Source organism: Arthrobacter sp. efr-133-TYG-120, assembly GCF_030209785.1.
Classification (GTDB): Bacteria; Actinomycetota; Actinomycetes; order Actinomycetales; family Micrococcaceae; genus Arthrobacter.
On sequence record NZ_JARVRI010000037.1, the window covers coordinates 1 to 99,035 of the forward strand.

Genomic DNA, 99,035 nt, shown 5'->3' on the forward strand with positions numbered 1-99,035 from the left:
TCCAGGACTCCGGCACCACCCGCCAGGAAGCCCGCACCCTCCTCGCACACCACGCATAGCACGTCGGCTAAAGCACGGTCAAAGGACCGGACCCCGGACAAATCCGGCGTCCGGTCCTTTGGCATAAATCACGTAGAATTAAGGCACTATGGCGAAATCCCCTGATTCCAGCAACTCGACAACATCGGCTGCCGACGCTCCCAAGCGCGGCTTGTTTTCCCGCAAGCCCAAGGAAGCCAAGGCCAAGAAGCCGAGCCAGCTGAAGCAGATCGGCGAGGTCTTCAAGATGACCCGCCGCAATGACCCCATCGTCGTGTGGCTCATGCTGTTGGCGTTCCTTGGCGTCGTTGCTGTCAGCCTCGTCGTCGGGTTCCTCCTGAACAACTGGGTCACCGGCCTGATCATCGGCATCCCCTTGGGCCTGCTGGCAGCTGTCTTCATCCTCTCGCGGCGCGCGGAACGTGCCGCCTTCGCGCAGATCGAGAACCAGCCCGGAGCTTCCGGTGCGGCTTTGGGAACCCTGCGCCGCGGCTGGATCACGGAAGACCAGCCGGTCGCCGTCAACCCGCGTACGCAGGACGCCGTCTTCCGCGCCATCGGCCGGCCCGGCGTCGTGCTGGTCAGCGAGGGACCGTCGCATCGCGTCAAGCCGCTGGTTGACGCCGAGCGCAAGAAGCTCGCCCGTATCCTGCCGAACGTCACCATTCACGTGATCGAAAGCGGTCGTGGCGAAGGCCAAGTGCCCATCAGCCAGATCGCAAAGACCATGAACAAATACAAGAACGAACTCACCAAGGTTGAGGTCGGCGCTGTCAGCAAGCGAATCTCTTCGCTGGGCAACCGCCTGCCGATCCCGAAGGGCATCGACCCATACAAGGCACGCCCTGACCGCAAGGCCGCACGCGGACGCTAACCACGACAAAAGCCGCCCGTTCCTGGAATCTCCAGGAACGGGCGGCTTTTTTGCCTGCGCAAAAAGTTACATCCGAATGAGGATCGTGTTCATGGCCCTGTCGTGGAGGCCACGCTGGTCAGGATCGAAAACAACCGCGGGAATCACCAGGCACAAGAGGATCGTCCTGACCAAAGCGGCCAAGGGTCCTGCCTGCGCTCCTCCGAGCCGTACCACGTGGATGCCCGCAACCCGGTGTCCGATGCTGTAGCCCAGTGTGCCGATGAGAAGGACCTGTTCCACCGCAAAGACAGCGAGTGTCGCCCATTGGTTGCCGCCGAAGGCAAAGTTGCTGATCACCAGGGCAATGACCCAGTCGATGCAGATTGCCAGGATGCGACGGCCGGCCCGGGCCATCGAGCCTGGACCGGATTCAGGGAGGCCGAGCCGCGCTCCCGGGTACTTGGAAATTCCGGACGTGTCCGGCCCTGTGAGCCATGAACCAATATCTTTACGATCAACCACACTTCAAGCTTACGGCTTCACCATCGCACGCCCGACGGCGGGAGGTGGCGCCGGTGCGCTCTTGGCTGTCTTCACAAGGAAACAGACACACAGGCGAAAGACATAGACTGGCACTGCAGTAGACCAGTAGCGTTTACACGGCAGGCAGTTCTGTAACCTGCTCGAAACAATACTGACACTCCGGGGAAATCCCATTTCCCTATGGTTGGAGAAGTTGCTAGCCGCCGCATCAGGGATACTTTTTTGTTTCCCTGCTTTCGGTTTGCGCTGGACCAGACGGCCCGAGGGGCCTGTTACCTGTTATGCGTTAGGAGCATAGATGTTCAAGACTGCGGACGAAGTCCTCAAGTTCATCAAAGACGAAGATGTTAAGTTCGTCGATATCCGCTTCACCGATCTTCCGGGCGTCCAGCAGCACTTCAATGTGCCGGCCAAGAGCGTTGACGCTGACTTCTTTGTCAACGGCCAGCTCTTTGACGGATCTTCCATCCGCGGTTTCCAGGGCATCGCCGAGTCCGACATGCAGCTCATCCCGGACGTCACCACCGCCTTCATCGACGCCTTCCGCATCGAGAAGACCCTGGCATTGAACTTCTCCATCGTGAACCCGCGCACCGGCGACCCGTACCACCGCGACCCGCGCGGCGTTGCCGAAAAGGCAGAAGCCTACTTGGCCTCCACTGGCATTGCGGACACGGCATTCTTTGCTCCCGAAGCTGAGTTCTACGTCTTCGACAACGTCCAGTTCGAATCCTCCCCGCAGGGTTCCTTCTACAAGGTCGACTCGATTGAAGCACCTTGGAACACGAGCCGCGAAGAAGAAGGCGGAAACCTCGGTTACAAGACCCCCTTCAAGGGCGGCTACTTCCCGGTTTCCCCGGTTGACCACCAGGCTGACCTCCGCGACGCCATGTGCATCGCGTTGGACGAAGCAGGCCTCGAAGTCGAGCGCTCGCACCACGAAGTCGGCGCTGCCGGCCAGGCCGAGATCAACTACAAGTTCACCACGCTGGTCCACGCAGCCGATGACCTGCAGAAGTTCAAGTACGTCATCAAGAACACCGCGTGGGAGTACGGCAAGTCCGTAACCTTCATGCCGAAGCCGATTTTCGGTGACAACGGCTCTGGTATGCACTGCCACCAGTCGCTCTGGAGCAACGGCGACCCGCTGTTCTACGACGAGAAGGGCTACGCCGGCCTGTCCGACACTGCACGCTGGTACATCGGCGGCCTGCTGAAGCACTCCTCTGCCGTGCTCGCCTTCACCAACCCGACGGTCAACTCCTACCGCCGCCTGGTCAAGGGCTTCGAAGCTCCGGTCAACATGGTCTACTCGCAGGGCAACCGCTCCGCCGGCATCCGCATCCCGATCACGGGCTCCAACCCGAAGGCCAAGCGCATCGAGTTCCGCGCTCCGGACGCCGCGTCCAACCCGTACTTGGCGTTCTCCGCCCAGCTCATGGCCGGCATCGACGGTATCCGCAACCGCATCGAGCCCCCGGCTCCGATCGACAAGGACCTGTACGAACTGCCTGCAGAGGAAGCCAAGGACATCCCCAAGGCTCCGGGCTCCCTTGAGGAAGCACTCGAGGCCCTGCGCGAGGACAACGAGTTCCTGCAGGCCGGCGGTGTCTTCACCCAGGACCTGATCGACACGTGGATTGAGTACAAGTACGAGAACGAGATCCGTCCGCTGTCGCTGCGCCCGAACCCGTACGAGTTCGAGCTCTACTACGGCGTCTAGTAACACCGCACGAGGCAAATGAAGGGCCGCAGTTCATTTTTGTGAACTGCGGCCCTTTCCCTTTAACGCCGGCGGACTCGTGCCCACAAAAAAGAACGGCTGTGCCCGCTAAGACACAGCCGTTCTTTTGGTAAAGACCCCGGATCGCAGGGGCCGGACCCCCAATTTTTCCTACACCCGCCGGCGCCCGCTAATCAACCGGAAGAGGAAGACGATGATCGCCAAGACGATCAATATCGGGGCGATCCAGAGAAGGAATCCCAGGGCCTTTACGGTGCCGCCAATGATAAAGAAAAGGATCGCGATGACCGCGACGATTCCGAGGATGACATTCATGATGTAGCTCCAGTTTCAGTCGTAAACATTCTGATGATTGCCTTTATCGCTGTGCAAACCTCAGCAACCTTACTATAAGTATGCTTATTATTCTAATCCTTCCCGGAACGCCCGCTCACATAAAGGGACACGTCCACCTTGAGGTCATGTCTGCAGGAGCGTCCGGCCAAACACCCACATAGGTGAGCGAGCGTCCGGCCAAACACCCACATAAGTGAGCGAGCGTCTGTGTCCGCGGCGCGCCGCAGAGCCGAAACCATGGGGCAATCCGGCGTGCCTACCGGAACCGGCATTCACGCCCGGTTCTGCCATTCCAACGCCCCTGTCGCGGGCGTGGACGCCGTGGTACGTTCAGCGTGATCAGGATGCTTGAGAGAGAGTCCTCATCCCTTCCGGCTCCTGACGCAACTACTCAAAGCGGAGGCATACGATGACAACCTTGATGATCTTCCACGAGGTCGATGACGTTGAGCACTGGCTTAGCTCGCCGAAACGGGAAGAACTCTTCGGACCCCTGGGCTTCACAGTTCGAACGTTCGTGGACCCGGAAAAAACCAACCGGGTTGGTTTGATCGTCGACGTCCCGGACATGGAGACGTTCCAGCGAACGCTGGAGTCCGAAGCTGCCGCCGAGGCGATGAAATTCGACGGCGTGCGCCCGGAAACAATCGTGACGCTGGTCGAGTCCTAGGTACCGCCTAGTCGCCGAAACCCCGGTACATGGTCCATTGCGGACCGGCGGAACCACCCAAATACCTGCCGGTCTCGACAAAACCCGCGTTTGCGTAGGCAGCCTTGGCGGCAGGATTGTGTTCGTTGACGGAAAGCACGACGCCGGCCTGCCCGCCACCCAGCCTTGCTGTCAGCTTCTGCGCTTCGCGGGCAGCGGCCACAGCAGACAGGGAGCCCAGGCCTCTCCCCTGGCGCTTCTGGTCGATCAGGAACCCGCGCAAGAGCCAGGCGGAATCGTCGTCGTCCCATCCTGCCAGGGTTGCGGCACCAGCCTGCAAGGTAAATACTCCGATGGCGGCGCCTGCCGCTTCGATCACGTACGGCAGGCGGCTTTCGTCTTCCAACCCCATGAGCATCGTCTTGAACGGGTCCCCGACGAAGTCTTCCTGCCCCGCGGCCAATTCCATGACGGCGACGTCGCCGAGCGTGATGGCGCGGGCATCGTCGTCGAGATCCTTCAGGGGAATGAGCCACACGGTTTCCAGCATCCTTCGAGCTTAGCCGCCTCCGTACTTCGCGGGACGGCCCGGCCCGGAGCTCACTGGCCGTAGAAGTCCTTCTCGAACACCGCCCGGGTCCGCCGGCTCAGGCGAAGATAGTCTTCTTCGAACACCGCAGCCTGCCCGGGAGGGTAACCGCACCACCTGGCAACGGCCTCCAGGTCCCTTCGGGAAGCAGGGAGGAGATCCGAGGCACGCCCGGTGCAGATCACATTCGCCGAGCGGATGCGGCTCGCGAGCCGCCAGGCTTCGCGAAGCAACACGATGTCGCCCTTGTCGATCAGGCCCAACGACTCGATCGCGTCGAGGGCCTGCAGGGTTGACGTGGTCCGCAGTTGTGGATGCTTCCCGGCGTGTTGGAGCTGCAACAGCTGCACCAGCCATTCGACGTCGCTCAGTCCGCCCCGGCCGAGCTTGACGTGCCTGGCTGGATCGGCGCCTCTCGGAAGCCGTTCCGACTCAACCCGTGCCTTGACGCGCCGGATCTCGCGCACATCCGTCTCGGCGAGCGATTCGGGGTACCGGATCGGGTTGATGAGCCAAAGGAATTCCGCGGCCAATTCGTCGTTGCCGGCCATGGGTTGTGCCCGCAACAGCGCCTGGGCTTCCCAGATGAGGGACCATCGCCGGTAATACTCCGCGTATGACTCGAGGGAACGGACCATGGCCCCGTTCTTCCCCTCGGGACGAAGATCGGCGTCGACGGTGAGGACCCGCTCCGCCAGGATGGCCGGTTTGAGGGGTTGGGTCAACAAGGTGGAAATGTGTCCCACAATGGCAAGGGCTTGTTGCTGGGCTTCGGATTCACCCGCCCCGGGGAGGGCACGGTGGACGTACATGACGTCGGCGTCCGAGCCGTAGCCGATCTCGCGTCCGCCTTGCCTGCCCATGGCGACTACCAACACGTGCGTCGTGAGGGGCCCCTCGGAAGCCACGATGGACTCGGCGACGTGCAAGGCGCCCAGAACCGCAGCCCGGTCGGCATCGGCCAACGCCGTGCCCACTGCGTCCTGTTCCAGGAGGCCGGAACTGTCCGCGATGGCGATCCGGAGGATTTCCCGGCGCCTGATGAGCCGTATAAGCCGCATCGCGTTTTCCGGATCGGCGTGGCGCGACATCTTGGACTGGATTTCCTGCCACTGCGCCTCGAAGCTCAGCGGCATGAGTTCCTTGTCGGAACCAAGCCACGCAACGGATTCCGGGGAAACCTCCAGGAGATCCGCGATGAGCCGTGAGTTGGAGAGCACGTGGCAAAGCCGCTCGGCCGCCGCTTGCGAGTCCCGGAGCATCCCGAGATACCAATGGGTGGTTCCGAGTGCTTCGCTGACACGGCGGAAGGCGAGCAGTCCGGCGTCGGGGTCCACACCTTCGGCGAGCCAGCCGAGAAGGATGGGGAGCAACTGCCGCTGCAGTGCGGCGCGCCGGCTGACCCCGGCCGTGAGGGCCTCGATGTGGCGCATGGCGCCTTGCGGGTCGCGGTAACCGAGTGCCGCAAGCCGCCCTTGGGCGGCTTCCGGAGTGAGCCGGGCGTCTTCGGTACTCAACTTCGCGGCCGTGTTGAGCAGCGGCCGGTAGAAGATGCGGTCATGCAGTTCCCGAACGGACCGTTTGGTCTTCTGCCAGGTTTCAACCAGCGCGTCCGGATGCGGCCTGCCTGTGGAAAAGGGCCCCAGGACGGCCTTGGCGAGGAACCGCAAAGACTCCTGGCTTGTGGGCATGAGGTGGGTACGGCGCATCTGGAACAACTGGATGCGGTGCTCAAGTACCCGCAGATAGCGGTAGGCCGCGTCGAAGGCAGCGGCGTCCACCCGGCCGATGTAGCCGCCCGCGGACAGCGCGGATATTGCCGACGTCGTATCCCGGCAACGGAGCGTTTCATCGGACTTTCCGTGGACAAGTTGCAGGAGCTGGACCGTGAACTCGACATCGCGCAGCCCGCCGGGACCGAGTTTGATCTGGCGCTGCTCTTCGGCCGGGGCGATGTTGTTCGTCACCCTGCGGCGCATCGCCTGCACCGATTCCACGAACCCTTCCCGGCCGGCGGAAGCCCACACGAGCGGCTGGACAGCCTGCTCGTAACGCGAGCCCAGGTCCCTGTCTCCTGCGATGGTCCGGGCCTTGAGGAGCGCCTGGAACTCCCAGCTTTCAGCCCATTTCGCGTAGTAGCTCAAGTGCGAGGGCAACGTCCTGACGAGGGGACCGGATTTCCCCTCGGGCCGCAGGTTCGCGTCGACCTCCCACAGACCCGGTTCGGTCCCCGTGGACGAAATGGCACGGGATATCCCGGCGGCCAAGGCCGTGCCGATGGTCGCGGCCTCGGCGTCCTCCAGGTCCGGTGCCTCGATCACGTAGATGACGTCGACGTCGGAGATGTAGTTGAGCTCCCGGGCACCGCACTTGCCCATGCCGATGACGGCCAGCCCGACGCCGGCAATATCGGCGGGATCGAAAGTCGCCGCGGCTTCGGCCCTGGCAACGGCGAGGGCCGCCTCTATCGCGGCACCGGCGAGGTCGGCCAGTTCGGCACCGACGGCGGGCATGAAGTCCTGCGGACTGGCGGCGCAGAGGTCCTTGATGGCTAGTTCGGTGAGCCCGCGACGGTAAGCCGTCCGGAGAGCCGTGTAGGCGCTGGCTCCGGTCATCGCGGCAACGGGCCGGGGAGAGTTGGGGTCTGCCTTGACCGATCGGAGCAGCTTCGTCCGGAGCTCACTGGCATCGGCGGACAAGGGCTCCGGGCTGACGCGGACATCGAAGACGTCCAGGTGTTCCGGATGCCTGATCAGGAACTCCCCCAAGGCTTCGGATGCCCCCAGCAAGCGGTAAAGCGGCTCGCTCCGATCCGGGTGCTCCCCGGCGAGCTGCCTGAGCGAGGGATGCTTCTCAATCAGACGGACCAGCGACTGCAACGCGGTGTCCGGGTTGGCGCTGAGGTGCAGACCGGCGAAGATCGTGTCTTGGTCGATGCCGTCGAGTTCACGCGCGGCAAGGAACCGCTCACCCTTTTCAAGGTCGCTGAAACCGGCCGAGATGAGCCGGCGGGCCAGGCTCACACTCACAGCCTAGAGAATGCCGAGATTGCGCTTGAGCTCGTAAGGCGTGACCTGGAGCCGGTAGTCCTGCCATTCCGCACGCTTGTTGCGCAGGAAGTGGTCAAAGACCTGTTCGCCGAGGATGTCCGCTACGAGTTCCGAATCCTCCATGGCGCGGATGGCGTCGTGGAGGCTGGCCGGAAGCGGAGTGTGACCCATTGCCTTGCGCTCGGCCGAAGTCAGCGACCAAACGTCGTCTTCCGCGGCGGCCGGAAGGTCGTAGCCTTCCTCGATGCCCTTGAGCCCGGCACCGAGCAACACTGCGTAGGCGAGATACGGGTTGGTGGCGGAGTCAATGCCGCGGTATTCGATCCGTGCGGACTGGCCCTTGCCCGGTTTGTAGAGCGGCACGCGAACCAGGGCCGAACGGTTGTTGTGCCCCCAGCTCAGGTAGCTCGGCGCTTCGCCGCCGCCCCAGAGACGCTTGTACGAATTGACGAACTGGTTGGTGACGGCGGTGAATTCCGGCGCGTGGCGGAGGATACCGGCAATGAATTGGCGTGCGGTCTTGGACAACTGGAATTCGGCGCCGGCTTCGTAGAAGGCGTTGGTGTCACCCTCGAACAGCGAGAAGTGGGTGTGCATGCCTGAACCCGGGTGGTCGGTGAACGGCTTGGGCATGAAGGTGGCGTAGGTGCCCTGCTGCAGGGCCACTTCCTTGATGACCGTGCGGAAGGTCATGATGTTGTCCGCCGTCTGGAGGGCGTCCGCGTAGCGGAGATCGATCTCGTTCTGGCCGGGTCCGCCCTCATGGTGGCTGAACTCCACGGAAATGCCCACGGATTCAAGCATGGTGACGGCCGTACGACGGAAGTCCTGTGCCACGCCGCCGGGCACGTGGTCGAAGTAGCCGCCCTCGTCAACGGGAACAGGAACGCCGTTGGCATCGAGGTCCTGGGACTTGAGGAGGTAGAACTCGATCTCGGGATGTGTGTAGCACGTGAAGCCCATGTCCGCGGCTTTGGCGAGGGTGCGCTTGAGCACGTTCCGGGGGTCTGCGGCCGACGGCTCGCCGTCGGGGGTCAGGATGTCGCAGAACATCCTGGAGGTCTGCTCGGTTTCACCACGCCACGGGAGGATCTGGAACGTGGAGGGGTCTGGCTGGGCAAGCATGTCGGATTCGAACACCCTGGCGAGGCCCTCGATGGCCGAACCGTCGAAACCCAGGCCTTCTTCGAAGGCGCCTTCCACTTCTGCCGGCGCAAGTGCCACCGATTTCAGGGAACCGACGACGTCGGTAAACCACAAGCGTACGAAGCGCACATCACGCTCTTCGATAGTTCGCAGAACGAACTCTTGCTGGCGGTCCATGGGGCCTCATTTCCGGGTCAACGTCCATGCCGCGGATTCGGGATTCGAAGCCGACGACAACTCAGCATTCACTCTACTAAGCATTGGCCCGGATTGGCTGCACCCCCGGTTCGCGTAACACAGCGTTTACAAATGTGAGGCTCCCCATGCGCCGGTGGCTAGGACGGCCGGTACCGCATACGCTCTATCCATGGCCCCAAGCAACAGTTCCGATTCCAGCATGCCCGCCGAAATTCCCGCGCCTTACGGAACGGGACCTGCCGCGGCAGGTTCCGGGGCTTCAGCGGATGCTTCAACGCCGAAGCCCGCCGCGAGGATCCGCACCCATCATCTGCAGCAGGCCAAGGCCAAGGGTGAGCGCTTTGCGATGTTGACTGCCTATGAGCAATACACGGCGGAAATTTTCGACCAGGCCGGCATCGAGGTCCTGCTGATCGGCGATTCGGCGTCCAACAACGTCTTCGGGAACGAAACCAGCCTCCCTGTGACCGTCGACGAGCTCCTCCCCTTGTGCCGCGCGGTGGCCCGGTCCGCCAAGCGTGCCTTGGTAGTGGCCGATCTTCCCTTTGGCAGCTACGAAGTGTCGCCGGAGCAGGCAGTGGCAACAGGCGTCCGCTTCCTGAAGGAAGGTTTGGCGCACGCCGTCAAGATCGAAGGTGGCGCGTTCTATGCGGGAACTGTGCGGGCCATGGTCCAGGCAGGCATTCCCGTCATGGCGCACATCGGCTTCACGCCCCAGAGCGAACACTCGCTGGGCGGCTACCGCGTCCAGGGCCGGGGCGACGACGCCGCGCGCCTCGTCGAAGACGCCGTTGCCCTCGCAAATGCCGGAGCGTTCTGTGTGCTCATGGAGATGGTTCCCGCTGAAACAGCTGCCGCCGTCGACGCAGCCATCGACGTACCGACTATAGGAATCGGCGCAGGCAACGCGACCACTGGACAGGTTCTGGTGTGGCAGGACATGGCCGGACTGCGCGGCGGCAAGATGGCCAAGTTCGTCAAGCAATACGCGGATCTTCGCACCACCCTGGGCGCCGCGGCGAAGGCCTACGCCGACGACGTCAGGTCCGGCCAGTTCCCCGGCCCGGAACACTCCTTCTAGGAGGAAGCAGCTTCAGTCCTCCTCGTCCTTGTCCCAGGCTTCGTTGCGGGCCTTGACCTTTTCGAGGGCGTGCTCCGCTTCTTCGCGGGTCTTGTAGGGACCGATCAGCTGGGACCAGTCGGACATCGCGTCCTCTTCGATTTGGTGTGTCTGAACGTTGTACCAGAACTCCGCCACGGTTTCTCCTTTTCGAATCCCGCCGCAAGCCCGGCGGGGCCGGTGCCTTCGCACGGGCCGATATTTAGCTTCTTAGTTACTTGCGTCTCGTGCGTCCCTTATATGATCAATCTATGCCTTCTCCCGCTCTGACCGCACCCATCGGCACGCTGACCCGTGGGACCGTCAGCCCACAGCTGCCTGTTCCGGCGTCCATCCCGCGCCCGGAGTATGTCGGCAAGCCGGGACCCGCGAAGTTCACCGGTTCAGAGGTCAAGTCTGCGGAAACCATCGAGAAGATCCGCATCGCCAGCAAAATCGCGGCCCAGGCGATCGTCGAGGTCGGCAAGCACATCGAGCCCGGCGTCACAACCGACCAGTTGGACCGGATCGGCCACGAATTCATACTGGACCACCAGGCCTACCCCTCGACGCTTGGCTACCGCGGCTTCCCCAAGTCCCTGTGCTCCTCGCTCAACGAGGTCATCTGCCACGGCATCCCGGACAGCACCGTCGTCCGGGACGGCGACATCCTGAACATCGACATCACCGCCTACATCAACGGCGTCCACGGCGACACGAACTACACCTTCCTGGTGGGCGAGGTCGACGACGAGTCCCGGCTCCTGGTGGAACGCACCCAGGAGTCGCTCAACCGGGCCATCAAGGCCGTAGCGCCCGGCCGCGAAATCAACGTGATCGGCCGTGCCATCCAGTCGTACGCGAAACGCTTCGGCTACGGCGTGGTCCGTGACTTCACGGGCCACGGCGTCGGCGAGGCGTTCCACACCGGCCTGATCATCCCCCACTACGACGCCGCGCCGGCCTACAACACCATCATCGAAGCCGGAATGGTCTTCACGATTGAACCCATGCTCACCCTTGGAACGATCGAGTGGGACATGTGGCCCGATGAATGGACCGTCGTCACCCGGGACCACAAGCGGACCGCACAATTTGAACACACCCTGTTGGTCACCGAGACCGGCGCCGAAATCCTGACTCTTCCCTAAGCTCTCCGGAAGGTCACCTGCAGCCGTTCGCGCTGCGACATGCCCACCCCTCCTGCCATGAACGGAAACGCATTGACCAAGAAGGATGAGAAGATCCACAAGAACGGCCCGCTGATCGGCATCGACGTCGGTGGCACCGGCATCAAGGGCGGCATCGTCGATCTCAAGAAAGGCAAGCTGCTCGGGGACCGCCTCCGCATACCGACGCCGCAACCTGCCACTCCCGAAGCCGTCGCCGAAGTGATCGCACAGATCGTCGAAGAGTTGTCGGCCCGTGAGGATGCTCCGGCCAAGGGTTCGCCCGTGGGAGTCACTTTCCCCGGAATCATCCAGCACGGCGTGGTCCGCTCTGCCGCCAACGTGGACAAGTCCTGGCTCGACACGGACATTGATTCGCTCCTCACCAAGCGCCTGGACCGTCCCGTCGAGGTCATCAACGACGCCGACGCAGCCGGTCTCGCTGAAGCCCGCTACGGCGCAGGCGAAGGCGTCGACGGCACGGTTCTGGTGATCACCCTCGGAACGGGCATCGGCTCGGCCTTCATCTTCAACGGGCACCTGGTGCCCAACGCCGAGCTCGGCCACCTCGAAGTGGACGGCCACGACGCCGAGACGAAGGCATCCGCCGTCGCGCGTGAACGCGACGGCTTGAGCTGGGAAGAGTACAGCGTGCTGCTGCAGCGCTATCTCTCCCACGTCGAGTTCCTGTTCTCCCCCGAGCTCTTCATCATCGGTGGCGGTATCTCGAAGCGTTCGGACGAGTACTTCCCGCACTTGGATCTGCGGACACGCATCGTCACGGCGGAACTGAAGAACGACGCCGGAATCGTGGGGGCCGCGCTGGACGTCGCCCTCCACCACAAGCTCGCCAAGTAGACGTGGTGCCGGTGGCGGCTGCGGCTTCCCCTCCGCTGCCGCCACCGGAGCTAGATGGGGCTCTTCTCGGAGCTCTTGCCCTTGGCGCCCTTCGCCGCATTATCCGCGGCTGCGGTTTCGGCTTCGTGGCGGAGCAGCGAAATGGCCGACTCGAAGTCCTCAAGCGATTCGAAGGCCTGGTAAACGCTGGCAAATCGCAAGTAGGCGACTTCGTCCAGCTTCTGGAGTGGTCCAAGGATGGCCAGGCCGACCTCGTGGGCATCGATCTCCGCCGCACCGGAAGAGCGGATGTTTTCTTCGACTTCCTGGGCCAGCATCGCAAGGTCGTCCTCGGTCACGGGACGGCCTTGGCAGGCCTTGCGAACGCCGTTGATGATCTTGATCCGGCTGAAGGGTTCCCCCACGCCCGAGCGTTTGATGACGGAAAGGCTGGTGGTCTCCACGGTGGTGAAACGGCGTCCGCACTCGGGGCACTGGCGCCGACGGCGGATGGCCGAGCCGTCGTCGGCCATTCGACTGTCCACAACACGTGAGTCGGGGTTTCGGCAGAACGGACAATACACGCTGGGCCTCCCCTGCTCGGTTCCCGGCCACCTGTCCCCGCGGCGGGATCGGCCGGGAACGCAAAAGGTGCCGGAAGTTTGACTTCCGGCACCAGTTTACGGCTATATAAGGCCTAATGACAAGACTGTAATTACTATATGTAGTGGTTGTGACCCATACATGTAGTGGTTTAGGCCCCCGCGAAACGAATCTTGACGGCGTCGCCGTGGCCGGGCAGGTCTTCGGCATCGGAGAGGCTCACGATGTGTTTGCTGACTTGCTCCAAGGCAGCCTTGTCGTAGTTGATCACCTGTACGGCCCTGAGGAATGTTGTCACGTTCAGTCCGGAAGAGAAGGCTGCGGTGCCGCTCGTGGGCAAAACGTGGTTGGATCCTGCACAGTAGTCTCCGAGGCTGACCGGGCTGTAGTCCCCCACGAAAATCGCGCCCGCGTTGCGGATCCTTGCGGCGACCGCTGCTGCGTCCGCCGTCATGATTTCCAGGTGCTCTGCCGCGTAGGCATCGCAGACCGCGATGCCCTGCTCGATATCGTCCACCAGCACCACGCCCGACTGGGGTCCCGACAATGCGGTGGTGACCCGCTCGCCATGCTTCGTGGTTCCTGCCTGCACCGTGAGTTCCCGCTGCACAGCGGAGGCGAGTTCCTCGGAGTCGGTGATCAGGACAGACGCCGCCTTGGGGTCGTGCTCTGCCTGGCTGATGAGGTCAGCGGCCACGAGCGCCGGACGGGCCGAAGCATCAGCCAAAATGGCGATCTCGGTGGTGCCGGCCTCGGAGTCGATCCCCACGACGCCTTTCACAAGACGCTTCGCGGTGGCCACGAAAATGTTTCCCGGACCGGTCACAACGTCCACCGGTTCGATCGCCTGATCATCGGCAGCCCCGGGGATGCCGTAGGCAAAGGAAACAATCGCCTGGGCGCCTCCAATGGCATAGACCTCGTCGATGCCGAGCAAAGCGGCAGCTGCCAGGATGGTGGGGTGGGGCAGGCCTCCGAAGTCCTTCTGGGGCGGGGAAGCCAAGGCGATCGAGGCAACCCCGGCGGCCAGCGCCGGAACAACGTTCATGATGACGGAGGACGGGTAGACGGCCAGGCCGCCGGGAACATACAAACCCACGCGGCCCACGGGTACCCAGTTCTGGCTGACGACGGCGCCGTCCCCCAGTTCAACGTCGACGTTCGCAGGCCGTTGGCCATCCGCAAAACGCCGGGCACGGCGGATGGATTCCTCCAGGGCTGCGCGCACTGAAGGATCCAGGTTTTCAAGGGCTTCGGCAAGGGCGGCAGCCGGCACTCGCGGATGGGACTGTTCCACGCCGTCGAACGCCAATGCGAACTCCCCAAGCGCTTCGAAGCCGCGGGAACGGACGGCCGCAATGATGTCCAGGACTTTTTGCTCGGCGTCCGCCATGGTCTGATGTTTCGCCCGGGGCACCACGGCGCGCAGTTCCGCCAAGGTCAGGGACCGTCCGCGCAAGTCAATGCGGTGGAAGTCCAGGGACTGGGCGGCGGTTTCGGCAGGATTCTCCGGGAAATTGGTCACCAGATCATTTTACGGGGCAAGCGGCGGTCCCTCCGGCTGCTTTCCCATCAAGCTGAAAAGCGTCAGGAGGAATGTCACAAGGGCCGTCGCCCCTGGCCACAGCAAGAGGGCCGTCACCGACCGTAATGAGAAGCCGTCACTTCCACTCGAGGCGGAGCCCCACCATTGCGCGGCCAGCAGACCCACCTGCCAGGCCACCAAGGCCCCTACGGCACCACCGAGAACGGCCAGGAACGTGCGGAGGCCGTGCCCCGGCCTCCGGACCTTGCTGTCGAGCAGGACCGCGGTGAAGCAGCCGGAAAGCAGCAGAAGCCCGGCAAGGACCAAATCCCTCGGGAGCCGCCCCGCCGAAGCCGTCGGATCGGCGAGGGCAGGATTTCCCGAGATCACGTTGAGGCCGCCCGGAGCCAACAGCCACCAAGCGAGGCCCAGCCCAACGCCCGAGGCGGCGGGCACCGCGAGCCAAAGCCACCATGTGCGGTCCCGCGTGTCCGTTCCGGTGTCCGGGTCAGTATCCCCCGCGGGGCCGGAGACGAGAAGGTTCGATGTTGGCTTGGTCATGACACAAACATTAACAAACGTTTCTGGACGCCCAACAAGCAAGCGTGCCGGCGAGCAGCGGAATACGCTGAATCCACCAGCGTTAATACCAATAGCTCACGCAGGAGATCGGCAAAGTGGCTTCGGACAATCCAGCTTTTGAAGCAACATTCAAGCAAATGTTCCGCCGGCATGCCGCCGGCGTGGCCATCATCACTGCCGACCTCAACGGCAAGCCTTTCGGGTTCACTGCGACCTCCGTGGCTTCGCTGTCGGCCGAGCCGCCCCGCTTCACGTTCAACATGTCCCGCAGTTCCAGTTCCTGGCCGGCGGTGGCGAATTCGACGTATATCGGCTTGCACATGCTCGGCCTCGAGAACCAGGCCCTCGCGGACCGCTTCGCCCGCACCCAGGAAAGGTTTGAAGGCGATCATTGGGAGCCAGGGCCCTTCGATGTCCCCATCCTCAAGAACGTGGCCGGCTGGCTGATCGGCAAGATCCAGATGCGCCTGTCCTTCGAAAACAACGCGATCGTGGTGGTGGAGGTTGTCGACGGGCTGGTCGGCGAGGACGACACTCCCCTGCTGTACCACTCGGGCTCCTACGGCCAGCCGGTTCCGCTCGACTATGAAATTTAGTCAGGGCAGGAAAATCCGGTGAGGGCAGGAAATCCAGCGTTACCGGCCGGCTGGCTCAGGTAGCCGGCCGGTCACGTGTCCAGGCAGGTCGGGCCAAGAAGTACCTTGAGGTCACCGAAAAGTGACGGGGTGGGATTCACGCGCAGGTGCACTGGCAAGCCCATGACCTCGACCTTGGAGTCGCCCTGCAAGTGGAGCCTGACCTCGGAGTTTCCCCGGTGGGTGGTCAAAACATCGCGAAGATCGGTGACGACGGCCTCGGTTGCCTTGTAGGTGGGCATCGTGATGACGAGAGGACCGTTGGTGCTCTCGCTCAGGTCCGGAACCGAGAGCTCCATGCAGTTCAAGGTGACCGCACCGTCGTCGCGCCGCTGCAAGCGGCCCTTGACCACCACGATCAGGTCCTCCGCGAGGACCGAAGCGATGGGCCCGTACACCTGGCCGAAGAACATGACCTCGATGGAAGCACCGAGGTCTTCGATCTCCGCCCGCGCGTAGGCATTGCCGCTTGCTTTGGCGATCCTGCGGCTGAGTGAAGTGATCATGCCCGCAATGGTGACGATGGCGCCGTCATGGGGTCCGTCTTCTCCGAGAATAGACGTGATCGATTGCTCTGCATGCTGGCTCAGCACGCCCTCAAGCCCCTGCAGGGGGTGGTCCGAAACATAGAGTCCCAGCATGTCCCGCTCGAAGGCGAGCTTGTCCTTCTTCTCCCATTCCGGCAGGTCCGGGATCTCCGTGCTCAGGGAGGCCTGCGGCTCCTGGTCCTCGAATCCGGCGAAGAGATCGAACTGGCCGATCGCCTCATTGCGCTTGAGCGTGATGACCGAGTCGATCGCTTCTTCGTGCACCATGGCCAAAGCACGCCGGTGATGGCCGAGGGAGTCGAACGCGCCGGCCTTGATGAGGGACTCGATGGTGCGCTTGTTGCAGACCACCGCCGGAACCTTCATGAGGAAGTCCTTGAAGGAGGTGTAGGCGCCCTCGCTCGCACGGGCCGCCACCATCGCTTCCACCACGTTGACGCCGACGTTGCGGATGGCCCCCATTCCGAAGCGGATGTCGGTTCCCACAGGAGTGAAGTTGAGGCTTGATTCGTTGACGTCCGGCGGTAGGACCGTGATGCCCATGCGCCGGCACTCGTTGAGGTAGATCGCCGATTTGTCCTTGTCGTCGCCCACGGACGTGAGCAGGGCAGCCATGTATTCGGGGGCGTAGTGGGCCTTCAGGTACGCAGTCCAGTAGGAGATGACACCGTACGCTGCGGAGTGCGCTTTGTTGAAGGCGTAGTCGGAGAACGGGAGCAGGATGTCCCACAGGGTCTTGACGGCCTCCATGGAGTAGCCGTTGTCCTGCATGCCTTGGGAAAAGCCGGCGAACTGCTTGTCCAGTTCGGATTTCTTCTTCTTGCCCATGGCGCGGCGCAGGATATCGGCTTGACCCAGTGAGTAGCCGGCCAGCTTCTGGGCCACGGCCATGACCTGCTCCTGGTACACGATCAGGCCGTAGGTTCCGCCGAGGATTTCCGAGAGCGGTTCCTCGAGCTCCGGATGGATCGGGATGACTTCCTGGATCTTGTTCTTGCGCAGGGCGTAGTCGGTGTGCGCGTTGGCACCCATGGGACCTGGCCGGTACAGCGCCAACACGGCGGAGATGTCTTCGAAGTTGTCAGGCTTCATGAGCTTGAGCAGCGACCGCATGGGTCCGCCGTCGAGCTGGAAGACCCCCAAAGTGTCGCCGCGCGCCAGCAACTCGTACGACGCCGGGTCGTCCAACGCCAGGTGCTCAAGATCGAGGTCGACGCCCCGGTTCATCTTGATGTTTTCCAGCGCGTCGGAAATGATCGTCAGGTTCCTCAAGCCGAGGAAGTCCATCTTGATCAGGCCAAGGCCTTCGGACGTCGGGTAATCGAACTGCGTGATGACTTGGCCGTCCTGGATGCGGCGCATGACAGGAATGACGTCGATGATGGGGTCCGAGGACATGATGACACCGGCGGCATGCACGCCCCACTGCCGCTTCAGCCCCTCAATGCCCAGCGCGGTCTCGAAGACCTTGGCAGCCTCCGGGTCGGTGCTGATCAGCTGGCGGAAGTCGCCGGCCTCGCCATAGCGCTTGGCCTCCGGGTTCTGGATGTCCGCCAGCGGGATGTCCTTGGCCATCACGGCCGGTGGCAGGGCCTTGGTGAGCTGTTCACCCATGCTGAACGGGTAGCCAAGCACGCGGGAGGAGTCCTTGAGCGCCTGCTTGGTCTTGATGGTTCCGTAGGTGACAATCATGGCAACGCGCTCGTCGCCGTACTTCCGGGTGACGTAGTCGATCACCTCGGAACGGCGACGATCATCGAAGTCGACGTCGAAGTCGGGCATGGATACGCGGTCCGGGTTGAGGAAGCGCTCGAAAATCAGGCCGTGTTCCAGCGGGTCGAGGTCGGTGATGCGCATGGCGTACGCCACCATGGAGCCCGCACCCGAACCACGGCCCGGGCCCACCCTGATTCCGTTGTTCTTTGCCCAGTTGATGAAGTCGGCCACCACGAGGAAGTAGCCCGGGAAGCCCATGGAGGTGATGACGTCAAGCTCATAGTCGGCTTGCTTGCGCACCTTGTCCGGGACGCCGTCCGGGTAGCGGTAATCGAGTCCCGTGGCCACTTCCTTGACGAGCCAGGACGTCTCGTCCTCGCCGGGAGGGCAGGGGAACCGCGGCATGTAGTTCGCGCCCGTGTTGAAGGACACTTCGCAGCGCTCGGCGATCAACAAGGTGTTGTCGCAGGCCTCGGGATGGTCGCGGAACAGCTCGCGCATCTCCTGCGGCGACTTCAAGTAGTAGCCGCTGCCGGAGAAAGCGAACCGGGAGCCGCCGTTGTCATAGGTGGGCTCAAGCAGAGTGGAGCCCGACTGGATCGCCAAAAGCGCCTCGTGGGCCTTCGCATCATGCTCGTGCGTGTAGTGGAGGTCGTTGGTGGCCACGAGCGGAAGCTTCAGTTCCTTGGCCAGGCGCAGCAGATCGCCGGTGACCCGCCGCTCGATGTCCAGGCCATGGTCCATCAGTTCGCAGAAGTAGTTTTCCGCACCGAAGATGTCGCGGAACTCGGATGCCGCAGCCAGCGCCTCCCGGTATTGTCCCAGCCGGAGGCGGGTCTGGACTTCACCGGAAGGGCAACCGGTGGTGGCGATCAGGCCTTCGGAATAGGTGTTCAGCAACTCCCGGTCCAAGCGTGGCCATTTGCCGAACACCGAGTCGAGCGAAGCAATCGAGGATGCCCGGAACAGATTCCGCATGCCCGCGTTGTTGTAGCTCAACAACGTCATGTGGGTGTAGGAACCACCACCGGACACGTCGTCTTTCCGCTGGCTCTCGTCGCCCCAACGGACGCGCTCCTTGTCGCCGCGCGCCGTGCCCGGCGTGACATAGGCCTCGACGCCGATGATCGGCTTGATGCCTTTGTCGGTGGCCTTCTTCCAGAAATCGAAGGCACCGAACAAGTACCCGTGGTCCGTGGTGGCCAGTGCCGGCATGCCCAACCGCTCGGTCTCGTCAAACAACTCAGTGAGACGGGCCGCACCATCCAGCATGGAGTATTCGGTGTGGGTGTGCAGATGGACGAACGAGTCATTGCTGGAAGTCACCACGACAGTCTACCGGCAGGGACCCCGCGGTTGGAGTGGCGCGCTGGAAGCGTGGATCGCGCTACGCGTTGCCGCTTTCCAGAAGCTCGAGCGCGTATTGCAGGTCCGCCGGATACTGGCTGGTGACTTCCACCCACTCGCCGGTCCGGGGGTGGTTGAAGCCAAGCCGCCGCGCGTGCAGCCACTGCCGGGTCAGTCCCAGGTTGGCAGCCAAACGGGGGTCCGCCCCATAGGTCAGGTCGCCGGCGCAGGGGTGCCGGAGGGCCGAGAAGTGAACCCGGATCTGGTGTGTCCTGCCTGTCTCAAGATGAATTTCCACGAGGGTCGCCTTGCCGTAGGCCTCGAGGACTTCGTAGTGCGTCACGGAGGGACGGCCATCCTCGATCACCGCGAATCGCCAATCATGCCCGGGGTGGCGCCCGATAGGCGCGTCTATGGTGCCTTCCAGGGGATCCGGCAGGCCCTGGACCACTGCGTGGTACACCTTGTCCACCGTGCGTTCCTTGAAGGCCCGCTTGAGCACCGTGTAAGCGTGTTCGCTCTTGGCCACGACCATGACTCCCGACGTTCCGACGTCGAGGCGGTGGACGATGCCGGCACGTTCAGGCGCGCCTGACGTCGAGATCCGGTATCCCGCACCGGCGAGGCCACCCACCACGGTAGGACCAACCCAACCCGGAGACGGGTGCGCCGCCACGCCGACCGGCTTGTCGATGACGACAAAATCGTCATCGTCCAACAGGATATTCAGGCCTTCCACGACTTCCTCCACGACTTCCAAGGGATCCCTGCGTTCGGGGACGGTGACTTCCAACACGGACCCGGCAATGAGTTTCGCCGACTTGCCCACTGTGTTCGCAGAGACTTTGACATTGCCCTCGGCGATCAACAAGGCGGCCGCGGAGCGGGAGATATCCATCATCTTCGCCAAGCCCGCGTCGGCCCTTGCCCCGCCCAATTCTTCGGGCACCACGAACTGCTCAGACATCGCCCGGAGCCTGTTCTTCCGGCGTGCCGGATTTTGCCGGCGCGGAATCGGCGGAATGATGGCGGGAGCCGTCGAGTCCGATCCCCCGTATGGTCAGCAGGCAGATGATCACGACGCCGGAAACCACCGCGGAGTCGGCGATGTTGAAGATTGCGAAGTTGGGCAACTGGATGAAGTCCACCACGTGGCCCATGGCGAAGGAAGGCTCGCGGAAAAGCCGGTCCGTAAGGTTCCCGAGCGCGCCGCCCAGCAGCAGGCCGAGCGCCAGTGACCACCAGACCGACCCCAATCGACGCACTTGGAACAGAATCACCACCGAAACGGCGGCCATGACGATCGTGAAGACCCACGTGACGTTTTCACCGATGGAGAACGCAGCGCCCGAGTTTCGGATGTAGTACCAATGCAGGAGCGGAGGAAGCACAGGGATCCGCTCGCCTTCGACCATGGTGCTGGTGACCCAGAGCTTGGTCAGTTGATCGAAGGCGTACGCGAACACGGCGAAGCCGGCAAAGACCCAAAGCAGTGCCGGACGCCACGTGTGGGCTTTGGTGCGGACCGGTTCCGTGGTGCCGTTCGTTTGTTCTGTGCCGTCAGTTTGTTCGTCGCTCATAGTACTTTCATTCGGTAACCGTGGCTTCTGGCGCCTTAACAGGCGAAAGCCGGTGGCCGAGGAATCCCCAGCCACCGGCTTTCAGAATACTTGCTAGACCTCTGCGGCGGCTTCGCCGACCTCAGGAGCGGCAACCGAGCCGCGGGCATCCAGGTCACGCAGCTGGCCTTCGATGTAGGCCTTCAGGCGGGAGCGGTAGTCGCGCTCGAAGCCGCGGAGCTGCTCCACCTTGCGTTCGAGAACGCTGCGCTGCTGCTCGAGGGCACCGAGGATCTTGCGGGACTTATCCTGCGCGTCGTTGACGAGGCTGGAGGCTTCGATCTGTGCCTCGGCAATGATCTTTTCCTTCTGCTGCTCGCCATCGGCCACGTGCTTGTCGTGCATCTGCTGGGCCATGGCCAGCAGGCCGGCTGCGGACTCGGCGGAAGGAGAGCCTGCGGAAGGTGCGGCCGGGGCCGGAGCGGCGGCAACGGCCGGCTCCTTCTTCTTCTCTGCCTCGGCGGCCTTCGCTTCGGCTTCCGCCTTGGCCTGTGCGTCCTTGTCGGCCTTCACCGGAGCGGGCACCTTCTCGACCACGGGTGCCGATGCTGCGCTGGCAGGGACCGGGTTTCCGCCTTCGGCGAGCTTCTTGCGGAGCTCGTCGTTCTCCTGGTTCAAGCGCCTCAGCTCGACGACGATTTCGTCGAGAAAGTCGTCGACCTCGTCCTGGTCGTAGCCTTCGCGGAACTTGGTCGGCTGAAAGCGCTTGTTGACAACGTCTTCTGGCGTCAAAGCCATCTGGTCACCTCGTTGGTCTAGTTAGTCAGTAGGCCTTCCGGCCGTTCAAAACTACGGTACCTAAATATCATCTGATTCCCCCAATTCAACACCATCGTGTTGGGTCGGAGGTTTGCAGCCCACTAGCCGAAGAAAACAGATTGACGGCACATGGACTGCGGAAGAGCTACGCCAGCGAGTAGACGAATCCCATCGCGATGCTGACGACAATAAACACGATCAGAAATGCCAGGTCAAGGGACACCCCACCAAGCTGCAGCGGTGGAATGAGCCGGCGGATCCGTTTCAAGGGCGGATCAGTCACGGAATAGACCACGTGCGCGGCCACCAAGGCGCCACCGCGGGGGCGCCACTGGCGCGCAAACATCTGCACCAGATCGAAAACGAGCCTGATGATGAGGGTGACCAGGAACAGCAGCAATGCAATGTACAAAAGGCCGAAAACTATGCCCACGGGTTAGCTCAGATCTCCTAGTTCGCCATTTTTCCGGTCAGTCCCTCTATTGCAACACAGATGCCAGGCAGATCGCTCTGCCTGGCATCCGGGTTGACCGCGCTAGCTCTGGTTGAAGAACGTTGCTTGCGCTTCGCTGACCTTCTTGTCGTCGCCGAGAACTTCGACGTACGACGGCGACAGCAGGAAAACCTTGCTGGTGACGCGCTCAATGCTGCCGTGGAGTCCGAAGACCAAACCGGCGGAAAAATCGACGAGGCGCTTGGCATCTGCCTCGCCCATGTCCGTGACGTTCATGATCACCGGGATGCCATCCCGGAAACTCTCGCCGATGATCTTGGCGTCATTGTAGGAGCGGGGATGGACAGTGGTGATCTGCCTCAGACCGGAGGCGTCTTCGCGGCTGGACGCCGCACGCTTGATAGGTGTCACGGGTGCGCGGTATTCCTCTTCGGCGACAGGGGGGACTTCACGAACTACTTCACGTACAGGTGCTGGGGCGCGGCGCTCTTCACGATTGTGGTCGACCGACCGGTCCTCGTCCGTGTGCTGCACGTGCTGCTCAGACTCGTAGTGTTCATCGCCATCGGCGAGCCCAAGATAAACCATTGTCTTGCGCAGTGCGCCAGCCATGCTGGACTCCTATCGTGTCTGCAGTGGGCGGGCCGCCCATGACTTGACATCGCTGAAATCCCGGCCCGTCGCTTCCAATACTTTGACGCTACCCCACGCGCGGGCGCGAACCGAGAATATCCGAGCCAATTCGCAGGTGTGTCGCACCGAATTGAACGGCGGCTTCGAGGTCCTGGCTCATCCCGGCGGATACCCCCACGGCGTCCGGATGAAGTCCCCGAAGATCCCGTGAAATGTTGGCGAGTTTCTCGAACGCTTCCTCCGGGGGCGCACCGAGCGGCGCGACCGCCATCACGCCGGCCAGGCGCAGTCCGGCGGCGGTTGCGATGGATTCCGCGAGGCGCTCGACATCGGACGGAGCGGCACCGCCGCGGTGGGCGCCGCCGTCGTCCTCAAGACTGACCTGGATGTAGCAGTCGAGGTCCGGCCTGCCGGACTCGGACTGTTGCCGCGCAACGGCCTTTGCAAGTGCCTCGGCGAGTTGCGGACGGTCGATCGATTGCACGGAGAACGCGTACTTCACGACGGACTTGGCCTTGTTGCTTTGCAGTTGACCAATGAAGTGCCAACGCACCGGGAGTCCGGCGAGCTCGGCGGACTTCGCGGCCGCCTCCTGGTCCCGGTTTTCGCCGACATCCGTCACGCCAAGTGCCGCCAGCCGCGCTACGTCCGCTGCGGGATGGAACTTGCTGACGACTATCAGTTGCGGCTCTTCGCTTCGCCCGGCGGCCGCGGTTGCCGCCGAAATCCTTTGGCGGACCGCGGAGAGCCGTTCGCGCAGCTCGGCCGTACGCCGATCGCCCGCGGCGCTTTCCGCCGTGGGGAAATCCTCACTCATGCGTCCACACCAAACCTGCAAACCGTCCTGTTTTCTGATTGCGCCGGTACGAGAAGAGCCGGGCGGTCTCGCGCGTGCACTCCCCCGAGTACTCGACCGTGATGTCGAGTGCCTGCAGCTGGGCACGCACACCGGCAGGCAGGTCCAGTGCGGGCGTGCCCCACGAGGTTGTGGACCAGGTTTCCGGAACCGCGGCAACCACGTCCGTCCGCAGCTGTTCCGGAACTTCGTAGCATTCACCGCAGATGGAAGGGCCCACCCAGGCGCTGATGGCCGCCGCGCCGCGATTTCGCATTTCCACCACAGTGGCCGAAACGATATCGGCGGCAACCCCGGGCCGGCCGGCATGGACCACCGCAAGGACGGGATTGACGTCATCCGGCACTTCGCCCAAGAGCACAACGGGGACACAATCGGCCACCATGACCGCGAGGGGTTGCCCCCTTGACACCATGGCGTCCGCCGTTGGTCCGTCCCCGGGCACGGAGATGAATTCGACGGCTTTTCCGTGGACCTGGTTCATGTATTGGAAACGGCGTCCGCCGAGCCCCGCTGCTGCTTCCAGCCGGGCCCGGCGCACCATGACGTCGTCAGGATTGTCCGCTACGTGCAGTGCAAGGTTGCCCGCATCGTCATCGGAGAAGGCAACCGAAATTCCGGGCCGCACTTCTTTTCGCCACCAAAACACTACTGGCTAACTCCCCTGGGTGGGTTTGAACAGAGCTGCTACTTCAGGAAGTCCGGAACATCGAGGTCGTCGGTGCGGCTTCCCGAAAGGTCCGGTTCGACGACGGCCGGGAGGTCGACGTCGAAGCCCGAGTCGGCGGGCAAGGCGGACGGGCGCTGCTGGCCCCAGTTGCTCAAGCCGGAAGCTCCGACACCGGCGGAAACATGCTGCGGCGCAGAGTAGGCCGGAGCAGCTGTTGGTGCCGCGGGACGGTCCGGAGCGGCAGGGGCCTGGTGCTGACCCGGCTGCTGGGCTGCAGGCTGGTTCATCGAGGGTGAGGTGGCCTTGAGGTCGTCAAAACCGGCGGCGATAACCGTGACGCGCGCCTCGTCACCCAAGGCGTCGTCGATGACGGCACCGAAGATGATGTTGGCTTCGGGGTGGGCCACTTCCTGCACGAGCCTCGCGGCCTCGTTGATCTCGAACAGGCCGAGGTCCGAGCCGCCTTGGATGGAAAGCAGGACGCCGTGGGCGCCGTCGATCGATGCTTCCAGAAGCGGAGAAGCGATGGCGAGTTCGGCGGCCTTGACAGCGCGGTCCTCTCCTCGTGCCGAGCCGATACCCATCAGCGCGGAGCCTGCACCCTGCATGACCGACTTGACGTCGGCGAAGTCGAGGTTGATCAGGCCAGGGGTGGTGATGAGGTCCGTGATGCCCTGGACACCGGACAGAAGTACTTGGTCAGCGGAACGGAAAGCGTCCAGGACGGAGACGTTACGGTCGCTGATGGACAGGAGGCGGTCGTTGGGGATGACGATGAGGGTATCGACTTCGTCGCGCAGGGCGTCGATTCCGGCCTCGGCCGAGCCGGCGCGCCGGCGGCCTTCGAAGGTGAAGGGACGCGTGACCACACCGATGGTCAGTGCGCCGAGCGAGCGTGCGATCCGGGCCACGACGGGGGCGCCGCCGGTTCCGGTGCCGCCGCCTTCGCCTGCGGTGACGAAGACCATGTCGGCTCCGCGGATGACCTCTTCGATCTCGTCGGCGTGGTCCTCGGCTGCCTGGCGTCCGACGTCGGGGTTGGCGCCGGCTCCCAGACCGCGGGTGAGTTCACGTCCGACGTCGAGCTTGACGTCCGCGTCGCTCATGAGGAGAGCCTGGGCATCGGTGTTGATGGCGATGAACTCGACGCCGCGGAGGCCGACTTCGATCATTCGGTTAACTGCATTCACGCCACCGCCGCCGATGCCGACGACCTTGATGACGGCCAAGTAATTCTGCGGTGCTGCCACGTTTCGTGCCCCTTGCTTGTGTCCTATAGCGAAACAGATCGAGTCCAACTTGAATCCTTGGACCTTAACCCTCTAGTTGAAGGTTATAGTTATGTCAAGTAACTCTTAAGTGACGGTATGGGCTATGAATCCGACATTCAATGACCGCCTCCGCGTGTCGTGTGAAAGTCCGAAAAATAGCCCTCTACGTCAGAGAAGTTACTTCCTGAAATGGTCTATTTGGTGAACGGGTGCCTCGGTGCGCTGACATCGTAGACATTCACCGGAACTTTTGGATTGGCGGGAGCCTTGAGCAACGCCTCGAGGACGCGGGCCTTCAGCTCCTTCTCGTCCGCATTCCCCCACACCACGATCTTGCCGTCCGTGAGCTTGAGCTCGACGGCGTCCGGCGACGAGGCCGACGCGTTGGCCATCTTCGCCAGGACATCCGCCGGCAGCGTCGCAAGAACGGCCGTGATCGCCTTGAAGAGATTCTGGTTGGCTCCTTGCCCATCGATGAGCGGCAAGGCAACCGATGCGGGATCGGCCGTTGATCCGAGCTGGACGCCGTCGACGTCAACCAGTGAATAGTTGTCACCGCTCTTCACCAGGGCCACGGGTACCCGCTCCACGATGTGGACCAGGAGTTCCGACGGCGGCCGTGCTTCGGTACTGACTGAACGCACCTGGACGAGGGGCTTGAGCAGCGCGGCGATCTCGGCGTCGTTGATTTGCGGAAGGGGTTTTCCCTTCACCGGTTCGAGTGCCTGCTGGACGCTCCCCGCCTGGAGAAGCTTCGCACCGTCGACCGTCACTGTGCGCACGGCGAACACCGGCGAGTAGATCGCCGCAACGATAATTCCGGCGACAAGGGCGACGATGATGGCCAAGGCCGTGAGCACTGTCCTCCGGCGCTTGCGTCCCTTGGGTTCCGGAAAGGCCAGCACGTTGCTGTCCTTCGCACGGGCGGCCTCCGAAGGGCCACCGACGGGATCGTCGAGGCTGCGTTCAGCACTGACGACTCCCGGCCGGGTGCCCGCCTGCGGCTTGAAAGTCGGCTTCCGGGTGTCAGCCACCCAACAGCTCCACGATCCGGGGCCCGTATGCCGTGACGTCACCGGCTCCGACGGTGAGGACGATGTCGCCCTCGCCGGCCGCGGAGAGAACCGCGTCCAGCGCTTCCTGCCCGCCGGCAACGAGCCTGCCGCTCTTGAGGCGCCCTGTGATCAGGGTGCTCGTGACCCCGGGAATGGGATCCTCGCGGGCAGGGTAGATATCCAGCACGAGGGCCGTATCCGCCTCGCCAAGCGCTTCAGCAAACTGCTCCGCGAATTCGCGCGTGCGGGAAAACAGATGTGGCTGGAAGAGCACATGCACCTTGTTGCCGCCTGCGACGGAACGGGCAGCGGACAGGGCGGCCCGGACCTCCGTGGGGTGGTGGGCGTAGTCGTCGTAGACACGCACGCCCCTCCCCTGCCCCTTGAACTCGAATCGCCGCGAGGCTCCGGTGAAATGGCCGAGGGCGGCCGCGGCAACCCCGGGCGCTACGCCGAGCTCGACGGCGACGCCGAACGCGGCCGCCGCGTTCAAGGCGTTGTGCCTCCCGGGCACTTGGAGGTCGAGCCGGTATTCCTGTCCGCCCACGGAGACCCTGACGTCGCCGGGTCCCCCGTCGCGCAGCCGGATATCGGCGTCCTCCGCGGTCCCGTAGCTCAGCACCCGGGTATTGCCTGCGGCGCGGGTCCGTTCCGCGAGGGCCCGGGCGCCGTCGTCGTCCGCGCAGGCGAAAAGCACGCCGTTGGCGGGCAGGAGTGCCGCGAAACTGTCGAACGAGGCGTAGACGGCCTCAGGCGTGCCGTAGTAGTCCAGGTGGTCGGCCTCGACGTTGGTGACGACGGCGATGAGGGGCCGGTAGTTGAGGAAGGAACCGTCCGATTCGTCGGCTTCGGCAACGAAGATATCCGAGGCGCCGTGCGCGGCGTTGACACCGAGGGCAGGTACGTTGGCGCCGATGGCGAACGACGGATCCAGACCCGCTTCCTTGAGCAACACGGCAACCATTGACGTGGTGGTGGATTTGCCGTGCGTCCCGGCCACGGTCACCACGCGGTCGGCGCCCATGGTTGCTGCGAGGGCCTCGGAGCGGTGGAGCACCGGCAGGCCGGCCGCTCGGGCGGCTTCCAGCTCCGGATTGTCCGCCCTGATGGCCGAACCGGCGACGACGGTCTGGGCGTCACGAAGATTTTCTGCGGCGTAGCCCACAGCGATCCGCGCCCCGGCGGACTGGAGGTCCTGCATGACGGGCAGGTCCTTGGCGTCGGAACCGCTCACGGGAACGCCCCTGGCCACCATGATGCGTGCGACGGCGGACATGCCCACGCCGCCGATGCCGATGAAATGGACCCTGCCGAGGGAATTGATGTCTGCGAGGGGCTGGGTCATTCGGATACCGCTTCCAAGACGAGATCAGCCATCCGCTGATCAGCATTTCTGATGCCAAGTTCCTTTGCCTTGCTGGCCATGGCCTCAAGGCGGGCTTGATCCGTGAGCAAGGGAATCAACTCGGCTTTGAGCCACTCCGCGGTCAAGGCCCGGTCGTCGACCAGAAGCGCTGCCCCGGCCTTGACCAGTGCGGAGGCGTTCATTGCCTGCTCGCCGTTTCCGATGGGCAGTGGAACGAAGACTGCCGGGAGACCGACAGCGGCCACCTCACTGACGGTTGCCGCGCCGGATCGGGCAAGGAGGACGTCTGCTGCCGCGTAGACGTTTTCCATGCCGTCGACGTATTCCACCTGGTGGTAGCCGTCGGCAGCCAGGGGGGCGCCGTCGTCGTTCGTCACTGCCTTGCCCCGGCCGGTGATGTGCAGTGTCTGGATACCGGCATCCGCCAAAGCGGCGACGGCACCGGCGATGGTGCGGTTGATGCTCTGGGCGCCCGAGGAACCGCCCGTCACGATGAGTGCTGGTTGTCCGGCGTCCAGGCCAAGCGACTGCCGGGCATCCGCGCGCCAGGCCGCCCGGTCCAAACCGGCGATGGCCTTGCGCATGGGCATCCCGACATGGCGGGCGTGCCGTAGCCGGGTTTCCGGGAAGGCCACGCCCACGTGCTTGGTGAACATGGCTCCTACCCGGTTGGCAAGCCCGGCGCGCGTGTTGGCCTCGTGGATGACGATGGGGATCCTGCGACGCCAGGCCGCGAGGTACATGGGAGTGCAGACATAGCCGCCGACGCCGAGGAGGACGTCGGCCTGTGCGTCGTCCAGGATGCGCCCGGCTTGCTTGACGGCCGCCGCGAGCCTGCCGGGCAGTTTGAGCAGATCCGCGGAAGGCTTGCGGGGAAAGGGAACCCGGTCAATCGTGGCCAGCTCGTAGCCGGCGGCCGGCACGAGGCGCGTTTCCATGCCGTTGGGCGTGCCGACGGCAAGGATCTTCGCGTCCGGCCGCAGCGACTTGATGGCGTCGGCGATGGCAAGCAGGGGGCTGATGTGTCCGGCGGTCCCGCCGCCGGCGAGGACCACGGAGAGGGGCTTGGGCTGGGAATTCATGGAGTGCTATGTACGCTTTCGTGCAGTTTTCGCAAATCGCCAGCGCGGCTTGGAACGGCTGGCAGGAGCCATTTGGGCGCGGGCCAAAGACAACACTACGCCCACGCCACATAGCGACATCACCAACGCTGAACCGCCATAGGAAATGAAAGGCAGCGGAACGCCGATCACGGGGAGCAACCCTGCCACCATGGCCATGTTGATCGCGGCCTGTCCAAGCATCCACGCCATGATCGAGCCGCCGAGCACCCGGGCGAACAAGTCTTCCTGGTGGCTGACGACCCGGTAGATCGCAACCGCGAGCAAGGCAAAAAGCACCAGGACCACGATCGTCCCCACAAGCCCGAGTTCTTCCCCGATGACAGCGAAGATGAAGTCGTTGTGGGCTTCGGGAATCCACTGGTATTTCTGCCGGCTCTGGCCGAGTCCGACACCAAGCCAACCTCCCGAAGCAAGGGCGCTGAGCCCCTGTTCGCTCTGGAAGCCGATGTCGCTCGCCCCTGCGCAGCTCTGCCCCATCCATGAGGTGATCCGGCACATCCGGTTTCCACTCGTGAACGCCAGGATCAGGGCGGCAGCTGCGGCAACTCCGCCGGCCGCAGCGAAGAGCCTCAAGTTGACGCCGCCGAAAAACAATCCGGCAGCCATGATGAGCATGACCACCAGGGAGGTTCCGAGGTCATGTCCGAGGACAATCAAGGTGATGATGGCGCCGGAGACCGGAACGACCGGGATCAGCGCGTGCGTCCACTTGTCCAGAAGTTTTGCTTTGACGGAAAGAACCGTGGCCATCCAGAGCACCAGCGCGAACTTGGCGAACTCCGATGGCTGGAAGGTGAAGCCGCCGATCTCGATCCAGTTCTGGTTGCCCAGCACACGTTTGCCGATGACCAGAACCAGCACCAGCAAGGCGCCGGCAAGAATGATCGAGGGCCACGCGAATCGCTTGAGCCACAGGACATTGACCCTCGAAAGCACCAGCATCGCGACGATGCCGATAGCGGCGAACATGCCTTGCTTAGTGGCGATGGAGTATGGGGATTCGCCGGCCGCAATCGCTTCGACGCTCGACGCCGACAGGACCATGATGATCCCGATGGCCGTCAGCGCAAGCGAAGCACCAAGAATCAAGTAGTAGGTTGACCCGCCGCTCGATTTACCGCTTCCCTCGAGAGTCGACCAAAACCCGGAAATCCCCGAGCGGATGCGGGACGGCAGCGAAGCCCGCCCAACGCCTCCCGCGCGTCCGGCGGGGTCTGCCTTGCCGGCCCGGGTCCGCCCGGGCCCGCTGCGCGTGGGCGTGCTGACCATTGTTACTCCTCGGTGGTCTGTGCCTGGCCTTCCACAAGCTCGCGCACTGCCCGGATGAAAGCATCGCCACGGTGAGCGTAGGAAGAGAACTGGTCCATGGAGGCAGCCGCCGGGGCCATCAGCACCGTATCGCCGGACTCGGCGATACTTGCTGCCGACTCGACAGCGTGGGCCATCACGGTGTCGCCGAAGATCGGAGACGGTTCCGCGGCGGTACCAGCTGAATCGGCGGACTGCACCATTTCAGTGTCGCCCTTGGGCTGCCCGATTACGGGCACATCCGCTGCGTGTCGCTTGAGGGAGGCTTCCAGGTCCGCGGTGTCGGAGCCGATCAGCACCACTGCCTTGAGCCTGTGCGCGTTGTTTTCGACCAACTCGTCATAGTTGACGCCCTTGGAGAGACCGCCGGCGATCCAGACGACCTTGTCGAACGCCGACAGGGCAGCAGAAGCTGCGTGCGGATTGGTCGCCTTGGAGTCGTTGACCCAGAGCACGCCGTTCTGCTTGGCCACGGGCTGGATGCGGTGGTCTCCAGGGAGATAGTTCCTGAGGCCCTCCCGCACTGCGGCCGGTTCGACGCCGTAGGCGCGCACCAGCGCGGCGGCGGCCAGCGCGTTCGCAACCATGTGTCGCGGCGCGGCCGGGCCCAGGTCCGCCAGGGACGCGAGTTCCTCTGCTGAACTCTTGCGCTCTTCGATGAACGCGCGGTCCACGAGCAAGCCCTCGACGACGCCGAGCATGCTGACCGCCGGAGTCAGGGTGGTGAAACCGATCGCCCGGCAACCTTCGACCACGTCGGCGTTTTCCACCATGCGTTCGGTCTCGATCTGCTCGGCGTTGTAGATACACGCCTTCTGGGTGTTCTCGAAGATCTTTGCCTTGTCCGCCAGGTAGGACTCGTAGGAGCCGTGCCAGTCGACGTGGTCCTCGGCGACATTGAGGCAGACGCTCGCCACCGGGGAGAGCGACTCGATCCAGTGCAATTGGAAGCTGGAAAGCTCAACAGCGAAGGCGTCGTACTCCACTGGGTCACGGAGTGCGTCCAGGATGGGCGTGCCTACATTCCCCACGGCGATTGCCTTGAGCCCCGCTGCCTGCAGCATCGCCTCGGTCATGCCCACCGTGGTGGTCTTGCCGTTCGTACCCGTGATCGTGAGCCAGTCCGCCGTCTTGCGGCCCTGGCGTTCGCGCACCCGCCAAGCGAGTTCGACGTCGCCCCACACCGGTACGTGGGCCCTTTTGGCAGCTGCCAGGAGGGACTGGTCCGGGCGCCAGCCCGGCGACGTCACGACGAGCTCGGCCTTTTCACCGTCCACCCGGGGCAGCGTTTTGACTGCATCCTCGCCGAGGAGGACGTCGGCTGCGCCGACGATCTTCAAGGTGTCCGCCTGCGCGAGGGCCTTGGCGCTCGTCGCCGCGTCGACAACCACCACGCGTGCGCCCAGTTCGATCAAGGTATCGGCGGCCGCGAATCCGGACACACCGATGCCGGTCACGACGACACGGAGGCCCTTCCAGTCGGAATCCCAACTGACGAGGTCCTTGAGCCGGTCATTGGCAGAAGGCTTGGTTTGAGGACTTGCGCTCACAGCAGCACCACCCATTCAGCATAGAAAATCCCAAGGCCTGCGGCCACGAACAGTCCACAAAGAATCCAGAATCGGACAACCACCGTGATTTCGGCCCAGCCCTTGAGTTCGAAATGATGCTGAAGTGGGGCCATCTTGAAGACCCGCTTACCCTTGGTGACCTTGAAGTAGCCCACCTGGATGATGACCGACAGCGTGATGAGGACGAAGAGCCCGCCGATGATGCCCAAAAGAAGTTCCGTGCGGGAGAGGATCGCAAAGCCGGCCACGGCACCGCCGATTGCCAGGGAACCGGTGTCGCCCATGAAGATCTTCGCCGGAGACGTGTTCCACCAGAGGAAGCCCACTAACGCGGCACTGCAAATAGCTGCCAGCAACGCCAGATCGAGCGGGTCGCGGACCGAATAGCAACCGCTGCCCGCCTCGCGGGGTGAACCGCATGCCTGGTTGTTCTGCCAGATTCCCATGAGTGTGTAGGCTCCGAAGACCATGATGGAGGCACCGGCCGCGAGGCCGTCCAATCCGTCCGTCAGGTTGACGCCGTTGGTTGCCGCAGTGACGATCAGGTTCGACCAGATGACGAACAGGATGGCTCCGAGGACGGTGCCCCCAAAGGCCAGGTTCAGCCAGGGAATGTCCCGCACAAGCGAAATATGCGTGGAGGCCGGCGTGATCCCCTGCGAGTCGGGGAAGTTCAGGACGAGCACTGCGAAGACAATGCCGACAAAAGCTTGGAGAATCAGCTTCGCCTTGGCGTTGAGTCCGAGGCTGCGCTGCTTGGAAATCTTGATGAAATCGTCGAGGAAACCAACGAATCCCATACCGACCATCAGGAACAACAAGAGCAGTCCCGAGGCGGACGGGCCCGGTGATCGCGGGTTCATCATCCACATGATCAGGTGGGTCAACCCGTAGCTGATGAGCACCGCGGCCACCACGACTGTCCCGCCCATCGTGGGGGTACCACGCTTGGTGTGGTGGGAGGTGGGTCCATCGTCGCGGATGAACTGGCCGTATCCCTTGGTGACGAGGAACCGGATGAAGAGTGGCGTGCCAACCAGGGCCACCAGGAGGGCGACGCCCGCGCCGATCAACAGTGCAATCACAGCAGCTCGTTCCCTTCATTGGCGGCAGTTGCAGCCGCGGTGTTCGCACTCGTACCGGTCTGTGGAGGTAATGCTATCCGATCCCCCAAATGCCTTAGGCCGACCCCGTTCGAGGACTTGAAAAGCACCAAGTCGCCCGGTTTGAGCTCAGCCTGCAGCAGTTCGTAGGCCTCGTCGGCCGTTTCGGTGAAGATGCACTCGTCGCCCCAGGAGCCTTCCTGGATCGCGGAAACATACAGCGCCCGGGCTTCCCGGCCAACCACCACGAGCCTGGAAATGTTCAAGCGGACCACTTGCGTACCCACAGCCGTGTGTTCGCGGATGGAATCTTCGCCGAGTTCCAACATCGCGCCAAGCACTGCCCACGTGCGGCGTCCCTGCCCGAGGTCGGCGAGGGTGCGCAATGCTGCGCGCATGGATTCCGGATTCGCGTTGTACGCGTCGTTGATGATGGTGACGCCGTCCGCGCGCTCAGTGCGTTCCATCCGCCACCGGCTGGCGGGCGACTGCTCGCTCAGCGACTCGGCGATCCCGGCCGCGGGGAGGCCAGCCGCGAACGCGGCGGCCGCAGCGGCAAGCAGGTTGGTGATGTGGTGCGCACCGATGAGCTTGCTGCGGACGGAATGGGGAGCCCCGCCGTCGGGCAGGAAGAGCTCGAATTCCGGGTGGCCGTTTTCGTCGATATCCGCGTTCCGTGCCTCGACTGCGGAGCCGGGAATGCCGGTAGCGGTGGTTCCGAGCACTGTGGCCTGGGTGCGGGAGACCATGGCGGCGACCCGCGCGTCGTCGAGGTTGATGACGGCGGTTCCGTCCCGCCCCAGCGCCTCTACGAGTTCGCCCTTGGCCTTCGCGATGTTCTCCACGCCACCAAACTCGCCGGCGTGGGCGGTGCCGACGCACAGAACGACGCCGATGTCCGGTTGGACCATCTCGGCGAGGTATTTGATGTGGCCAATCCCGGTTGCCCCCATTTCGATCACCAGGTAGCGGGTGCCCGCATCGGCTCCGAACACGGTCAGCGGCACGCCGACTTCACCGTTGTACGAACCCTGCGGAGCCACCGTGGCACCGGCCCGGGAAAGAATGCCCGCAAGCAGGTCCTTGGTGGTGGTCTTGCCCGCTGAGCCCGTGATGCCGATGACAGTGAAGGGCTCGTCCTGGGCCGCACGTGCGGCACGGATGCGGCGCACGGACTCCGCAGCCAGGGCACCCATGGCGATCACGGCGTCATCGACGACGACGGCGGGGTATGGCCGGCCGTCGTCGTCGGAAACGTCGCGCTCGGTCAGCGCCAGGACAGCCCCGCGTTCAAAGGCGGCGCCCACATAGGCGTGGCCGTCGGCATTCTCTCCTGGCTTGGCCACGTACAACGATCCAGCGGCCGCCTCACGGGAGTCGGTAACGACGGACGCCGGGACAATGCCCGGGTCCGCTGCCAATCGGCCATGGGTAATATCGGCGATCTCCGCCGCAGTAAGTGCAATCATCTCGGTCTAGGACTCTATCCGCTCGTCCGTGGAAACCTTGAATCCCCTGGCTGTCAAGGCCGCCCGCAGTTCCACCCGGTCGTCGAGGGCGAGGTTGACACCCTTCACTTCCTGCCACACCTCGTGGCCGCGGCCGGCGACCAGGATGGTGTCCTTCTCAGTGGCCAGTTCCACGGCTTGGCGGATGGCGACGTCCCGGGGGTACGCTTCCACGATCTCGCAGTCAAGGTCTTCCGACTCGCGGGCGGCACGGGCCCCAGCGATGACTTCCGAACGGATCGCAGCAGCGTCTTCATCATGGGGATCGTCGTCGCTGACAATCACGACGTCGGCGAGCCGGGCGGCTATGGCGCCCATGGTCGGCCGCTTGCCCTGGTCGCGCTGTCCTGTGGCGCCGAATACGACGATCACGCGGGATTCGGGGGCCTGCGGGCGCACGGCCTTGAGGGCCCTCGCCAGTGCGTCCGGGTTGTGCGCGAAATCGACGACGGCAGCCGGGGCATCCGAGATCAGTTGCATCCGGCCGGGCACGGAAACGGTGAAGGGATCGTGCACGTCGAGAGCCGCCTGCAGTGCCGACGGCTCGATGCCGGAGTCAAGCACCATAATGGTGGCCAACGCCGCGTTGGCGACGTTGAAGTCCCCTGGCAATCCTGTATGGACGCGCAGGACCGTTCCGTCGCGGTGGCGCAATTCGAAGTCCGTTCCAAGCCCCCGCGGCTTGGCCGACTCCACCGTCCAGTCGGCTCCGCCCCCGGGGGTGGCCGACAGCGTGGTTACGGGAATTCCCGCCTCATCGGCCAGCTGGCGCCCCCACGGATCATCCACGGTCACTACGGCCCGCCGTGCGCGCGCGCTGGTGAACAGCTCCGCCTTGGTCCGGAAGTACTCATCCATGCTTCCGTGGAGATCGAGGTGGTCCTGTGTCAGGTTGGTGAAGCCGGCAACGTCGAACGTCACCGAGTCGACCCTGTGGAACGACAGGGCATGGGAGGAGACCTCCATGGAAGCCGCCTCCAGCCCGCGTTCGCGCATGAGGGCGAGCAAGGCATGGACATCCGTTGATTCCGGCGTGGTCAGCAGGCTCGGGATGGCCTCACCCCCCGCAAGAATTTCAATCGTCCCGATCAATCCCGGGTTCATGCCCAAGGCGCGGAGCAGGGAGTTGATGAAATACGTCGTCGTCGTCTTGCCGTTCGTACCGGTTACACCGAAAAGCGTCGGCGAAACCCCATCCAGTGGTTGGCTTCGATAAACGAGGGCCGCGAGTGAACCGACGGCTGCGCGGGGATTGCCGACGATCAGAACGGGAACAGCAAGATCCTCAAGGGCCAATTGGCGTGCGCCGTCCTCATCGGTCAAGACGGCCACGGCACCGGCTGCCACCGCTTGGCTGACAAAGTCGGCCCCGTGGCGCGTGGCACCGGGCAGCGCCAGGTACAAGTCTCCCGGCTCCACGGTGCGCGAGTTGAGGGACACACCCGTCACCGACGTGGCGGCGGAGTCCGGCGGCAGCGCGATTCCGAGGGACGAGGCGACGGCTTCCAGGGGAACAGGCGCCACGACGGCTGGACGGAAGCCGGGTTTGTCGGTAGCCGGCGGGTTCCCTGTAGGGATCGATACGGCATCATTCTGCTCTGACAAGGTGGTCTCCGTTGGTACTCGTAAAACTGGCCGCACGGGAACCCTCAGGGCTCCCGCGAACGGCATGGTTGGATCGAAATGTGGCCGGACAGATGCCCAACAAGCTTACTTGGCGAAACTGAACTACTTGCCGTGCTGGCCCTATTTGGCGTACTGGGGGAACCGCGCCGGCGTGCCGGTGGACGGCGGGACGTTGTAGGTACGCAGGACCTGGCCCATGACCGAGCGGAAAATCGGTCCTTGGGTGATGCCGTAAATGCTGCCCTTGGGCCGCTGGAGGACGACCTCCACGATGAAGCGCGGATTGTCCATCGGCGCCATGCCCACGATCGACGCGGTGTAGCCATCGAAGCCAGGGAGGCCATCTTCACGCGGTGCCTGGGACGTACCTGTCTTGGCGCCCACCCGGTATCCGTCGATGGCGGCATCTTTCACTTCGCCCATGGTGACGTTGCTCTCCAGGATGTCCCGCACTTGCTGCGCGGTTTCCTTGGTAACGACTTGCTGGGAATCCTTGGCAGGCACTTTCTCCTCGGCTCCGTCGGCTCCGACGTAGCCGTCGATCAGCCGCGGTTGCAGCATCACGCCGTCGTTGGCAATGCTTTGGTACGCCCGGACGGTCTGCAGCGTGGACTGTGAAACGCCTTGGCCGAACAGCACGGTGTACTGCTGGCGGTCATCCCATTGATCGGGCTTGGCCAGGATGCCTGAGGTTTCGGCGGGAAGGCCAATGTCCGGAGCTTGCCCGATACCGAAGCGGGTGAGGTAGTCGTAACGCTGTTGCTTGCTCAGGCGGCTGCCGATCATCACGGTACCTGTGTTCATCGAATATCCAAGGATGCCGGCAAGGGTCCTCTGCTCGGTTCCATGGTCGAACGCATCGGTAAAAGTCTGACCGTCGATGGTCAAAGCCGGCGGAATGGTGACAGTGTCCAGCGGGCTGGACTTTCCTTCATTGATCGCGGCCGACGCCGTAATCATCTTTTCCACCGAGCCAGGCTCATAGGCAGCCGTCACTGACCGCACGCCGCGGTCCGCGGCCGCCACTTTGCCCGGGTCGTTGGGATCCGGGGCATTCGTGTCCGCCATCGCAATGAGGTTCCCGGTCTTGATGTCCTCGACGACGATCGATCCCCACTCGGCATTGAGCTGGTTGACCTGGGTCTGGATGGCCTGCTGCGCAAAGTACTGGATGTCCGTGTTCAGCGTCAGCTTGACGTCTTTGCCATTGACGGCCGGGGTCAGCAGATCGGTTGCCACGGGGATACGGAGGCCGTCGGCGCCGATCTCAAAGACGCGTTTGCCGTCTTTGCCGCGCAGGAGGTCGTCCTGGGTCTGCTCAAGTCCGGCTTGGCCCGTGGTGCCGTCTTTGAGGAAGCCGATAATGCCACCCGCGACGCTGCCGTTTGGATAGACGCGCTTGCTGATGCCCTCGGAGACGATACCGGGGATATGCAGTTGGGAAATCCGGTCTTCGAGATCGGGCTTCACTTCCTTGGCCACGATGTTGTATTTCTTGTCGCCGGTCACTGCCTGCGTTACCTGGTTGACGTCCATGCCCAGGGCGCTGGAAAGTTCTGCTATCCCTTGGGTCCTCGAGATCGTGTCGATGGCTTGGGTTTGCGTGTTGTAGCGCGAAAACTCAGAGGTGTTGGTGTTGACGGTCTGGTCAACCACGATGTTGTAGCGGATCACGCTGCTGGCCAGCACGGTGCCGTTGGCGTCAAGGATCTTGCCGCGTTCGGCGGGCAGGACGGTGATGGTCAGCCGGTTGTTGTAAGCAGCCTCGGCCATTCCGCCGACGTCGAGTCCCTGGACCAGGAACAGCTTGCCCCCAACCACCAGCAACAACGTCAGCATGATTCCGAGGCCGAGGCGCAGGCGCTTCTTCGCCGCCGGCGTTCTCTTGTTCTTCGATTTGCCGGTTTTTTGCACCACGTCGATTCCTTGCTGCTTGCCTTGCTGTTTACCTGAAATCAGGTCGGCTGGACGCTACTGCCCTGGTACCTTCTGCTGTGGAGCGGGGACCGAACCACCGTGGAGATCCACAACCGGCGGCTTGGGTGCCGCAGGAGCCACGGGCGCCTGCGGTTTGGCCGGCGTGGAGTCGGCGGCCCCGTTGGGCTTGCGGCTATCCAGTGAATCGTTCTTGGCGGGTGCCGAAGGTGTGACGCTCGACTGGCCTGCGACCGCAGGGGCAGCGATGACGGCACCGGGATTCTGTCCCTTGGTTGCCGGCGTGGCCTTTCCTGTGACTGTCAAGTTGTCCAGATCGATCTGTCCCGTGGCAGTGGAAGCTACCATTCCCAATTCTGCGGCCTTGGCGGCAAGATTCTGGGGAGCCTGGTAGTTCTGGACCTGCTGTGTCAGATCCTGGTTCTGCTTGTTCAGGGACGCGGCATCGTTCCTGAGCTTCACAAGGTCGTATTGTGCCGTGGAAACGGAGATGTTGAGCACCAGGACAGTCAACAGGGCTGCCGCCAGCACACCGAAGCAAAAGACGACGAACGGAGTCCGCCGTCGTCCGGGAACACTCTGTACGAGCGAGAGCGGCGTCCGCGCCTTCCGGGTCGTGTCGCGTTCCGGTCCCCGGGTGGGCAGGGCACGCGCGGTGTTCCCCACCGTGGTCGGCAGGATCTTCGCGGCAGCGGTGCTCATGCTGTTCTCCTCGCTTTGATGCGTTCCACGGCCCGCAGGCGGGCAGATGCCGCACGCGGGTTTTCGGCGATTTCTTCAGGTGTGGGCACTTCCGTGCCCTTGGTCAGGGTCTTGAATTCCGGTTTATGTTCTTCCAGCTCCACGGGGAAGCCGAGCGGGGCCGATGACTTGGACCGGGATTGGAAGACCGATTTGACGATCTTGTCCTCGAGTGAGTGGTACGACATCACTACTACTCGTCCGCCCATTGCCGAGGCCGCGAGAGCGGCAGGCACGGCCCTCTCCAGGACGTCGAGTTCCTCGTTGACTTCAATCCGCAAAGCCTGGAAAGTCCGCTTTGCCGGATGCCCGCCGGACTTCGCAGCGGCCGCAGGAACAACTCCGCGGATCTGCTCGACGAGTTCACCGGTGGTGGCGAAGGGCTTGATCGCCCTCGCCGTGACGATGCGGTTTGCGATCCTGCCGGCGAACTTCTCTTCGCCCCACTTGCGGATAATGCGCACCAGGTCTTCTTCGGAATAGTTGTTGACGACGTCGGCAGCAGTCTGGCCGCGGCTCGTGTCCATCCGCATATCCAGCGGGGCGTCGTAGGAGTAGGCAAAGCCGCGCTCCCGCTCGTCCAATTGGAGGGAAGACACACCCAGATCCATGAGGATGCCGTGCACTTCCGGTATTCCGAGATCTGCGATGACATCTTCGATTTCGTCGTAGACCGCATGTACCAGGTCGGTGCGGGCCGCGAAGGGTTGCAGGCGCTCACCGGCGAGGGCCAAGGCCTCTTCGTCCCGGTCTATCCCAACAAGGTGCAGATCGGGGAACCGCTGGAGCATCGCTTCGGAGTGGCCACCCATTCCCAGCGTGGCGTCGATGACGACGGGCGTTTCGCCACGGTTGCGGGCGCCCTCAAAACCTGGTGCCAACAAATTGATGCACCGGTCCTTCAGGACCGGTACATGTCGCTCCGAGGTGGGTTTTGGCGCGTCTTGCTCCTCCATGCGGCCTCCTCAGAGCTGATTCGTTCGTCTGTCAGTCGGGCGGGTCGCTTCTTGAGCCGGATCCCCATCCGCGCCTATCGCAGCGTCCGCCTGGCTCCGGGGAAGGTGAGCCAGGAAAACTATGTGATGGGCGGCTGGAGATCCCGTCCAAGAAGCATTGCTGCTTCCTGTCCCGGTTTCTAAATGAACCCGGGAAGGTTGTCGTCGTCGGTCTCCGAGAAGGCGGCTTCCTTCTCGGCCAGGTACTCATCCCAAGCCTGGGCATCCCAGATCTCTGCGCGGGTTCCGGCGCCAATGACCGCCAATTCCCGCTCAAGACCTGCGTAGCTCCGGAGCGCCGGCGGAATCGTCACGCGCCCCTGCTTGTCAGGTACCTCGTCAGAGGCTCCGGACAGGAAAACCCGGATGTAGTCACGTGACTGCTTGGAGGAGATGGGGGCCTCCCGCATGGACTCGTGAATACGTTCGAATTCCCGCTGGCTGAAGACGTAGATGCAACGCTCCTGGCCCCTTGTGAGCACCAAGCCGTCAGCAAGTTCCTCGCGGAACTTGGCGGGAAGGATGATCCGGCCCTTTTCGTCCAGACGGGGAGAATGCGTGCCAAGAAACACTGGCCCACCGCCCCCATCCGTAAAGGTGCCCGTACCTGCCCCACGCCGCCACTACCCTCTTACTTGCTCCACTTTACTCCACAAGCCCCCACAGTCAACGCAATCCGGCGTGTTTCTTGCCCCACATTCGAATGCAGGAGCCTGAAAACGCGTGGATCTCAGGGGTGGTTGGTGGTGGAGGAGACTTTGCGGCGGCGCTGCAGGGAAGCGCACGACGGCGGCATGGAAGTCGCGCCGACGGGCTCGCTCGGCGTGCGAGCGCGGCGTTAAATGCGAAAAGACCCGATATTCGGGTCTTTTCGCAATCAGGCCGGAGCCTGGTGGTGCAATGTGGAGGACTCGGCTTCCGAGTGGAGGCCAAGCCCCTTGGTGGAGCGCTCAGCTCTCCTCGCCGCGGCGGCGCTCGTCCCAGCGTTCTTCGAGGTTGCTCATGAACGAGTTCTTCGACTTGCCCGGCTTGGCGCTCTTCGACTTCCCGCCGGCTGCCCTTCTCAGGGTGGCAAAGTAGACGCCGGCGCCCATCACGATGAAGCCCAGCACGCCAAGGAAGATGTTCTGCAAGGACACACCTACCAACAACAAGAGAATTCCGGCGATAGTGCCTAGAACGCCAATAACGATGTGCCTGGTCGACCATGAACGAATGGGGTCAGAGCCCATTGAATTGGCAAACTTCGGATCGTCCTCATGCAGTTGCTTCTCGAGTTGCTCGAGGAGCTTCTGTTCGTGCTCCGATAGGGGCATCGCGACCTCCTTTAGTCGGCCAGCGTCTGGATACGCCGCGGCCGTTGCCTCTGTTCCCTTGAACGGACGAACCCAAAAAAGGGTTCCCGAAGACCGGGTCTTGTGAACACGGTCTCACGGAACAGACGCAACATGGCAATTTATCCAGACGGTCTAAATCTGTGTATCTCTAGGATAGTTTGTTGGCCGCTGTTCTGAAAGACACGCCGGAGGGCACTCGTGGGCCCTTCGAAGCCTAGGGAGAACCCGGCCTGTCGGGCTCCGCGTGCGGCTCCAAAAGCGTCGCCGGAAGGACAGTCTTGCTGCCGAATCGCTCGGTGACACGGTCAAGCGCCTGTTCAGCCGCCCGCCAGTTGTCGTCCCTGCGATCGAAGCTTAACTGCAGCGAGGCGTGTTCCGCCGCTTCGAGCTGCTCGGCCCGGACTCCTATAAGGCGCACACTCATGGGCCGCTCCCCCAAGGACTCCAGCAACTGGCTCGCCACCTGATAGATCAACTGGGCGCTATCGACCGGCGTATGCATTGTCTTGCTCCGGCTGATTGTCGAAAAATCGGCATAGCGCAACTTCAGCGCGATGGTCCGGGCCAGCATTCCGGCTGTCCGGAGCCGTGACGCGGTCCGGTGGGAGAGCCTCAGCAACTCGCGATGGAGGAGCGCGTCATCCGGGGTGTCGACAGCGAACGTTTCTTCGGAACCTATGCTCTTCTCGAGCCGGATAGGCGTGACCGGCCGGGGATCCAAGCCCATCGACAATCGGTGGACGTGCTCGCCCGAAGCTCCCAGGACCTTTTTCAAGGAAGCAAGCGGCGTGGCCGCAACGTCAGCGACGGTACGGATCCCCAGCCTGGCCAGAACGTCGGCGGTCTTGGCCCCGACTCCCCACAAGGCGTTCACGGGCAGGCTGTGCAAATAGGCTACGGTCTGCCCCTCCTCAATGAGCAGCAGTCCGTCGGGTTTGCAGCGCGTAGATGCGATTTTGGCAACGAACTTGTTGGTGGCTATTCCCACGGACGCAGTGATCCCCAGCTCGGAGGCAACGCGGCTCCGGATCAGATGGCCGATCTGGAGAGGCGGACCAAGCCGCCTGATCGCGCCACCGACATCCAGGAACGCCTCGTCGACGCTCAAGGGCTCCACGAGGTCCGTTATCGATTCGAATATTCCCATCAATTGCCGGGACACCTCGTAGTAGAGGCTATGGCGGGGTTCGATGATGACCGCGTTGGGGCACATCCGCATCGCGTTGGCCATGGGCATGGCAGACTTCACACCGAGCGCGCGCGCTTCGTAGGAGGCGGACAGCACAACGGAGCGATCCACCGGAAAACCGACAATGACGGGTTTCCCCTTGAGTTCAGGCCGGGTGCGCAATTCCACCGAGACAAAGAAGGCATCCATGTCCACGTGGAGGATGCTGGTGCGCCTCAGTTCCCGCAGGGCAGCGGGATCCGGGGCGAATTCCTGTCCGGGGCCCCGCCCGTTGTTCTCTGCTTGTGGTCTCACAAGGAAATCCTATGCCGCGGCACTGGTTACTGGTGGCCGCATCCGGCGCCCTAAACTGGAGGCAGCATCCGGCGTCGTCCCCAGGAGGAAATCCCTGTGAAGCTCTTTGGAAAGCCTCAACCCGTCAGCTTGGCCTTGTTGGCCACGGGCGTCGCGTTGACCATCTCGGCTTGCGGGTCGTCCCCGGCAGGCACGGCATCCCAAGGGGCGGCGCCAACATCGTCCGGGGCGGCCACTGCCTCGGCAAGTCCGGCACAGGCCACCGCGTCCACGGCTGCCTCAGGAGCTTCGGCGGCAGTCGGCTCCCTGGTCCCGGGATTCCCGCAGCAACTGATTCCCTTGATGCCCAAGGCGGCTGTGGAATCCAGCAGCTTCGACAAGAACTCCTCGCCGGCGTCGGTGGCCTTGGTCGGCACCATTGCGTCCCCGTCTGACGCAGTTGTGGCCTTTTATACCTCCGCGCTCACGGCGCAAGGCTTCAAGGAAGTCCCCGGAAGCACCGTGGGAAGTATCAAATCAAAGGATTTCCTGCGTGGCGACAATGAAACAGTGAATATCTCGGTGGTGGAAACCGCGGGCAAATCCACGTTCACCATCGGTGCCAACGTGGCCGCCGGGTCAATCAAGTGACCGCGGAGAGCCTGGGTTCGGAGCAGAGCCGTTTTGTGGCCGATGTCGCCGCCAAACTCAACGGTTTCCTTGGGGTGCAACAAGAAACGATGGCCACCATCTCCCCGGATGTCGCTCCCCTCATGGGTTCAATCACGAGCCTTGTGACCGGTGGCAAACGGCTCCGGGCGTTGATGTGCTACTGGGGGTGGCGGGGTGCCGGAGGTGAGTCCGCACATCCCGACATCATCACGGCCGGCTGCGCTTTGGAACTCTTCCAGGCCGCTGCCCTGATTCACGATGACATCATCGACCGCTCTGATACACGTCGCGGCGGTCCGAGTGTGCACAAGCGGTTCAGCCAGCTCCATGAGGGCGAGGGCTGGGCCCTGGACAGCGAACGATTCGGACACGCGGCCGCGATTCTCACCGGAGACCTCTGCTTGTCGTTCAGCGAGGAGGCGTTCACGGAGATCGGCAGCAGGGCCGCTTCCGGCACGGCTGCGCGGCGGATCTTCAACCTGATGCGCGCCGAGGTCATGGCCGGCCAATACCTGGACATCCTCGAGGAAGTCGCGGGTCCGGTGCGGGACCGCGCGGGTGCCGTCGATCGCGCCCAGTCCATCATCCGTTTCAAGTCGGCGAAGTACTCAACGGAACACCCCTTGGCCCTTGGGGGCGCCTTGGCCGGTGCCAGCGAAGAGCTCCTGCAAGGATATTCCGCTTTCGCGTTGCCCCTTGGTGAAGCATTCCAGCTCCGCGACGACGTCTTGGGAGTGTTCGGGGATCCCGGGACTACGGGGAAGCCCGCGGGAGACGACCTCCGCGAAGGCAAACGGACGGTCCTGGTGGGATTCGCCATCAATCAGGCCGCTGCGGATGATTCGAGCTACATCGATACGATGCTCGGAAGGCAGGACCTTGGAGAGGCCGAGGTCGCCGAAATCAGGCGGATCATTGTGGATTGCGGCGCGCTCGAAGCCACGGAGGCGATGATCGAGGAACTCAGCAACGAAGCTTTCGAGGCCTTGGAACGCCTCCCCCTGGCGGACCTCCCCCTCACCGCGCTCAGGCAGTTGGCCGAAGCCGCCGTCAGCCGGGCCGCGTGAACTCTTTCATAATTCCGCGTTAAGGGCAGTCTAAATACCTGCCTTAAATACAGTGGTGCCGATCAGCTTGCTGATCGGCACCACTGTATTTAAGGCAGGCGTCCCTTACCAGGCAAGCGACTGAGCCCTGCGTCGGATTTCAGTTTTGCGCCCTTCGCGGAGCGCGTCGACAGGACGGCCACGCAGCGACTCGTCCGGAGTGAAAAGCCACACGATGAGCTCCTCATCCGTGTACCCGGCATCGCCAAGCACTGCGATGGTGCCCTTCAGGCTATCCACCACATGACCGTCCTGGATAAAGAGGGCAGGAATCGAACGGATGTTGCGTTCGCCCACTCTCACAGCCACCACTGCACGCTCATCCAGAAGACCGTGGACCTTGGTGATTGAAACGTTCAGCAGCTCTGCCACATCGGGCAGCGGCAGCCATTCGGAAACGAGGCTTTCTACATTACTCACGGATCAAGATTGCCACGCCCTCGCGCTTTGCGCCTAGCCGGAGGGGCGGTACGGGCGGAATTTGTGCCCGGAATTGCCCAAGAATCGAATGCGCAGGGATTTCTTGTGCGGAATCGAAAAATGTGAGAGATTCACATTGATCACATTTGCATCACTACTAACTTTAGTAACACTGGCAACAGCGGCATTCCCAACAGCCGCTGCTGAGATGAGGATTGCTCCCATGACGACGCCCAGCTCGCACAAGAAGACAACGAGCATGCCCATAATTGCGGCCACCACAGCGGCGCTGCCCGCCGTCATGCTCTCTTCCTTGGCACTCGCCCAGCCGGCAACAGCGCTTCCGGCGGTACAAAGCCAGAAGATTCCCGCATCGCTGACCGCGGCCATGCGGGCCCAGGCAGCGGCAGTGTCCGCAAACGTCATCCCTGCCTCCGCGGTTGCCGCAACCATCCCGGCTGCCATGCAGCCCATGGCACCGGCGGCTCCGGCCACCTACACCATCGTCCGGGGCGATACCATCAGCGGCATCGCTGCCCGCTACGGGCTGAACACCAACACTGTCCTGCAGCTCAACGGCCTCTCGGGCAACACCATCATCTACCCGGGACAGCAGATCAAGTTGACCGGTTCGGCACCGGCTCCAAGTGCGCCGGCACCCGCACCCAGCCCGGCATCCGGCCCGGCGTCGTCGTCGACTGCCAGCTACACAGTGGTGCCCGGTGACACCCTGGGCGGCATTGCCGCCCGCCACGGCGTGGCATTGTCCGACGTCTTCACTTGGAACGGCCTCAACGGCCGGTCCATCATCTACCCGGGACAGAAGATCAAGGTCGGCCCCGGAACGAACGCACCAGCTCCCGCCACACCGGCTCCGGCCGCACTGGTCCCCGCTTCCGCTCCGGCGGCTCCGGCAGCGCCGGCACTTGCCAACACCGGCTCGTACACCATCAAGTCAGGTGACACTTTGGGCGGTATCGCGTCCCGCCTTGGGGTGTCCCTGTCGTCTCTTCTCTCGGCCAACAAGCTGTCCATGAGCACCATCATTTATCCCGGGCAGAAGCTCGCCATCCCGGGCGCTCCTGCGGCCTCGGCTCCGGCCCCTGCTCCGGTCAGCGCCCCCTTGGTTCCGAGCACATTCCTGGGCTACACCTACCCCGAGGCAGTGGTCAGTTCAGCCAACGCGAACAAGGCCCTGCTCAATGCGTCCCCGGTCCCCAGCACCGCCCAGATGAAGGGGATCGTCGCCGATACTGCGCGTCGGATGGGGGTGGACCCGTCCTTGGCCATGGCGTTCGCCTTCCAGGAATCCGGCTTCAACCAGCGTGCGGTCTCCCCCGCCAACGCCATCGGCACGATGCAAGTGATCCCCTCCTCGGGTGAATGGGCTTCCCAATTGGTGGGACGCAAGCTCAACATCCTCGACCCGTATGACAACGTGACCGCCGGCGTCGCCATCATCCGGGCGCTCGTCAACACGAGCAAGGATCTGAATACGGCCATCGCAGGCTACTACCAGGGCCAGTACTCGGTGAGCAAGCACGGCATGTACGACGACACCAAGGCCTACGTCGCCTCGATCCTGGCCCTCAAGAAGAACTTCAGCTAAACCGCGGCGCACAACACGGGCCCGGATCGCATGTCGATTCGGGCCCGTGTTTTTGCTCAACTAGGATCGTAGGGTGCAGGAACAAGTTTCGGACCAACTCCTCGGATCCCTCGTGGACGGGCGCTATCTGGTGCGATCGCGCCTCGCGAACGGCGGAATGTCAACCGTCTATCTCGCCACCGACGAACGGCTCGACCGCGACGTGGCGCTCAAAGTGCTGCATCCGCACCTAGCCAATGACCAAAACTTCCTCGACCGTTTGCAGCGTGAGGCAAGGGCCGCAGCGAGCCTTTCCCACCCCCACGTCGTAGGCGTCCTCGACCAGGGACAGGACGGCCACATTGCATACATCGTCATGGAGTACATCAAAGGCCATACTCTGCGCGACGTCCTCAACGAGAAGGCAGCGCTTCCGCCTAGGCTTGCCTTTGCACTGATCGACCCCGTCATCGAAGGGCTCGCGGCCGCCCACGCGGCAGGGCTGATCCACCGCGACGTGAAACCCGAGAACGTCCTGATCGCCGACGACGGCCGCATCAAGGTGGGCGACTTCGGCCTGGCCCGGGCCGTCACGGCGACAACCAGCACCGGCGCCCTGATCGGCACGGTCGCATATCTGGCTCCCGAGCTCGTCCTCGGCAAAGCCGCCGATGCCCGGAGCGACATCTACTCCACCGGCATCATGCTTTACGAGATGCTTACCGGCGGGCAACCTTATGCCGGCGACGTCCCCATCCAGGTTGCCTACCAGCACGTCAACGCGGCCGTCGCCCCGCCGTCGCTCGCAGTCCCCGGCCTTGCCGCGGACGTGGACGAACTCGTCCAGTGGTGCACCGCGAAGGATCCTGAAGAGCGTCCTGTGGACGGTTCGGCGCTCTTGTCTGAACTGCGGCACATCCGCACAACCTTGAGCGACGCGCAACTGGATCTCAACCCGCCGGCCGCAAAGGCGGCAACGCCTGAAGGACAACAAGACGCGGCCGGGGCAACCGCGGTAGTCGCCCCTTTCCCTGCCGAACGTACGGAGCCCCTGGAACGGATAGGCCGCCCGACGGAGATTATCTCAAGCCAGCGCAATCCCACCACGGTGCTTCCGCCGTCGGGATTCTCTGCTGGCGCCCCGGCTTTCGACATCCAAGTGCCACAGGACCGCGAACCCCTGGATCCGGCGGAAGCCCCGCCCAGCAAACGCGACATCAAGCGCATGGAGCGCCAGGAAGAAAAGGACCGCGCCCGGGCGGCGGCTACGCCGTCGCGCTCTTTGCGGGAAGGCAACCCGCGCCGCCGGGCTGTGATCTGGACAATTGTCGTGATTGTCCTGGCGATCCTGGCCACAGCGGCGGGCTGGTTCTTCGGCATGGGGCCCGGCTCGCCCGGAACCATACCGGACACCAAGAACAAGACCGTTGCCGAGGCACAACAGCTCCTAAGAACCGCGGGCTTCCAGTCCGAGCCAAAAGACGTGTTCGACGACGACGTCACTGCAGGGTTGGCGGTTGGAACGGAACCCGCGTCCGGCCAGGTAGTCAGGAAGTTCCAAGCGGTGTCGCTCTTCGTCTCGAAGGGTCCACAGTTGTTTCCGCTTGCCGCGATGACCGGCCTGACACTCGACCAGGCAAAGAATGCCCTTGGCGTGGCGGGGATGACGCTCGGCAAAGTCACCGAGCAGTATGACGACAAAGTGACTTCGGGCACCGTCATCTCCCAGTCCCCGGCCCAGGACACCGCAGTCCGCCACGGCACTCCGGTGGCACTGGTGGTTTCCAAGGGACCGCAGCCCCTCCCTGTACCGGATGTCCGGGGCATGACCCAGCAAGCCGCCGTCAAAGCGATCAGCGACGCCGGATTGACCGCCAAAATTGCGCCGGAACCCGTCAACGACAAGAAGGTCCCCGCGGGGGCCGTGGTCAGCCAGGCCCCTGCCAACGGAACCCTGATCCGCGGCGACTCCGTCACCCTGACCCTGTCCAAGGGTCCGAAGATGGTGCACGTCCCGAACTTCATTGGCAAGCAGGCCGATGCCGCCCGCAAAGCCTTGGAGTCCCTCGGATTCGAGGTCAAGATCAACAACATCCTGGGCGGCTTCTTCGGCACTGTCCGGGACCAGAACCCCGTGGACAGCGATGCACCGGAGGGCTCCGTGGTCACCTTGACCGTCGTATAGGGCCCCGCATACAGGAAAGGCGATCCGGAACCGTTCCGGATCGCCTTTGCTGTATTGGGGCCGCTGTTTGACCACCGCTTGGTGGGGCCTACCGCTTGGTGAGGGCTCCAGCCACGAGGAATGCCATCTCGAGGGACTGCATGTGGTTCAGGCGGGGATCGCACACTGACTCGTAGCGGTCCAGGAAGGCGTCCTGGTCAATGGGATCGGCGCCGCCAAGGCATTCGGCGACGTCGTCGCCCGTCATTTCCATGTGCAGGCCACCGGGTACCGTGCCCAGGGCGTGGTGGACTTCGAAGAACCCGCGGACTTCGTCCACGACGTCGTCGAAGTTGCGGGTCTTGTACCCGTTGGGCGAGGTGACAGTGTTCCCGTGCATGGGATCCGTGACCCAGAGAACCTGGGCGCCGGAGGCAGTGACCTTCTCGACGACGGCGGGCAGCTTCTCGCGGATGTTCTTGGAACCCATCCGCGTGATGAAGGTGAGGCGGCCAGGCTCGCGGTTCGGGTCCAGCTTGTCAATGAGCCGCAACGCGTCGTCTCCGGAAGTCCCGGGACCGAGCTTGACGCCGATCGGATTGCGCACGCGGGACAGGAAGTCCACATGCGCATGGTCGAGCTCACGGGTGCGTTCACCGATCCAGAGGAAGTGTCCGGAGGTGTCGTAGGGAAGTCCCGTGCGGGAGTCGATGCGCGTCAGGGCACGCTCGTAGTCCAGCAGCAATGCCTCGTGGCTCGCGAAGAATTCCACGCGCTTGAGTGCTTCGAAATCGGCGCCGCAGGACGCCATGAACTTGATCGCACGGTCGATGTCACGCGCCAAGGACTCGTAGCGGGCGTGGGCGGGGTTTTCTGTGAAGCCTTTGTTCCACAGGTGCACCAGGCGAAGATCAGCGAAGCCGCCCTGCGTGAAGGCGCGGATGAGGTTCAGTGTGGAAGCCGAGGTGTGGTAGGCCTTCAGCATGCGACTGGCGTCGTGGGCGCGGGACTCCGGGGTGAAATCGTAGCCGTTGACGATGTCGCCGCGGTACGCAGGCAAGGTCACGCCGTCGCGGGTTTCCTCGTTCGACGAGCGGGGCTTGGCGAACTGGCCGGCCATGCGGCCCATCTTGATGACGGGCATCGCCGCGCCATAGGTAAGGACAACGGCCATCTGCAGGATGGTGCGGACCCGGGCGCTGATCTTGTCAGCTGTGGCGTCCTCGAAAGTCTCGGCGCAGTCGCCGCCCTGAAGCAGGAATGCCTTGCCTTGGGCTGCCGCGGCCAGACGCTCGCGCAAAATGTCGACTTCGCCCGCGAAAACCAGCGGCGGAAGCACGGAGAGTTCCTTGACGGAGGCGTCGAAGACGCCCCGGTCGGTCCAGGTGGGTTGCTGCGAGATCGGCAGCTGGCGCCAATCGTCCAAGCCGGGATAGTTTGCCGCGCCGCTTTGCGCGGTGCTGGTCAGCGGGCTGCCCAGGGAACTGGTCAGGGGGCCGGTCACGGACGATGCGGGGTTCGCGGATAGCTCAGTCACTCTCCAAGACTAGTTGCCTTGCCCGCTGTTCGGGGCACGGCTTCCGTAACCCTTATTCGGCGTCCGTCACACTTTCCCGGTCACTGCGCTGCCGTCACCGTCAGGCCCTGAACCGTTGCCGGGCGGACGGCCGCTTTCTTGCCCGCCGTCGGCCGGATTCGCTTCGCTTCCGTTCGCGGGCTCCGGAAGCTGCCCGGCCAGCCGCTGCTTGACGACGGCGGCATATTCGTCCACGTATTCCTGCCCCGAGAGCCGCATGAGTTCGTACATGATTTGGTCGGTCACGGCGCGCTGAACGGAATGGTCTTCCTCTTGGCCGTAATACTGGCTGAAGTCCAATGGTTGCCCGAAAATGATCCCTATCCTGCGGATGTTGGGCAAACGCTTGCCGATGGGTTGCACCTTTTCCGTGCCGATCATCGCCACGGGAACAACAGGCACGCGGGTTTGGAGCGCAAGTTTGGCGACCCCCACTTTGCCCCGGTAGAGCCTCGCATCGGGGCTGCGGGTGCCTTCCGGGTAGATACCCAGCAGGCCACCGTCGGCCAGGACGTCCCTGCCGGCCTGCAAGGACAACTCGGACGCGGCCCCGCCCGATCGGTCCATTGGCAACTGGTTGGTGAGCCTGAAGAACATCGCCGTAAGCCTGCCTTTGAGCCCCGTACCCGTGAAGTACTCGGACTTGGCAAGGAAACTGACGCGCCGGGGCACGATCACCGGCATGAAGATCGAGTCCGAAAAGGACAAATGGTTGGAAGCGAGAATCGCTGCGCCGTCCTGCGGAACGTTGTCGAGGCCCTTGACCCAGGGGCGGAACAGCAATGTGAGAAGCGGACCCAAAAAGATCCGTTTCATGACCCAATAGAACACTTTGGTTCCTCTCCGGGGCGGCGTCTGCAAGGCGTCCGGACGGTCCCGGCCCGCATTCAGAAGCCACCCTACTCCAGTGAGAAATGTCCCGAACAGTGACACGATGGACTCATCACGGAAAGCAGTGCCGCCAACAGAGTAGCCTCGGAGTCATCATGAACACTCTCCCCGATCCCTCGCCGTATGCCAGCGACTTCACCGGTAGTGGACCCAGCATCGGCGTCGTGATGAGCCACGGCTTCACGGGCAGCCCGCACAGCATGCGCCCTTGGGCCGAGTATCTGGCCGCCGAAGGCTACGCCGTCCGCCTCCCTCTGCTTCCGGGCCATGGGACCACGTGGCAGGATATGGCCACCCGGCACTGGCAGGAGTGGCACCATGCGGTAGATGCGGCGTACCTCGAGCTCCAGGCCGAGTGCGATTTCGTGTTCGCCGCCGGCTTGTCGATGGGTGGGACATTGGCTCTGCGGATCGCGGCTACGCGGCCGGTCGCCGGTACCGTCGTCGTCAATCCGGGGCTGGTGATCGATGATCCGCGCGCAGCCGTGGTCGGCATCCTCAAGCACGTCATGAAGTCCACCCCGGCCATTGCCAACGACATCCTCAAACCCGGCATGGACGAGGGTGCATACCCCAGGACGCCGGTCGCAGCCGCCCATGAATTGAAAAAGATGTACAAGGACACCATTAGCCTGCTCCCCCGGATTTCCGCGCCGGTGCGCGTGTTCCGTTCCTCCGTGGACCACGTGGTTTCGGAACGGAGCATCAAGCAGTTGAAGGAGCGGGTCACGGCTTCGATGGAGTTCAGCACCTTGGAGAACAGCTACCACGTGGCCACGCTGGACAACGACGCCCTGGAGATTTTCCGGGGCTCGGCCGAGTTCATCAGGAAAACCATGGCAGGGCTGACAAGCAGTTCCGCCCGGGCCACACCGTCCGGCACCGAGCTCCGGGATTCACCCCATGAATAGGCCAGGGCCCGATTCCCCCGACCAGAGTGCCAACAAGGACGACGACGCCGTCTGGCTCGATTTGGTAGCCAGGCTTGAGTCGATGCCTTCCTCCGCCCTGGACGAGGCGCCCACCGCCGAGGAGACTGGCAGCGATTCCGGAACGGATCCGGGTCCAGGTCCGGAGGAGGTTCCGGGCCGCTCCTCGTCCCGTTCCTTCCAAGACTTCGACCCGCTTGGATTGTCCAAAAGGGGCGCTGCGGAAGAACCCGCGGGCAGCGGGGAGCCCGGTCCGCGCGACTACGAGGTCGAGGACGGGAACGGCTTCGTCCCGGAGGACCCGCCGAGCCTCGCCGGTACCGAACCGCTGACCATGCTCGCGTGGATCGGAGCCGTGGGCGGCCCGCTTGCCCTGCTGTTCACCGCGATGTTCTGGCGCTCGGCGCCGCTCCTTGCCGTGATGGGCATCCTGGCGATCTTCCTGGCCTCCGTGGTGTACCTCATCATGAAGCTGCCGCAGGAAAAAGACGAGAACGACGACGGCGCCCGCGTCTAAGGGGACTGCCGCACCGCGCATCCCCTCGCGGCTGATCCCGTACTAGCCGTGTGCCCTGCCGCTGACCCGGGACAGGTCGGCAGCGCCGATCATCCCGGCCCGCGGTCCCAATGCGGCAAGCTTGATCGCAGCCGCGGGACGGAAACCGCGGCCGGTGAGGTTCCGGGCGAATGCTGTCCGTGCCGGGCCCACAAGAAGCTCCCCGGCATCGCACAGCCCACCGCCAATGACGAACGTCCCTGGGTCGAGCGCAGCCGCCAGGTTCGCCAGGCCGAGCCCCAGCCAATGCCCCACTTCTTCCAGGAGCTCCCTCGAAGCGGAGTCTCCGGCTTTTGCCCGCTCCGTCACGGTAACCCCCGTGATGTTCTCGGCGGAGCCTCCGGCAGCCTTGAGCAATTCGTAGGCAACCGGTGAATTCCGGAGGGCAAGCTCCCGGGCTTCCCTGCCGAGCGCGTTACCGGAGGCATATTGCTCCCAGCATCCGCGGTTGCCGCACTCGCAGCGATGCCCGCCGGGAACCACGATCTGGTGGCCGAACTCCCCCGCCACACCGAATCGCCCACGTTCCACTCGGCCGTCCATGACCATGGCGCCACCGATGCCGGTGCCGAGCGTGATGCAGACGAGGCGGCTCTCCCCAAGACCGGCCCCAAAGCGCCATTCAGCCCAGGCGGCAGCATCGGCGTCGTTGGTGACAAGTACCGGGCGCCTCAGCAGGCTCTGAAGGTTTTCGCGCAGCGGCTCGTTACGCCAGGCGAGATGCGGGCTAAACAGCACCGTGCCGCCGTCGAGATCCATCCAACCGGCGGCGCCGATCCCCACGGAGGCAATCCGGTGGCTTCTCCCCAATTCCTGGACAAGCTCGACGATCACCTGCTCTACTGCCCGGGCGTCATTGCCGGGCGTGGAGCGCCGCGCTTCCTCGATCACCCGGCCCGAAGGATCCACGACTCCCGCTGCCACCTTTGTGCCGCCGATGTCGATCCCGATCGCCAGTCCCCTCCGGCCGAGATGGGAACGGCGCGCGGCCCACGGCACGGACTCCCAGCGCAGGCCGCCGTGCGTGGAGCCGGGGCGCCGGCCGGTTGCGGCCGAACCGGACCAGGAAATCTTCCGAACTCTTGCCGGGACCTGTTCGTTGGATGAATTCAGTGGCATGTCGCCATCCTATTCCGAGCGCCGCATATGTACTGACATGTCGGCGGTACGGACGGAACGCCCATACGCCTGCATTGGCGGAATCCCACGCTTCACGTAAAGTTACTCATCAGTAACTTGAGTAAGGTGAATTGCGACACACCCATTACTTGGCCATATAGAGTTAGAGCAGCCCCGTAATGGTCTGTTGATATCGAAGGAGCTATCGTGCGTGAATTCAGTGTTCCGCCCCTGGTGAATGTTGCCCCCGAAACCAACATCACGGACCTCGTGGTTCGTCAGGCCGCCGTACCATCAAACCCGGCCTTGTTTGCCAAGCTCAACAGCGCCGGCCAATGGCAGGACATCCGGGCAACCGACTTCCTCAAGGATGTATCGGCCCTGGCCAAAGGCTTGATCGCCAAGGGCGTCGGTGTGGGCGACCGCGTGGGCATCATGTCCAGGACCCGTTATGAATGGTCCCTCGTGGACTTCGCCATCTGGTTTGCGGGCGGCATTTCCGTGCCGATCTATGAAACCTCGTCGCCGTCGCAAGTGGCCTGGAACCTCGGCGACTCCGGCGCTGTCGCCGCATTCGCCGAATCCGCGCACCACGAGGACGTCATCCGCCAGGCCGTCACGGCCGAAGGCCTCAGCTCTGTCGCCCATGTCTGGCAGCTCGAAGGCGGAGGACTTGACGCGCTCCGCAGTGCCGGCAGCGGCGTCAGCGACGAGGAACTCGAGGCGCGCCGCAGCAGCGCCGTGCTGGCCGATGTCGCCACGATCATCTACACCTCCGGCACCACGGGCCGCCCCAAGGGTTGCGAACTCACGCACGGCAACTTCGTGGAACTCTCGGAGAACGCCTTGGCCTCCCTCGGCGACGTCGTCAACGAGAACGCCAAGACCATCATGTTCCTCCCGCTCGCCCACGTCTTTGCCCGCTTCATCTCGGTCCTTGCCGTCGCCGCCGGTGCCCAGGTGGCGCACACGCCGGATATCAAGAACCTGCTGGCTGACCTGCAGAGCTTCCAGCCGTCCTTCATCCTGGCAGTTCCCCGCGTGTTCGAGAAGGTCTTCAACTCTGCCCTCACCAAGGCAGAGGACGGCGGCAAGGGCGCCATCTTCCACAAGGCAGTGGACACGGCGATCGCCTACTCCAAGGCGCAGCAGGAGGGATCCCTTGGCTTGGTGCTGAGGCTCAAGCACGCCGTCTTCGACCGTTTGGTGTACGGGAAGCTTCGCGCCGCCATGGGCGGCCACGTCAGCCATGCCGTCTCCGGTGGCGGCCCGCTCGGCGAACGGTTGGGCCATTTCTTCCACGGTATCGGACTGCAGATCCTCGAGGGTTACGGCCTGACAGAGACCACTGCACCCATTTCAGTCAACACTCCGTCCTTGATCAAGATCGGCACCGTGGGGGCCCCGCTCCCCGGCAACGCGGTCAGGATTGCCGACGACGGCGAAATCCTCGCCAAGGGCGTCTGCGTCATGAAGGGCTACTTCAAGCGGGATGACCTCGCCGCGGAAACCTTCGTGGACGGGTGGTTCCGCACGGGTGACATCGGCGAACTGGACGAACAGGGTTTCCTGAAGATCACAGGCCGCAAGAAGGAAATCATCGTCACAGCGAGCGGCAAGAACGTCGTACCGGCCCTGCTGGAGGACCAGATCCGTGCTGACGCGCTGGTGTCCCAAGTCCTTGTCATCGGCGACAACCGGCCCTTTATCGGCGCGCTGGTCACCCTCGACGAGGAAGCGCTGCCGGGCTGGCTGGAGCGCCACGGCCTTCCCGCGTCAACTACGACGACGGCTGCCGCGGACAACGCCCTCGTCCGGGCAGCGGTCCAGGAACTGATCAGCCACGCGAACCAGTCCGTCTCGCATGCGGAAGCAATCAAGTCGTTCCGGATCGTTCCGTCCGACTTCACCGAGGCCTCAGGCCACCTCACGCCGTCGTTGAAGGTCAAGCGCGCCCAGGTCATGAAAGACTTCGACGCCGTGATCGAGGAAATGTACTCGGCGCCCAAGGCGTCCTGACCGGCCGCACCCCGACGCATCGGTCAAAGCAACAAAGGAAGGTCCCGGGCTTGACAGCCCGGGACCTTCCTTTGTTGCGTGCTCCGCGGAGGAGCGGGCTGCTACTCGACCACGATCAGCAGATCGCCGCCCTGGACCTGCTCCACGTTGTTGATGGCGAGGCGCGAGACCGTGCCGGCTACCGGCGTCGTGATGGATGCCTCCATCTTCATCGCCTCAATGGTGGCGACCGTGTCGCCGGCCTTGACGGCGTCGCCTGCTTTGACGGTCAGGGTCACGGCACCGGCGAACGGCGCTGCTACCTGGCCGGGCTGGGACGCATCCGCTTTCTCCGCGGCCTTCACGTTGCTGACAACGGACTTGTCGCGAACCACCACCGGGCGTGACTGGCCGTTGAGCTTGCACATGACGGTGCGCATGCCCTTTTCGTCGGGCTCTGAGACTGCTTCCAGGGAGGCGATCAGGCGCACGCCTTTTTCGAGCTCCATGACGTGTTCGGCACCGAGCTGGAGACCGTACAGGTAGTCGCGGGTATCAAGCACCGACAAATTGCCGTAGGTGTCCACGCTCTTGAGGTAGTCCTTGGTGGGCCCCTCGAACAGCAGCCGGTTCAGGGTCCGCTGGCGGGACTTGGAATCGCCCTTGAGCGCAGCACTGTCCTCGGCGCTCAGCTCGACGTCGCGGACCTTGATGCTGCGGCCCTGGAGCGCCTTGGTGCGGAACGGCTCCGGCCATCCTCCGGGAGGATCTCCCAATTCGCCCGACAGGAAGCCGATGACGGAGTCCGGGATGTCGTAGTTCTGCGGGTTTTCGTTGAAGTCCGCAGGATCGGCGTGGATTCCCACGAGGTGCAGCGCGAGATCGCCGACGACCTTGGACGACGGCGTCACCTTGACCAAGCGGCCCAAAATGCGGTCCGCGGCGGTGTACATGTCCTCAATGGCCTCGAAACGCTCGCCAAGGCCCAGCGCGATGGCCTGCTGGCGCAGGTTGGACAGCTGGCCGCCCGGGATTTCGTGCTGGTACACCCGGCCGGTGGGACCGGGAAGCCCGGACTCGAACGGCGCGTAGACCCTGCGGACCGCTTCCCAGTAGGGCTCCAGGGAGCTGACACTGGCCAGGCTGAGCCCGGTGTCGCGCGGGGTATGTGCCAGGGCAGCCACAAGCGCCGACGCCGACGGCTGGCTCGTCGTACCGGCCAGGGAGGCTGATGCGACATCGACGGCGTCCACGCCGGCTTCCACGGCAGCCAACAAGGTGGCCAATTGGCCGCCTGCGGTGTCGTGCGTGTGCAGGTGGACCGGAAGATCGAAGCGTTCACGCAAGGCGCTGACAAGCTTGGCTGCGGCCGCCGGGCGGAGCAGTCCGGCCATGTCCTTGATGGCGAGGATGTGCGCACCGGCGTCGACGATCTTCTGGGCGAGGTCCAGGTAGTAGTCGAGGGTGTACAGGTTCTCGTTCGGGTCGAGGAGATCGCCGGTGTAGCAGAGTGCAACCTCCGCTACTGCTGTGCCGGTGGCCCGCACCGCGCGGATGGCCGGAGCCATCTGGTTGACGTCGTTGAGGGCGTCGAAGATGCGGAAGATGTCGATGCCCGTTGCCGCGGCCTCGTTGACGAACGCCTCGGTGACTTCCTCGGGGTAGGGCGTGTACCCGACCGTGTTGCGGCCACGGAGCAGCATCTGAAGGCAGACATTCGGGAGGGCCTTGCGCAGGGCGGCCAACCGGTCCCAAGGATCCTCGCCGAGGAAGCGCAGGGCGACGTCGTAGGTGGCACCACCCCAGGCTTCGACCGAGAGCAGTTCGGGCAGAAGGGCGGAGACCGCGGGACCGGCCGCGACCAAGTCGCGGGTACGGACACGGGTTGCGAGGAGCGACTGGTGGGCATCGCGGAAGGTGGTGTCCGTGACGGCCACGGCCTGCTGCTCGCGCAGCGCCTTCGCAAAGCCTTCCGGGCCCAACTCCTGCAGCCTCTGGCGCGAGCCGGCCGGTGCAACGGTCCCGGCAATCGACGGGAGCTTGGCTGCGGGGTCCGAGTGGACCTTGAGTTCGCCGTTGGGCTTGTTGACCGTCACATCGGCCAGCCAGGTCAGGAGCTTGGTTCCGCGGTCAGCGGAGACGTGGGACTTCAGCAGTTCGGGGCGCTTGTCGATGAAGTCGGTCGCCACGTTGCCGGCAATGAAGTCCGGATCGGCCAGGACGGCCTGGAGGAAGGGGATGTTGGTGGACACGCCACGGATCCGGAACTCGGCCAGGCCGCGCCGGGCGCGGGCCACTGCGGCCGGGTAGTCGCGTCCGCGGCAGGTCAGCTTGACCAGCATCGAGTCGAAGTGGGGGCTGATTTCGGCACCCGAGTAGACCGTGCCGCCGTCGAGACGGACGCCGGCGCCGCCCGCGGAACGGTAGCCGGTGATCCTTCCGACGTCGGGCCGGAATCCGTTGGCGGGATCTTCCGTGGTGATGCGGCACTGCAGGGCTGCACCCTTGATGAATACCGTCTCCTGGCTCAAGCCGAGGTCTGCGAGGGTCTCCCCCGAGGCGATGCGCATCTGCGCCTGGACGAGGTCCACGTCAGTGATTTCCTCGGTGACCGTGTGCTCAACCTGGATGCGCGGGTTCATCTCGATGAAGACGTGCTGGCCGGCGCGGTCGCCCTCGGTGTCCACCAGGAACTCGACTGTTCCGGCGTTGACGTAGTTCAGGGCCTTCGCGAAAGCCACAGCATCCCGGTACAGGGCCTGGCGGATGGACTCGTCCAGGTTGGGGGCCGGAGCGATTTCCACGACTTTCTGGTGGCGGCGCTGCAGGGAGCAGTCGCGCTCGAAGAGGTGCATGACATTGCCCTCGGCATCGGCCAGGATCTGGACCTCGATGTGGCGGGGACGCAGAACTGCCTGCTCGAGGAACATGGTGGGATCGCCGAATGCAGCGTCCGCCTCGCGCATGGCCGACTGGAGGGCCTCCGGAAGGTCCTCACGGGTCTCCACCCGGCGCATGCCGCGGCCACCGCCACCAGCGACGGCCTTGGCAAAGATCGGGAATCCGATCTGGTCCGCCGCGGCGATGAGTTCGTCGACGTCGCGGGACGGTGCGCTGGACTTCAGGACGGGCACACCGGCTTTGCGGGCGGCCTCGAGTGCGGCTACCTTGTTGCCGGCAAGCTCAAGCACCTCCGCGGGAGGGCCCACAAACGTGATGCCGGCGTCCTGCGCTGCCCGGGCGAGGTCCGGGTTTTCGGACAGGAATCCGTAGCCCGGGTAGATTGCGTCTGCACCCGCTTCCTTGGCGACACGGACAATCTCGTCCACGTCAAGGTACGCGCGGACCGGATGGCCTTCCTGGCCAATCAGATAAGCTTCATCAGCCTTCTGCCGGTGGATCGAATTGCGATCCTCATACGGGAAGACCGCTACGGTCTTGGCGCCGAGTTCGTAGCCAGCGCGGAAGGCCCTGATCGCGATTTCGCCGCGATTAGCCACCAGAATCTTGGAAAACATGCTTCTCCTGCATCATTGCGGGTGTAACGGTCGGTGGTCACAGTGTGTAAGACCTCCATACCCAAACACAAATCTTTGTGGTGACAGTCACACAGGAATTCGTCACGAGCAGTGTACCTTCGCGCACGATGCAGTTTCACGTGCTAATAAGCCAGCGAAGTAATAGTCTGTCAAAGCCGCTCCGGGCCGATAAGGCGGGAATCTGTTGCCACTCAACATATGATGTTGAAGGGCAGCGGCAGAGCCCCGGTTCCGGCAAGGCCGGAACACAAGCACCGCGACACGGCAACCGGCGTTAGGTTTTGGGTTTTCAAGTGCAAGTAGTCAGCATCAGCAGCCTCAAAGGCGGCGTGGGCAAGACATCCGTAACCACTGGGTTGGCCTCGGCCGCACTGGCCGCAGGGATCCCCACCCTTGTCGTGGACCTGGATCCCCACGCCGACGCCACTACGGCCCTCGGCGTCCAGGCCGGCGACCAGCTCGACATTGGCCGCATGCTGAAGAACCCCCGCAAGGCGAGACTCTTGGACAACGTGGTCAGCAGCGGCTGGGTTGACCACCCCCGCGGCAACGGCGGCGGGACGGCCCTCGACGTCGCCGTCGGATCCGCCTACACCGGAATCTACGACCGGCCGGATCTTGGGCGCCGCGATCTCCGCCGCCTGACTGCTGTCCTTGCCCCGGCCGAAAAGTACGAGCTGGTACTCGTCGACTGCCCGCCGTCCCTCAACGGCCTCACCCGCATGGCCTGGAGCGCGAGTGACCGCGTGGTCCTTGTTGCCGAACCAGGGCTCTTCTCGGTGGCCGGCACGGAACGCACCATGCGCGCCATCCAATTGTTCCGCCAGGAGTTCGCTCCCCAGCTGGCTCCTGCAGGGATCGTTGCCAACAGGGTCCGTCCCGCCTCGTCCGAGCACACGTTCCGTCTCGCCGAGATGGAATCGATGTTCGGCGAGCTGTTGCTGGCACCGCATATTCCGGAGCAGGCGAATTGGCAGCAAATCCAGGGGGCCGCCCACGCCGTACACCACTGGCCTGGCGACTCGGCGAAGAACACCGCCAAGCTGTTCGACTCGCTCCTGGAGAACATGTTGTCCTCGAACAACGGAACGCGGGAACGCCGTAAGCGCTGAGCGGCTCTGCGAGCCAGAAGCCACCCCCTTCGAAAAAGGATGAAGCCGCCTTCCTGTCGGAAGGCGGCTTCATTGGTCTTCAGTGGACGCTCGCGGCAATCCCGACGGCGGTTCAGCCGGTGCGGCGGGCGGAACGGCGCTTGCTGAGTTCGTCGTCCGGAAAGGGCTGTTCTACCGCGTGTTCGCTCGGGAGCGCAGCTAGGCTGCCTTCGACTTCGCGCCAGACGCGGCCCACTGCGATGCCGAATACGCCTTGGCCGCCCTGCACCAGGTCAATGACCTCGTCCGCTGAAGTGCATTCATAGACACTCGCGCCATCGCTCATGAGCGTGATTTGCGCCAGGTCTTCCACTCCGCGTTCGCGCAAGTGTTCGACGGCCGTGCGGATCTGTTGGAGGGACACGCCTGTGTCCAGGAGCCGCTTGACGACTTTGAGAACCAGGATGTCCCGGAAGCCATAGAGCCGCTGCGATCCGGAACCGGCGGCTCCCCGCACGGCGGGTTCAACAAGGCCTGTGCGTGCCCAGTAGTCCAGCTGGCGGTAGGTAATCCCCGCCGCCTTGCACGCGGTGGGGCCACGGTAGCCGGCATCTTCATCCAGGACCGGAAGGTCCTCGGTGAAAAGCAGACCCTGGGCACCGCTTGCGGGTACAGCAACGCCTGTCGAGGCCTGCTTTAGCTCGCCTGCTTCGCCTTTGGGACTCACGTGACCCTCCTTGTCAGAAGTTCCCTTGGGGATGGTGCATACGGGGGCAACACGAAAGGGGAAATGCACTCGTGTAATTTCAACGCGTCCGCACCTTTCAGTGTGACTTGCGCGCGACCTGCATGCAACGGGAACTTGATATCTTCGACGTTAGGCGTGCGGGAGCCTTAGGTCAAAGACGTCCGGGCATTTTCAGATCGTGTCGAAACTTTCACCCTCAACTTTAACCTTAGGCTACCTTCAGCCTTCGAAATCCTCGGGCTCCACGTCGTCCAGGAACTCCCGGAAGCGGCGCAATTCCCGTTCCTCGTCAACTTCGGGGCCCGGCTCGGTGTCTTCGCCTTCGTCGTGTTCGGTGATCCGGACGCCGGCTTCTTCCATGACGGCGTCGGCACACCAGATGCGGCATTTCGCCCGCAAGGCAAGCGCCAGCGCATCGGAAGCGCGGGAACTCACTACGGTGCCGTCGTCGAACTGGAGTTGGCCGTAGAAGATGTTGTCCTCGACCGCGACGATGTTCACGCTGATGATCGTGTGGCCGAGTGCTTCAACGACGTCGATCATCAGATCGTGGGTCATCGGCCGGGGCGGCACCACGCCTTGCTGGGCCAGGGCGATAGCGCTTGCTTCGGGCGTGCCGATCCAAATAGGGACATGGCGTTCCCCGTGCATCTCACGGAGGAGGACCAGAGGCTGGTTTGAAGGCAGTTCAATCCGCACTCCAACGATCTCGACCTCAATCATCATGCGTCCATACGGGAGATACGGTCCTGCACCAAGGCTCGATGCAGGCTGAGGCAGAGCTCGCTGATTTCCCGGGCGGCTTCAGCAGCCCTTGATTGCGATGCCGCGTCCTTGCGGGACGTCAGAGGAGCGACGACGCGCTCCACCAAGCCGAATTCGCGCTCGGCCGCGGCCTGGAACGGACGGAGGTGCCGCGGCTCAAGTCCGTGGCTTTCAAGTTGGACGCAGGCACGCGCCACTTGAAGGGCGTGTTCGTCGAATTTGCCGTTGACGTGGCTGATGAGCCCGTAACTGAGGAGGGACTGCAAGAGCGGGACGCTGGCCCCGGATTCCGTCCGCAACTGTTCCTCGCTCAGGGCGCGTGCGCGGCCCTGCAGCTCGGCCGCAAGTTCGTCCGAAACAATCCGTGGGGACACCGACACGCCCGGCGGGAGGTTTTCGGGACGCTCGCCACGGTCGATCGCGTCAAGGTAGTCCTTGATGACCTTCAGGGGCAGGTACTGGTCACGCTGGAGGGCCAGCACGAAGCGGAGGCGCTCGACGTCGCTTTCGGCGTATTGCCGGTACCCGGCAGGAGTGCGCTTCGGATTGATCAGTCCCTTTTCCTCAAGAAAACGGATCTTGGACGCCGTCATGGTGGGAAAATCGTCGCTGAGTTGGGCGAGGACCTCCCCGATGTTGAGGACCTGCGGTCCTCGCCGTTCCGGCTGGGGCAGTGCCACAGGCGTACCCGGAATCAGTCTTGGCCTGCTGCGCGGGCAGGGCTCAGGTAGTAGGTGAGGCGGAACTTCCCGATCTGGACCTCGCTGCCGTTTTTGAGCAGGACGTTGTCCACCCGGTCCTGGTTGACGTAGGTGCCATTGAGGCTTCCGGTGTCCACCACTTCGAAGCCCTCGGGGGTACGCACGAACTCCACGTGCTTGCGCGAAACCGTCACGTCATCCAGGAAGATGTCCGCATCCGGGTGGCGGCCAGCGGTGGTGGTGTCGGAGTCCAGAAGGAACCGCGCGCCGGCATTCGGGCCGGTGTGCGCAATCAGCAAGGCCGATCCAGGAGGCAATGCCTGGACCGCGGCGCGCTCCTCGGCGGCCAGCGGCGGACGGGCATCCGGCTCGTGGTGGCGCACGGGCGTGAGCTGGATTGAGGTGGTCTCCGAGGTTGGCTGTTCTACAGCACCGTGCTCGTCCCGGGCGTGGTTCCGCTTGCCGCCAACCATGGAAATCCTCCTCATCCGCCGGCAGTTGACAAAACTGCCGGTTACGCAACTGCCCGGTTCCCCCGGGCCAAACAGGTCGCTGGCCCGCCGCCGTCGCTCCCGGCGTTCCGGGGAGAACCGACTTGGCGGGCCAGATACCATTTAGCCTACCTGTTGTTCGTACTCTGATGCACTGAGAAGGGTCTCGATGGCGTCAGCTTCCGAAAGCTTTACCTCGAACAGCCAGCCGTCACCGTAGGGATCCGAGTTGATCAGGGCAGAGTCGGTGTCGAGAGCCTCGTTGCGGGAAATAATTTCGCCGCTGACCGGGGCATATATGTCGCTCACGCTCTTTGTGGATTCGACTTCACCCACGACGTCGTTGCCCTTCACGGTGGTGCCGGGCTCGGGCAGCTGGGCGTACACGACATCGCCGAGTGCATCCTGGGCGAAGTCCGTGATGCCGACGCGCACGACGCCGTCTGCATTCGGGGCACTGACCCATTCATGTTCGGCGGTGTAGGAAAGATCGGCAGGAATGTTGCTCATGAGTCGCCTTTCATCGGGACATTTCGGACCACGACGGCGGCCCGGTCATCCGGCCACCGCTGAAAGTATAAGCACATCCATGCCCCCTCCCCACAGGTGTCTGGAATGATTGGAAGCAGACTCGAGCCGCATAGTCCTGCAACGCCGTCGGAGGAGCGCGATCATGCCGGAACTGCCCGAAATCACCGCCTTGACCGACTTTCTGGACGAGCAACTGTCCGGGGCGCGGCTCACGCAGTTCCAACTGCCATCGGCGTTCGCCCTGAAAATGGCGGATATTCCCCATGAATCGCTGATCGGGCGGACCGTCGAAGCGGTCGGCCGGCGGGGGAAATTCGTCGTTTTCGAGATGGTTGCCGTATCCCAGGGCGCCGATGCGGAGCCCGCCTACTTGGTTGTCAGTTTTGCGAAGTCCGGCTGGCTATGGTTCGCCGACAACCAACCTGACACTGAAGCGACCGCGACAGCCGGCTACTTCGCCGCGCAATTGGGCTTTTCGAACAATGGCCACGATTACGACGTCACGCTTGCCGACACGGGCACCTGGAAGGGTTTGGCCCTCTTCATCGTTCGTCAGCCCGAGGAAGTCCATGGCATTGCCGAGCTCGGCCCGGATCCCCTCGATCCGGCCTTCGGATTGGAGCAGTTCAGCAGGCTTCTCACGAAGCGGCAGCAGGTCAAGGGGGTCCTGAAGAACCAGAAACTCATCGCGGGTATCGGGAATGCCTATAGCGACGAAATCCTCCACGCAGCGAAGTTGTCTCCGGTTGCCCACGCTTCGTCGCTGGAGCCGGAGGAGGTGGAGCGCCTCTTCACCACGATGAAGGACATACTCGCGGGAGCGGCCCGGGAATTCGCAGGCAAGCTGCCCGACGAACTGAAGCCCGCCAAAAAAGCCTCGATGCGCGTGCACGGCAGGACCGGAGAGCCGTGTCCGGTCTGCGGGGACACCGTACGGGAGGTGGCCTTCGTGGGGACTTCCCTGCAGTACTGTCCCACGTGCCAGACCAACGGCGAGATCCTGGCCAAACGCGGCAGCAGCGACGGCTCCTGAACCCCGGGGAAGCCCGCCACTGTCCTTGAAAAACAGGTGGCGGGCTTCCTTGCGGTTCGCCTAGGCGACCGGTGCCTCCTCAGGTTCGCGAACGACGTCGGGGGCTGCTTGCGGTGCGGAAGCGGACTGCGCCGCTCCCCCACGCCGGGCCGCCGCCGCGGCGGCGATCATGACGAGCAGGGCCGCTACGGTGATGGCGGCCCCGGCCCAGATCGGCGAGGTGTAACCCAGGCCCATGGTGATGGTGACTCCGCCCAGCCAGGCGCCGAGGGCGTTGCCCAGGTTGAAGGCGCCGATGTTCGCGCCGGAGGCGAGGGTGGGCGCGGTGGCCGCAAAGTGCATGACGCGCATCTGGAGACCCGGGACCGTAGCGAAGCCAAAGCCGCCCATGAGTGCCAGCGAGAACAGGGTGGCCGCGGGGCTCGCGGCGGTGAGCGCGAAGAACACGAGCACCAGCGCCAGGCCCGCGAGGATGACCATGAGGGTTTTGTCGATGGATTTGTCGGCCGCTTTGCCGCCGGCGATGTTTCCGACGAACAGCCCGGCGCCAAACAGGACGAGGAGCCACGGGACGGCGTGTGGATCGAATCCGGAGACCTCGGTCAGGGTGAAGGCGATGTAGGTGAAGGCGCCGAACATGCCGCCGAAGCCGAGAATCGTGACGATGATGGACAGCCACACCTGGCCGGACGTGAATGCACCAAGCTCGCTGCGGAGGCTGCTGGTCGCGGTCCCTTCCGTGGTGCGCGGGACCATGAGGGCGATGCCCATGAGCGCGACAACGCCGATGATGGTGATAGCCCAGAACGTGGACCGCCAGCCGAAGTTCTGGCCGAGGAACGTTCCGAAGGGCACGCCCAGCACATTGGCGGCGGTGAGGCCCGTGAACATGATGGCAATGGCTCCCGCCTTCTTGTGGGCCGGAACCAAACCGGCCGCCACCACCGAGCCGATACCGAAGAACGCGCCGTGGCAGAGGGCGGCGACAATGCGCCCTATCAGCATGGCCGGGTAGCTGTCCGCGATGGCGGAGATGAAGTTGCCGGCGATGAACAGGACGAGGAGCCCGATGAGCACAGGCTTGCGGGGCAGGCGGGTGACGGCCGCCGTCACAAGAAGGGCGCCGACAACAACGCTGAGCGCATAGCCGGTGATGAACCACCCTGCGGCCGCTTCGCTGACTCCGAAGTCAGCGGCAATCTCGGGCAAGAGGCCCATGATGACAAACTCGGTCAAGCCAATGCCGAATCCGCCCAGGGCAAGGGCGATCAACCCTGCGGGCATGTTGTTGCTCCTTTGTGGGGATGGATTCCCGTGAGAGTGGAAGTGCGCCGCCGAGAACCGTAGAATATTAGTTGCAGACGCTGTATATATAGTTGCACACGCCATGTAATTGCGCAAGCAACTACTTTGCGGGCGTCTGGTTTCTTCATCAATCGGCAGGAGTTACGGGAAAAGATGGGCATCAAGGACGACGCCGTTGAGGTGCGCGCGCAGGGGTGGCGGACTCTCGCCGCGCTGCACGGCAACATCGAGGCAGCACTGGAGAAAGCGCTGCAGTCCGCCGCGGATCTCTCGGTGGTCGAGTACACCGTGCTGGACGCTCTGAGCCGCCAGGATGGCTGGCACATGAGGATGCAGCAGCTCGCGAGGGCTACAGCCCTTTCCAGCAGCGCCACGACGCGTTTGGTGAACCGGCTTGAAGACCGCGCGCTGCTGACCAGGATCCTGTGCGCCGACGACCGGCGTGGCATCTACACGGAACTCACCGAAGCGGGCCAGAAGCTGTTGATGGCGGCCAGGCCGGTGCACGACGAAACCCTCGCCGAGTCGCTGGCGGCCGCTGAATCCGTGCCGGAGCTCGAGCCGCTGGTGAAGGCGTTGGGGGCGCTGCAGGGGGCCTAAGGTTTGTTTCGCGGGGTGAGGCGCGAAACGACGAACCCCGCCGCTCCTCCAGTGGAACGGCGGGGTTTTGTTGTCTTTGGGACTGGGGTTGCCTTTGGGGGCGCGTCAGACCTTCTTGACCACGCTGGACTTGAGCTGCATGGGGCCGAAGCCGTCCACTTTGCAGTCGATGTCGTGGTCCCCCACGCCGTTCACGAGGCGGATGTTGCGGACCTTGGTTCCGACCTTGATGGCCGTGGCGCTCCCCTTGACCTTGAGGTCCTTGATTACAGTGACCGTGTCCCCGTCCGCGAGCACATTGCCCACGGCGTCCTTAATCTCCGTTGACTGGGCTTCCGCTTCATCTGACGCGACCGGCGACCATTCATGGGCGCACTCGGGGCAGACCAGCAACGCACCCATCTCGTAGGTGTATTCGCTGGCGCATTCGGGGCAAGGGGGAAGGATTTCGCTCACCGTCCAATGATAGTTGGGGTCGGTCCAACACGTAGACGGCGGCCTGGGCACACGGAGACGGTCAGCAAGAACCCCGGGATCTCGCGGAATTGAACACGGAGATGGGAACTGCAGACCACTTAATTCCTGGGATTGACCACTGAGACGCCCCACGTCGGCCATAGATTGCTGATGCCCAAGAAATCGAAAGGTGGTGCATACACCCGTGCAATTGCCGCTATGTGGGCTCGCCCTCGGATGGCTGCTCGTCGGCATATATCTTCGCTCGTCCAGGCTCTTCGCATTGATGACGGTCTGCGCTGTACCTGGGCTGGCAGCGCGTGCAATGTCAACGCTTCTCGCCGAACCCTTGCATCTGACGGCCAGCCAACAGACCGGGTTGAGCATCTTCTCTTCTATCTGGATCTACCTGACGCTGATCCTTTTCGTAGGTATCCGGCGCATGGCAGGGCCAGGGTGAGGGTTCGAATATTCTGAACTCGCAAAGCGATTTCGTAGCTTGGCCCTATTCACCGCAGTGAATAGGGCCAACGCTCAAATGTGCACGTGTCAAGGACCGAACTGATGCTTCTCTATGGAACGCTCCCGAACCAGTGGATTCCCGGGTACTTTGCGTTAATCGGCTTCAGAACCGCGCTGTCCCGTTCTCTTCCTTCATCCGTTGGTTCAACAAGCTCTCCTAGCACGATGCCCATGGCGGTTTGAATTGGCTGACGCCGGTCGAAGTCCAGCTCTTCGAGGAGGCGCAGGTCATAAACCCGACCAGCCAGCTTACGTCGCCAATCGTCGTAGACGACCGCGATTCGGGTGGCATCAATAGATACAGCGTGCCTGTATCTGACAGGGCCCATATTGAGGCTCTTGAAACTCTTCTGCTGCTCATCAAAGTCCTCCTTGTTAATTTTGGTCCCGACTTTGATCGGCTCGTAACTACTAAAACATCTGGTCTGAGGTGACGGAGGGGACGAACCCGCGCCGAATCAGCCCCCGAGGCTGCCGATCTGTTGAGAGTCCCATCGAGTGCTCCCGTCACCCGCCAGGGACAAACAGTGGAACCAAGACAGTAAGCGGTCTTCAAGCCGAGAGTACGTCCAACCCATTGGCCATAGTACGAGGACTGGTAATCCTTACTTGCAACGGATCTTGTTTCCATAAGCTGTGGTGGTCCAATCGGTTCCTTGCCAGGTACCAGGCCCGTCCATCACGAATTTAACGGCCGCGACACTCTTGATTCCGTGCTTCCAATAAGCCTTGTCAAAGCCGAAGCCTTGGTCACTGTCAGCGACATGCATACCTCGAGCGCAAACTGTGGTGAAACGCAGATCTCAAAAAGGACCATTTAGAAGGCGCCCTCGGCGTCAAGCTACCTTTGGAATTGCCCGCCAGGTTGTCCCATGCTGCAAATTGATCTCTCGCGGTCTGTGCCCATGGCCTTGGAAATGAGTACGCCTTCCTCGGAGTGCACCGGATTCTGCGGGATCATTCCGCACCTCGACGCATGCGCCATCCTGACCTTCTTTGGTTTGGGAAAGCGCTTGCGACACCGCGAGTCACGTCGTTTCAACGCCTTGGCCCGTCAAAGAAGGTCAGGACGGCGTGTTCAGGTCGGGCGAGAATCTCGGGAACACCGTCGGATTCTGCCGGATCACTCTCTTCGCCGAAGTTGCCGGACCCGTGATTTCGCCGGTCCGAAGTTAATCCATTCGAGTGATTGAGCAGAATCCGACATCCCAGCGCTGACGATCCCTTCAGATGAGCGGAGTCCACGCACTCACTGCAACACCAACGCTTAAACGCAAAAGCCGTGGGAACCCTAGAGTTCCCACGGCTTTCTGGTCGGGCTGACAGGATTTGAACCTGCGACCCCTTGACCCCCAGTCAAGTGCGCTACCAAGCTGCGCTACAGCCCGTCAGTCCTGCCGTTCTCCGCCTAGGTTTTCACCTAGGCAGTCCGGCCGAACCACCTCAAAAAGCTTACACGATGTTCGAGGTTCTCAATGCCACCTTGGCGGGTGTCATCTGTGATGCGCGTCTCAATTAGCGCTTCTTGCCGCGCTTTTCGCGGACGCGCATGTTGACCTCGATCGGCGTGCCGTCGAAGCCAAAGGTTTCCCGCAGCCGGCGGGTGATGAACCGGCGGTATCCGGGGTCCAGGAAGCCCGTGGTGAAGAGCACGAACTTCGGCGGACGGCTGGACGCCTGGGTGCCGAACAGGATGCGCGGCTGCTTGCCGCCGCGGACCGGGTGCGGGTGGGCAGCCACGAGCTCGCCCAGGAACGCGTTGAGGCGTCCGGTGGGGATGCGCTTGTCCCAGCTCTCCAAGGCGAGGTCCAGTGCGGGCACAAGACGGTCCTTGTGCCAGCCGGTCTTGGCGGAGATGTTGACGCGCGGAGCCCATTCAACGTGTGCCAGGTCCTGCTCGATTTCACGCTCAAGGTAGCGGCGACGTTCGTCGTCGAGCAGGTCCCACTTGTTGAACGCGAGGACGAGCGCGCGGCCCGACTCGATGGCGAGCTGCAGGATGCGGACGTCCTGTTCGCTGAGCACCTCGTCAACGGCCAGGAGCACGACGGCGACCTCCGCCTTTTCGAGCGCGGCCTGCGTACGCAGGGAGGCGTAGAAGTCCGCGCCCTGCGCCATGTGCTGGCGGCGGCGGATGCCTGCGGTGTCCACGAAGCGCCACGTGCGGCCGCCGAGTTCGATGAATTCGTCCACGGGGTCGCGGGTGGTCCCGGCGAGGGGATCAACCACCACGCGCTCGGAGCCGGCCAGCTTGTTCAGCAAGGAGGACTTGCCGACGTTCGGGCGGCCGATGAGGGCAATGCGGCGGGGACCGCCGGAGCGCTCGACGCCTTCCACTGTGGAGAACTCCGGCAAGGTGTCCATGACGTGGTCCAGGAGGTCGGCAACGCCGCGGCCATGGAGGGCGGACACCGGGTACGGCTCGCCGAAGCCAAGGCCCCAGAGCGTTGCCGAGTCCGCTTCCTGCGCAAAGTCGTCCACCTTGTTGGCCACCATGATGACCGGCTTCTTGGACTTGCGCAGCATCTTCATGACGCCTTCGTCCGTGGCAGTGGCGCCAACGGCGGAGTCCACCACGAAGAGCACGGCGTCGGCCAGTTCCACGGCCATCTCGGCCTGCTCGGCGACGCGGGCGTGGATGCCCCTGGCATCGTGTTCCCAGCCACCGGTGTCCACCAGCGTGAAGTTGCGGCCGTTCCAGTGTGCCGAGTACATGACGCGGTCACGGGTAACGCCCGGGGTGTCCTCGACGACGGCCTCGCGGCGGCCAAGGATGCGGTTCACCAGCGTGGACTTGCCGACGTTGGGGCGGCCGATGATGGCCAGGACCGGGTCAAGCTTGAGGGGGCCGTCGTCGCCTTCGTCGTCGTAGAGTCCGCTCAGCAGGGCTGCGTCGTCCTCGTCGAGGTCGTAGTCTTCCAGGCCCGCCCGGAGGGAGGCTGCACGGAGTTCGGCTTCGTCGTCGTCCAGGGCGGCGAGGTTTTCAGCCACCTGGTCGGTGCCGGTGGGCGTGTATTCGTCGTCGCCGGCTCCGATGTTGCCGGATTTGTGAGTCGTATCGCTCATTGCACTTTCCTTAGTGGTGATCTGCCGGCGTCCCGGCTACTTCTTCTTGGCGGTGCTGCATTGGCTGTGGGCCGGTGCATTAGTCCCCCGGAAGGGACTGACCGGTGGTCTTGACGGCATCCTGGACGTGTCCAGCCAGCGCAGCGCGGATCTCCGCGGCCGCCCTGTCCATTGAAACACGCCCCGACTCGCCATTTCTGCGGGTCACATTCAAGGGGGCTCCGAAACTGACGTGCAGATGTCGGCGCAGCCTCGGAATGGAGTCACGGTGTTCGTCGCCGATCCGCGTTCCGAGGATAGCCACGGGAATCACTGTGGCCCCGGACATCAGCGCGAGCCATGCGACGCCGTTGCTGATGTTGCCGGCGGTGCCGCTCCCCCGCGTTCCTTCAGGGAGAATCCCCACGCAACGGCCGGCGTCGAGCACTTTCTTTCCGAGCTGGAGAGCCGAGCGGTCACCGGAGCGGTCGATGGAAATCTGCCCCGAGGCACGAAGCACCCGTCCAAGGAAACCCTTGAACATCTCTTTCTTGACCAGGATGTGCATGGCCCGCGGAGCCGCGCCGAACATCACCGGCCCGTCCAAGAAGCTGATGTGGTTGCCCGCGAAAATGACCGGGCCGGATTTGGGAACATTGGAACGTCCCGTTATCGCGGTCCGGTACAGGACATGGTCCAACAGCCAGCCAACAGGCCGGCTCCACATCATGGTCCAGCGCGCCGGGAGCCGGGCTTCAGTCACCGTAGATGACCTTGCCCACAATGCTCAGTGCCGTTTCGACGGTTTCTTCGAAGTCCAGCTCCGAGGAATCCAGCGTTACGACACCGTCGGCCGCTTGGGTGAAGTTCACCACAGTGGAGTCCTTGGCGTCGCGGTGGATCACTTGGGCGGCAAGCTGCTCCTGGCTCTGCGTCCCGCCCAACTGGAGGCCGCGGCGCCGCAGCCGCGCTTCCTCGCTGGCGGTCAGCAGCATGCGGACCTCCGCGTTGGGCGCGACGACGGTGGTGATGTCCCGTCCCTCCACCACCATGCGGCGGTGGTGCTGTTCGATCAGCTGGCGCTGTCGACGAATCAGTTCATTGCGGGCACCCAGGGTGGTCGCAACGGCGCTGACCGACGAGGAGATCCTCGGCTCGCGGATTTCCTCTGTGATGTCCACCCCGGCAACACTGACGTATTCGACGTTGGCGCTGGTGCTCAGTTCAAGCGGCAAATCCTTTGAGGCCTGCTCGACGGCGGCACCGTCGGCGAGGTCGATGCCGGTCTTGAGGCAGTACCAGGTCAAAGCACGGTACATCGCACCCGTGTCCAGATAGGCGAGCTTCAAGCGCCGGGCAACTTCCTTGCTGACGCTGGACTTGCCGGAGCCGGACGGGCCGTCGATGGCGACAACGAGCGGCTTGCCCGGGCGTACTACGGTCTCCGGACCGAATAGTTCACGTGTCATTACTGGAGTACCCGCCATCCACGGTCGGTCAAGGCTTCAACAAGGAGGTCATGTTTGTTGGGCATGACTGAAAGTTCCACCATGCCAACGTTCTGCCCGGACGAGTGATCCAGGCGGAGGTCTTCGACGTTGACGCCGATCTCGCCGATCTCCGTCAACAGCCTGGCGATCTGCCCGGGCCGGTCGTCTACCAGAACTGTAAGCCATGAATATGCCTGCGGGGGTCCGCCGTGCTTTCCCGGGATCCGGGCCTGCCCGGCGTTGCCTTCGCTGATGAGCTGGGCAAGGTCCAGCCGCGCACCGGGGGCTGTGGGATCCTCCAAGGTACCGATCAGACGGTTGAGGTCCTCACGGACACCATGGAGGATATCCACCATCTTGGCCGCATTGTTGCCAAGGATCTGCACCCAAAGGGTGGGATCGCTGGCAGCAATCCTCGTGGTGTCCCGCAGCCCGTTGCCGGCCAGGGACAGCGCGTGGAGCGGTGTCCCCTGCAAACGGCTTGCGAGAAGCGATGACATCACTTGGGGCAAGTGCGACACCAACGCAACGGCTTCATCGTGCTCCTCCGCCGTGAACTGGGAGACTATTGCCCCCAAGTCCCCGGCAAGGGAACGCGCAGTCTGAAGCGCGTCGGCACTGGTCTCGTCGGACGGGCACAGGACCCAGGGCATGGACGTGAAGAGCTCGCCGCGGGCAGCGACGGGCCCCGACTTCTCGCGCCCAGCCATCGGGTGCGTCCCCACGTAGCGGGACAGGTCCACTCCACGCGCACGGAGATCGGCCTGGATTGCCAGCTTGACGCTGGCAATGTCCACCACAACGGCCTCCGGGTATTCACCCAGGGCACGCTCGACGACGTCGGCCGTCACGTCCGGTGGCGCCGCGACGACAACCAGCTGGGGCGGATTCGCAAGCTCGGACAGAGGCCTGCCCGCACCGATATCCACGGCGACGGCCTGGTTGGTTGGCGAGGGGTCCGAAAGGAACACCGAGACACCCCGGCCACGCAGGCCGAGACCGATGCTGGCTCCGAGCAGCCCGGTGCCGAAAACGACCACCGGGCCGTCAAGGTGGCCCCGGCCGTGCGAGTGGAATGCCGACATGCCTTACAGTCCTACGGAGGCCAGGAGGTGTCCGACTTCCTGCTTGCCGAGGTTGCGGATGCTGCCCTGGCGCTGGTCGCCCAGGCCGATGGGACCGATCTTGACGCGCACAAGGCGAAGCACGGGGAACCCTACGGCTTCGAACAAACGGCGGACAATACGGTTCTTGCCGGAGTGCAGCACAACCTCGATCAGCACGTGGCCCGGAGTGGAGTCCACGAGCTTGAAGGAGTCGACGGAAGCGATGCCGTCTTCGAGCTCGATGCCGGCCTTAAGCTGCGCACCGACGCCCTGCGGGAATGGACCGCGGACCTGTACCAGGTACGTCTTGGGCACCTCGTAGGAGGGGTGCGTCAGGCGGTTGGCGAGTTCGCCGTCGTTGGTCAGCAGCAGCAGGCCCTCAGTGGCGACGTCAAGGCGGCCGACGTGGAAGAGACGCTCGCCCTTGTTCTTGGCGGACTTCAGGAAGTCGCTGATGCAGGGACGGCCTTCGGGGTCTTCCATGGTGGAGACGACGCCCTTGGGCTTGTTGAACACCATGTAGAGCATGGTGTCATCGAGCTGGATCCGGATGCCGTCCACGTGGATCACGGCGGTCGCGGGATCCACACGCATGCCGAGCTCGGTGGTGAGCTGGCCGTTGACCTCGACGCGGCCTTCCTCGATCATTTCCTCGCACACGCGGCGGGAAGCCACGCCTGCCTGGGCCATGACCTTCTGCAGGCGCACGCCATCGGCGTCGTGCTGCTCGGACTGCGCCACCTCGCCGCGGCGGCCGCGGGGCTTGCGGATCGGGCCAAGGTTCTGGCCGAAGCGCTCACTGCCGAAGGCGCGGGAAGCGTACTGCTTCTTGTTGCTGGCCTTGGGCTTCAATGCGCCCGGGGTGCCCGGAGCCTTGCCGAAGCCGGGCTTGTTGGAGCCCGGCTTCCGGGGGGCCTTGGCCGGCCTTGCGTCTTGGCGGCCGGCGTCGTCACGACGCCCGTAGCCTCCGGCCGACGTGGGGTTGTCCGGATCGAAGGGGCGCTCTTCACGCGGACGAGTGGGCTTGAAGGGGCGTTCTCCGCCCGGGGAGAAGCTGCGCTTACTGCCTCCGGAGGCGCCTCCGGCTCGGCTTGCGCCACCCCGGCCGGCACCGAAGCCGCTGCCTCCTGTACGGCCGGCGCTGCTGCGGCCTGAGTCTTGCGACTCGTTGCGTCCGGAATTGTTTCGTCCCGAACTATTACGTGGTGAACCCTGGCGTCCCGCCTGTGTCATGACCCGTCCTTTTGTTATGGTGGCCGGCTTGTTCTTTCTCAACATTAGCCAGCCGGACAGAGGATATCTGCCCTGTGTGAACTCTGCCCGCTACTAGCCCGGGCGTTTGTAGATCCTTGCAATATTGAGTTGTTTTGCCTTGCCTGCCGCCGCGGGTTCCCGCGGCTACATGCGTTCGGCGTCGAAGAACTCCTCGATGCCCTCCAGCCCCGGAAGGTGGGGGGACAATTGAGGCAGTTCCGCCACCGAGCCAATGCCCATGCGCTCGAGGAAATACGAGGTGGTCCGGTAAAGGATGGCCCCCGATTCAGGATCAGTACCCGAGTCCTCGATCAGCCCGCGTTGGACAAGGGTCCTGACGACTGAATCGACATTGACGCCGCGGATGGCCGACACCCTGGCCCTGGAAACCGGCTGCCGGTACGCGATGACCGCCATGGTTTCAAGGGCTGCCTGCGTCAGCCGCGCGGTCTGGCCTTCGAGAACGAACCTGCCCACGACGTCGGCAAATTCCGCGCGTGAATAGATCCGCCACCCGCCGGCAACGTTCCGCAACTCAAAACCCCGGGGTGCAGCGCTGGCACGTGCATCAATGTGCAAGTCATCAGCGTCCCTGCCCGGGGCTTTAACAGTATAGCCGCTATACTCCTGCCGCAGTCCCTCCAGCAAATCCTCGACGACGGCGACCGTCACGTTGAGCCCGGCAGCGAGCTCTTCCGCGGTGGCCGGTTGGTCGATCACCATCAGGACGGCTTCGAGGGCCGCGCGGGCGCCTCCGGGCAGGGCCTCAAGCTCGGCGAGGCCGTCCCCGCCTGTATCCTGCTCGCTCACAGCGGTTCCTCTCCTTGGTCGACCTGCTCGTATTCGTCGCTCACATTGTCGCTGCTCCACCCTTCGGGGCGCCCTGTCCAGCGGACGGTCAGTTCTGCGAGCGGACCCGGCTGGTCAAACGCCACCACACGGTCGCGGAACAGCTCGAGGAGCGCCAGGAACCGGACCACGACAACAAGCGTGGACTCAGCGTCCGCGATCAGCGCCCTGAAGGATTGTGGCTGGCCGCGCTGCAGGCGGTACCCGATGATCTCGGCTTGTTCCTTGACGCTGACGGGTGTTCCGTGAAGGTGGTCGAGCCCGACTTCCTCTGGCGTGTTGTCCTTCGGCGCGAGGGTCTTGGCCGCCAGCGCGGCGAACTGTTCGGGCGTGTGGCGCCAAATCAGCTCGGGCAACATTGCAGCGAAATGCCCTTCCAACGCAACTTGCCGCGGGAAGCGCCGGGCTTCGGACTCCAAGGTGCCGGACATGATCGCAGCCACCTGCTTGAAGGCCTTGTACTGCAGGAGCCGGGCGAAAAGAAGATCCCGGGCTTCCAGCAAGGCAATGTCCTCGGCGTCTTCCACTTCGCCCGCCGGCAGGAGCCTTGCGGCTTTGAGGTCCAGGAGGGTCGCGGCGATGACCAGGAATTCGCTGGCCTCATCCAGCGCCCAGTCCTCCCCCAACTCCTGCAACCGCCGGATGTATTTGATGAACTCGTCCGTGACGGTGGCCAGCGCAACTTCCGTGATGTCCAGCTTGTGCTTGGAGATCAAGCCGAGCAGGAGATCGAAGGGGCCGGTGAAGTTCGCCAGCCGGACCTCGAAGCCGCCCTTTCGTCCCGAAGGCGCGGCTCCGGCGTCGTCCGTGTTACTCCCGGAGGAGTACGACGGCGGCGCGTCGCCCACCAGGACGGGCCCGGCTTCAGGGGTGAGTGGCTCTGCCACGCGGGCTAGGGTGCGCCGCCGCGCGAAATCAGTTCCTTGGCCAGGCGGCGGTAGGCGTCGGCACCGATGTGGTTTCCCGCGTAGCTGGTGATCGGCTCCGCGGCGACCGTGGCGTCGGCGAATTTGATGGAACGCTTGATGACCGTCTCGAAGACCTTGTCCCCGAACGCCTCCACGAGCCTCGAAATGACTTCGCGACTGTGCAGGGTGCGCGCGTCGTACATCGTGGCGAGCACGCCGTCCACTTGAAGGCGCGGGTTCAAGCGGTCCTGGACCTTTTCGATCGTTTCGACGAGCAGTGCCACCGCGCGGAGGGCGAAGAATTCGCAGATCAGCGGGATGATGACGCCATGCGCAGCCGTCAGTGCATTGACCGTCAGGAGGCCTAGGGACGGCTGGCAGTCGATGAGCACGACGTCGTAATCGTCCTCGACGCTCTTGAGGGCGCGGTCAAGCACTTGCTCGCGGGCTACCTCGTTGACCAGCTGGACCTCGGCGGCGGAGAGGTCGATGTTCGCCGGTAGGAGGTCGATGCCTTCGACGCCGGTCTTCTGGATGGCGTCACGGATGTCCACCTTGCGGTCCATCAGGACGTTGTAAACGGTGAGGTCGAGCTCGTGCGGGTTCGCGCCCAGGCCTGCGGAAAGGGCTCCCTGCGGATCGAAGTCAACGAGCAGGACGCGACGGCCGAATTCTGCGAGCGCGGCGGCGAGGTTGATGGTTGACGTGGTCTTGCCCACGCCACCCTTCTGGTTGACCATGGCGATGACCCGGGCCGGGCCATGCGAGGCCAGCGGCGCGGGTTCGGGGAAGTCGCGGTACGGGCGGCCCGTTGGCCCCATGACGGCGTCTTCCAGATCGAAATCCGTGCCCTCCAGCGTAGTTGTTCCCCGTTCGCTGCTCACGTATTTATCCACTCTCTCCACGACGGTCATTTCCTGCGGCTGTCTCCAGCACCAGCACTGCTCCCCACCTAGGCTACAGCGCCCGACACGGCATTTTGCGGAACTTGACATTGCCCGCAATTTGAGCCTTTACCTTCTAGCTGAGGTAGAAGGTTGGGCCCGCGTGCCGTAAAACATGCAATCAAAAGCAGGCAAGGCAGGTCCCCTGGCGGGTTCCTGCCTTGCCTGCATGGATGCTTCCGAACGGCGTGCCGGACTAAGCGGCCACGGCCTCTTTCACCTCGGGTTCAGCATGGTGGCTGATCATGGTCAACTCGTCGAAAGGCGTCGCACCGGACAAGACGTTGGTGACCTGGTTGCGGTCGATTTCCTTGACCCAGGTACCGATCAACACGGTGGCGACGGCGTTGCCCGTGAAGTTGGTCAAAGCGCGGGCTTCGGACATGAAGCGGTCGATGCCGACGATCATCCCGACGCCGCCCAGCAGTTCGGGCCGGTGTGCCTGCAGGCCCGCGGCGAGGGTGGCCAGGCCGGCTCCGGAAACGCCGGCCGCTCCCTTGGACGCAATGATCATGAAGACCAGCAGCGATACCTGGGCGCCGAGGTCCAGCGGAATACCCATGGCGTTGGCGACGAACAGCGAGGCCATGGTCAGGTAGATGGCAGTTCCATCGAGGTTGAAGGAGTAGCCGGTAGGCACCGTGACACCAACAACCGGCTTGGAAACGCCGAGGTGCTCCATCTTGGCGATGAGCCTGGGCAGCGCCGCTTCGGAGGACGAGGTGGAGAAGATGAGCAGGTACTCGCGGGCCAGGTACTTCATCAGCTGGAAGATGCTGACGCCTGCCACAACCCGGAGCAAGGTGCCGAGCACCACGACGATGAACAGCGCGCAGGTGATGTAGAACGCAACCATCAGGGTGAGCATTCCGAAAATTGCCTTCACGCCGGTGGCACCGACCACTGCGGCGATCGCACCGAAGGCGCCGACCGGAGCCAGCCACATGATCATGATGAGGATCCGGAAAACGAGTGCCTGCCCGTGCTGGATTGCCTTGAGGACCGGCTGGCCCTGGGACCCCATCCGTTGCAGCGCGAAGCCCACCAGGATGGCGGCCAGGAGCGTCGGCAGGACCGGAATGTCTCCGGGGATGATGCCCAGCAGGAAATCGGCGGTGCTGTTCGTGGCAGCCTTCGCATTGGGGTCGTACGGGATTAGTTTCAGGCCCTCGCCCGGGTGGATGATGTTGCCAACGACCAAACCGATGGCGAGCGCGAAGGTGGACATCACCAGGAAGTAGATGAGTGCGAGCCCACCGACCTTGCCAACCGTGGCAGCCTTGGCGATCGATCCGATGCCCAGGACGATGGTGCAGAAGATGACGGGGGCGATCATCATCTTGATGAGCTTGATGAAGCCGTCACCCAAGGGCTTGAGGGATTTACCCACTTCCGGGAAAAGCAAGCCGACGACGGCGCCCAGCACAACTGCGGCGATCACGGCGATGTAGAGGTAATGCGACTTGTCCAGCCCCTTGCGCCCGGCCTTCGCGGGTGCAATCTCTCCTCTTTGAGAGGTCATGGCTTTGCTCCTTATAGATACTCTGGAAAGCGCCGTGGTCCCTGCAAAATGTCCCTGCGTCGCTCTGCTGTGATACCCATCATTAGGCGCGGCGTGACATGTATCACTGTTGCGTTCATATTGGTCACAGGATGGCCCGCAGAAAGGAGCACGTGATCCGACGCTGGAGCATTGCCCGCAGACTCTTTGTGGCGAATCTACTGTTCGTGCTGGCGCTCACCGCCATCGTGGGCACGGCTGCCTTCCTGGACGCGAGGGACCGGGCCTACAACGACGCCGGCCAGCGCATGCAGGCAGTGGCCGCCGCGATCGCAGCCAATCCGCTCGTGCTCCAAGCAGCCGGCACGCCGAATCCATCCGCCACCCTACAGCCGTACGCCCAGGTGGTGACGGCCAATGCCCATGCCGATTTCATCACCATCATGGCTCCGGACCGGACCCGCTGGACCCATCCGAACCCCGACGAAATCGGCAAACCGTACATCGGCACCATCGATCCTGCCCTCTGCGGCCAGACATTCACCGAAGTCACCGCCGGCACCCTGGGCCCGTCCGTGCGCACCATCGTCCCCGTGGAGGATCCATCCGGCAAAGTCCGGGCCCTCGTGGCGGCGGGTGTCACGGTGCGCACCGTGGATGTCGCCGTGTCAGCACGACTCACGGCGATCATCGGCATCTCCCTGGCCATGCTCGCAGGCGGCTCCCTCGCCTCGTGGCTATTGGGGCGGTACCTGCGCTCGGTCACCAGGGGCTGGGGACCGGAGCAATTGGCGCAGTTGTTCGCGTATTACGAGTCCGTCCTGCATTCGGTCCGCGAAGGCGTGGTCCTGATCGACACCGGCGGCAGGGTTGTCATGTACAACGACCAGGCCGCGGAACTGCTGGGACTGGAACGGTCCGACGTCGATCCCGCGGCGGAAGCCGTCCCACGCCTGTCTGATCTGCCACTCGATCCCAGCCTCCACCGCCTCTTCGAGTCCGGCCGGACGGCGCACGACGAGATCCACCTCACCGGCTCGCGCATCCTGGTGGTGAACCAGGCGCCGGCAGTGGGGCCGCCCGGAATGAGGGGCCGGCAGCGGCCTGCGGTGTTCGGGACCGTAGCCACGCTCCGGGACAGGACGGAAATCGAGTCCCTGGGCAGTGAACTCGAAACCATGAAGACCCTGTCTGACGCCTTGCGGGCCCAGACTCATGAACACGCCAACCGGCTGCACACCATCGTGTCCCTCATGGAGCTCGGGCGTACCTCCGATGCCTTGGACTTCGCCACCAAGGACTTGGAACTGAGTCAACAACTGACCGACCACCTCGTGGCGTCAGTGGACGAGCCCGTCCTGAGCGCGCTCATCATGGGGAAGTCGGCCGAGGCGCACGAACGCGGAGCGGAGCTGACGGTCACAGTGACCGGCGGGGACGGCCTCCAGGGCCTGGCAGTGCAGGACCTTGTGACGATTTTGGGAAACCTGCTGGACAACGCCCTCGACGCGGCAGCCGCCGCTCCCCCGCCGCGCAAAGTGGAACTGGGCATCGACTCCGGACCTGAAGGAACCACCTTCACGGTTGTCGATTCCGGCCACGGGATCGATCCCGGCATCGTGGACGACGTCTGGCAGTACGGATACAGCACCAAGGCGGCGGGAATCGGACAGGCCGGGCAGCCCGGAGCCCCTTCCCGCGGCGTGGGCCTCGCCCTGGTCCGGCAAGCTGTGCAGCGGCTTGGCGGTACGCTGTCCATCAGCGACTCCACGAGCGCCTTGGGCGGCGCGTTCTTCCGCGTAGTGCTCCCGGTGCCGGACTCCAGGAAAGAAGCCGAATGACCGAAATCCGCGTCCTCGTTGTCGAGGACGAACCCATCGCCGCCGATGCCCATGGCGTCTACGTGGGCCGAATCGACGGTTTTACCGTCGCGGGAACGGCCCCGGACGGACAGTCGGCCCTGCGGCTACTCAACGAATTCGCCGTTGCCGGCCAGCCTGTGGACCTCGTCCTGCTGGACATGAACCTGCCGGATCTGCATGGACTGGATGTTGCCCGCCGAATGCGCGCTTCGGGACTCCTTGCGGACATCATCGCCATCACCGCCGTCAGGGAAGTGAACATTGTCCGGAGCGCGGTGTCGATCGGCGTGGTGCAGTACCTCATCAAGCCGTTCACGTTCGCCACCTTCGCGGACAAACTCGCCAGTTACCGCGCCTTCCGCGAACAACTCGCCGCACCGGCGTCGGGCGCCCGGGCGAGCGGAGCATCGCAAAGCGATGTGGACCAGGCGTTTGCCAGCCTCCGCGCACCCACCGAAGTCCCACTGCCCAAGGGGCTTTCCGCCCATAGCCTGGAGTCCGTCAAAGACCTCCTGGCCAGCCTTGGCCGGCCGGTGTCCGCAAGCGAGGCAACTGTCGCCCTTGGGATGTCCCGGGTTACAGTACGCCGCTATCTCGAGTACCTGGCCGACGCCGGTATGGTCACGCGGAATGCGCGATACGGCACTCCGGGACGTCCGGAGAACGAGTACCGCTGGAACCGGAGTTAGTCCACAATTCACCGGTGGATGTATACACAGATCGATCATCGGGCGAGCATTCGCCAGAAAAGCTAGGCTTGATCGCTGTTTATGTATACACTGAGGACGTCCGCCCAGTGAAGGAGGGTCCATGCGTGCCAGCGACAAAGCCTATGCGGCCCTGCGCGAAGACATCATTGAGTGGCGCCTGGCACCCGGAACGGTCCTCGCGGAAGTGGAGCAGTCCGAACGCCTGGGCGTGTCCCGCACGCCGGTCCGGGAGGCGCTGGGCCGGCTCAGCGCCGAAGGGCTGACGACGGCGGCAGGCGGCCGCGGCGTCGTCGTCACCGATATCTCGCTGGAAGACATCGACGAACTGTTCGAGCTGCGCGAAACCCTGGAAGGCAAAGCCGCCGCCCTGGCCGCGGTGCGCGGCGAACGCCCGGTGTTCGAGCGGCTCCACGCCGAGCTCCTCCGGGCCCCGGAGATGCTCAACGACAGCGACCCCGCACGGCACGACTACTACGCCCTCGTGGGAAGGCTGGATGAGGCGATCGACGAGGCCATCTCCAATTCCTACCTCGCCCAGGCCATGCGGGCCCTGCGCGTCCACCTCGTGCGGGTCCGCCGCCTCGCGGCCGACGACGCCGAACGCCTCCAAGCCGCCGCGGCAGAGCACGCCGCGATCGCCGAAGCCATCGCGGCAGGCAACCCCCGGCTCGCCGAAGCCGCCACCACCGTCCATCTGCACCGCAGCCTTTCCCACGTCAAAGCCACCCACACACCTCACTAAAAGGAGCACCATGGTGAAGAACAACCACGTCCGCGTCTACAAGAGCGAAGAGAACCTTCCCCGCGAGCAGCAGCTGGCGCACAAGATCGCCACCGTCGCCGCCGACCCCGTCGACGTTCTTCCCCTCGTCACGGAGATGGTCATCAACCGGATCATCGACAACGCCTCCGTCGCCGTTGCCTCCCTCAACCGGGCCCCGATCATCGCCGCCCGGGCGCAGGCCCTGACCCACGCACCGACCACCAACGGCAAAGGCGCCTCCGTCTTCGGAATCAGCGACAAGGTCTCCCCCGAGTGGGCCGCCTGGGCCAACGGCGTCGCCGTACGCGAACTCGACTACCACGACACGTTCCTGGCCGCCGACTACTCCCACCCGGGCGACAACATCCCGCCGATCCTCGCCGTTGCCCAGCATGTCGGCGCGGGCGGCAAGGACCTGATCCGCGGCATCGCCACCGGCTACGAAATCCAGGTTGACCTGGTCAAGGCCATCTGCCTGCACAAGCACAAGATCGACCACGTCGCCCACCTCGGCCCCTCCGCCGCCGCCGGCATCGGCACCCTCCTGGGCCTGGACGTCGAGACGATCTTCCAGTCCGTCGGCCAGGCCCTGCACACCACCACCGCCACACGCCAGTCCCGCAAGGGCGAAATCTCCACCTGGAAAGCCCACGCCCCCGCGTTCGCCGGGAAAATGGCCGTCGAAGCCGTGGACCGCTCCATGCGCGGCCAGACCTCCCCCGTGCCGATCTACGAAGGCGAAGACGGCGTCATCGCCTGGATGCTGGACGGCCCGGACGCCTCCTACGAGGTCCCGCTGCCCGAGGCCGGGGAGCCCAAGCGCGCCATCCTGGACACCTACACCAAGGAACACTCCGCCGAATACCAGGCCCAGGCCTGGATCGACCTCGCCCGCAAACTCCACAAAGAGCACCCCGAAGCCACGGACCCGGCCAACGTGGCCTCCGTGCTGATCAAGACCAGCCACCACACGCACTACGTGATCGGCTCCGGCGCCAACGACCCCCAGAAATACTCGCCCACCGCGAGCCGGGAAACCCTGGACCACTCCATCCCCTACATCTTCACCGTCGCGCTGCAGGACGGTGCCTGGCACCACGTGGACTCCTACAGCCCGGAACGCGCCGGACGGGCGGACACCGTGGAACTCTGGCACAAGGTCACCACCGTGGAAGACCCCGAATGGACCCGCCGCTACCACTCCCTGGACATCGCGGAAAAGGCCTTCGGCGGCACCGTGGTCATCACCCTCACGGACGGCACCGTGATCACCGAGTCGATCGCCGTGGCCGACGCCCACCCGCTCGGCGCCCGGCCCTTCGCCCGCCAGCAATACATCGACAAGTTCCGCACCCTCGCGGCCGGGCTGGTGGAAGAGGCCGAGATCGAAAGGTTCCTCGCCGCCGCCGAGCGCCTCCCGGACCTGGGCCCGGGCGAACTGGACCAGCTGAACATCACCGCCGCCCCGGGCGTCATCGACCTCGCCGCCGCACCGAAGGGACTGTTCTAGATGCTCTACTCCAAGACGACCCCGGAGCAGAAGCGCCTCAAGCTCCGGGACCTGCTGGACTCCGGGACCATCGCCCAGTTCCCCGGGGCTTTCAACCCGCTCTCGGCGCGCCTGATCGAGGAGAAGGGCTTCCCCGGCGTCTACATCTCCGGTGCCGTCCTCGCCAACGACCTCGGCCTGCCGGACATAGGACTCACCACCCTCACGGAGGTCGCCACCCGCGCAGGGCAGATCGCCCGCATGACCGAGCTCCCGTGCCTCGTGGACGCGGACACCGGATTCGGCGAACCGATGAACGTGGCCCGCACCATCCAGGAGCTCGAAAACGCCGGGCTGGCCGGTTGCCACATCGAGGACCAGTTCAACCCCAAACGCTGCGGGCACCTGGACGGCAAGAACGTGGTCGACGTCGACACCGCCGCCAAGCGCATCCGCGCAGCGGCCGACGCCCGCAGGGATCCGAACTTCCTCATCATGGCCCGGACCGACATCCGCGCCGTCGACGGCATCCAAGCCGCCCAGGAACGCGCCAAAGCACTCGTCGACGCCGGCGCAGACGCGATCTTCCCGGAAGCCATGAAAGATCTCAGCGAGTTCCAAGCCATCCGTGATGCAGTGGATGTGCCGATCCTGGCCAACATGACCGAGTTCGGCAAAAGCGAACTCTTCACCGTGGAACAACTCCAGGGCGTCGGCGTGAACATGGTGATCTACCCCGTCACCCTGCTCCGCATTGCCATGGGGGCTGCAGAGCGTACGCTGGAAACGATCAAGGCCACTGGAACGCAGGAGGCGCAGGTGGAGAACATGCTCACCCGTGCGCGCCTCTATGACCTCGTGGACTACGAGGCCTACAACCACTTCGACACGAGCGTTTTCAACTTCCAGGTTCCTGGGCTCAGCCGGTAACTGGATCAACCAAGGGATGCAGGCGATCCGGCTATTCCGGAGTGCTTGCCGACGAACGAAGGAGGACAGCATGGTTGCTGTTGAGATCAAGAAAGGCCTGGCCGGCGTCGTGGTTGACTACACCGCGATCTCCAAGGTCAACCCGGACACCAACTCGCTGTTGTACCGCGGTTACCCCGTGCAGGAACTCGCCGCCAAATGCAGCTTCGAAGAAGTCGCCTACCTGCTGTGGAACGGTGAACTGCCCACTCCGGAGGAACTTGCTGAGTTCACTGCCCGCGAGCGCGCGGGCCGCGCCCTTGACCCGGTGGTGAAGCAGGTCATCGATGCGCTGCCGACGACGTCCCACCCCATGGATGTCTGCCGGACGGCCGCTTCGGTGCTGGGAGCCCGGCACCCTCTCGCCGAGGTTTCCACGCCCGAGGCCAATATGGCCAAGGCCATTGACTTGTTCGCCGCCATGCCGGCGGTGGTCGCCTACGACCAACGCCGTCGGCGCGCGGACGGGCAAACAATCGAACCCGTGGCACCGCGGGACGATTTGGGTTACTCCGCCAATTTCCTGTGGATGACCTTCGGCGAGGACCCGGTGGACGAGGTCGTGAAGGCGTTCAACGTCTCGATGATCCTCTACGCCGAGCACTCCTTCAACGCCTCCACCTTCACGGCACGGGTTGTCACCTCCACCCTTTCGGACCTGCACTCCGCGGTCACCGCGGCGATCGGCGCCCTCAAGGGCCCGCTGCACGGCGGCGCCAACGAGGCCGTCATGCACACGTTCGAGGAAATCGGCATCCGCACCGAGGAATCGCTCGATGACGCCGCCTCCCGGGCGAAGACCTGGATGGAACACGCCCTCGCGCAGAAGAAAAAGGTCATGGGATTCGGTCACCGCGTCTACAAGCACGGCGACTCCAGGGTGCCCACCATGAAGGCCGCGCTGGACAAGATGATCGCCCACTACGGCCGGCCCGAGATCCTGGGCCTGTACAACGGCCTCGAGCAGGCGATGGACGAGGCCAAGGCGATCAAGCCCAACCTCGACTACCCCGCCGGACCCACCTACCACCTCATGGGATTCGACACTCCGACCTTCACCCCGCTGTTCGTCGCCAGCCGCATCACCGGATGGACCGCGCACATCATGGAGCAGCTCGGATCAAACTCCCTGATCCGCCCGCTCAGCGAATACAACGGCGTGGACGAACGGCACCTGCCGTAGTTCCACCTGCACGACGGCGGGCCGGTCACCTCCCCACGAGCCCCCTGACCTCGCAAGCTCGGCCAGGGAACCCGGCTTCGCGTGGGCCCAGGCCGGCCCGCCGTCGTTCCAGTCGCTATTGAGTCAGCTGCAGGCTGGTGATCATCCGCTTGAGCTTCTGGTATTCCGGTGTCTGCAAGTACTGCGTGGCTTCCGCCATGGTGCTGAAGGTGCGGGCGCCAAGGGCTTGGGGCCCGTCCGTGGCGAAAGACAGCGTGCCTTTGGGAGCGCCGGCCACGAAGGAGTACATCAGGCAGCTGTCCTGCACTTCCCCGCTGGACTTGTCCACGAGACCGATTTGATAGCCGACGCCCTTGCCTTGGGCCGTCTGATCCAGCACGCGGTAGGAGAACCTGGCCTGGGCGGTGGTCACCCACTGGCCCTTCAGTGACGTGGCAGCCGTGTCGAGCTCCTTTTGCTTGTACGTTCCTGGCCCGCATGCCCCGCCTACGCCGCCGCCCGTGCCGTAGTAGAACTTCGCCACCACACTGCCCGACTCATCGCTCACCTGGATTCCGGATGCGGGATTACTGGCGGTGCCTGCTGGAACATCGGCGGCCGTCCATCCCGAAGGAAGATCGAACTGCACGTGGGCGCTGGTGCTGACGAAGCTCGCCCACCCGGAGCCCGCCGTCGCTGGTGTTGATGCTGTCGGTTCTTCCGTAGCGGCCGTTGAAGCCGAGGCCGTGGCCGACGCCGATGGGGCAGTCGTCGCAGGGGCCGTCGTAGCTGCTGTTGCCGGTAGCTGGCTTCCGCTCCGGGATTGTCCCTGGGACCCAAGGTTGGCGGCAACGAGGAATCCCGCTGCAAGGACCGCTGCGGCAAGGGCCACCAACACGATGATTCTCAGTCTCCGCATCTTCTGTCTGGAATCCACCGTTCCCCCTTTGTCGGTTAGCGCCCGAAGTGGGCGTCTATCGTGTAAGTTTCCGCAAGACGCCCCGAGGTTACAGCCCGGGCACCCAATTCCGCGCGGACCCACCAGCTGCTGCTCCGTCGTTGTTCCAGTCTGCGTGGAAGACCTCGGCCACGTTCTCGTTGTCATCTGCGAGCACCACGCGCACATCCATGCGCCGGCCATTCATCATCGCGGGAAGCCAGTGCTCGGCGTCGGCCCACATGTGAGCTACCGGCAGGTCCTCCGCCGGGTACCACTGGGGCGTGATCTCGTCGCTCTCGGAAGGCTCCCCCACCCAGGATTCGGAAAGGAACACGGTAGTAAACATGTTCCATTCGGGCTTGGCAGGGAAAACAAAGTCCACAGTTCCCGCGGCCACCAGGTCGTCCGGCTCAACATCGACGTAGACTTCCTCGCGGACTTCCCGGCAGATCGCCTCAACGGCGGTCTCGCCCTCCTCCACATGGCCGCCGACGCCTACTACTTTGCCCTTGCCGAAGCCGGTGCGCTTGCGTCCCAGAAGGACCTCCCGGCCGCCATCGACCTCGCGGAGGAGAAAACAGAGGGTCACGTGTGCGGCTGTCATGGCATCAAGACTACGACTGCGTCGCCCCCGAAGAACGACGCCGGGCCGCTCACCTAAGGTGGCCCGGCGTCGCGCCGTGTCTCTAGCCCACCTTGGTGATCGTGAGCGAAGTGATGACCGCCTTGAGGTCTTTATAGGCTTGTGTCTGGGTAAAGGCCGCGGCTTCTCCGATGGTGGTGAATTTGTAAAGACCCCAGGAAGGCCCTCCCAGTGGACGGCGATCGGTGAAGCTAAAGAACTTCAAGGGACCGGGTCCTGCTACCGCGAGGTCAAGGACGCAGCCTATTCCGTCCTGTCCGGCGATACGGTTGGTAATTCCTATCCCTGCCTGAACCGGACCCCCGTCATTTGCGGCTGAGGTCATTGCGACATACACGAATCTCGGTGTGCCCTGGGCCGGCGACGCCAGGTCCGTCGGCAGCCCGGTCATGGGCTGACTGTCGAGGATCTTGTAGGGCGCCCTGTTTTGGCAGCCGCTGGTGCTCCAGTCATTGGTGTCGCCGAAGGCCAGCCGTGCCGTGTACTGGCCGCTGGAATCCGTGAGGGCGGTTCCCGGGCCGTTTGTGAGGGCAAGGCTGCCGGACGGATCGGCCAGTTGCCACGATGCCGGGTAATTGAAGCTCACTCTATAACCCGTGGACCGGTCCTCGTACGTCTTGAGACCTTCGGCAGCGAGTGATCCTGGCTCCGGGGAACCCACCAGATCGGGACGAAGCTCCACTGGGATTCCGTTGGTGACGAACGCCTTGTCCATGAATTGCTCAGCCGTCAGCCGATCGTTGTTGGACGCTGCGCCTGCCCAGTTCCCAAGGCTGGTTTCCTGCACATAGCTCCCGTTGACAAGCTTGGCGATCCAGAACCAGTCCCCCGGTTCCGGGTTCGGATTGTCGCTTGGTGCGGGCGCCATGATGCTCATCCATCCGGCCTTGCAGCCCACAAGCCGGAGAACCGGTTTCAGCTGCTCCAATGAAGTCATGGCGCCCGTCAGGTTCTGAATCGAGCACTCACCGTGTCCGACGCCGGCAAGTGACGTGGGCGCCGCCGTCGGGCCTGCTGTCTCGCTCGGGCTCGCCGTCGGGCTGGCTGTGCCGGCCGCCGTAGCTGTGGCCGTCGGTGGCGCGCTCGGCGTCATGGAGGACGTGCCGGCCGGATCCGGGACTGCAGTGATCGAACCCAAGTGCGCTGCCACGAGCACCCCTGTGGTCACCGCGGCAGCGGCCATCGTCAGCAATCCTGCAATCCTGGCATTCCGCAGCCGGCGTCCAGCCGCCATGGACCGAACGTTCGGCGGCAGCTTGTCAGGACCGTTCCCGGGAGAAGCCAGCACCCGGACCAAAGCCGCCTCTGCATCCGGCACCGCGCCAACTCCGCTGCGCAACGGATCGGCCCCCTCAATCAATTCTCTGATCGGATCCATCCCTATGCCCCCAACTTCTGTGCCACCGCGCCGCTACCGGCCGGCAGTAGCTTTCGGAAAGCCTCCCGCGCCCGGTGCAACCGCACCTTCGCGGCCGACTCTCCGCACTGCAGGACCGCCGCGATCTCTACCATCGTCATTTGATCCCAGTACGCCAACTGCAGGATGTCCCGGTCTTTCTCCCGCATGGAATCCAACACCTCATCCACCAGCGAGTATCCGTTTCCGGCCCCGTCGCCGGAAACCACGGACTCACGGAGGCGCTCATGCAGTGCTACCTGGCGCCGATGGCTCCGATAAGCGTTTCCCAGAAGATTTCTCGCCACCGTGAACAACCAGGCCACATCCACCGATGACGCCTCATCCCACTTCTGCCAAGCGACCCGAAATACGTCCGCAGCCAACTCTTCGGCCACATGCGGATCCTCCACACGTCGCCGCACAAAACGGAAGATGCGCGGGTACGTATCCCTATGCAGCGCAACGAACGCCGATTCCCCCTCGGAAAGCACAATCCCCCACCCTCAATCCGAAACCCCAACCAAACCCTGGCCAACTGTATAGTTTCCGGCACGAGCCCGCAGGTTACAGCGCTGCCACGCCAACCGGACCAGCAAGAGCCGCCGGTTGCTAAAGTGTCGCCGTGAGCCAAGAGGGGAACGAGCAAGCCTCCGAGGCCTGGCTGCCTGGCTGGCTGGTCCGGCATCCGCTCTACTCCGGGTGGATATGGACCGGATTCTGGGCGTTGTTGATCGTCCTCGACGAATTCCTACGCTCCCGGCCTCATCTGAGGCGGGTGGTTGTCGGCTTGGCGCACCCGGGCCTTCTGCTCGTAGCCGGCCTCGGCATGTCCATTCTGGCGCTGTTCCTGAACGCGGTGGAACTGACCTTCAAGGTCTTGGCGTAACCGGCACCGAACTGCGTGCAGTGTCCAGCGGGTGGCGCAATGCGTCAGCCTAGGGCTCGCGGATGCGCAGCCGCATACACTTCACGCAAAGTGTCGGCAGTGACCAAGGTGTACACCTGCGTGGTGGTCACCGAGGCGTGGCCCAGGAGCTCCTGAACCACCCGGACGTCAGCGCCGCCCTCAAGCAGATGCGTGGCGAAAGAATGCCGGAGGGTGTGCGGGGAGACGTCCTTGGTGATGTTGGCCTTCTCGGCCGCGGTCTTGAGAATAGTCCAGGCGCTCTGCCGGCTGATCCGGCCTCCGCGGGCATTCAGGAACAGCGCCGGCGTGCCTTTTCCTTTCGCGGCCAACGCAGGCCTTCCGCGAACCACGTAGGACCCGACGGCGCGTGCACCGTAAGACCCCAGAGGAACCAGGCGCTCTTTGGAACCTTTTCCGAAGAGCCGCACGATCGCAGGACCATCGGCTTCCGCTTCGAGCGAGACATCGTCGACGTCAAGGCCTACAGCTTCGCTGATGCGGGCACCTGTGGAGTAGAGGAACTCCAAGAGCGCGCGGTCCCTCAACCCGGTGGCGGTGTCGGCACCGGCAGCCTCAAGTATGCGGGTCACTTCGCCGACGCTAATTGCCTTCGGCAGACGCTTGCCGGGCATTGGCGGGTGGACATCGCTGGCGGGGTCCGCCGTCGTCGTCCCCTCCAGGGCCCAAAACTTGTGCAGCCCCCGGACGGCAACCACGGTGCGGGCCGCAGAGCGGACGCCGAGGGCGGCGCCCCCATCGGAACCGTCTGCCAACGCCTGCGCAAAGGCGGTGACGTCACGCCGGGAGATATTGCCCGGGTTGTCGACGCCGGACGCGGCCAGGAAGTTCGAATAGCGGGACAGGTCCCGTCGGTATGCGGACAGAGTGTTGCTTGCAAGGCCTCGTTCCACGCCGAGGTGTTGCAGGTAGTCCGTGACGGCCCGGTCAATGGCGGTCCGGACCCTGGTCTCCGCGAGCTGGGGCACGGTCAGCGCTGGCTCGGGTGGGCGGGCCAGGGAGCGTCGGCCGGCCGCAGGTTCCTGAAGCCGTCGGCGCGTGCGGCGGCGGCCGCGAGTATCCCGACGACGGCGGACGGGTTATGCAGGCGGCCCTCGAGGACCGCCGAAACCGCCTCGTCAAGCGTGACCCACACGAGTTCGATTTCGGCCTCTTCATCCGTGCGGACGTGCCGTTCCGCCTCGGGAACGTCTCCCAATCCGCGTGCCAGATAGATGCGAATCGCCTCGCTCGAGGAGCCGGGCGAATTGAAGAAGTCCGCGAGGACATTCCACGTGGCAGCCGTAAGATCGGCCTCTTCCGCAAGCTCCCTGGCCGCGCCGACCACGAAGTCCTCGCCGGCCACGTCAAGAAGCCCGGCAGGAATCTCCCACAGGTCCATGCCCACCGGGTGGCGGTATTGCTTGAGCAACAGGATCTCGCCGTCGACATTCATCGGCAGCACCGCGACGGCGCCGGGATGATCGATGTAGTCGCGGACCAAAGTGCCCGTGTCTTCGCCGAGCTCGAAGGCGTCACTGACGACGTCCCAAATACGGCCTTCATAGACCTTGCTGGACGACAAAAGACGACGCGGGCTCGGCATGTCCGAAACCTTCCGAAAAGTGCTGGGGGTTTCAGAAATACCGGGCATCGCGCCGTCCTTCGTTTGTGTGAGCGATTACTTCGCAGCGACCTTGCGGGCTGACTTTGCTACCGAGTCCACGCCGGACTGGCGCTCCAGCGCGGCCTTGACGAGGCCGGCAAACAGCGGGTGCGGGCGCGTCGGGCGGGAGCTGAGCTCGGGGTGGGCCTGTGTTGCCACGTAGTACGGGTGTACGTCACGCGGCAGTTCCACGAACTCAACCAGCTTGCCATCGGGAGACGTACCGGAGAACACGAGTCCCTCGGAGGCGATCTGCTCGCGGTACTTGTTGTTGACCTCGTAGCGGTGCCGGTGACGCTCGCTGACGGTTGTTGCGCCATAGGTCTCTGCAACCACGGAGCCTTCATCCAATTTGGCTTCGTAAAGGCCCAGGCGCATCGTGCCGCCAAGGTCGCCCTTGCCGTCCACGATGTCGAGCTGTTCTTCCATCGTGGCGATGACCGGGTACTTGGAGTCGGGTTCGAACTCGCTGGAGGACGCCCCCTCGAGGCCGACCACGTTGCGGGCGTACTCAATGACCATGCACTGGAGACCGAGGCACAGGCCCAGCACCGGAAGCTTTGTCTCGCGGGCGAACTTGAGCGCACCAAGCTTGCCCTCGAGGCCACGGATACCGAAGCCGCCGGGAACGCAAATGGCGTCGACGCCGGCCAAGGACTTGGTGGCGCCTTCGAGGGTTTCGCATTCGTCCGAGGGGACCCAGCGGATCTTGACCTTGGTTTCGTTTGCAAAACCGCCGGCACGCAAGGCCTCGGTCACGGACAAGTATGCGTCCGGGAGGTCGATGTACTTGCCCACGAGAGCAACTTCCACGTGGTGCTTGGGGTTGTGGACAGCTTCGAGGAGCTTGTCCCAACTGGTCCAGTCGACGTCCTTGAACGGGAGATCCAGGGCTCGGACAACGTAGGAGTCAAGGCCCTGGGTGTGCAGCGTCTTGGGGATGTCGTAGATGCTCGGCGCATCGGCGGCGTTGATCACGGCGTCGATATCGACGTCGCACATGCGGCCAATCTTTTCGCGCATGGCGTCAGGCACTTCGCGGTCCGAACGGATCACGATCGCTTCCGGCTGGATGCCGAGGGAACGCAGCGCGGCAACAGAGTGCTGTGTTGGTTTGGTCTTCAGTTCCTGCGAGGGTCCGATGTACGGCACCAAGGAGACATGCAGGAAGAAGACGTTGTTGCGGCCGATGTCCTGGCGGACCTGGCGCGCGGACTCGAGGAAAGGCTGCGACTCGATGTCGCCCACGGTGCCGCCGATTTCGGTGATGATGACGTCCGGAGCGTTTTTGCCCTCAGCGGGGAGGCGCATGCGGCGCTTGATCTCGTCCGTGATGTGCGGAATGACCTGGACGGTGTCGCCGAGGTACTCACCACGCCGTTCCTTGGCGATGACAGTCGAGTAGATCTGGCCGGTTGTGACGTTGGCCGAGCCTTCGAGGTTCTCATCGAGGAAGCGCTCGTAGTGTCCGATGTCGAGGTCGGTTTCGGCGCCGTCGTCAGTGACGAAGACTTCGCCGTGCTGGAAGGGGTTCATCGTGCCCGGATCCACGTTGAGATAGGGATCGAGCTTCTGCATAGTTACAGACAAACCGCGTGCCCGCAGCAGGTGGCCGAGGCTCGAAGCCGTCAGTCCCTTACCGAGCGAGGACGCCACACCGCCAGTGACAAAGATGTGTTTGGTCGTCTTGGACGAGCCCGGGAACCGGGAATTTACACGGGAATTTGATCGCTGCACCACGGAATTCGAGCCTATCATCAATTGCGCCTCCAAAGGATCCGCTTTGCCGTTTTCCCAAATGCTCAATAGTCCCCTGCCGTGGGGCAAGGATCAAGAGTAAAGTCCACCCGGACCGGTAAAAACAGGCCGGGCGGCTGGGAATCCGCTCGTGGCAACGGGACCGCCGAAGCGGTCTCCCAGCCCGACGAAGGCGCGCATGTGACCGATGTCCCAGGCTGCGGCCGGGCTCCTATGCCTGCTGGGGCAGCAGTTTGGCGTCGTCCAGCAACTCCTGGGCATGCGCGCGCGCAGACTCCGAGTCTTCCTGCCCCGCGAGCATCCTGGCAAGCTCCTTCACGCGTTCTTCGTCATCGAGGAGCTGGACATCGCTGGACGTGAAGCCAGAAGCGGTCTTTCCGTCGCTTCCCCGGACTGAGGTCTTGGTGACCCGAATGTGCTGGTCGGCGAAGGCGGCCACCTGCGGCAAGTGGGTTACCACCAGCACCTGGACGTGGCGGGCCAGCATGGCAAGCCGGCGTCCGATCTCGACGGCGGCACGCCCGCCCACTCCGGCATCCACTTCGTCAAAGACGAAGGTCGGCACCGGATCCACGGCTGCGAGGACCACTTCGATGGCGAGCATGACGCGGGACAACTCACCACCGGACGCGCCCTTGCCGAGGGGGCGTGCCGGGGCGCCTGAGTGCGGTTGCAGGAGGAAGGAGATGTCGTCGATGCCGTGCGGCCCCAGCTGTCCTTGGCTGTCCACCTCGATCACCAGGGTTGCATCGGCCATCGCAAGGGCAGTGAGTTCCGCACTCACGCGCGCGGAGAGCTCCTTGGCTGCCTTCGAGCGCGACTTCGAGATGCGCGTGGCCTGCTTTCGCAGCGTCGACTCCGCAGCAACCACCTCGGCGTCAAGCGCTTCGATCCGGCTCGAGTCATCCTGCAGTTCATCCAGGCGGGTCCTCGAAGCTGCCGCCCATTCCAGGACCTCGTCGATGCTCGGAGCGTACTTGCGGATGAGTTTGGCCAGCGCTGCGCGCCGCTCCTCGATCTCCGAAAGCCGTTCGGGTCCCTCGGAGTCCAGGGACGCTTGGTAGCTGGACAGCTCCCCCGCGATGTCGTTGACGAGGAAGCCGATCTCGGCGAGCCTTGCGGCGGCTCCCGCCAACGATTCGTCATGCTCGGAAACCTGGTCGAGCGCACGTTTGGCAGAGTCAATCAGAGTCGTGGCATCGGCCGTTTCGCCGAATTCCTCCGAGATCAGTGCTTCATGTGCTGCCGCGGCGGCGATGCGGAGCTCTTCCACGTTCGCCAACTTCACGGCCTCGGCCTTGAGGGACTCGTCCTCACCCGGCTGGGGATCGACGTCGTCGATTTCGTTGAGCGCGACCGCGAGCGATTCCGCCTCGCGCAGCCTTTCGCGGGCCTCGCCGCGGAGTGTGTCGAGCTCTGCCTGGCTGGATTTCCAATGGCCGTGAAGCTCCTGGTATTCGGTGAGCATCGCCGCGAGCTCGGCCCCGGCGAAGCGGTCCAATGCGTGCCGCTGCGCCACGGCACCCTTGAGCCGGATCTGGTCCGACTGGCCATGCACCACCACGAGGCTCTCGCCAAGTTCCGCCAGCACGCCGACGGGGGCCGATCGGCCGCCCACGAAAGCACGGCTACGGCCGTCAGCACCCACGGTGCGGGCCAGCAGGAGCTGGGTGCCGCCGTTGTACTCTTCCGCGTCGCCGCCGGCCTCCACGGCCCGTCCCACGGCGGCGTGCGCGGGATCGAGCAAGAGCGTGGCCTCCGCAGAGGCCGACTTGGCACCGGAGCGTACCGCACCGGCGTCGGACCTGGCCCCCAGAAGGAGCCCGACGGCGGTGACCACCATGGTCTTGCCGGCGCCCGTTTCACCCGTGACCACACTCAGGCCGGGCCCCAACGGCAAGGTGGCGTCGGTGATGACGCCGAGATCACGGATCCGGAGTTCCTCGATCATGGTTTACATCTCCTTTGTGGGGTCGGCCGCTCTGCCTGTCCGCACGTCCTGGGGCGTCGGCAAAGGGCTGGGCTTGAAGGTCCTGATCACGGGGGTAGGACCGGTGTGGATGTCAGCCGAACGGGGTGCCGGACCCCGCCAGCCGTGGATGGGCAGCTCAAACTTCCGCACGAGCCGGGCGGAGAACGGGGTCTGGTGGGTGCGGGCAAGCCGCACAGGCCGGGTGGACCGGGTTACTTCGATCCGGGCGCCGGGTGGGAGGTCCACGGAACGGCGGCCGTCGCACCAAAGCACGCCCTGGGCATCGGTCCTGGTGAGGATCTCCACGGCCAGCTTGGACCGCGGCGAAACCACGAGGGGTTTGGCGAACAGGGCATGGGCGCTGATGGGGACAATCACGAGGGCCTCCACCTCCGGCCACACCACAGGCCCGCCGGATGAGAAGGCGTAGGCCGTGGAGCCCGTAGGGGTAGCAAGCACCACTCCATCGCAGCCGAAGGACGTCAGCGGACGTTCATCCACTTCGGTCACCACTTCGATCATGCGCTCCCGGTCAGCCTTTTCAATGGCGGCTTCGTTGAGGGCCCAGGTATGCCAGATCTTCTGGCCGCGGACCCACACCTGGACATCGATGGTCATGCGCTCTTCCACCGTGTATTCGCGGCTGGCAATCCATTCGACGGTCTGGGCAAGATCGGCACGCTCGCTCTCGGCGAGGAAGCCGACATGCCCGAGGTTGACGCCCAACAGGGGAACATCGACGTTGCGGACCAGCTCGGCCGCGCGCAGGATGGTGCCGTCGCCCCCGAGAACCATGACGAGTTCGACATCTTCCAACCGGACGTCCTCGTGGAGTATCTCGATCGGCTTGTCCACCACGCCATAGAACCGTTCGATGTCGTCCAGTTCAGACTTCTGCATCACGGGTATCAAGCCGGAGTAGTGGAGCTGCCCGCAGGCATCCCAAGCCGCGCGAAGGGAGTCCTCGCGCCCGGTGTGGGCAAGGACCAAAACGCGCCTGCTCATGGTGTTCTGCTTTCTAGTGGGTGGTCCAGATTCGTTCCATCAGTGCAGCAACTTCGTCGTCCCGCTCTTCGATCTTAGGCAAGTCCGCCTGCATCCTGCGTTTTATCCACAGGAAGTACTCCACATTTCCGTCCTGGCCCGGCAAGGGACTCGGCGCCAGGCCGCAGAGTTCAAGCCCTGCGTCCACAGCCGATCTAGCGACTTGGGCCACCGCGCGCCGCCGTTCATGGTCCGAGGTGACCACGCCGGTGCGGCTCAGCCGCTCCTTGCCGACCTCGAATTGCGGCTTCACCATGAGCACGAGGTCTCCCCCGGGCTCGGTGCATGCCGCGAGCGGATGCAGAACCAGGGTGAGGGAAATGAAGGACAAGTCGGCCACAGTGAGCGCGGCCGGCCCGCCGATCTGCTCGGGCGTCATGTAACGGACGTTGAGGCCCTCATGGACTGCGACGCGGGGATCGTTCCGCAGGGACGGCACTAACTGGTCATGCCCGACGTCGACCGCCACGACATGCGCGGCACCTTGCCGGAGCAGCACGTCAGTAAAGCCACCGGTGGAGGCTCCGGCGTCGAGGCACCGCTTTCCTTCCACAATGACGGCAGGGAAGGCCGCCAGCGCCCCGGCCAGTTTGTGTCCGGCGCGGCTGACGTAAACGTCCTCGGCGTGGGCTTGAACATCAATTTCTGTCTCTTCGGAGACTTGTTGCGCTGCCTTGGCGAGAACGCTGCCTCCGGAACTGACCTTTCCGTCCGCAATGAGTTTCGCGGCATGGGTCCGCGATCTCGCCAATCCACGGCTGACGAGTTCCTGGTCGAGTCTGGCCATGCTCAGCGCTCGTCGGCGTCGAGGGCCGCCAGCAGGGAGTCGTGGATCTCGGCGTAGATGCCGCTGTGCTCGGCCACCGGGACAGCGGAGACGACCGCCAGCCGCTCCAAGGTGGAATCCACGGCGGCGTCGCCCGTGGACGCCGTGCCGTCTGGCCATGGAGCGTCGTGCGGTTCGGCGCTTTGCGGCTCGAGGCTTTGAAGCTCAGTGCTTTGCGGACCGCCGGCGCCCTCCGGGTGATCGTTCAACTCGCTCATTGGACCAGTTTAGTTTTCCAGCCATTCGAGCCGCGGCGATGTAGCCTCTGCCGCGTCGGGATTGGCGGCCCACCAGGCTGCGCACGCAGCACGCCAGGCGTCCAGGTCCTTCTCGGAACCGGAGACGGTGATCAGGCCGTCCTGGACTTCGGCGGTTGCCTTTCCGCAGCGGAACGTGCTGTCCTCCTCGACGATCTCGGGGTACGGCTCGTACAGTTCCGTCAGGTCAGCCAGCAAGTAGCCGGGGCGTTCCGAGCTGCGAGCGGCAAGGATGGACTCGGGCGTGTCGACACCGGTGAGGACCGCCGCCGTCGCGAAGCCCGCACGGTTTCCACCAAGGATGTCGGTGTCCAGCCTGTCTCCCACGACGATCGGGCGCTCTGACTTCAGCCTCCGTGCCGCCGAGTGGAAGAGCGGGGCCTCCGGCTTGCCGGCGACCCGCGGCTGTTTGCCCGTGGCGGACGCGACAGCGGCCACGAGGGTGCCGTTTCCGGGAGCGATCCCGCGGGCCTGGGGAATGGACATGTCCGTATTGGTAGCTACCCAGAGGGCGCCTGCGGCAACAACGTAGGACGCCTCCGCAAGATCCTTCCACGCGATGTCCGGGTTGAAGCCCTGGACAACAGCCACAGGGTTCTCTTTGGCGCTGTGGACAGGTGTGAGTCCCACGAGTTCGATTTCGTGGGCCAGCGCCGGGCTGCCGGTGATCATTACCCGGGAACCCGGAGCCAGGAGTCCGGCCAAAAGGTCCCCGGCGGCCTGCGAAGAACTGACCACTTGGTTGTCCTCAGCAGGCGCGCCCAGTTCACGAAGATGCGCGGCAACCTGTGCCGGGGTACGCGAGGCGTTGTTGGTGACATAGCCGAGGCGCACCCCGACCGACTCGAGCCGCTGCAGGGACTCCACAGCGCCGGGAATCGCGTGCGGGCCTGCGTAGACAACTCCGTCCAGATCGGACAGAACGGCGTCAAAACGCGATACCAGCGAGGCCTCAGTCATTCTTGGTCTCTTCGCCGTTGGAAGCCTCTTCTCCGTCTTCCTCGTTGTCCTCGTCTTCCTCCACGGAATCGCGGTCCGACTCGGCGTCGTCGGACTCGAAGTAGTCAGACTCGACGTCGTCGAGTTCTACGTCGTTCTGTTCCGTGTCGTCCTGTTCGGTGGTTTCGGAGGAGATGGCCGTCTCCGCGATCGCGGGCGCGGCCTCGGACGTGCTCTCTTCGGATCGCCCGGTGTTCTCTTCGATGTTCCGGAAACGGGGCTTGCGAACCTCGTTCTCGTCGTCCTCGCCGAGGTCGATGATGTCCGGATCCTCGAAGTCTCCAACGCCGAGGGCGTTTTCGGCGACAACCGCCTGGCGCTGCCACTTGCCGGCTTCTTCCGTGCGACCCACTGCAGTCAGGGCGTCGGCGTAGGCACGGAACAGGCGCGGGCTGTAGGAGAAGGCGCGGTTGATGTCGAGCTGGATGATCTCCAGCTCAGCGACGGCGGCATCCAACTGGCCAAGATCGCTCCGGGCGCCGGAAGCCACAATGGCTAGCTCAACCTTGCCGGGAGCGTCGAGATCCTGGGCCTCGGGTGAACGGACGACGTCCAGCGCACGGTCCGGGCGCCCCAGACCGCGTTCGCAGTCAGCCATAAGGGGCAAATGGACGTTGGAGCCACTGATCCGGCGGTAGGTGCGGAATTCGCGAAGTGCCTCCCCATAGTGGCCGGCAGCGTAGGCAGTCAGGCCCACAGCCTCGCGGACAGCCGCCAACCTGCCACCACGGCGGCTTGCGGCGAGGGCATGCTGGAAGGACAGCTCAGGGTCGATATCGATGAGGCGGCCCGCCATCACCAGGTGCTTGGCAACCCAATCGGCATTCGCGCCTTCAAGGGTCTTGATCTGGTGCTTGGTGACCCGGTCGAGCTCCTGGCCTGTAACGTCGTCGTCGATCTCCGGGGAACGCTCGCGGTCCGGGCGGTTGGCGCTGCGCAGATCCGCCGCGTTGGGAACCCGGGCGGGACGCTCTTCCCAGGATCCGCCGCCGAAGCTACGTCCCTCGGTACGTGGGCCATCGAACTTGCGGGGACCGCGCTCGGGGCGGTCGCCGAAGCTACGGCGTTCTCCGTCGCCTTCGCGGCGCGGACGGTCACCGAACGGCTTCCGATCACGGTCACCAAACGGCTTCCGGTCACGGTCACCGAAACTCGGACGCGCATCACCTT

Annotated in this window: 91 protein-coding genes, 1 tRNA gene and 2 pseudogenes; 25 read left to right on the forward strand and 69 right to left on the reverse strand. The window is 63.9% G+C overall.

What is annotated here, in order from left to right:
- Nucleotides 1–148: 148 nt before the first annotated feature.
- On the forward strand, nt 149–913 hold the full coding sequence (locus QRN51_RS19790; RefSeq protein WP_284991568.1) for a DUF4191 domain-containing protein: 765 nt from the start codon (nt 149–151) through the stop codon (nt 911–913).
- A 66-nt stretch (nt 914–979) separates the two neighbouring features.
- Here QRN51_RS19790 and QRN51_RS19795 read toward each other — a convergent pair whose 3' ends face one another.
- The gene (locus tag QRN51_RS19795) at nt 980–1,417 is read right to left on the reverse strand and encodes an RDD family protein (protein WP_059389127.1); all 438 of its coding nucleotides are present in this window, start codon (nt 1,415–1,417) and stop codon (nt 980–982) included.
- Nucleotides 1,418–1,736: 319 nt separating this feature from the next.
- Here QRN51_RS19795 and glnA point away from each other — a divergent pair, with 319 nt between their 5' ends.
- Entirely contained in the window at nt 1,737–3,161 is a 1,425-nt protein-coding gene (gene glnA / locus QRN51_RS19800; RefSeq protein WP_059389128.1) for a type I glutamate--ammonia ligase, read from the forward strand.
- Nucleotides 3,162–3,332: 171 nt separating this feature from the next.
- Here the strand turns inward: glnA and QRN51_RS19805 are convergent, their stop codons facing one another.
- Nucleotides 3,333–3,497, reverse strand: coding sequence for a DUF2207 domain-containing protein (locus QRN51_RS19805; RefSeq protein WP_148667595.1), 165 nt, complete (start codon nt 3,495–3,497; stop codon nt 3,333–3,335).
- Nucleotides 3,498–3,927: 430 nt separating this feature from the next.
- Between QRN51_RS19805 and QRN51_RS19810 the strand changes: the two genes are divergently transcribed.
- On the forward strand, nt 3,928–4,188 hold the full coding sequence (locus tag QRN51_RS19810) for a hypothetical protein (RefSeq protein WP_059389129.1): 261 nt from the start codon (nt 3,928–3,930) through the stop codon (nt 4,186–4,188).
- A 7-nt stretch (nt 4,189–4,195) separates the two neighbouring features.
- Here the strand turns inward: QRN51_RS19810 and QRN51_RS19815 are convergent, their stop codons facing one another.
- From QRN51_RS19815 to QRN51_RS19825, 3 genes are read right to left on the reverse strand one after another with little or no spacing between them, the layout of a single operon-like run.
- A complete protein-coding gene (locus QRN51_RS19815; protein ID WP_284991569.1) occupies nt 4,196–4,717 on the reverse strand; it encodes a GNAT family N-acetyltransferase in 522 nt (173 codons plus the stop codon).
- Between the two features lie 50 nt (nt 4,718–4,767).
- A complete protein-coding gene (locus QRN51_RS19820) occupies nt 4,768–7,779 on the reverse strand; it encodes a bifunctional [glutamine synthetase] adenylyltransferase/[glutamine synthetase]-adenylyl-L-tyrosine phosphorylase (protein ID WP_284991570.1) in 3,012 nt (1,003 codons plus the stop codon).
- Between the two features lie 9 nt (nt 7,780–7,788).
- Nucleotides 7,789–9,129, reverse strand: coding sequence for a glutamine synthetase family protein (locus tag QRN51_RS19825; RefSeq protein WP_284751784.1), 1,341 nt, complete (start codon nt 9,127–9,129; stop codon nt 7,789–7,791).
- 190 nt (nt 9,130–9,319) lie between these two features.
- On the opposite strand from QRN51_RS19825, the gene panB reads away from it, so the two are divergent.
- The gene (gene panB / locus QRN51_RS19830) at nt 9,320–10,231 is read left to right on the forward strand and encodes a 3-methyl-2-oxobutanoate hydroxymethyltransferase (RefSeq protein WP_284991571.1); all 912 of its coding nucleotides are present in this window, start codon (nt 9,320–9,322) and stop codon (nt 10,229–10,231) included.
- 12 nt (nt 10,232–10,243) lie between these two features.
- Here the strand turns inward: panB and QRN51_RS19835 are convergent, their stop codons facing one another.
- The gene (locus QRN51_RS19835) at nt 10,244–10,408 is read right to left on the reverse strand and encodes an SPOR domain-containing protein (protein ID WP_113990679.1); all 165 of its coding nucleotides are present in this window, start codon (nt 10,406–10,408) and stop codon (nt 10,244–10,246) included.
- A gap of 113 nt (nt 10,409–10,521) precedes the next feature.
- On the opposite strand from QRN51_RS19835, the gene map reads away from it, so the two are divergent.
- Together map and ppgK are read left to right on the forward strand one after the other, a co-directional pair.
- Nucleotides 10,522–11,400 (forward strand): type I methionyl aminopeptidase, encoded by an 879-nt coding sequence (map, locus tag QRN51_RS19840; protein WP_059389133.1) that lies wholly within the window; start codon nt 10,522–10,524, stop codon nt 11,398–11,400.
- A gap of 72 nt (nt 11,401–11,472) precedes the next feature.
- Nucleotides 11,473–12,276: a polyphosphate--glucose phosphotransferase gene (gene ppgK / locus QRN51_RS19845; protein ID WP_284991624.1), complete on the forward strand. Its 804-nt coding sequence runs from the start codon at nt 11,473–11,475 to the stop codon at nt 12,274–12,276.
- A gap of 50 nt (nt 12,277–12,326) precedes the next feature.
- Here the strand turns inward: ppgK and nrdR are convergent, their stop codons facing one another.
- From nrdR to QRN51_RS19860, 3 genes are all read right to left on the reverse strand, one after another.
- On the reverse strand, nt 12,327–12,839 hold the full coding sequence (gene nrdR, locus QRN51_RS19850) for a transcriptional regulator NrdR (protein ID WP_084784530.1): 513 nt from the start codon (nt 12,837–12,839) through the stop codon (nt 12,327–12,329).
- 170 nt (nt 12,840–13,009) lie between these two features.
- On the reverse strand, nt 13,010–14,383 hold the full coding sequence (gene hisD, locus QRN51_RS19855; RefSeq protein WP_284991572.1) for a histidinol dehydrogenase: 1,374 nt from the start codon (nt 14,381–14,383) through the stop codon (nt 13,010–13,012).
- 9 nt (nt 14,384–14,392) lie between these two features.
- On the reverse strand, nt 14,393–14,944 hold the full coding sequence (locus QRN51_RS19860; RefSeq protein WP_059389136.1) for a hypothetical protein: 552 nt from the start codon (nt 14,942–14,944) through the stop codon (nt 14,393–14,395).
- 158 nt (nt 14,945–15,102) lie between these two features.
- Between QRN51_RS19860 and QRN51_RS19865 the strand changes: the two genes are divergently transcribed.
- Nucleotides 15,103–15,561, forward strand: a complete 459-nt coding sequence (locus tag QRN51_RS19865; protein ID WP_113990687.1) for a flavin reductase family protein — start codon at nt 15,103–15,105, stop codon at nt 15,559–15,561.
- Between the two features lie 71 nt (nt 15,562–15,632).
- On the opposite strand, the gene dnaE is transcribed toward QRN51_RS19865, so the two are convergent.
- The 24 genes from dnaE to QRN51_RS23420 all read right to left on the reverse strand — a co-directional run bounded on the left by dnaE (nt 15,633) and on the right by QRN51_RS23420 (nt 43,044).
- The gene (gene dnaE, locus QRN51_RS19870) at nt 15,633–19,190 is read right to left on the reverse strand and encodes a DNA polymerase III subunit alpha (RefSeq protein WP_059389138.1); all 3,558 of its coding nucleotides are present in this window, start codon (nt 19,188–19,190) and stop codon (nt 15,633–15,635) included.
- A 61-nt stretch (nt 19,191–19,251) separates the two neighbouring features.
- The gene (locus tag QRN51_RS19875; RefSeq protein ID WP_284991573.1) at nt 19,252–20,178 is read right to left on the reverse strand and encodes an RluA family pseudouridine synthase; all 927 of its coding nucleotides are present in this window, start codon (nt 20,176–20,178) and stop codon (nt 19,252–19,254) included.
- Complete coding sequence (gene lspA, locus QRN51_RS19880; RefSeq protein ID WP_059389140.1) at nt 20,171–20,791, reverse strand: signal peptidase II; 621 nt, start codon at nt 20,789–20,791, stop codon at nt 20,171–20,173. The genes QRN51_RS19875 and lspA overlap by 8 nt, the downstream gene beginning before the upstream one ends.
- A gap of 93 nt (nt 20,792–20,884) precedes the next feature.
- Nucleotides 20,885–21,568 (reverse strand): DivIVA domain-containing protein, encoded by a 684-nt coding sequence (locus QRN51_RS19885; RefSeq protein WP_284991574.1) that lies wholly within the window; start codon nt 21,566–21,568, stop codon nt 20,885–20,887.
- Between the two features lie 166 nt (nt 21,569–21,734).
- Complete coding sequence (locus QRN51_RS19890; RefSeq protein ID WP_284991575.1) at nt 21,735–22,022, reverse strand: YggT family protein; 288 nt, start codon at nt 22,020–22,022, stop codon at nt 21,735–21,737.
- 102 nt (nt 22,023–22,124) lie between these two features.
- Nucleotides 22,125–22,655 (reverse strand): cell division protein SepF, encoded by a 531-nt coding sequence (locus tag QRN51_RS19895; protein WP_059389142.1) that lies wholly within the window; start codon nt 22,653–22,655, stop codon nt 22,125–22,127.
- A gap of 88 nt (nt 22,656–22,743) precedes the next feature.
- Complete coding sequence (locus tag QRN51_RS19900; RefSeq protein WP_284991576.1) at nt 22,744–23,493, reverse strand: YggS family pyridoxal phosphate-dependent enzyme; 750 nt, start codon at nt 23,491–23,493, stop codon at nt 22,744–22,746.
- Nucleotides 23,486–24,181: a purine nucleoside phosphorylase YfiH/LACC1 family protein gene (locus QRN51_RS19905; protein ID WP_284991577.1), complete on the reverse strand. Its 696-nt coding sequence runs from the start codon at nt 24,179–24,181 to the stop codon at nt 23,486–23,488. The genes QRN51_RS19900 and QRN51_RS19905 overlap by 8 nt, the downstream gene beginning before the upstream one ends.
- A gap of 38 nt (nt 24,182–24,219) precedes the next feature.
- Entirely contained in the window at nt 24,220–25,452 is a 1,233-nt protein-coding gene (gene ftsZ / locus QRN51_RS19910; RefSeq protein WP_284991578.1) for a cell division protein FtsZ, read from the reverse strand.
- A 215-nt stretch (nt 25,453–25,667) separates the two neighbouring features.
- The gene (locus tag QRN51_RS19915) at nt 25,668–26,507 is read right to left on the reverse strand and encodes a cell division protein FtsQ/DivIB (protein ID WP_284991579.1); all 840 of its coding nucleotides are present in this window, start codon (nt 26,505–26,507) and stop codon (nt 25,668–25,670) included.
- The gene (murC, locus tag QRN51_RS19920; protein ID WP_284991580.1) at nt 26,500–27,873 is read right to left on the reverse strand and encodes a UDP-N-acetylmuramate--L-alanine ligase; all 1,374 of its coding nucleotides are present in this window, start codon (nt 27,871–27,873) and stop codon (nt 26,500–26,502) included. The genes QRN51_RS19915 and murC overlap by 8 nt, the downstream gene beginning before the upstream one ends.
- On the reverse strand, nt 27,870–28,976 hold the full coding sequence (gene murG / locus QRN51_RS19925) for an undecaprenyldiphospho-muramoylpentapeptide beta-N-acetylglucosaminyltransferase (protein WP_284991581.1): 1,107 nt from the start codon (nt 28,974–28,976) through the stop codon (nt 27,870–27,872). Before murG ends, murC begins: the two co-directional genes overlap by 4 nt.
- Nucleotides 28,977–28,982: 6 nt before the next feature.
- Nucleotides 28,983–30,287 (reverse strand): putative lipid II flippase FtsW, encoded by a 1,305-nt coding sequence (gene ftsW, locus QRN51_RS19930; protein ID WP_284991582.1) that lies wholly within the window; start codon nt 30,285–30,287, stop codon nt 28,983–28,985.
- A gap of 2 nt (nt 30,288–30,289) precedes the next feature.
- Nucleotides 30,290–31,891 (reverse strand): UDP-N-acetylmuramoyl-L-alanine--D-glutamate ligase, encoded by a 1,602-nt coding sequence (murD, locus tag QRN51_RS19935; RefSeq protein WP_284991583.1) that lies wholly within the window; start codon nt 31,889–31,891, stop codon nt 30,290–30,292.
- Entirely contained in the window at nt 31,873–32,982 is a 1,110-nt protein-coding gene (gene mraY, locus QRN51_RS19940) for a phospho-N-acetylmuramoyl-pentapeptide-transferase (protein WP_236816883.1), read from the reverse strand. The genes murD and mraY overlap by 19 nt, the downstream gene beginning before the upstream one ends.
- A complete protein-coding gene (locus QRN51_RS19945) occupies nt 32,979–34,469 on the reverse strand; it encodes a UDP-N-acetylmuramoyl-tripeptide--D-alanyl-D-alanine ligase (protein WP_284991584.1) in 1,491 nt (496 codons plus the stop codon). The genes mraY and QRN51_RS19945 overlap by 4 nt, the downstream gene beginning before the upstream one ends.
- A gap of 6 nt (nt 34,470–34,475) precedes the next feature.
- Nucleotides 34,476–36,113 carry a UDP-N-acetylmuramoyl-L-alanyl-D-glutamate--2,6-diaminopimelate ligase gene (locus QRN51_RS19950; protein ID WP_502870887.1) on the reverse strand — a complete coding sequence of 546 codons (1,638 nt, stop codon included), beginning with the start codon at nt 36,111–36,113 and terminating at the stop codon, nt 34,476–34,478.
- 141 nt (nt 36,114–36,254) lie between these two features.
- On the reverse strand, nt 36,255–38,051 hold the full coding sequence (locus tag QRN51_RS19955) for a peptidoglycan D,D-transpeptidase FtsI family protein (RefSeq protein WP_284991585.1): 1,797 nt from the start codon (nt 38,049–38,051) through the stop codon (nt 36,255–36,257).
- A 54-nt stretch (nt 38,052–38,105) separates the two neighbouring features.
- Entirely contained in the window at nt 38,106–38,771 is a 666-nt protein-coding gene (ftsL, locus tag QRN51_RS19960; protein WP_284991586.1) for a cell division protein FtsL, read from the reverse strand.
- Nucleotides 38,768–39,766, reverse strand: a complete 999-nt coding sequence (gene rsmH, locus QRN51_RS19965) for a 16S rRNA (cytosine(1402)-N(4))-methyltransferase RsmH (RefSeq protein WP_284991587.1) — start codon at nt 39,764–39,766, stop codon at nt 38,768–38,770. Before rsmH ends, ftsL begins: the two co-directional genes overlap by 4 nt.
- 179 nt (nt 39,767–39,945) lie before the next feature.
- Complete coding sequence (mraZ, locus tag QRN51_RS19970; RefSeq protein ID WP_059389147.1) at nt 39,946–40,377, reverse strand: division/cell wall cluster transcriptional repressor MraZ; 432 nt, start codon at nt 40,375–40,377, stop codon at nt 39,946–39,948.
- Between the two features lie 378 nt (nt 40,378–40,755).
- The gene (locus tag QRN51_RS19975) at nt 40,756–41,121 is read right to left on the reverse strand and encodes an SCO2097 family morphological protein (RefSeq protein WP_059389148.1); all 366 of its coding nucleotides are present in this window, start codon (nt 41,119–41,121) and stop codon (nt 40,756–40,758) included.
- Between the two features lie 235 nt (nt 41,122–41,356).
- Nucleotides 41,357–42,559: a DNA polymerase IV gene (dinB, locus tag QRN51_RS19980; RefSeq protein ID WP_253257384.1), complete on the reverse strand. Its 1,203-nt coding sequence runs from the start codon at nt 42,557–42,559 to the stop codon at nt 41,357–41,359.
- Between the two features lie 182 nt (nt 42,560–42,741).
- Nucleotides 42,742–43,044 (reverse strand): hypothetical protein, encoded by a 303-nt coding sequence (locus QRN51_RS23420; protein ID WP_306963698.1) that lies wholly within the window; start codon nt 43,042–43,044, stop codon nt 42,742–42,744.
- Between the two features lie 22 nt (nt 43,045–43,066).
- Here QRN51_RS23420 and QRN51_RS23425 point away from each other — a divergent pair, with 22 nt between their 5' ends.
- The gene (locus QRN51_RS23425; protein ID WP_308193892.1) at nt 43,067–43,255 is read left to right on the forward strand and encodes a hypothetical protein; all 189 of its coding nucleotides are present in this window, start codon (nt 43,067–43,069) and stop codon (nt 43,253–43,255) included.
- Complete coding sequence (locus tag QRN51_RS19990) at nt 43,252–44,343, forward strand: polyprenyl synthetase family protein (RefSeq protein ID WP_059389150.1); 1,092 nt, start codon at nt 43,252–43,254, stop codon at nt 44,341–44,343. The genes QRN51_RS23425 and QRN51_RS19990 overlap by 4 nt, the downstream gene beginning before the upstream one ends.
- Nucleotides 44,344–44,448: 105 nt before the next feature.
- On the opposite strand, the gene QRN51_RS19995 is transcribed toward QRN51_RS19990, so the two are convergent.
- Together QRN51_RS19995 and QRN51_RS20000 are read right to left on the reverse strand one after the other, a co-directional pair.
- Nucleotides 44,449–44,802: an Rv2175c family DNA-binding protein gene (locus tag QRN51_RS19995; protein ID WP_059389151.1), complete on the reverse strand. Its 354-nt coding sequence runs from the start codon at nt 44,800–44,802 to the stop codon at nt 44,449–44,451.
- 33 nt (nt 44,803–44,835) lie between these two features.
- The gene (locus tag QRN51_RS20000) at nt 44,836–45,105 is read right to left on the reverse strand and encodes a hypothetical protein (RefSeq protein WP_284991628.1); all 270 of its coding nucleotides are present in this window, start codon (nt 45,103–45,105) and stop codon (nt 44,836–44,838) included.
- Between QRN51_RS20000 and QRN51_RS20005 the strand changes: the two genes are divergently transcribed.
- Together QRN51_RS20005 and pknB are read left to right on the forward strand one after the other, a co-directional pair.
- Entirely contained in the window at nt 45,026–46,411 is a 1,386-nt protein-coding gene (locus QRN51_RS20005) for a lytic transglycosylase domain-containing protein (RefSeq protein WP_284991588.1), read from the forward strand. The two genes, QRN51_RS20000 and QRN51_RS20005, sit on opposite strands and share 80 nt — an antisense overlap.
- A gap of 73 nt (nt 46,412–46,484) precedes the next feature.
- Nucleotides 46,485–48,575, forward strand: a complete 2,091-nt coding sequence (pknB, locus tag QRN51_RS20010; protein WP_284991589.1) for a Stk1 family PASTA domain-containing Ser/Thr kinase — start codon at nt 46,485–46,487, stop codon at nt 48,573–48,575.
- A gap of 88 nt (nt 48,576–48,663) precedes the next feature.
- On the opposite strand, the gene QRN51_RS20015 is transcribed toward pknB, so the two are convergent.
- Together QRN51_RS20015 and QRN51_RS20020 are read right to left on the reverse strand one after the other, a co-directional pair.
- Nucleotides 48,664–50,091: a class II 3-deoxy-7-phosphoheptulonate synthase gene (locus QRN51_RS20015; RefSeq protein WP_370872293.1), complete on the reverse strand. Its 1,428-nt coding sequence runs from the start codon at nt 50,089–50,091 to the stop codon at nt 48,664–48,666.
- Between the two features lie 66 nt (nt 50,092–50,157).
- Complete coding sequence (locus QRN51_RS20020; RefSeq protein ID WP_284991590.1) at nt 50,158–50,961, reverse strand: lysophospholipid acyltransferase family protein; 804 nt, start codon at nt 50,959–50,961, stop codon at nt 50,158–50,160.
- 155 nt (nt 50,962–51,116) lie between these two features.
- Between QRN51_RS20020 and QRN51_RS20025 the strand changes: the two genes are divergently transcribed.
- Complete coding sequence (locus tag QRN51_RS20025; protein WP_059389158.1) at nt 51,117–51,932, forward strand: alpha/beta hydrolase; 816 nt, start codon at nt 51,117–51,119, stop codon at nt 51,930–51,932.
- Entirely contained in the window at nt 51,925–52,467 is a 543-nt protein-coding gene (locus QRN51_RS20030) for a hypothetical protein (protein WP_284991591.1), read from the forward strand. Before QRN51_RS20025 ends, QRN51_RS20030 begins: the two co-directional genes overlap by 8 nt.
- A 42-nt stretch (nt 52,468–52,509) precedes the next feature.
- On the opposite strand, the gene QRN51_RS20035 is transcribed toward QRN51_RS20030, so the two are convergent.
- Nucleotides 52,510–53,625, reverse strand: a complete 1,116-nt coding sequence (locus QRN51_RS20035) for an ROK family glucokinase (protein ID WP_284991592.1) — start codon at nt 53,623–53,625, stop codon at nt 52,510–52,512.
- Between the two features lie 207 nt (nt 53,626–53,832).
- Here QRN51_RS20035 and QRN51_RS20040 point away from each other — a divergent pair, with 207 nt between their 5' ends.
- Nucleotides 53,833–55,644, forward strand: a complete 1,812-nt coding sequence (locus QRN51_RS20040) for an AMP-dependent synthetase/ligase (protein ID WP_284991593.1) — start codon at nt 53,833–53,835, stop codon at nt 55,642–55,644.
- A gap of 101 nt (nt 55,645–55,745) precedes the next feature.
- Here QRN51_RS20040 and QRN51_RS20045 read toward each other — a convergent pair whose 3' ends face one another.
- Nucleotides 55,746–59,141 carry a pyruvate carboxylase gene (locus QRN51_RS20045; RefSeq protein ID WP_284991594.1) on the reverse strand — a complete coding sequence of 1,132 codons (3,396 nt, stop codon included), beginning with the start codon at nt 59,139–59,141 and terminating at the stop codon, nt 55,746–55,748.
- A gap of 314 nt (nt 59,142–59,455) precedes the next feature.
- Between QRN51_RS20045 and QRN51_RS20050 the strand changes: the two genes are divergently transcribed.
- Nucleotides 59,456–60,274 (forward strand): ParA family protein, encoded by an 819-nt coding sequence (locus tag QRN51_RS20050; RefSeq protein WP_284991595.1) that lies wholly within the window; start codon nt 59,456–59,458, stop codon nt 60,272–60,274.
- 112 nt (nt 60,275–60,386) lie between these two features.
- On the opposite strand, the gene QRN51_RS20055 is transcribed toward QRN51_RS20050, so the two are convergent.
- The 5 genes from QRN51_RS20055 to gcvH all read right to left on the reverse strand — a co-directional run bounded on the left by QRN51_RS20055 (nt 60,387) and on the right by gcvH (nt 63,468).
- On the reverse strand, nt 60,387–60,980 hold the full coding sequence (locus tag QRN51_RS20055; RefSeq protein ID WP_059389160.1) for a MerR family transcriptional regulator: 594 nt from the start codon (nt 60,978–60,980) through the stop codon (nt 60,387–60,389).
- Between the two features lie 240 nt (nt 60,981–61,220).
- Entirely contained in the window at nt 61,221–61,724 is a 504-nt protein-coding gene (locus QRN51_RS20060) for a bifunctional nuclease family protein (RefSeq protein ID WP_059389161.1), read from the reverse strand.
- Nucleotides 61,724–62,440: a transcriptional regulator FtsR gene (ftsR, locus tag QRN51_RS20065; protein WP_059389162.1), complete on the reverse strand. Its 717-nt coding sequence runs from the start codon at nt 62,438–62,440 to the stop codon at nt 61,724–61,726. Before ftsR ends, QRN51_RS20060 begins: the two co-directional genes overlap by 1 nt.
- Before the next feature lie 20 nt (nt 62,441–62,460).
- Nucleotides 62,461–62,940 (reverse strand): FHA domain-containing protein, encoded by a 480-nt coding sequence (locus QRN51_RS20070; RefSeq protein WP_234753790.1) that lies wholly within the window; start codon nt 62,938–62,940, stop codon nt 62,461–62,463.
- A 141-nt stretch (nt 62,941–63,081) separates the two neighbouring features.
- Nucleotides 63,082–63,468 carry a glycine cleavage system protein GcvH gene (gcvH, locus tag QRN51_RS20075; RefSeq protein WP_284991596.1) on the reverse strand — a complete coding sequence of 129 codons (387 nt, stop codon included), beginning with the start codon at nt 63,466–63,468 and terminating at the stop codon, nt 63,082–63,084.
- 163 nt (nt 63,469–63,631) lie between these two features.
- On the opposite strand from gcvH, the gene QRN51_RS20080 reads away from it, so the two are divergent.
- Complete coding sequence (locus QRN51_RS20080; RefSeq protein ID WP_284991597.1) at nt 63,632–64,522, forward strand: DNA-formamidopyrimidine glycosylase family protein; 891 nt, start codon at nt 63,632–63,634, stop codon at nt 64,520–64,522.
- 60 nt (nt 64,523–64,582) lie between these two features.
- Here QRN51_RS20080 and QRN51_RS20085 read toward each other — a convergent pair whose 3' ends face one another.
- Nucleotides 64,583–65,806, reverse strand: a complete 1,224-nt coding sequence (locus tag QRN51_RS20085) for an MFS transporter (RefSeq protein WP_284991598.1) — start codon at nt 65,804–65,806, stop codon at nt 64,583–64,585.
- A 174-nt stretch (nt 65,807–65,980) separates the two neighbouring features.
- Here QRN51_RS20085 and QRN51_RS20090 point away from each other — a divergent pair, with 174 nt between their 5' ends.
- Nucleotides 65,981–66,427 carry a MarR family winged helix-turn-helix transcriptional regulator gene (locus QRN51_RS20090; RefSeq protein WP_284991599.1) on the forward strand — a complete coding sequence of 149 codons (447 nt, stop codon included), beginning with the start codon at nt 65,981–65,983 and terminating at the stop codon, nt 66,425–66,427.
- Nucleotides 66,428–66,532: 105 nt separating this feature from the next.
- Here QRN51_RS20090 and QRN51_RS20095 read toward each other — a convergent pair whose 3' ends face one another.
- Entirely contained in the window at nt 66,533–66,883 is a 351-nt protein-coding gene (locus QRN51_RS20095) for a zinc ribbon domain-containing protein YjdM (protein WP_284991600.1), read from the reverse strand.
- 190 nt (nt 66,884–67,073) lie between these two features.
- Between QRN51_RS20095 and QRN51_RS20100 the strand changes: the two genes are divergently transcribed.
- Nucleotides 67,074–67,343: a hypothetical protein gene (locus tag QRN51_RS20100; RefSeq protein WP_284991601.1), complete on the forward strand. Its 270-nt coding sequence runs from the start codon at nt 67,074–67,076 to the stop codon at nt 67,341–67,343.
- A gap of 1,373 nt (nt 67,344–68,716) precedes the next feature.
- Here the strand turns inward: QRN51_RS20100 and QRN51_RS20105 are convergent.
- The 10 genes and pseudogenes from QRN51_RS20105 to QRN51_RS20150 all read right to left on the reverse strand — a co-directional run bounded on the left by QRN51_RS20105 (nt 68,717) and on the right by QRN51_RS20150 (nt 78,523).
- Nucleotides 68,717–68,793, reverse strand: a tRNA-Pro gene (locus tag QRN51_RS20105).
- A gap of 127 nt (nt 68,794–68,920) precedes the next feature.
- Nucleotides 68,921–70,471 carry a ribosome biogenesis GTPase Der gene (gene der, locus QRN51_RS20110; protein WP_284991602.1) on the reverse strand — a complete coding sequence of 517 codons (1,551 nt, stop codon included), beginning with the start codon at nt 70,469–70,471 and terminating at the stop codon, nt 68,921–68,923.
- A 10-nt stretch (nt 70,472–70,481) separates the two neighbouring features.
- Nucleotides 70,482–71,177 (reverse strand): annotated as a pseudogene (locus QRN51_RS20115) (lysophospholipid acyltransferase family protein).
- 28 nt (nt 71,178–71,205) lie between these two features.
- Complete coding sequence (gene cmk, locus QRN51_RS20120; protein WP_284991603.1) at nt 71,206–71,919, reverse strand: (d)CMP kinase; 714 nt, start codon at nt 71,917–71,919, stop codon at nt 71,206–71,208.
- Nucleotides 71,919–73,025, reverse strand: coding sequence for a prephenate dehydrogenase (locus QRN51_RS20125; RefSeq protein WP_284991604.1), 1,107 nt, complete (start codon nt 73,023–73,025; stop codon nt 71,919–71,921). Before QRN51_RS20125 ends, cmk begins: the two co-directional genes overlap by 1 nt.
- Before the next feature lie 3 nt (nt 73,026–73,028).
- A complete protein-coding gene (locus QRN51_RS20130) occupies nt 73,029–74,279 on the reverse strand; it encodes a pseudouridine synthase (protein WP_284991605.1) in 1,251 nt (416 codons plus the stop codon).
- 165 nt (nt 74,280–74,444) lie between these two features.
- Nucleotides 74,445–75,110, reverse strand: coding sequence for an SMC-Scp complex subunit ScpB (gene scpB / locus QRN51_RS20135; RefSeq protein ID WP_284991606.1), 666 nt, complete (start codon nt 75,108–75,110; stop codon nt 74,445–74,447).
- Nucleotides 75,107–76,036 (reverse strand): segregation and condensation protein A, encoded by a 930-nt coding sequence (locus tag QRN51_RS20140; RefSeq protein ID WP_442880362.1) that lies wholly within the window; start codon nt 76,034–76,036, stop codon nt 75,107–75,109. The genes scpB and QRN51_RS20140 overlap by 4 nt, the downstream gene beginning before the upstream one ends.
- 5 nt (nt 76,037–76,041) lie before the next feature.
- Nucleotides 76,042–76,941: a ParA family protein gene (locus QRN51_RS20145; protein WP_284751736.1), complete on the reverse strand. Its 900-nt coding sequence runs from the start codon at nt 76,939–76,941 to the stop codon at nt 76,042–76,044.
- Between the two features lie 256 nt (nt 76,942–77,197).
- Entirely contained in the window at nt 77,198–78,523 is a 1,326-nt protein-coding gene (locus tag QRN51_RS20150; protein WP_284991607.1) for a cation:dicarboxylate symporter family transporter, read from the reverse strand.
- Nucleotides 78,524–78,675: 152 nt separating this feature from the next.
- On the opposite strand from QRN51_RS20150, the gene QRN51_RS20155 reads away from it, so the two are divergent.
- The 6 genes from QRN51_RS20155 to QRN51_RS20180 all read left to right on the forward strand — a co-directional run bounded on the left by QRN51_RS20155 (nt 78,676) and on the right by QRN51_RS20180 (nt 85,478).
- Nucleotides 78,676–80,343, forward strand: coding sequence for a sensor histidine kinase (locus tag QRN51_RS20155; RefSeq protein WP_284991608.1), 1,668 nt, complete (start codon nt 78,676–78,678; stop codon nt 80,341–80,343).
- Nucleotides 80,340–81,053, forward strand: a complete 714-nt coding sequence (locus tag QRN51_RS20160) for a response regulator (RefSeq protein WP_284991609.1) — start codon at nt 80,340–80,342, stop codon at nt 81,051–81,053. The genes QRN51_RS20155 and QRN51_RS20160 overlap by 4 nt, the downstream gene beginning before the upstream one ends.
- Before the next feature lie 121 nt (nt 81,054–81,174).
- On the forward strand, nt 81,175–81,816 hold the full coding sequence (locus tag QRN51_RS20165; RefSeq protein WP_284991610.1) for a GntR family transcriptional regulator: 642 nt from the start codon (nt 81,175–81,177) through the stop codon (nt 81,814–81,816).
- A gap of 10 nt (nt 81,817–81,826) precedes the next feature.
- Nucleotides 81,827–83,347, forward strand: a complete 1,521-nt coding sequence (locus QRN51_RS20170) for an MmgE/PrpD family protein (protein WP_284991611.1) — start codon at nt 81,827–81,829, stop codon at nt 83,345–83,347.
- A complete protein-coding gene (gene prpB, locus QRN51_RS20175; protein ID WP_284991612.1) occupies nt 83,348–84,256 on the forward strand; it encodes a methylisocitrate lyase in 909 nt (302 codons plus the stop codon).
- 70 nt (nt 84,257–84,326) lie between these two features.
- Entirely contained in the window at nt 84,327–85,478 is a 1,152-nt protein-coding gene (locus tag QRN51_RS20180) for a bifunctional 2-methylcitrate synthase/citrate synthase (RefSeq protein ID WP_284991613.1), read from the forward strand.
- A 115-nt stretch (nt 85,479–85,593) separates the two neighbouring features.
- On the opposite strand, the gene QRN51_RS20185 is transcribed toward QRN51_RS20180, so the two are convergent.
- The 4 genes from QRN51_RS20185 to QRN51_RS20200 all read right to left on the reverse strand — a co-directional run bounded on the left by QRN51_RS20185 (nt 85,594) and on the right by QRN51_RS20200 (nt 88,930).
- On the reverse strand, nt 85,594–86,394 hold the full coding sequence (locus QRN51_RS20185) for a hypothetical protein (protein ID WP_284991614.1): 801 nt from the start codon (nt 86,392–86,394) through the stop codon (nt 85,594–85,596).
- A gap of 70 nt (nt 86,395–86,464) precedes the next feature.
- On the reverse strand, nt 86,465–87,001 hold the full coding sequence (locus QRN51_RS20190) for an NUDIX domain-containing protein (protein ID WP_059389169.1): 537 nt from the start codon (nt 86,999–87,001) through the stop codon (nt 86,465–86,467).
- 82 nt (nt 87,002–87,083) lie between these two features.
- On the reverse strand, nt 87,084–88,418 hold the full coding sequence (locus QRN51_RS20195; protein WP_284991615.1) for a hypothetical protein: 1,335 nt from the start codon (nt 88,416–88,418) through the stop codon (nt 87,084–87,086).
- 2 nt (nt 88,419–88,420) lie between these two features.
- Entirely contained in the window at nt 88,421–88,930 is a 510-nt protein-coding gene (locus QRN51_RS20200) for an RNA polymerase sigma factor (RefSeq protein ID WP_284991616.1), read from the reverse strand.
- Nucleotides 88,931–89,061: 131 nt separating this feature from the next.
- Here QRN51_RS20200 and QRN51_RS20205 point away from each other — a divergent pair, with 131 nt between their 5' ends.
- A complete protein-coding gene (locus tag QRN51_RS20205) occupies nt 89,062–89,325 on the forward strand; it encodes a hypothetical protein (protein WP_284991617.1) in 264 nt (87 codons plus the stop codon).
- A 44-nt stretch (nt 89,326–89,369) separates the two neighbouring features.
- On the opposite strand, the gene xerD is transcribed toward QRN51_RS20205, so the two are convergent.
- The 9 genes and pseudogenes from xerD to QRN51_RS20250 all read right to left on the reverse strand — a co-directional run.
- Nucleotides 89,370–90,362: a site-specific tyrosine recombinase XerD gene (xerD, locus tag QRN51_RS20210; protein WP_284991627.1), complete on the reverse strand. Its 993-nt coding sequence runs from the start codon at nt 90,360–90,362 to the stop codon at nt 89,370–89,372.
- Entirely contained in the window at nt 90,335–90,997 is a 663-nt protein-coding gene (locus tag QRN51_RS20215) for an NUDIX domain-containing protein (RefSeq protein WP_284991618.1), read from the reverse strand. The genes xerD and QRN51_RS20215 overlap by 28 nt, the downstream gene beginning before the upstream one ends.
- A gap of 27 nt (nt 90,998–91,024) precedes the next feature.
- Entirely contained in the window at nt 91,025–92,767 is a 1,743-nt protein-coding gene (pyrG, locus tag QRN51_RS20220; RefSeq protein WP_059389171.1) for a CTP synthase, read from the reverse strand.
- Nucleotides 92,768–92,978: 211 nt separating this feature from the next.
- Entirely contained in the window at nt 92,979–94,718 is a 1,740-nt protein-coding gene (gene recN, locus QRN51_RS20225) for a DNA repair protein RecN (RefSeq protein ID WP_284991619.1), read from the reverse strand.
- Nucleotides 94,719–94,721: 3 nt separating this feature from the next.
- The gene (locus QRN51_RS20230; protein ID WP_284991620.1) at nt 94,722–95,744 is read right to left on the reverse strand and encodes an NAD kinase; all 1,023 of its coding nucleotides are present in this window, start codon (nt 95,742–95,744) and stop codon (nt 94,722–94,724) included.
- 13 nt (nt 95,745–95,757) lie between these two features.
- Complete coding sequence (locus QRN51_RS20235) at nt 95,758–96,570, reverse strand: TlyA family RNA methyltransferase (RefSeq protein ID WP_284991621.1); 813 nt, start codon at nt 96,568–96,570, stop codon at nt 95,758–95,760.
- Between the two features lie 2 nt (nt 96,571–96,572).
- Nucleotides 96,573–96,827 carry a hypothetical protein gene (locus QRN51_RS20240; protein WP_284991622.1) on the reverse strand — a complete coding sequence of 85 codons (255 nt, stop codon included), beginning with the start codon at nt 96,825–96,827 and terminating at the stop codon, nt 96,573–96,575.
- A gap of 9 nt (nt 96,828–96,836) precedes the next feature.
- Entirely contained in the window at nt 96,837–97,826 is a 990-nt protein-coding gene (locus tag QRN51_RS20245; protein ID WP_284991623.1) for an HAD-IIA family hydrolase, read from the reverse strand.
- Nucleotides 97,819–99,035 (reverse strand): annotated as a pseudogene (locus QRN51_RS20250) (hypothetical protein); the annotation flags it as partial. The pseudogene QRN51_RS20250 and the gene QRN51_RS20245, both read right to left, overlap by 8 nt.

Coding starts and splice junctions, on each gene's coding strand:
- QRN51_RS19790 (WP_284991568.1), top strand. CDS start 149: ATGGCGAAATCCCCTGATTCCAGCAACTCGACAACATCGGCTGCCGAC.
- glnA (WP_059389128.1), top strand. CDS start 1,737: ATGTTCAAGACTGCGGACGAAGTCCTCAAGTTCATCAAAGACGAAGAT.
- QRN51_RS19805 (WP_148667595.1), bottom strand. CDS start 3,497: ATGAATGTCATCCTCGGAATCGTCGCGGTCATCGCGATCCTTTTCTTT.
- QRN51_RS19810 (WP_059389129.1), top strand. CDS start 3,928: ATGACAACCTTGATGATCTTCCACGAGGTCGATGACGTTGAGCACTGG.
- QRN51_RS19815 (WP_284991569.1), bottom strand. CDS start 4,717: ATGCTGGAAACCGTGTGGCTCATTCCCCTGAAGGATCTCGACGACGAT.
- QRN51_RS19825 (WP_284751784.1), bottom strand. CDS start 9,129: ATGGACCGCCAGCAAGAGTTCGTTCTGCGAACTATCGAAGAGCGTGAT.
- panB (WP_284991571.1), top strand. CDS start 9,320: ATGGCCCCAAGCAACAGTTCCGATTCCAGCATGCCCGCCGAAATTCCC.
- map (WP_059389133.1), top strand. CDS start 10,522: ATGCCTTCTCCCGCTCTGACCGCACCCATCGGCACGCTGACCCGTGGG.
- QRN51_RS19860 (WP_059389136.1), bottom strand. CDS start 14,944: ATGACCAAGCCAACATCGAACCTTCTCGTCTCCGGCCCCGCGGGGGAT.
- QRN51_RS19865 (WP_113990687.1), top strand. CDS start 15,103: ATGTTCCGCCGGCATGCCGCCGGCGTGGCCATCATCACTGCCGACCTC.
- QRN51_RS19875 (WP_284991573.1), bottom strand. CDS start 20,178: ATGTCTGAGCAGTTCGTGGTGCCCGAAGAATTGGGCGGGGCAAGGGCC.
- lspA (WP_059389140.1), bottom strand. CDS start 20,791: ATGAGCGACGAACAAACTGACGGCACAGAACAAACGAACGGCACCACG.
- QRN51_RS19885 (WP_284991574.1), bottom strand. CDS start 21,568: ATGGCTTTGACGCCAGAAGACGTTGTCAACAAGCGCTTTCAGCCGACC.
- QRN51_RS19895 (WP_059389142.1), bottom strand. CDS start 22,655: ATGGCTGGCGCACTGCGCAAGACAATGGTTTATCTTGGGCTCGCCGAT.
- QRN51_RS19900 (WP_284991576.1), bottom strand. CDS start 23,493: ATGAGTGAGGATTTCCCCACGGCGGAAAGCGCCGCGGGCGATCGGCGT.
- murC (WP_284991580.1), bottom strand. CDS start 27,873: ATGACCCAGCCCCTCGCAGACATCAATTCCCTCGGCAGGGTCCATTTC.
- murG (WP_284991581.1), bottom strand. CDS start 28,976: ATGAATTCCCAGCCCAAGCCCCTCTCCGTGGTCCTCGCCGGCGGCGGG.
- ftsW (WP_284991582.1), bottom strand. CDS start 30,287: ATGGTCAGCACGCCCACGCGCAGCGGGCCCGGGCGGACCCGGGCCGGC.
- murD (WP_284991583.1), bottom strand. CDS start 31,891: ATGGGTGGTGCTGCTGTGAGCGCAAGTCCTCAAACCAAGCCTTCTGCC.
- QRN51_RS19945 (WP_284991584.1), bottom strand. CDS start 34,469: ATGATTGCACTTACTGCGGCGGAGATCGCCGATATTACCCATGGCCGA.
- ftsL (WP_284991586.1), bottom strand. CDS start 38,771: ATGAGCACCGCTGCCGCGAAGATCCTGCCGACCACGGTGGGGAACACC.
- rsmH (WP_284991587.1), bottom strand. CDS start 39,766: ATGGAGGAGCAAGACGCGCCAAAACCCACCTCGGAGCGACATGTACCG.
- QRN51_RS19975 (WP_059389148.1), bottom strand. CDS start 41,121: ATGCCCCTATCGGAGCACGAACAGAAGCTCCTCGAGCAACTCGAGAAG.
- QRN51_RS23420 (WP_306963698.1), bottom strand. CDS start 43,044: ATGGTGCCGACCAAGGCCACCGACGCCGGCGAGGAGTTCTTGTCGAAG.
- QRN51_RS20005 (WP_284991588.1), top strand. CDS start 45,026: ATGACGACGCCCAGCTCGCACAAGAAGACAACGAGCATGCCCATAATT.
- QRN51_RS20000 (WP_284991628.1), bottom strand. CDS start 45,105: ATGACGGCGGGCAGCGCCGCTGTGGTGGCCGCAATTATGGGCATGCTC.
- QRN51_RS20025 (WP_059389158.1), top strand. CDS start 51,117: ATGAACACTCTCCCCGATCCCTCGCCGTATGCCAGCGACTTCACCGGT.
- QRN51_RS20030 (WP_284991591.1), top strand. CDS start 51,925: ATGAATAGGCCAGGGCCCGATTCCCCCGACCAGAGTGCCAACAAGGAC.
- QRN51_RS20035 (WP_284991592.1), bottom strand. CDS start 53,625: ATGCCACTGAATTCATCCAACGAACAGGTCCCGGCAAGAGTTCGGAAG.
- QRN51_RS20045 (WP_284991594.1), bottom strand. CDS start 59,141: ATGTTTTCCAAGATTCTGGTGGCTAATCGCGGCGAAATCGCGATCAGG.
- QRN51_RS20060 (WP_059389161.1), bottom strand. CDS start 61,724: ATGATTGAGGTCGAGATCGTTGGAGTGCGGATTGAACTGCCTTCAAAC.
- QRN51_RS20070 (WP_234753790.1), bottom strand. CDS start 62,940: ATGGTTGGCGGCAAGCGGAACCACGCCCGGGACGAGCACGGTGCTGTA.
- gcvH (WP_284991596.1), bottom strand. CDS start 63,468: ATGAGCAACATTCCTGCCGATCTTTCCTACACCGCCGAACATGAATGG.
- QRN51_RS20080 (WP_284991597.1), top strand. CDS start 63,632: ATGCCGGAACTGCCCGAAATCACCGCCTTGACCGACTTTCTGGACGAG.
- QRN51_RS20085 (WP_284991598.1), bottom strand. CDS start 65,806: ATGCCCGCAGGGTTGATCGCCCTTGCCCTGGGCGGATTCGGCATTGGC.
- QRN51_RS20090 (WP_284991599.1), top strand. CDS start 65,981: ATGGGCATCAAGGACGACGCCGTTGAGGTGCGCGCGCAGGGGTGGCGG.
- der (WP_284991602.1), bottom strand. CDS start 70,471: ATGAGCGATACGACTCACAAATCCGGCAACATCGGAGCCGGCGACGAC.
- cmk (WP_284991603.1), bottom strand. CDS start 71,919: ATGACACGTGAACTATTCGGTCCGGAGACCGTAGTACGCCCGGGCAAG.
- QRN51_RS20125 (WP_284991604.1), bottom strand. CDS start 73,025: ATGTCGGCATTCCACTCGCACGGCCGGGGCCACCTTGACGGCCCGGTG.
- QRN51_RS20130 (WP_284991605.1), bottom strand. CDS start 74,279: ATGACACAGGCGGGACGCCAGGGTTCACCACGTAATAGTTCGGGACGA.
- QRN51_RS20150 (WP_284991607.1), bottom strand. CDS start 78,523: ATGACCTCTCAAAGAGGAGAGATTGCACCCGCGAAGGCCGGGCGCAAG.
- QRN51_RS20160 (WP_284991609.1), top strand. CDS start 80,340: ATGACCGAAATCCGCGTCCTCGTTGTCGAGGACGAACCCATCGCCGCC.
- QRN51_RS20165 (WP_284991610.1), top strand. CDS start 81,175: ATGCGTGCCAGCGACAAAGCCTATGCGGCCCTGCGCGAAGACATCATT.
- QRN51_RS20170 (WP_284991611.1), top strand. CDS start 81,827: ATGGTGAAGAACAACCACGTCCGCGTCTACAAGAGCGAAGAGAACCTT.
- prpB (WP_284991612.1), top strand. CDS start 83,348: ATGCTCTACTCCAAGACGACCCCGGAGCAGAAGCGCCTCAAGCTCCGG.
- QRN51_RS20180 (WP_284991613.1), top strand. CDS start 84,327: ATGGTTGCTGTTGAGATCAAGAAAGGCCTGGCCGGCGTCGTGGTTGAC.
- QRN51_RS20190 (WP_059389169.1), bottom strand. CDS start 87,001: ATGACAGCCGCACACGTGACCCTCTGTTTTCTCCTCCGCGAGGTCGAT.
- QRN51_RS20195 (WP_284991615.1), bottom strand. CDS start 88,418: ATGGATCCGATCAGAGAATTGATTGAGGGGGCCGATCCGTTGCGCAGC.
- QRN51_RS20215 (WP_284991618.1), bottom strand. CDS start 90,997: ATGCCCGGTATTTCTGAAACCCCCAGCACTTTTCGGAAGGTTTCGGAC.
- pyrG (WP_059389171.1), bottom strand. CDS start 92,767: ATGATAGGCTCGAATTCCGTGGTGCAGCGATCAAATTCCCGTGTAAAT.
- recN (WP_284991619.1), bottom strand. CDS start 94,718: ATGATCGAGGAACTCCGGATCCGTGATCTCGGCGTCATCACCGACGCC.
- QRN51_RS20230 (WP_284991620.1), bottom strand. CDS start 95,744: ATGAGCAGGCGCGTTTTGGTCCTTGCCCACACCGGGCGCGAGGACTCC.
- QRN51_RS20235 (WP_284991621.1), bottom strand. CDS start 96,570: ATGGCCAGACTCGACCAGGAACTCGTCAGCCGTGGATTGGCGAGATCG.
- QRN51_RS20240 (WP_284991622.1), bottom strand. CDS start 96,827: ATGAGCGAGTTGAACGATCACCCGGAGGGCGCCGGCGGTCCGCAAAGC.
- QRN51_RS20245 (WP_284991623.1), bottom strand. CDS start 97,826: ATGACTGAGGCCTCGCTGGTATCGCGTTTTGACGCCGTTCTGTCCGAT.